This window comes from Aeromonas sp. FL131 (assembly GCF_049860615.1).
In the GTDB taxonomy this organism is placed as follows: domain Bacteria; phylum Pseudomonadota; class Gammaproteobacteria; order Enterobacterales; family Aeromonadaceae; genus Aeromonas; species Aeromonas hydrophila.
The window spans coordinates 3,157,594-3,270,322 of sequence record NZ_CP187595.1 but is presented as its reverse complement, the minus strand read 5'-3'; the positions used below and the strand labels follow the sequence as shown (position 1 = coordinate 3,270,322).

Annotated in this window: 105 protein-coding genes and 2 tRNA genes (2 of these 107 running past the window's edge); 44 read left to right on the top strand and 63 right to left on the bottom strand. The window is 63.4% G+C overall.

Annotation, left to right across the window (positions count from 1 at the left end):
• The 12 genes from tpiA to ACPW75_RS15055 form a co-directional block, all read left to right on the top strand.
• Positions 1–335, top strand: the 3' end of a protein-coding gene (tpiA, locus tag ACPW75_RS15110; RefSeq protein WP_077095617.1) for a triose-phosphate isomerase. It extends 430 nt beyond the left edge of the window; only the last 335 of its 765 coding nucleotides appear in the window; its start codon lies off the left edge, out of view; its stop codon occupies positions 333–335.
• Entirely contained in the window at positions 336–662 is a 327-nt protein-coding gene (gene secG, locus ACPW75_RS15105; protein ID WP_010633113.1) for a preprotein translocase subunit SecG, read from the top strand.
• 7 nt (positions 663–669) lie between these two features.
• A tRNA-Leu gene (locus ACPW75_RS15100) sits at positions 670–754 on the top strand.
• A 92-nt stretch (positions 755–846) separates the two neighbouring features.
• A tRNA-Met gene (locus ACPW75_RS15095) sits at positions 847–923 on the top strand.
• A 167-nt stretch (positions 924–1,090) separates the two neighbouring features.
• Positions 1,091–1,549, top strand: coding sequence for a ribosome maturation factor RimP (rimP, locus tag ACPW75_RS15090; RefSeq protein WP_016351719.1), 459 nt, complete (start codon positions 1,091–1,093; stop codon positions 1,547–1,549).
• Positions 1,550–1,563: 14 nt separating this feature from the next.
• On the top strand, positions 1,564–3,066 hold the full coding sequence (gene nusA, locus ACPW75_RS15085) for a transcription termination factor NusA (protein WP_011707075.1): 1,503 nt from the start codon (positions 1,564–1,566) through the stop codon (positions 3,064–3,066).
• Between the two features lie 20 nt (positions 3,067–3,086).
• On the top strand, positions 3,087–5,780 hold the full coding sequence (gene infB / locus ACPW75_RS15080) for a translation initiation factor IF-2 (RefSeq protein ID WP_016351718.1): 2,694 nt from the start codon (positions 3,087–3,089) through the stop codon (positions 5,778–5,780).
• 55 nt (positions 5,781–5,835) lie between these two features.
• Positions 5,836–6,270 (top strand): 30S ribosome-binding factor RbfA, encoded by a 435-nt coding sequence (gene rbfA, locus ACPW75_RS15075; protein ID WP_011707073.1) that lies wholly within the window; start codon positions 5,836–5,838, stop codon positions 6,268–6,270.
• 1 nt (position 6,271) lies between these two features.
• Entirely contained in the window at positions 6,272–7,231 is a 960-nt protein-coding gene (truB, locus tag ACPW75_RS15070) for a tRNA pseudouridine(55) synthase TruB (protein ID WP_016351717.1), read from the top strand.
• Between the two features lie 144 nt (positions 7,232–7,375).
• Complete coding sequence (rpsO, locus tag ACPW75_RS15065) at positions 7,376–7,645, top strand: 30S ribosomal protein S15 (protein WP_005298162.1); 270 nt, start codon at positions 7,376–7,378, stop codon at positions 7,643–7,645.
• 167 nt (positions 7,646–7,812) lie between these two features.
• Complete coding sequence (gene pnp / locus ACPW75_RS15060) at positions 7,813–9,951, top strand: polyribonucleotide nucleotidyltransferase (protein WP_016351716.1); 2,139 nt, start codon at positions 7,813–7,815, stop codon at positions 9,949–9,951.
• Between the two features lie 129 nt (positions 9,952–10,080).
• The gene (locus tag ACPW75_RS15055) at positions 10,081–11,295 is read left to right on the top strand and encodes an MFS transporter (protein WP_081398582.1); all 1,215 of its coding nucleotides are present in this window, start codon (positions 10,081–10,083) and stop codon (positions 11,293–11,295) included.
• Between the two features lie 3 nt (positions 11,296–11,298).
• Here the strand turns inward: ACPW75_RS15055 and ACPW75_RS15050 are convergent, their stop codons facing one another.
• Both ACPW75_RS15050 and ACPW75_RS15045 read right to left on the bottom strand, forming a co-directional pair.
• On the bottom strand, positions 11,299–12,381 hold the full coding sequence (locus ACPW75_RS15050; protein WP_077095615.1) for a protoglobin domain-containing protein: 1,083 nt from the start codon (positions 12,379–12,381) through the stop codon (positions 11,299–11,301).
• A 134-nt stretch (positions 12,382–12,515) separates the two neighbouring features.
• On the bottom strand, positions 12,516–12,869 hold the full coding sequence (locus ACPW75_RS15045) for a DsrE/DsrF/TusD sulfur relay family protein (protein WP_011707068.1): 354 nt from the start codon (positions 12,867–12,869) through the stop codon (positions 12,516–12,518).
• A gap of 178 nt (positions 12,870–13,047) precedes the next feature.
• Here ACPW75_RS15045 and ACPW75_RS15040 point away from each other — a divergent pair, with 178 nt between their 5' ends.
• A complete protein-coding gene (locus ACPW75_RS15040; RefSeq protein WP_077095614.1) occupies positions 13,048–13,422 on the top strand; it encodes a DUF1090 domain-containing protein in 375 nt (124 codons plus the stop codon).
• A gap of 69 nt (positions 13,423–13,491) precedes the next feature.
• Here ACPW75_RS15040 and fumC read toward each other — a convergent pair whose 3' ends face one another.
• The 7 genes from fumC to ACPW75_RS15005 all read right to left on the bottom strand — a co-directional run bounded on the left by fumC (position 13,492) and on the right by ACPW75_RS15005 (position 23,132).
• Positions 13,492–14,886, bottom strand: coding sequence for a class II fumarate hydratase (fumC, locus tag ACPW75_RS15035; protein ID WP_077095613.1), 1,395 nt, complete (start codon positions 14,884–14,886; stop codon positions 13,492–13,494).
• A gap of 73 nt (positions 14,887–14,959) precedes the next feature.
• Positions 14,960–15,688: a dipeptidase PepE gene (gene pepE / locus ACPW75_RS15030; RefSeq protein WP_011707065.1), complete on the bottom strand. Its 729-nt coding sequence runs from the start codon at positions 15,686–15,688 to the stop codon at positions 14,960–14,962.
• Between the two features lie 192 nt (positions 15,689–15,880).
• Positions 15,881–17,689, bottom strand: coding sequence for a carbon starvation CstA family protein (locus ACPW75_RS15025; protein WP_073351364.1), 1,809 nt, complete (start codon positions 17,687–17,689; stop codon positions 15,881–15,883).
• A gap of 215 nt (positions 17,690–17,904) precedes the next feature.
• Positions 17,905–18,642 (bottom strand): two-component system response regulator BtsR, encoded by a 738-nt coding sequence (gene btsR / locus ACPW75_RS15020; RefSeq protein WP_077095612.1) that lies wholly within the window; start codon positions 18,640–18,642, stop codon positions 17,905–17,907.
• The gene (locus tag ACPW75_RS15015; RefSeq protein ID WP_077095611.1) at positions 18,636–20,330 is read right to left on the bottom strand and encodes a sensor histidine kinase; all 1,695 of its coding nucleotides are present in this window, start codon (positions 20,328–20,330) and stop codon (positions 18,636–18,638) included. The genes btsR and ACPW75_RS15015 overlap by 7 nt, the downstream gene beginning before the upstream one ends.
• A 221-nt stretch (positions 20,331–20,551) precedes the next feature.
• The gene (locus ACPW75_RS15010) at positions 20,552–21,163 is read right to left on the bottom strand and encodes a response regulator transcription factor (protein WP_252411257.1); all 612 of its coding nucleotides are present in this window, start codon (positions 21,161–21,163) and stop codon (positions 20,552–20,554) included.
• A gap of 1 nt (position 21,164) precedes the next feature.
• Positions 21,165–23,132, bottom strand: coding sequence for a sensor histidine kinase (locus ACPW75_RS15005; protein WP_252411281.1), 1,968 nt, complete (start codon positions 23,130–23,132; stop codon positions 21,165–21,167).
• 259 nt (positions 23,133–23,391) lie between these two features.
• On the opposite strand from ACPW75_RS15005, the gene dsrO reads away from it, so the two are divergent.
• The 3 genes from dsrO to ACPW75_RS14990 are packed head-to-tail and all read left to right on the top strand — an operon-like array spanning position 23,392 to position 28,383.
• The gene (gene dsrO, locus ACPW75_RS15000) at positions 23,392–24,180 is read left to right on the top strand and encodes a sulfate reduction electron transfer complex DsrMKJOP subunit DsrO (protein ID WP_011707059.1); all 789 of its coding nucleotides are present in this window, start codon (positions 23,392–23,394) and stop codon (positions 24,178–24,180) included.
• A complete protein-coding gene (gene nrfD / locus ACPW75_RS14995; RefSeq protein WP_077098169.1) occupies positions 24,170–25,276 on the top strand; it encodes an NrfD/PsrC family molybdoenzyme membrane anchor subunit in 1,107 nt (368 codons plus the stop codon). Before dsrO ends, nrfD begins: the two co-directional genes overlap by 11 nt.
• Positions 25,276–28,383 carry a tetrathionate reductase subunit A gene (locus ACPW75_RS14990; protein ID WP_264098388.1) on the top strand — a complete coding sequence of 1,036 codons (3,108 nt, stop codon included), beginning with the start codon at positions 25,276–25,278 and terminating at the stop codon, positions 28,381–28,383. Before nrfD ends, ACPW75_RS14990 begins: the two co-directional genes overlap by 1 nt.
• A 56-nt stretch (positions 28,384–28,439) precedes the next feature.
• Here ACPW75_RS14990 and ACPW75_RS14985 read toward each other — a convergent pair whose 3' ends face one another.
• Complete coding sequence (locus ACPW75_RS14985; protein ID WP_179101537.1) at positions 28,440–29,801, bottom strand: endonuclease/exonuclease/phosphatase family protein; 1,362 nt, start codon at positions 29,799–29,801, stop codon at positions 28,440–28,442.
• A 140-nt stretch (positions 29,802–29,941) separates the two neighbouring features.
• Here ACPW75_RS14985 and ACPW75_RS14980 point away from each other — a divergent pair, with 140 nt between their 5' ends.
• The 5 genes from ACPW75_RS14980 (at position 29,942) to ACPW75_RS14960 (ending at position 35,693) form a co-directional block, all read left to right on the top strand.
• Entirely contained in the window at positions 29,942–30,778 is an 837-nt protein-coding gene (locus ACPW75_RS14980; protein WP_077098175.1) for a patatin-like phospholipase family protein, read from the top strand.
• A gap of 566 nt (positions 30,779–31,344) precedes the next feature.
• Positions 31,345–32,319 carry an L-tyrosine/L-tryptophan isonitrile synthase family protein gene (locus ACPW75_RS14975; RefSeq protein ID WP_068982126.1) on the top strand — a complete coding sequence of 325 codons (975 nt, stop codon included), beginning with the start codon at positions 31,345–31,347 and terminating at the stop codon, positions 32,317–32,319.
• A 10-nt stretch (positions 32,320–32,329) separates the two neighbouring features.
• A complete protein-coding gene (locus ACPW75_RS14970) occupies positions 32,330–33,205 on the top strand; it encodes a TauD/TfdA dioxygenase family protein (RefSeq protein ID WP_077096520.1) in 876 nt (291 codons plus the stop codon).
• The gene (locus ACPW75_RS14965) at positions 33,205–34,488 is read left to right on the top strand and encodes a nucleotide disphospho-sugar-binding domain-containing protein (RefSeq protein ID WP_077096521.1); all 1,284 of its coding nucleotides are present in this window, start codon (positions 33,205–33,207) and stop codon (positions 34,486–34,488) included. The genes ACPW75_RS14970 and ACPW75_RS14965 overlap by 1 nt, the downstream gene beginning before the upstream one ends.
• A 278-nt stretch (positions 34,489–34,766) precedes the next feature.
• Positions 34,767–35,693 carry a L,D-transpeptidase family protein gene (locus ACPW75_RS14960; protein WP_011707051.1) on the top strand — a complete coding sequence of 309 codons (927 nt, stop codon included), beginning with the start codon at positions 34,767–34,769 and terminating at the stop codon, positions 35,691–35,693.
• A 75-nt stretch (positions 35,694–35,768) separates the two neighbouring features.
• Here the strand turns inward: ACPW75_RS14960 and ACPW75_RS14955 are convergent, their stop codons facing one another.
• The 4 genes from ACPW75_RS14955 to fldB form a co-directional block, all read right to left on the bottom strand.
• Complete coding sequence (locus ACPW75_RS14955) at positions 35,769–36,161, bottom strand: VOC family protein (RefSeq protein ID WP_029304263.1); 393 nt, start codon at positions 36,159–36,161, stop codon at positions 35,769–35,771.
• A 326-nt stretch (positions 36,162–36,487) separates the two neighbouring features.
• Positions 36,488–37,828: a TldD/PmbA family protein gene (locus ACPW75_RS14950; protein WP_425904321.1), complete on the bottom strand. Its 1,341-nt coding sequence runs from the start codon at positions 37,826–37,828 to the stop codon at positions 36,488–36,490.
• Positions 37,828–39,228 (bottom strand): TldD/PmbA family protein, encoded by a 1,401-nt coding sequence (locus ACPW75_RS14945; protein WP_024944246.1) that lies wholly within the window; start codon positions 39,226–39,228, stop codon positions 37,828–37,830. The genes ACPW75_RS14950 and ACPW75_RS14945 overlap by 1 nt, the downstream gene beginning before the upstream one ends.
• A gap of 313 nt (positions 39,229–39,541) precedes the next feature.
• A complete protein-coding gene (gene fldB, locus ACPW75_RS14940) occupies positions 39,542–40,060 on the bottom strand; it encodes a flavodoxin FldB (protein ID WP_011707047.1) in 519 nt (172 codons plus the stop codon).
• Positions 40,061–40,247: 187 nt separating this feature from the next.
• Between fldB and xerD the strand changes: the two genes are divergently transcribed.
• A complete protein-coding gene (gene xerD / locus ACPW75_RS14935) occupies positions 40,248–41,147 on the top strand; it encodes a site-specific tyrosine recombinase XerD (protein ID WP_077096523.1) in 900 nt (299 codons plus the stop codon).
• Between the two features lie 59 nt (positions 41,148–41,206).
• Here the strand turns inward: xerD and mscL are convergent, their stop codons facing one another.
• Positions 41,207–41,614 carry a large-conductance mechanosensitive channel protein MscL gene (gene mscL / locus ACPW75_RS14930; RefSeq protein ID WP_017409264.1) on the bottom strand — a complete coding sequence of 136 codons (408 nt, stop codon included), beginning with the start codon at positions 41,612–41,614 and terminating at the stop codon, positions 41,207–41,209.
• Between the two features lie 258 nt (positions 41,615–41,872).
• Here mscL and ACPW75_RS14925 point away from each other — a divergent pair, with 258 nt between their 5' ends.
• The 6 genes from ACPW75_RS14925 (at position 41,873) to nqrE (ending at position 47,554) form a co-directional block, all read left to right on the top strand.
• Entirely contained in the window at positions 41,873–42,589 is a 717-nt protein-coding gene (locus ACPW75_RS14925) for a disulfide isomerase DsbC N-terminal domain-containing protein (RefSeq protein WP_017409263.1), read from the top strand.
• Positions 42,555–44,285: a single-stranded-DNA-specific exonuclease RecJ gene (gene recJ, locus ACPW75_RS14920; protein ID WP_077096524.1), complete on the top strand. Its 1,731-nt coding sequence runs from the start codon at positions 42,555–42,557 to the stop codon at positions 44,283–44,285. The genes ACPW75_RS14925 and recJ overlap by 35 nt, the downstream gene beginning before the upstream one ends.
• A 150-nt stretch (positions 44,286–44,435) precedes the next feature.
• Positions 44,436–45,617, top strand: coding sequence for a MerR family transcriptional regulator (locus ACPW75_RS14915; protein WP_077096525.1), 1,182 nt, complete (start codon positions 44,436–44,438; stop codon positions 45,615–45,617).
• A gap of 39 nt (positions 45,618–45,656) precedes the next feature.
• Positions 45,657–46,160 (top strand): GNAT family N-acetyltransferase, encoded by a 504-nt coding sequence (locus ACPW75_RS14910; RefSeq protein ID WP_045528260.1) that lies wholly within the window; start codon positions 45,657–45,659, stop codon positions 46,158–46,160.
• A gap of 229 nt (positions 46,161–46,389) precedes the next feature.
• The gene (locus tag ACPW75_RS14905) at positions 46,390–46,800 is read left to right on the top strand and encodes a hypothetical protein (protein ID WP_256822027.1); all 411 of its coding nucleotides are present in this window, start codon (positions 46,390–46,392) and stop codon (positions 46,798–46,800) included.
• A 154-nt stretch (positions 46,801–46,954) separates the two neighbouring features.
• Positions 46,955–47,554, top strand: a complete 600-nt coding sequence (nqrE, locus tag ACPW75_RS14900) for an NADH:ubiquinone reductase (Na(+)-transporting) subunit E (RefSeq protein ID WP_011707038.1) — start codon at positions 46,955–46,957, stop codon at positions 47,552–47,554.
• A gap of 44 nt (positions 47,555–47,598) precedes the next feature.
• Here the strand turns inward: nqrE and ACPW75_RS14895 are convergent, their stop codons facing one another.
• The 17 genes from ACPW75_RS14895 to leuS all read right to left on the bottom strand — a co-directional run bounded on the left by ACPW75_RS14895 (position 47,599) and on the right by leuS (position 63,914).
• Positions 47,599–48,168: an RBBP9/YdeN family alpha/beta hydrolase gene (locus ACPW75_RS14895; protein WP_077096526.1), complete on the bottom strand. Its 570-nt coding sequence runs from the start codon at positions 48,166–48,168 to the stop codon at positions 47,599–47,601.
• 138 nt (positions 48,169–48,306) lie between these two features.
• Positions 48,307–48,804 carry a GNAT family N-acetyltransferase gene (locus tag ACPW75_RS14890; RefSeq protein WP_077096527.1) on the bottom strand — a complete coding sequence of 166 codons (498 nt, stop codon included), beginning with the start codon at positions 48,802–48,804 and terminating at the stop codon, positions 48,307–48,309.
• A 164-nt stretch (positions 48,805–48,968) separates the two neighbouring features.
• Positions 48,969–49,934 (bottom strand): lipoyl synthase, encoded by a 966-nt coding sequence (gene lipA, locus ACPW75_RS14885; protein ID WP_011707035.1) that lies wholly within the window; start codon positions 49,932–49,934, stop codon positions 48,969–48,971.
• Positions 49,935–50,019: 85 nt separating this feature from the next.
• The gene (gene lipB / locus ACPW75_RS14880; protein ID WP_017409254.1) at positions 50,020–50,724 is read right to left on the bottom strand and encodes a lipoyl(octanoyl) transferase LipB; all 705 of its coding nucleotides are present in this window, start codon (positions 50,722–50,724) and stop codon (positions 50,020–50,022) included.
• A gap of 96 nt (positions 50,725–50,820) precedes the next feature.
• Complete coding sequence (gene ybeD / locus ACPW75_RS14875; RefSeq protein ID WP_005298227.1) at positions 50,821–51,084, bottom strand: DUF493 family protein YbeD; 264 nt, start codon at positions 51,082–51,084, stop codon at positions 50,821–50,823.
• A gap of 292 nt (positions 51,085–51,376) precedes the next feature.
• Positions 51,377–52,567 carry a D-alanyl-D-alanine carboxypeptidase family protein gene (locus ACPW75_RS14870; protein ID WP_077096528.1) on the bottom strand — a complete coding sequence of 397 codons (1,191 nt, stop codon included), beginning with the start codon at positions 52,565–52,567 and terminating at the stop codon, positions 51,377–51,379.
• Positions 52,568–52,761: 194 nt separating this feature from the next.
• Positions 52,762–53,715: a septal ring lytic transglycosylase RlpA family protein gene (locus tag ACPW75_RS14865; protein WP_077096529.1), complete on the bottom strand. Its 954-nt coding sequence runs from the start codon at positions 53,713–53,715 to the stop codon at positions 52,762–52,764.
• Positions 53,657–54,655, bottom strand: coding sequence for a lytic murein transglycosylase B (gene mltB / locus ACPW75_RS14860; RefSeq protein ID WP_077096530.1), 999 nt, complete (start codon positions 54,653–54,655; stop codon positions 53,657–53,659). Before mltB ends, ACPW75_RS14865 begins: the two co-directional genes overlap by 59 nt.
• Positions 54,655–55,758 (bottom strand): rod shape-determining protein RodA, encoded by a 1,104-nt coding sequence (gene rodA, locus ACPW75_RS14855; protein ID WP_016351680.1) that lies wholly within the window; start codon positions 55,756–55,758, stop codon positions 54,655–54,657. Before rodA ends, mltB begins: the two co-directional genes overlap by 1 nt.
• On the bottom strand, positions 55,751–57,667 hold the full coding sequence (mrdA, locus tag ACPW75_RS14850) for a penicillin-binding protein 2 (RefSeq protein ID WP_016351679.1): 1,917 nt from the start codon (positions 57,665–57,667) through the stop codon (positions 55,751–55,753). The genes rodA and mrdA overlap by 8 nt, the downstream gene beginning before the upstream one ends.
• A 162-nt stretch (positions 57,668–57,829) precedes the next feature.
• The gene (rlmH, locus tag ACPW75_RS14845; protein ID WP_005298242.1) at positions 57,830–58,297 is read right to left on the bottom strand and encodes a 23S rRNA (pseudouridine(1915)-N(3))-methyltransferase RlmH; all 468 of its coding nucleotides are present in this window, start codon (positions 58,295–58,297) and stop codon (positions 57,830–57,832) included.
• Between the two features lie 22 nt (positions 58,298–58,319).
• Positions 58,320–58,661, bottom strand: coding sequence for a ribosome silencing factor (gene rsfS / locus ACPW75_RS14840; RefSeq protein ID WP_011707026.1), 342 nt, complete (start codon positions 58,659–58,661; stop codon positions 58,320–58,322).
• Between the two features lie 185 nt (positions 58,662–58,846).
• Positions 58,847–59,491, bottom strand: a complete 645-nt coding sequence (gene nadD, locus ACPW75_RS14835; protein WP_077096551.1) for a nicotinate-nucleotide adenylyltransferase — start codon at positions 59,489–59,491, stop codon at positions 58,847–58,849.
• Between the two features lie 41 nt (positions 59,492–59,532).
• The gene (gene holA / locus ACPW75_RS14830) at positions 59,533–60,564 is read right to left on the bottom strand and encodes a DNA polymerase III subunit delta (protein ID WP_011707024.1); all 1,032 of its coding nucleotides are present in this window, start codon (positions 60,562–60,564) and stop codon (positions 59,533–59,535) included.
• Positions 60,564–60,707: a hypothetical protein gene (locus ACPW75_RS14825; RefSeq protein ID WP_045789187.1), complete on the bottom strand. Its 144-nt coding sequence runs from the start codon at positions 60,705–60,707 to the stop codon at positions 60,564–60,566. The genes holA and ACPW75_RS14825 overlap by 1 nt, the downstream gene beginning before the upstream one ends.
• Before the next feature lie 27 nt (positions 60,708–60,734).
• Positions 60,735–61,217 (bottom strand): LPS assembly lipoprotein LptE, encoded by a 483-nt coding sequence (gene lptE, locus ACPW75_RS14820; RefSeq protein WP_016351676.1) that lies wholly within the window; start codon positions 61,215–61,217, stop codon positions 60,735–60,737.
• Between the two features lie 117 nt (positions 61,218–61,334).
• Positions 61,335–63,914: a leucine--tRNA ligase gene (leuS, locus tag ACPW75_RS14815; protein ID WP_077096532.1), complete on the bottom strand. Its 2,580-nt coding sequence runs from the start codon at positions 63,912–63,914 to the stop codon at positions 61,335–61,337.
• A gap of 145 nt (positions 63,915–64,059) precedes the next feature.
• Here leuS and ACPW75_RS14810 point away from each other — a divergent pair, with 145 nt between their 5' ends.
• Positions 64,060–64,548 carry a zinc ribbon-containing protein gene (locus ACPW75_RS14810; protein ID WP_005298255.1) on the top strand — a complete coding sequence of 163 codons (489 nt, stop codon included), beginning with the start codon at positions 64,060–64,062 and terminating at the stop codon, positions 64,546–64,548.
• Positions 64,549–64,635: 87 nt separating this feature from the next.
• Here the strand turns inward: ACPW75_RS14810 and lnt are convergent, their stop codons facing one another.
• From lnt to miaB, 5 genes are all read right to left on the bottom strand, one after another.
• A complete protein-coding gene (gene lnt, locus ACPW75_RS14805) occupies positions 64,636–66,180 on the bottom strand; it encodes an apolipoprotein N-acyltransferase (RefSeq protein WP_077096533.1) in 1,545 nt (514 codons plus the stop codon).
• Positions 66,181–66,390: 210 nt separating this feature from the next.
• Positions 66,391–67,275, bottom strand: a complete 885-nt coding sequence (corC, locus tag ACPW75_RS14800; protein ID WP_011707019.1) for a CNNM family magnesium/cobalt transport protein CorC — start codon at positions 67,273–67,275, stop codon at positions 66,391–66,393.
• A gap of 95 nt (positions 67,276–67,370) precedes the next feature.
• On the bottom strand, positions 67,371–67,835 hold the full coding sequence (gene ybeY / locus ACPW75_RS14795) for an rRNA maturation RNase YbeY (RefSeq protein ID WP_077096534.1): 465 nt from the start codon (positions 67,833–67,835) through the stop codon (positions 67,371–67,373).
• Positions 67,832–68,875: a PhoH family protein gene (locus tag ACPW75_RS14790; RefSeq protein WP_077096535.1), complete on the bottom strand. Its 1,044-nt coding sequence runs from the start codon at positions 68,873–68,875 to the stop codon at positions 67,832–67,834. Before ACPW75_RS14790 ends, ybeY begins: the two co-directional genes overlap by 4 nt.
• Positions 68,876–68,930: 55 nt before the next feature.
• A complete protein-coding gene (miaB, locus tag ACPW75_RS14785; RefSeq protein WP_011707016.1) occupies positions 68,931–70,364 on the bottom strand; it encodes a tRNA (N6-isopentenyl adenosine(37)-C2)-methylthiotransferase MiaB in 1,434 nt (477 codons plus the stop codon).
• A 267-nt stretch (positions 70,365–70,631) separates the two neighbouring features.
• Here miaB and ACPW75_RS14780 point away from each other — a divergent pair, with 267 nt between their 5' ends.
• The 4 genes from ACPW75_RS14780 to ACPW75_RS14765 all read left to right on the top strand — a co-directional run bounded on the left by ACPW75_RS14780 (position 70,632) and on the right by ACPW75_RS14765 (position 74,273).
• On the top strand, positions 70,632–71,795 hold the full coding sequence (locus tag ACPW75_RS14780) for an FAD-dependent oxidoreductase (RefSeq protein WP_077096536.1): 1,164 nt from the start codon (positions 70,632–70,634) through the stop codon (positions 71,793–71,795).
• Positions 71,796–71,828: 33 nt separating this feature from the next.
• Positions 71,829–72,395, top strand: a complete 567-nt coding sequence (locus tag ACPW75_RS14775) for an isochorismatase family cysteine hydrolase (protein WP_077096537.1) — start codon at positions 71,829–71,831, stop codon at positions 72,393–72,395.
• Positions 72,396–72,511: 116 nt separating this feature from the next.
• Positions 72,512–73,156 carry a cold-shock protein gene (locus tag ACPW75_RS14770; protein ID WP_077096538.1) on the top strand — a complete coding sequence of 215 codons (645 nt, stop codon included), beginning with the start codon at positions 72,512–72,514 and terminating at the stop codon, positions 73,154–73,156.
• A 160-nt stretch (positions 73,157–73,316) separates the two neighbouring features.
• Positions 73,317–74,273 carry a diguanylate cyclase domain-containing protein gene (locus tag ACPW75_RS14765; protein ID WP_077096539.1) on the top strand — a complete coding sequence of 319 codons (957 nt, stop codon included), beginning with the start codon at positions 73,317–73,319 and terminating at the stop codon, positions 74,271–74,273.
• A 71-nt stretch (positions 74,274–74,344) separates the two neighbouring features.
• Here ACPW75_RS14765 and ACPW75_RS14760 read toward each other — a convergent pair whose 3' ends face one another.
• Positions 74,345–75,253 (bottom strand): LysR family transcriptional regulator, encoded by a 909-nt coding sequence (locus ACPW75_RS14760; RefSeq protein ID WP_060389957.1) that lies wholly within the window; start codon positions 75,251–75,253, stop codon positions 74,345–74,347.
• 117 nt (positions 75,254–75,370) lie between these two features.
• On the opposite strand from ACPW75_RS14760, the gene ACPW75_RS14755 reads away from it, so the two are divergent.
• Together ACPW75_RS14755 and ACPW75_RS14750 are read left to right on the top strand one after the other, a co-directional pair.
• Positions 75,371–75,616 (top strand): hypothetical protein, encoded by a 246-nt coding sequence (locus ACPW75_RS14755; protein WP_077096540.1) that lies wholly within the window; start codon positions 75,371–75,373, stop codon positions 75,614–75,616.
• The gene (locus ACPW75_RS14750; RefSeq protein WP_077096541.1) at positions 75,613–76,263 is read left to right on the top strand and encodes an HAD-IA family hydrolase; all 651 of its coding nucleotides are present in this window, start codon (positions 75,613–75,615) and stop codon (positions 76,261–76,263) included. Before ACPW75_RS14755 ends, ACPW75_RS14750 begins: the two co-directional genes overlap by 4 nt.
• A 48-nt stretch (positions 76,264–76,311) precedes the next feature.
• Here the strand turns inward: ACPW75_RS14750 and ACPW75_RS14745 are convergent, their stop codons facing one another.
• The gene (locus ACPW75_RS14745) at positions 76,312–76,914 is read right to left on the bottom strand and encodes a nitroreductase family protein (RefSeq protein WP_077096542.1); all 603 of its coding nucleotides are present in this window, start codon (positions 76,912–76,914) and stop codon (positions 76,312–76,314) included.
• Positions 76,915–77,202: 288 nt separating this feature from the next.
• Here ACPW75_RS14745 and ACPW75_RS14740 point away from each other — a divergent pair, with 288 nt between their 5' ends.
• Together ACPW75_RS14740 and ACPW75_RS14735 are read left to right on the top strand one after the other, a co-directional pair.
• A complete protein-coding gene (locus tag ACPW75_RS14740) occupies positions 77,203–78,756 on the top strand; it encodes a GGDEF domain-containing protein (protein ID WP_077096543.1) in 1,554 nt (517 codons plus the stop codon).
• Positions 78,757–78,965: 209 nt separating this feature from the next.
• Complete coding sequence (locus ACPW75_RS14735; RefSeq protein WP_077096544.1) at positions 78,966–79,436, top strand: YMGG-like glycine zipper-containing protein; 471 nt, start codon at positions 78,966–78,968, stop codon at positions 79,434–79,436.
• A gap of 63 nt (positions 79,437–79,499) precedes the next feature.
• Here ACPW75_RS14735 and ACPW75_RS14730 read toward each other — a convergent pair whose 3' ends face one another.
• From ACPW75_RS14730 to ACPW75_RS14705, 6 genes are all read right to left on the bottom strand, one after another.
• Complete coding sequence (locus tag ACPW75_RS14730; protein ID WP_077096545.1) at positions 79,500–80,456, bottom strand: D-2-hydroxyacid dehydrogenase; 957 nt, start codon at positions 80,454–80,456, stop codon at positions 79,500–79,502.
• Between the two features lie 117 nt (positions 80,457–80,573).
• Positions 80,574–81,326 carry a DUF3530 family protein gene (locus tag ACPW75_RS14725; RefSeq protein WP_011707004.1) on the bottom strand — a complete coding sequence of 251 codons (753 nt, stop codon included), beginning with the start codon at positions 81,324–81,326 and terminating at the stop codon, positions 80,574–80,576.
• Between the two features lie 67 nt (positions 81,327–81,393).
• Complete coding sequence (locus ACPW75_RS14720) at positions 81,394–82,020, bottom strand: DUF2238 domain-containing protein (protein WP_077096546.1); 627 nt, start codon at positions 82,018–82,020, stop codon at positions 81,394–81,396.
• A 139-nt stretch (positions 82,021–82,159) separates the two neighbouring features.
• Positions 82,160–82,726, bottom strand: coding sequence for an elongation factor P (gene efp / locus ACPW75_RS14715; protein WP_011707002.1), 567 nt, complete (start codon positions 82,724–82,726; stop codon positions 82,160–82,162).
• A gap of 43 nt (positions 82,727–82,769) precedes the next feature.
• Positions 82,770–83,978 carry an elongation factor P maturation arginine rhamnosyltransferase EarP gene (gene earP, locus ACPW75_RS14710; protein WP_077096547.1) on the bottom strand — a complete coding sequence of 403 codons (1,209 nt, stop codon included), beginning with the start codon at positions 83,976–83,978 and terminating at the stop codon, positions 82,770–82,772.
• Positions 83,979–84,176: 198 nt separating this feature from the next.
• A complete protein-coding gene (locus ACPW75_RS14705) occupies positions 84,177–85,220 on the bottom strand; it encodes a GMP reductase (RefSeq protein ID WP_011707000.1) in 1,044 nt (347 codons plus the stop codon).
• Positions 85,221–85,625: 405 nt separating this feature from the next.
• Here ACPW75_RS14705 and ACPW75_RS14700 point away from each other — a divergent pair, with 405 nt between their 5' ends.
• The gene (locus tag ACPW75_RS14700; RefSeq protein ID WP_043119333.1) at positions 85,626–86,132 is read left to right on the top strand and encodes an ATP-dependent zinc protease family protein; all 507 of its coding nucleotides are present in this window, start codon (positions 85,626–85,628) and stop codon (positions 86,130–86,132) included.
• Between the two features lie 50 nt (positions 86,133–86,182).
• Here ACPW75_RS14700 and ACPW75_RS14695 read toward each other — a convergent pair whose 3' ends face one another.
• From ACPW75_RS14695 to ACPW75_RS14685, 3 genes are all read right to left on the bottom strand, one after another.
• Positions 86,183–87,145 (bottom strand): IS1595 family transposase, encoded by a 963-nt coding sequence (locus tag ACPW75_RS14695; RefSeq protein ID WP_077097479.1) that lies wholly within the window; start codon positions 87,143–87,145, stop codon positions 86,183–86,185.
• Between the two features lie 84 nt (positions 87,146–87,229).
• Positions 87,230–88,669: an ATP-binding protein gene (locus ACPW75_RS14690; protein WP_252410867.1), complete on the bottom strand. Its 1,440-nt coding sequence runs from the start codon at positions 88,667–88,669 to the stop codon at positions 87,230–87,232.
• A complete protein-coding gene (locus ACPW75_RS14685) occupies positions 88,666–89,355 on the bottom strand; it encodes a response regulator (RefSeq protein WP_011706997.1) in 690 nt (229 codons plus the stop codon). Before ACPW75_RS14685 ends, ACPW75_RS14690 begins: the two co-directional genes overlap by 4 nt.
• A 117-nt stretch (positions 89,356–89,472) precedes the next feature.
• On the opposite strand from ACPW75_RS14685, the gene ACPW75_RS14680 reads away from it, so the two are divergent.
• Positions 89,473–90,675: an ISL3-like element ISAeme19 family transposase gene (locus tag ACPW75_RS14680; RefSeq protein WP_084865641.1), complete on the top strand. Its 1,203-nt coding sequence runs from the start codon at positions 89,473–89,475 to the stop codon at positions 90,673–90,675.
• 74 nt (positions 90,676–90,749) lie between these two features.
• On the opposite strand, the gene ACPW75_RS14675 is transcribed toward ACPW75_RS14680, so the two are convergent.
• Genes ACPW75_RS14675 through ACPW75_RS14655 form a run of 5 tightly spaced genes read right to left on the bottom strand, consistent with a single transcriptional unit; the run spans position 90,750 to position 94,935 of the window.
• On the bottom strand, positions 90,750–91,388 hold the full coding sequence (locus tag ACPW75_RS14675; RefSeq protein ID WP_077096011.1) for a tetratricopeptide repeat protein: 639 nt from the start codon (positions 91,386–91,388) through the stop codon (positions 90,750–90,752).
• A 1-nt stretch (position 91,389) separates the two neighbouring features.
• The gene (locus tag ACPW75_RS14670; RefSeq protein ID WP_044800567.1) at positions 91,390–92,235 is read right to left on the bottom strand and encodes an SDR family oxidoreductase; all 846 of its coding nucleotides are present in this window, start codon (positions 92,233–92,235) and stop codon (positions 91,390–91,392) included.
• A complete protein-coding gene (locus ACPW75_RS14665) occupies positions 92,232–92,891 on the bottom strand; it encodes a TenA family transcriptional regulator (protein ID WP_017409224.1) in 660 nt (219 codons plus the stop codon). Before ACPW75_RS14665 ends, ACPW75_RS14670 begins: the two co-directional genes overlap by 4 nt.
• A complete protein-coding gene (locus ACPW75_RS14660; RefSeq protein ID WP_077096010.1) occupies positions 92,888–94,354 on the bottom strand; it encodes an AMP-dependent synthetase/ligase in 1,467 nt (488 codons plus the stop codon). The genes ACPW75_RS14665 and ACPW75_RS14660 overlap by 4 nt, the downstream gene beginning before the upstream one ends.
• A complete protein-coding gene (locus ACPW75_RS14655; protein WP_256821947.1) occupies positions 94,351–94,935 on the bottom strand; it encodes a thermostable hemolysin in 585 nt (194 codons plus the stop codon). The genes ACPW75_RS14660 and ACPW75_RS14655 overlap by 4 nt, the downstream gene beginning before the upstream one ends.
• A 277-nt stretch (positions 94,936–95,212) precedes the next feature.
• On the opposite strand from ACPW75_RS14655, the gene ACPW75_RS14650 reads away from it, so the two are divergent.
• From ACPW75_RS14650 to ACPW75_RS14640, 3 genes are all read left to right on the top strand, one after another.
• Entirely contained in the window at positions 95,213–95,851 is a 639-nt protein-coding gene (locus ACPW75_RS14650) for a class I SAM-dependent methyltransferase (RefSeq protein ID WP_077096009.1), read from the top strand.
• A 277-nt stretch (positions 95,852–96,128) separates the two neighbouring features.
• Positions 96,129–97,349, top strand: a complete 1,221-nt coding sequence (locus ACPW75_RS14645) for a winged helix-turn-helix domain-containing protein (RefSeq protein WP_077096008.1) — start codon at positions 96,129–96,131, stop codon at positions 97,347–97,349.
• Positions 97,350–97,405: 56 nt separating this feature from the next.
• Positions 97,406–98,182, top strand: a complete 777-nt coding sequence (locus tag ACPW75_RS14640) for a substrate-binding periplasmic protein (protein ID WP_017409219.1) — start codon at positions 97,406–97,408, stop codon at positions 98,180–98,182.
• A gap of 135 nt (positions 98,183–98,317) precedes the next feature.
• On the opposite strand, the gene ACPW75_RS14635 is transcribed toward ACPW75_RS14640, so the two are convergent.
• Positions 98,318–98,959: a TetR/AcrR family transcriptional regulator gene (locus tag ACPW75_RS14635; RefSeq protein WP_077096007.1), complete on the bottom strand. Its 642-nt coding sequence runs from the start codon at positions 98,957–98,959 to the stop codon at positions 98,318–98,320.
• Between the two features lie 93 nt (positions 98,960–99,052).
• Between ACPW75_RS14635 and ACPW75_RS14630 the strand changes: the two genes are divergently transcribed.
• On the top strand, positions 99,053–99,751 hold the full coding sequence (locus ACPW75_RS14630) for a DAPG hydrolase family protein (protein ID WP_077096006.1): 699 nt from the start codon (positions 99,053–99,055) through the stop codon (positions 99,749–99,751).
• Positions 99,752–99,895: 144 nt separating this feature from the next.
• Here ACPW75_RS14630 and frdD read toward each other — a convergent pair whose 3' ends face one another.
• The 7 genes from frdD to mscM form a co-directional block, all read right to left on the bottom strand.
• Entirely contained in the window at positions 99,896–100,252 is a 357-nt protein-coding gene (frdD, locus tag ACPW75_RS14625) for a fumarate reductase subunit FrdD (protein ID WP_011706986.1), read from the bottom strand.
• Positions 100,253–100,364: 112 nt separating this feature from the next.
• A complete protein-coding gene (locus tag ACPW75_RS14620) occupies positions 100,365–100,763 on the bottom strand; it encodes a fumarate reductase subunit C (RefSeq protein WP_005298336.1) in 399 nt (132 codons plus the stop codon).
• Between the two features lie 16 nt (positions 100,764–100,779).
• On the bottom strand, positions 100,780–101,514 hold the full coding sequence (locus ACPW75_RS14615; RefSeq protein WP_011706985.1) for a succinate dehydrogenase/fumarate reductase iron-sulfur subunit: 735 nt from the start codon (positions 101,512–101,514) through the stop codon (positions 100,780–100,782).
• On the bottom strand, positions 101,507–103,291 hold the full coding sequence (gene frdA / locus ACPW75_RS14610) for a fumarate reductase (quinol) flavoprotein subunit (RefSeq protein WP_011706984.1): 1,785 nt from the start codon (positions 103,289–103,291) through the stop codon (positions 101,507–101,509). The genes ACPW75_RS14615 and frdA overlap by 8 nt, the downstream gene beginning before the upstream one ends.
• Before the next feature lie 517 nt (positions 103,292–103,808).
• Entirely contained in the window at positions 103,809–105,686 is a 1,878-nt protein-coding gene (locus tag ACPW75_RS14605) for a methyl-accepting chemotaxis protein (protein WP_016351646.1), read from the bottom strand.
• Between the two features lie 125 nt (positions 105,687–105,811).
• On the bottom strand, positions 105,812–106,531 hold the full coding sequence (locus ACPW75_RS14600; RefSeq protein ID WP_077096005.1) for a glycerophosphodiester phosphodiesterase: 720 nt from the start codon (positions 106,529–106,531) through the stop codon (positions 105,812–105,814).
• A 22-nt stretch (positions 106,532–106,553) separates the two neighbouring features.
• The gene (gene mscM / locus ACPW75_RS14595; protein ID WP_077096004.1) at positions 106,554–109,832 is read right to left on the bottom strand and encodes a miniconductance mechanosensitive channel MscM; all 3,279 of its coding nucleotides are present in this window, start codon (positions 109,830–109,832) and stop codon (positions 106,554–106,556) included.
• Between the two features lie 155 nt (positions 109,833–109,987).
• Here mscM and ACPW75_RS14590 point away from each other — a divergent pair, with 155 nt between their 5' ends.
• Entirely contained in the window at positions 109,988–111,319 is a 1,332-nt protein-coding gene (locus ACPW75_RS14590; RefSeq protein ID WP_179101389.1) for an MATE family efflux transporter, read from the top strand.
• Between the two features lie 85 nt (positions 111,320–111,404).
• Here ACPW75_RS14590 and ACPW75_RS14585 read toward each other — a convergent pair whose 3' ends face one another.
• Both ACPW75_RS14585 and ACPW75_RS14580 read right to left on the bottom strand, forming a co-directional pair.
• Positions 111,405–112,229, bottom strand: a complete 825-nt coding sequence (locus ACPW75_RS14585; protein ID WP_252410865.1) for a M23 family metallopeptidase — start codon at positions 112,227–112,229, stop codon at positions 111,405–111,407.
• 43 nt (positions 112,230–112,272) lie between these two features.
• A protein-coding gene (locus ACPW75_RS14580) for a hypothetical protein (protein ID WP_077096000.1) crosses the window boundary here: on the bottom strand, positions 112,273–112,729 show its 3' portion. 398 nt of this gene lie beyond the right edge of the window; only the last 457 of its 855 coding nucleotides appear in the window; its start codon lies off the right edge, out of view; the stop codon is at positions 112,273–112,275.

Below are 112,729 nucleotides of genomic sequence, written 5' to 3'. Positions count from 1 at the left end.
TCGCCGAAGAGCTGGACATCGTCATAGAGAAAAATGGCGCGATGGCTTTCGATAATGCTATCATCGCCTACGAGCCGATTTGGGCTGTAGGTACAGGTAAATGCGCCACACCCGAGCAGGCACAAGAGGTTCATTCCTTTATACGTGGTCGCTTGGCGGAGGATACTCCGGTCATAGGTGAGAAAGTCAGAATCATCTATGGTGGGAGCGTGACGCCGACCAATGCGAGAGAGTTGTTTGCCCAGCCCGACGTTGACGGCGGCCTGATTGGCGGAGCAAGTCTCGATGACCAGACGTTTTTAGGAATTGTTGAAGCGGCAAAGGGTGCAAGTTAAATGTACGAGATTCTTTTGGTCGTTTATCTGCTGGTGTCACTGGCTCTGATTGGTCTGGTGATGATTCAGCAAGGTAAAGGGGCTGACATGGGCGCCTCCTTCGGCGCAGGGGCATCGAATACCGTATTCGGCTCCGGTGGTTCAGGCAGTTTCCTGACCCGCACAACAGCGATTTTGGCTACTCTGTTCTTCTTGATTAGCTTGGTGCTTGGCTCTATGTCCAGCAACAAGGTCAAACAGGGTAGTGAATGGGAAAATCTGCAACAAACCCAACAGGTTGAGCAGAGCAAAGCGCCAGTCAAGAAAGACACTGACGTTCCCGAGTAAGAGTTTTGCCGTGGTGGTGGAATTGGTAGACACGCTATCTTGAGGGGGTAGTGCTCTAGGGTGTGCGGGTTCGAGTCCCGCCCACGGCACCAATTAAGCAGTGAGCCCGGGTAACCGGGTGTATTATAGCCAGTCAGTCTTGTGTGACGAGGGTGAAGTGGCTATAATCTCGCACGATTTCGGACGCGGGGTGGAGCAGCATGGTAGCTCGTCGGGCTCATAACCCGAAGGTCGTCGGTTCAAATCCGGCCCCCGCAACCAAATTTCACGCATTTCCTACGCTCAGGAAGGCGGTCGCTGCGAGGCGACAATCAGGGTAAAGCGCCAAGCCCCGATTTGACATCGGGGCTTTTTGTTATGTGCAATTTACTCTGAACCAATTTCTATCTGGGCTTTATGCCCTTTTTTTGTTTTTTCGGAGGGTGACTTTGGCTACGTTGGAACAACGTTTGACCGATCTGCTCGAGGCTCCTGTCGTTGCCTTGGGCTTTGAACTGTGGGGTATTGAGTTTATCCGTGCGGGTAAACACTCCACCTTGCGCGTCTATATCGACGGCGAGCATGGCGTGAGCGTCGAGAACTGTGCTGAGGTCAGCCATCAGGTTGGCGCCATCATGGATGTCGAAGATCCCATCACCGAGGAGTATTACCTCGAGGTGTCTTCCCCGGGTCTGGATCGTCCCCTGTTCAAGGTTGCCCAGTTCGAAAAATACGTTGGCCAAGAGGCGGCGGTAACGCTTCGGATGGCAACAAACAACCGCCGCAAGTTCAAAGGCGTAATCAAAGCCGTGCAGGGCGACATGATCACCCTGACGGTAGATGGTAAGGACGAAGTGTTGGCTTTCACCAATATCCAAAAAGCGAACATTGTGCCGAACTTTGGTTAACGAGGCTATCGGATATGAATAAAGAGATTTTGCTGGTCGTTGACGCAGTTTCCAACGAGAAGGCGGTACCCCGCGAGAAGATTTTCCAGGCTCTGGAAACCGCGTTGGCGACAGCGACCAAGAAAAAATACGAAGGCGAGATTGAAGTTCGGGTCGAGATCGATCGCAAGACCGGTGACTACGACACTTATCGCCGCTGGGTCGTCATTGCAGATCAAGCTGCGATGGAAAACCCCTACGCCGAGATTACCCTGGAAGCTGCCCAGATCGAGCAGCCAGAAATCCAGATCGGTGAATACGTTGAAGATCAGATCGACTCTGTCACCTTCGACCGCATCACCACCCAGACTGCCAAGCAGGTCATCGTGCAGAAAGTGCGCGAAGCCGAGCGTTCCCAGGTCGTTGACCAGTTCAAGGACAAGGAAGGCACCATCATCAGCGGCGTGGTCAAGAAGAGCAACCGCGACAACGTGATCCTGGATCTGGGCAGCAACGCCGAAGCCGTGATCTTCCGCGACGACATGCTGCCGCGCGAGACCTTCCGCCCGGGTGACCGCATCCGTGGTCTGCTCTACGCCGTGCGTCCGGAAGCCCGTGGTTCCCAGCTGTTCGTCAGCCGTTCCAGCCCGGACTTCCTGAAAGAGCTGTTCCGCATCGAAGTACCGGAAATCGGTGAAGAGATGATCGAAATCATGGGCGCAGCCCGTGATCCGGGTTCCCGCGCCAAGATCGCGGTGAAGACCAACGATCGTCGTATCGACCCGATCGGTGCCTGTATCGGCATGCGTGGTGCCCGCGTTCAGGCGGTCTCCGCCGAGCTGAGCGGCGAGCGCGCCGACATCGTGCTGTACGATGACAACCCGGCCCAGTACGTGATCAATGCTATGGCGCCTGCCGATGTGGCCTCCATCATCGTTGATGAAGACAACCACACCATGGACATCGCCGTGGAAGCCGCCAACCTGGCCCAGGCCATCGGTCGCAACGGTCAGAACGTGCGTCTGGCTTCCCAGCTGACTGGTTGGGAGCTGAACGTGATGACCGTCGAGGACATGCGTGCCAAGCACCAGGCCGAGAACGACCGCATCCTGACGCTGTTCACCAGCACGCTGGACATCGATGACGATTTCGCCAGCCTGTTGATGGAAGAGGGTTTCTCCACTCTGGAAGAGATCGCTTTCGTGCCGGTCAACGAGCTGCTGGCCATCGATGGCCTGGACGAAGACATGGTGGAAGAGCTGCGCAAACGCGCCAAGGATGCTCTGACCACCAAGGCTTTGGCCAAAGAAGAATCCTTTGAAGGTGTAGAACCTTCCGAAGAACTGCTCAATCTGAACGGCCTTGGCCGTGAAATGGCGTACGCACTGGCCGCTCGCGGCATCGGTACCCTGGAAGATTTGGCAGAGCAAGGCATCGATGACCTTGCTGATATTGAAGGGCTGACGGCAGAGAAAGCCGGTGAGCTGATTATGGCTGCTCGTAATATCTGTTGGTTCGGAGAAGAGCAGTCTGAGTAAGATCAAACGGAGGAAAATGAATGGCAGAAGTATCAGTCAAACAACTTGCCACTGACATCGACACACCGGTTGATCGTCTTCTCCAGCAGTTTGTCGATGCCGGTATCAGCAAGAGCAAGGCCGACGACATGGTCAGCGAGTCTGAGAAACAGACACTGCTGGCCCATCTGAAGAAACAGCATGGAGGTGACGAGGTCGCCGCACCTGCCCGCATGACCTTGCAGCGCAAGACCAAGAGCACCATCAGTGTTCAGGGGACTGGCGGCAAGAACAAGGAAGTGCAGGTAGAAGTGCGCAAGTCTCGCACCTATGTAAGACGTTCGGCGCTGGAAGATGAACAGCGCCAGGCGGAAGCCGAGGAAACAGCGCGTTTGGAAGCAGAAGAAAAAGCTCGTCGCGAGGCCGAAGAGAAGGCCCGTCTCGACGCTGAAGAGAAGGCTCGCCGTGAGGCTGAGCAGGCTCGTCGTGAAGCTGAGGAAAAGGCGCGGATCGAGGCACAACAAAAGGCTCGACAGGCTCAACAGCCCGCCAAAGCAGCCGGTAGCACAGCTCAGCAAGAGGCAGAAAAGATGGCCAAGCGCGAAGCAGAAGAACTGAAGCGCCAACAAGAACAAGCAGCCTTGACCAAGGCTGAGGAACTCGCCGCGAAGAAAGCCGAAGAGGCTCGTGTCATGGCGGAACAGAACGCAGCCCGCTGGGCTGAAGAAGAAGCCGCTCGCGCCAAAGAGAGCAGCGATTACCATCTGACCACCAACAAGCACGCTCAGGCGGCTGAAGATGAGTTGGATCGTAAGGAAGAGACCAGCCGCCGCACTGCCGCTGCTGCCAAGGGCCCGAAAAAGGCCGGTCGTCGTGAAGACGATCGCGATGCGCGCAACCCGCGTGCTCGCAAGGGCAAGCGTGGCAAGGTTGCCACTCCGAACGCCATGAAGCACGGCTTCAACAAGCCGGCGGCCGCGGTGAACCGCGACGTGGTGATCGGCGAGACCATCACTGTGGCCGACCTGGCCAACAAGATGGCCGTCAAGGGCGTTGAAGTCATCAAGGTGATGATGAAGATGGGTGCCATGGCCACCATCAACCAGGTGATCGACCAGGAGACCGCTCAGCTGGTCGCCGAGGAGATGGGTCACAAGGTGGTGCTGCGCCGCGAGAACGAGCTGGAAGAGGCGGTACTGTCCGATCGTGACGAGACCTCCGAAGCCAAGCCGCGCGCGCCGGTCGTGACCATCATGGGTCACGTTGACCACGGCAAGACCTCGCTGCTGGACTACATCCGTAAAGCCAAGGTTGCCGCGGGCGAAGCCGGTGGTATTACCCAGCATATCGGTGCTTACCACGTCGAAACCGACAGTGGCATGATCACCTTCCTGGATACCCCGGGTCACGCGGCGTTTACCTCCATGCGTGCTCGTGGTGCCAAGGCCACCGATATCGTGGTGCTGGTCGTTGCTGCCGATGATGGCGTGATGCCGCAAACCATCGAAGCCATCCAGCACGCCAAGGCCGCTGAAGTGCCCTTGGTGGTGGCGGTCAACAAGATCGACAAGCCGGAAGCGGATCCGGATCGCGTCAAGACCGAGCTGGCCCGTTACAACGTCATGTCCGAAGACTGGGGTGGCGATTGCCAGTTCGTCCATGTCTCCGCCAAATCCGGCCAGGGCATCGATGACCTGCTGGAAGCCATCCTGATCCAGTCCGAAGTACTGGAGCTGAAAGCGGTGGTTGACGGCATGGCCAACGGCGTCGTGATCGAGTCCTTCCTGGACAAGGGTCGTGGTCCGGTTGCTACCGTGCTGGTACAAGAAGGTACCCTGCGTCAGGGCGACATCGTGCTGTGCGGCCTGGAATATGGTCGTGTCCGTGCCATGCGTGACGAGCTGGGTCGCGAGATCAAGGAAGCGGGTCCGTCCCTGCCGGTGGAAATCCTCGGCCTGTCCGGCGTTCCCTCTGCCGGTGACGAAGCCACTGTCGTGCGTGACGAGAAGAAAGCCCGTGAAGTGGCGCTCTACCGTCAAGGCAAGTTCCGCGAAGTCAAGCTGGCTCGCCAGCAGAAGGCCAAGCTGGAAAACATGTTCGCCAACATGACCGAGGGCGAAGTGTCCGAAGTGAACGTGGTGATCAAGGCCGACGTACAGGGTTCCGTGGAAGCGATCTGCGATGCCCTGGTCAAGCTCTCCACCGACGAAGTGAAGGTGAAGATCGTGGGTTCCGGCGTGGGTGGTATCACCGAGACCGACGCTACCCTGGCTGCCGCGTCCAGCGCCATCCTGGTGGGCTTCAACGTCCGTGCCGATGCCTCTGCACGCAAGGTCATCGAGGCCGAGAGCCTGGATCTGCGTTACTACTCCGTCATCTATGACCTGATCGACGAAGTGAAGCAGGCCATGAGCGGCATGCTGGCCCCCGAGTACCGTCAGGAAATCATCGGTCTGGCCGAAGTGCGCAGCGTGTTCAAGTCACCGAAGTTTGGTGCCGTGGCCGGCTGTATGGTCACCGAAGGTGTGGTCAAGCGTTCCAACCGCATTCGCGTTCTGCGCGACAACGTGGTTATCTATGAAGGCGAGCTGGAATCCCTGCGTCGCTTCAAGGATGACGTCAACGAAGTCAAGAACGGCTACGAGTGTGGTATCGCGGTCAAGAACTACAACGACGTACGCGAAGGCGACCAGATCGAAGTTTACGAGACCGTTGAAATTCAACGGACTCTGTAAGGCTGGAGTCAGATTAAATAGGGGGCCGCGGCCCCCTTTTATCGCAGGATAGAATATGGCCAGAGAATTTAGCCGGACCCGTCGGGTCGGACAGCAGATCCAGCGTGAAATCGCGCTCATTCTGCAGCGCGAGGTCAAGGATCCGCGCATCGGCATGGTGACTGTTTCCGATGTGGAAGTGTCCCGTGACCTCAATTACGCCAAGGTGTATGTCACCTTCTTGCAGCTGGAAAATGATGCCGAGCGCATCAAGGAAGGGCTCAAGGCGCTGACGGAAGCCGCTGGCTACATCCGCAGCCTGCTGGGCAGCGCCATGCGTCTGCGGGTCGTGCCCGAGCTGCGTTTCTTCTACGACCAGACTCTGGTCGAGGGGATGCGTCTCTCCAACCTGGTGACCAACACCATCCGTGAAGACAAGCGTCGCATGGCCGAATCCGGTCGTGAAGAAGACGATGCCGCGCCGGATGAAACTACTGAGGATAACGCCTGAGATGTCTCGTAGACGTCGTTTCAAGGGCCGTGACGTGCACGGTATCCTGCTGCTGGACAAGCCGACCGGGCTGACCTCCAACGATGTGTTGCAGAAGGTCAAGCGGATCTACAACGCCGCCAAGGCCGGCCACACCGGCGCCCTGGACCCGCTGGCAACCGGCATGCTGCCGATCTGCCTCGGCGAAGCCACCAAGTTCTCCCAGTATCTGCTGGAAGCGGACAAGCGCTACGAGGTGACCGCCAAGCTGGGCGAGCGCACCAATACCAGCGACTCCGATGGCGAGGTGGTCTCCACCCGGCCGGTGAACGTGGCCGTGGGTACCCTGATCGAGTCGCTGGACCAGTTCCGCGGCCCCATCATGCAGGTGCCGTCCATGTACTCCGCCCTCAAGCACAACGGTCGCCCGCTCTACGAGTACGCCCGTGAAGGCATCGAGATCGAGCGGGAAGCCCGCCCCATCACGGTGTTCGAGCTCAAGCTCATCAGCTTCGAAGGGGATGAGGTCAAGCTGGAGGTGCACTGCAGCAAGGGCACCTACATCCGCTCCCTGGTGGACGACTTGGGGGAGGTGCTGGGCTGTGGCGCGCACGTCACCCAGTTGCGCCGTACCCAGGTGGCCAGCTATCCCTATGAGCGGATGCTGACCCTGGAACAGCTCGAGTGCATCTTCGAGCAGGCCAAGGCCGAAAGCATTCCGCCGCGCGAGCAGCTGGATCCGCTGCTGCTGCCGATGGACACCGCCGTGGCAAGCCTGCCCGAGGTGAACATGCTGGCCGCCGTGGCCGCCTATGTGAACCAGGGCCAGGCCGTGCAGGTCGCCGGAGCGCCGCAGAGCGGTCAGGTGCGGATGACGGTCGGTCCGGAGCGCGAGTTCATCGGCGTGGGCGAGATCGACGACGAGGGGCGCGTGGCGCCCAAGCGTCTGGTGCGTTATCACGACGAACACGACGAGGAGTGATCCTCAGGCGGTATCGACGCGTGTTGGCCGTTGTGGCTCTTTCCCGTTGCGAAAAGTGACGGGGACGATTATGATACCGCCCTCATTTCACGGCTGAATTAGAGATTGGCTGTGAACCTTTAAACACTCTACTGGAGTAATACCATGTCTCTAAATGCTGAGATCAAAGCTCAAATCGTTGCTGACAACGCTCGTTGCGCCAACGACACTGGCTCCCCCGAAGTGCAAGTTGCCCTGCTGACTGCCCAGATCAACCATCTGCAAGGTCACTTCAAGGAGCACTCCAAGGATCACCACGGTCGTCGCGGTCTGCTGCGCATGGTTTCCCAGCGTCGTAAGCTGCTGGACTACCTGAAGCGTAAAGACGTTCAGCGTTACGCTGCTCTGATCGCCAAGCTGGGTCTGCGTCGTTAATCGACCATCAGATTTTGCGAAAAAGGGGAACCTCCGGGTTCCCCTTTTTTATTGCGCGTCAGGCTGTTGCCGCCCTCACAGAATTTGTGTCGCTGCTTACCTTTTGCATCGAATCAAGTATACTTGCACGCGAATTTAAAGCGCCAAATTGTAAAAAGGAAATTCACGTGAATCCTATTGTAAAGTCATTCCAGTACGGTCAACACACCGTCACTCTGGAAACCGGAGTGATGGCCCGTCAAGCCACTGCGGCCGTCATGGTCAGCATGGACGATACCTGCGTATTTGTGACCGTAGTTGGCAAGAAAGAGGCCGATCACGGCCGTGATTTCTTCCCGCTGACCGTCAACTACCAGGAGCGTACCTATGCTGCTGGTCGTATCCCGGGTGGTTTCTTCCGTCGTGAAGGCCGTCCGAGCGAAGGCGAGACCCTGATCTCCCGTCTGATCGACCGTCCTATTCGTCCGCTGTTCCCGGAAGGCTTCCTCAATGAGGTTCAGGTGGTTGCCACCGTCATGTCCGTGAACCCGGCCGTTTCTCCCGACATCGTTGCCATGATCGGTGCCTCTGCGGCGCTGGCCATCTCCGGTATCCCGTTCGGCGGCCCGATCGGTGCAGCCCGCGTGGGTTACATGAACGGTCAGTACGTGCTGAACCCGACCACTACCGAACTGCCGCAGAGCGATCTGGACCTGGTGGTTGCCGGCACCGCCAACGCCGTGCTGATGGTTGAATCCGAAGCGGCCATCCTCTCCGAAGAGGTGATGCTGGGTGCCGTGGTGTTCGGTCACGAGCAGATGCAGGCCGTTATCAACGCCATCAACGAATTCGCTGCTGACGTCGGCACCAAGCCGTGGAACTGGACTGCTCCTGCCGTCAACGAAGCGCTGAAAGCCAAGGTTGCCGAGCTGGCAACAGCCGAGCTGGGTGAAGCCTACCGCATCACCGAGAAAGCCGTGCGTTACGAAACCATCGGTGCCATCAAGGCTCGTGTGGTTGAGCAAGTTATCGCTTCCGGCGTGGAAGAAGATGCCAAGAAGATCGGCGAAGAGTTCCACAGCCTGGAAAGCCGCATCGTCCGTGGTCGCGTCGTCCGTGGCGAGCCGCGCATCGATGGTCGCGATCCGGAGATGATCCGCGCCCTGTCCGTCGCCACCGGCGTACTGCCGCGTGCTCACGGCTCCGCCCTGTTCACCCGTGGTGAAACTCAGGCCATGGTCGTTGCCACCCTGGGTACCGAGCGTGACGCCCAGAACATCGACGAGCTGACCGGCAACCGCGCCGATCGCTTCATGCTGCACTACAACTTCCCGCCATACTGCGTCGGTGAGACCGGCATGATGGGTAGCCCGAAACGTCGTGAAATCGGTCACGGCCGTCTGGCCAAGCGCGGCGTTGCTGCCGTGATGCCGAGCGCCGACGAGTTCCCGTACGTGGTTCGCGTGGTGTCTGAAATCACCGAATCCAACGGCTCCTCCTCCATGGCCTCCGTCTGTGGTTCCTCCCTGGCGCTGATGGATGCCGGTGTGCCGATCAAGGCCTCCGTTGCCGGTATCGCCATGGGTCTGGTGAAGGAAGAAGAAGGTTTCGTCGTGCTGTCCGACATCCTGGGTGACGAAGATCACTTGGGCGACATGGACTTCAAGGTTGCCGGTACCACCGAAGGTGTGACCGCACTGCAGATGGACATCAAGATCGAAGGCATCACCAAAGAGATCATGGAGATTGCCCTGAAGCAAGCTCGTGGTGCTCGCCTGCACATCCTGAAAGTGATGGACGAAGCCATCCAGGCACCGCGTGCCCAGATCTCCGATTTCGCCCCGCGTATCCACACCATCAAGATCAATCCTGAGAAGATCAAGGACGTGATCGGCAAGGGTGGTTCCGTGATCCGTGCGCTGACCGAAGAGACCGGCACCAACATCGAGCTGGATGATGACGGTACTGTACGTATCTCCGCCGTGGCCAACGAAGCTGCCATGGAAGCGATCCGTCGTATCGAGGCCATCACCGCCGAGATCGAAGTGAACCGCATCTACGAAGGCAAGGTTGTGCGTCTGGCTGACTTCGGTGCCTTCGTCAACATCCTGCCGGGCAAAGATGGTCTGGTGCACATCTCCCAGATCACCGACGCGCGCGTGCAAAACGTGGCTGACCACCTGACCATCGGTGACGTGGTGAAGGTGAAGGTACTGGAAGTGGACCGTCAGGGCCGCGTGCGTCTCTCCATCAAGGAAGCGAACGCCCCGACCGAAGCCGCAGCCGAGCCGGCTGTTGCCGCCGTCGAAGAGCCGGCCGCCGAATAAGCCGCCGAGCCGTGAAAAAGCCGACCTCAGGGTCGGCTTTTTTTATATTTGCGGCTTGATGTTGTCTCTTTTGAGACCTCTTGTTATAACGAAAGGCTTCCCGCACGACGGGCAACAAGGAGCAGTGTGATGTCGTGGGCCCTCCTCAGGCAGTTTCCTCCCCTGGTCTGGACCGTGATCCTGGGCACCTTCATGGTGCGCACCAGCTATTACATGGTTTGGCCGTTTCTCTCCATCTTGCTCTATCGGGAGTATGGCCTCTCGGCGACCGCCATCGGCGCCATGCTGGGGGCGACTGCGGCCATCTCCACCCTGGTCAGCTTCTATGGCGGCTGGCTGTCCGACAAGCTGGGGCGGCGCAACATCCTGCTGGCGGGTTGTCTGGTCTCGGTGCTCTGCTACGGCCTGCTCGGCTTCTCCCATTCGGTGCTGTGGCTCGGACTCGGGGTACTCGGCAGCGGCCTCTCCTCCGGGCTCATCGATGCGCCCGGCAAGGCGCTGATGGCCGACAGCCTGGCCTCGGCCAAGGCCCGCGAGCTGGCGCTGCACCTGCGCTACTTCCTGCTCAACTTGGGGGCGGCTCTCGGCCCCCTGCTGGGGGTGACCCTCGGCATCAGTGCCCAGCAGCAGACCTTCCTGCTGCTCAGTGGCAGCTATCTGCTGCTGGGATCAGCCTTCCTCTGGGGTTTTGCACAAAGCAGGATAGTGGCGACCCACGGCAGCGAGCTGGGCTTGCGTGCGGCCATCAAGGTATTGTGGCTGGACCGGGGCTTCTTGCTGCTGGTGCTGGCCAACCTGCTGATGAACCTGGTCTATTCCCAGTTCCACTCACCGCTGGTGCAATACCTGACCCGGGCCGGGACGCCAGAGGTAGCGAGCCTCATCGCCCTTCTGGTGGCCACCAACGCCCTGACCGTGGTGCTGCTGCAATTCCCACTGCTACATCTGCTTGCCCGCTGGCCCGGCAAGGTGCGCCTGCAGGTCGGCATCACCCTGTTCTTGGGGGCTCAGGTGCTGTTTGCGCTGGGGGATCCGCAGCAGTGGTCGCACTGGGTCGGGGCGGTACTGATGCTGAGCGTGGGGGAGACCATACTGTTTCCGCTGCTCAACGTGCTGATCGATCAGATGTCGCCCCCGCACCTGAAGGGGAGCTACTTCGGCGCCGGTGCGCTGGCCGGGCTGGGTGGTGCCCTCGGTGCCTTGCTGGGGGGCTGGATCCTTGCCGTGTGGGGTGGTCAGGCACTCTATGTGCTGATGGCGGTGCTCTGCCTGTTTACCTTCCTGCTCTATGAGTGGGGCGCCCGCATTGCGCGCCCGGCACGGATTCGGGTCAGGCAGGATTGAACCTCAGTGGGTACTGTTCTGGTTGACCTGCTTCATCGCCTTCTTGGCGGCATACATGCGCTCGTCGGCCAGCCGGATCAGGCTGTTGCCCTCGTCGAACTGGAGCGGCCCGGTCTGTACTAGACCGATGCTGAGGGTGACGTCACTGATCTGCTCGGCCAGCGCATGGGTCAGCCGCTGCAGGTAGACGTCTCTGGCCTGCTCCTCGTTGCAGTTGGGCAGGATCAGGCAGAACTCGTCCCCGCCGTAACGGAAACAGCAATCCTCCGCTCGTGAGACCTTGCGAATGCAGTCGCCGACGATGCGCAGGATCTCGTCCCCGCGCTGATGGCCCTGGCTGTCGTTGATCTGCTTGAAGTCGTCGATGTCGAGATAGGCGATGACCACCGGCTCTGAGCGGCGCTGGCAGGTACGCAGGGTGCGGGTCAGATTCTCCTGCAGATGGCGCACGCTGAGCAGGCCGGTGAGGGCATCGATCCGGCTCATCTCCTCCAGCTGCTGGGTGCGCTCGCGCACCTTCTCCTCCAGCGACTTGGCGTAGATCTCCGATTTCTCCTTGGAGGACTCTATCTCCGACACCAGGCTGCGAATATAGGTCTCGAACACCAGGGTGATATCGAACAGGAACAGCTTGTCGAGGGCGGTCAGCATGGTGATGCGGTCCGGCTCATGGTCTATCTGGGTAAAGATATCCTCGATGAGCAGCCCCTTGAGGGTGTTGATGGCGGCCAGATAGAGCTTGGGTTCCACCCCGATCCGCTTGTGCACCAGCCCGATCCGCAGCCGGTTGTTGACATATTCCAGGTCGTACAGGCCGCTGAACAGATCGAGAATGTAGCGGCGCTGGGCGGCCCGCAGCCGGGTGAGGGTATCGGCGTCGCCGATCAGCAGGGCAATTTCGGTGATCCCGGTCTGCAGGGTGTAAAACTTGTCGACCAGGGCGTCGATGTGGGGCTCGATTTTGGGACGGTAGCTGGCGAGCAGGGCGAAATCCCGTTCATCCAGCAGCAACAGCTCCTTGCGATGAGCGATTTCGAACTCGGTGATCCGCATTTGTTCCAGCAGAGTCTGTTCGGTTGGATTCATGGCAGTTCCCTGAACGAAAATGAAAGCGCGCACGTTGTTATCTAACTGACAGTGTAGACATTAACAGCTGTGAACAGGTTTTCAAATGGCGCAGGATTGTTGCAGATCAATGCCTGCGCCCGGTTCTCGCACTGCTAGAAGGTCAACACCTTGTCGGCCGCCAGTGTCCACTGGGCCAGCAGCGGCAGGGTGCCGATCTCGATCCCCTCGATGAGCGGCAGCGCCGTGATGCCACGGGCATCGGTACAGGTCTTGCAAAGGCGGATGCTGATCCCCTGAGCCAGCAGGATCTCCAGCATCTGGCGCAGGTTGTAGCCCTCGGCCGGGGCCTGGCCCGCCAGTGCGGCGCTGACCGCATCTGACATCAGAAACAGTTTCAGGTTGGCACCGCCCTGTTCGCGCAGGGCGATGGCCAGGCGCAGGGCATTGAACAGGGATTCGCTGCCATAGGGGGCGCCGTTGGCGATGATGACAATCTCTTGATTCATAACAGACTCCTTCATGAAAGTAGCCATTGTAGGCCCATCGGCACCCGGTTGGCGTGATGTCGCACAAACTCTGTCGTAGCGGTTTGCCCGCGCCTTGACCCGGCCGGCCGAGTACGGTCTGATAGGCGGCCATCAAACATGACAGGGGAACGAGGTCGTTATGTGGAAGGTTATCGGAATGAGCATGCTGCTGTTGGCCGGCCAGGCCTATGGCAGTGAGGCCGTTGGCTGCAAGGCGCGCCAGCAGGCCGTCAAGGATCAGCTGGTGTTTGCCAAGGCGCACGGCAATGCGGATCAGGTCGCCGGGCTGGAGCGGGCCCTGCGCAATATCGAGACTCACTGTACTGACGCCGGCCTGTTCAAGGAGCAGCAGCAGCGGGTGGCCGAGCTCAAGGAGCAGGTCAACGAACGGTTGGTCGAGCTGCAAAACGCCAGGGTGACGGGCAAGCCCGACAAGATCGCCAAGAAGCAGGCCAAGCTGGAAGAGGCCCAGACCAAGCTGCTGGCCGCCCAGCGCGAGCTGGATGCCCTGAGCAAGTTGATCAAACCCTGACTCATTGATGAAAAAAGAAGCCGGCGCAGTCCGGCTTCTTTTTTATCTCGAGTTTCCCTTCGGGCTGGCTCAGCCGCCGCGCCGACCCACCATGTCGGCCGGCACCACCCAGGCATCGAACTGCTGCGCCGTCAGGTGGCCGGAGGCGATGGCCGCCTCCCGCAGGCTGAGCCCCTCATGGTGGGCCCGCTTGGCGATCTCTGCCGCCTTGTCATAGCCGATATGGGGGTTGAGCGCCGTCACCAGCATCAGGGAGCGGGCCAGCAGCTCGTCGATGCGGGGCCGGTTCGGGGTGATGCCGACGGCGCAGTGGTCGTGGAAACTCTGCATGCCGTCCGCCAGCAGCCGCACGCTCTGCAGGAAGTTGTGGGCGATCATCGGCCTGAATACGTTGAGCTCGAAGTTGCCGCTGGCGCCGCCGATGTTGATGGCCACGTCGTTGCCCATCACCTGGGCGCACAGCATGGTGAGCGCCTCGCACTGGGTCGGGTTGACCTTGCCGGGCATGATGGAGGAGCCTGGCTCGTTTTCCGGGATGAGCAGCTCCCCCAGCCCACTGCGGGGGCCGCTCGCCAGCCAGCGCACGTCGTTGGCGATCTTCATGAGGGAGGCGGCCAGCGTCTTGAGGGCGCCGTGGCCATGGACCAGGGCATCGCTGGCGGCCAGCGCCTCGAACTTGTTGGGGGCGCTTATCAGCGGCAGGCTGGTCTGCTCGGCCAGGGTGGCGGCCACCGCGTCGGCGAAGCCGGGCGGGGTGTTGAGGCCGGTGCCGACGGCGGTGCCCCCCAGCGCCAACTCGCACAGATGGGGCAGGGAGGCCCGGATATGGCGCTCCCCCTGCTCGAGCTGGGCGACCCAGCCGGAGAACTCCTGCCCCAGGGTGAGCGGGGTGGCATCCTGCAGATGGGTGCGGCCTATCTTGACGATGTCGTCGAAGGCCGCCGCCTTGCCGGCCAGGGTAGTGCTCAGGGTCGCCAGGGCGGGCAGCAGGTGCTGGGTGATGGCCGTGACGGCCGCCAGGTTCATGGCGCTCGGGAAGACGTCATTGCTCGACTGGCTCTTGTTCACCTCGTCGTTGGGGTGCACCAGCCGCCCCTCGCCACGAGTGCCGCCGAGCAGCTCGCTGGCCCGGTTGGCCAGCACCTCGTTGAGGTTCATGTTGGTCTGGGTGCCTGAGCCTGTCTGCCATACCCGCAGCGGGAATTCCTCATCATGCTGGCCGCACAGGATCTCGTCGGCGGCGCTCATGATGGCCTGCGCCGTGCGGGCGGGCAGCAGCCCGTTGGCGTGGTTGACCCTGGCACAGGCTGACTTGATGCGGGCCAGGGCGTGGATCAGCGCCATCGGCTGGCGTTCGCCGGAGATGTCAAAGTGTTGCAGGGAGCGCTGGGTCTGGGCCCCCCACAGCCGATCGGCCGGCACGGCGATCGCGCCGAAGCTGTCGTGTTCAGTCCTGCTCTTCATCTCATCCTCCCTTCATTGCGAAAAAAGGGGCGACATCCTGCGCCCCTGTGGGTTCTGTGCTGGTCAGCGCCATTCAGCCGCGCGGGCGAAACGGCGTCAGCTCGGCCAGCGGCGCGGCCGTGCTGAACTCCTGGGTGGTCTCGGCGTGCTTGAAGATTTTGAAGCCTTCGCCGCGGGCGCTCCAGTATTCGATGTGCTCGCCGCTTATCTGGAGCAGGCTCGCCTCGCGCAGAGCCACCACGTGTTCGCTCGGGTTGATGGCGCAGAACTCGGCCAGGCGCTCGTCGCGGGTCTCCCCCATGTGGCCGCTGATGCTGGCGTCCAGATAGTGCGGGTTGATCTGCAGCGGGAACAGCCCCAGCGCAGGCAGCACGGCGGCGCTGCAGACCGGCATGTCGTTGGTGGTGCGGATGCTGGGGGTTGCCACGTTGCAACCTGCGCTCCAGCCCACATAGGGCACGCCCCGCTCGCGCACGGCGCGCTGGATGGGCACCACCAGGCCGTTTTCGTGCAGCAGCTGGTTGAGGCGCCAGGTGTTGCCGCCGCTGATGAAGATGGCGTCGGCATGGTTGATCGCGTCCACCGGGTCATCGAACTGATGGATGCTGATAGCCTCCACCCCCAGGCTTTCGCTTAGCTCCAGGGCGCGGGCATCCCAGTCGCTGCGGATCACCGCGTAGGGAATGAGCAGGATGCGCTTGACCTGTTTGCGAGCGAGCAGGGTCTGCACCCGATCCCGGGCCCAGCCGAGCAGGCCCGGGCATTCGGTGGCTTTGCCGTTGCTGAGAAGAAGCAGTTCCATGAAGCGTGTCCTCGATAAGTGAAAGCGCGAAGAGGTCACCGGCCCCAGGCCGGGTGACGGAAGCCCCCATTCTAGCCCGATCGCTGCTCGGGTTCTGTGATCGATGGCGCCATGTACCCTGATGAGGCCGTTTTTTGACCGCCAGATGCAACAAACCCCGGCATGCCGGGGTTTGTGGTTGCAGCGGATGGGTCAGCTGGCGCTGGCCGGGGCAATCCGGAACTCGGGCTGCTGGCGCAGCTTCCACAGCTCAATCCACTTGCGGATGGCCGACACCAGGATGACGGCGCCCAGCCCCAGCATCAGCAGCGAGATGCCGCCGTTGAGCAGGTTGTAGCCCTTGGCTTCCGGGTTGAAGTAGACGTGGCTGACCATCCAGTAACCGGCGTAGTTGACGGTGACGAACAGGTAGGCCAGCGGGATCAGGCAGGTCAGCATGTAGCGGCGCTTGCTGGCCAGTCGCAGGATGATGGTGGCACCGATGATGAGACCCACCGAGGCCATCAGCTGGTTCGAGACCCCGAACAGCGCCCACACAGATCCGATATCGCCGGACATCAGCAGGTAACCCCACATCACACAGGCGAGCACGCTGGCGCCGATGGCGCCCGGCATCCAGTCGATGCGCTTGAGGGGCGGGTAGAACTCGCCGAAGAAGTCCTGGATCAGGTAGCGGGAGACCCGGGTGCCGGAGTCGACGGCGGTCAGGATGAACACCGCTTCAAACATCACCACGAACTGGAAGAAGTAGGAGGCGAGGTTACTGAACCAGGGCACCTTGGTGAAGATGTAGGACATGCCCACCGCCAGGGTGACGGCGCCGCCGGTGCGACCGTTCAGATCCATGCCGATCTCCTGGGAGAGGAAGGGCAAGTCCACCACCTGCATCCCCAGTTTGGCGAAGGCCTCCGGAGTGGCGTTGATGGCGAAGTAGTCGGCCGGGTGCAGGGCGGTGGCGGCGATCAGCGCCATCACGCCCACCACGCACTCGGCCAGCATGGCACCGAAGGCGACCGGCAGGATGTCGCTCCACTTGTCCACCAGTTTCGGGGTGGTACCTGAGCCGATAAAGGCATGGAAGCCGGAGATGGCGCCACAGGCGATGGTGATGGAGATGAAGGGCCAGACCGGGCCACCCAGTACCGGGCCGCCGCCGTGGACGAACTGGGTCATGGCGGGGAACTGGATCTCCGGGTTGATGCAGATGACGCCGATGACCAAAGCGCCGAACACGCCGATCTTCATGAAGCTGGAGATGTAGCCGCGCGGGGTGAGCAGCAGCCAGACCGGCAGCGCGGTGGCGAAGAAGGCGTAGATGGGCAGCGCCAGACTGATGGTCTCGGCGCGCAGGGTCAGCCAGGCACCGAAGGCGCTCTCCTGCACGTAGGGACCGAAGAAGACGCAGGCCAGCACGGCGATGAAGCCCACCCAGGAGGCGGCTTGCAGGTTGCCGGTCAGCTTGTGCCAAATTCCCACCACCATGGAGATGGGGATGGTCATGAACACCGCGAACACGCCCCAGGCGTTACGCTCCAGCGCGTGCACCACCACCATGGAGAGACCCGCCATGGTGATGGTGATGATGAACAGCATGGCGAGCCCGGTGCACCAGCCGGCGATGGGGCCGAGCTCGGCCTTGGCCACCTCGGAGAGGGACTTGCCCTGATGCTTCATGGAGGCGAACAGCACGACGGTGTCGTGCACCGCGCCGCCGATGACGCAGCCGATCAGCAGCCAGAGAAAGCTCGGCAAGTAGCCGTACTGGGCCGCCAGGACCGGGCCCACCAGTGGGCCGGCGGCGGCGATGGCCGCGAAGTGCTGGCCGAAGTTGACCCACTTGTTGGTTGGCACGTAGTTTTTGCCATCCTCCAGCTGGTGGGAAGGGGTGACCAGCTTGTCGTCGGCCATCAGCACCTTGCGCACAAAGAACACGCCGTAGAGGCGATAGGCGATGGCGAGGATGCAGAGGGCCGCAATGACGAAGGTGATTGCGTGTTGCATGACGGAGTTTCCTTTTCCTGCGGCCAATCTGGCCGGGCTCAGGCTGCACTCTACCGAGGCGGCAGGGAAAGGGGAGCGCAGAAAAGGTCAGTGGCAGAGGGCCGCCCGCGAGCGGCAGAAAAGCGGCCCCGAGCGGTTTGAGGGATGAGCCGGCAGGCGCGGCAAGCGGGTGAGTGGTAACGGGCAGAGCAGGAGCGGAGTGAGTGGCCCGCTCCTCAGGGGATCTCCAGCAGCTCCTTGAGGGGCTTGAGGTAGCGGCGGCTCACCGGCACCTTGTGGCCGCCCTGGGTCACCACCTCCGCCAGCCCGCCGTCCAGCAGCAGAATTTCGCGGATCTGGCCCGGGTTGAGCAGGTACTGGCGGTGACAGCGCACGAAGCCTGTCTTCTCCTCCAGGGTGCGCAGGGTCAGCTCTGTGGTGCCCTGCTGCTGGGCGCTCACCACCTTGTTGCCGACCAGATCGCTGTGGACGAACTCCACCTCGCCAAGGGGCAGCAGCAGAATGCGGTTGTGGCCGCTGCAGGGGATGCTGCGCAGGGGCTGGGCGATGCGGGTCGGATCCGGCAGCGGCTGGCCCGCCAGCTCACCTTTTGGCGAAAGCAGTCGCTGGATGCGCTCCAGCGCCTTGTTCATCCGATCGCTGGTGACCGGCTTGAGCAGGTAGTCGAGAGCATTCTCCTCGAACGCGCGCAGGGCAAACTCGTCGTAGGCGGTGATGAAGACGATGTGGGGACGCAAGTCCGGGTCCAGCATGCTCACCAGCTCCAGCCCGCTGATGCGCGGCATCTGGATGTCGAGAAACAGCAGGTCGGGTTTGAGGCGATGGATGGCGGGCAGCGCCTCCATGGCGTGGGCGCACTCCCCCAGCAGGCGGATATTGCCCGCTTGCTCCAGCAGCAGCCGCAGCTCCTCGCGGGCGAGGGGTTCATCGTCGACGATAAGGGCGGTCAGCATGGGCTCTCCTGCAGGGGAAGGGTGATCCTCACCCGGGTGGATTGATGGGGCTCGCAGTGAATGGTGACCCCGTACTCGGCGCCGTAACGGGCCTTGATGCGCCGGTCCACTATGTTCATGCCAAGGCCGCTCTCCTCCCGTTTGGCCTGATAGAGGCCGGCGTTGTCACAGACCTCCAGCACCAGCTGCTCGTCCTCCTGTCGCGCCGTCAGGGTCAGTCGGCCGGGCTCGAACATCTGGGAGATGCCGTGCTTGATGGCGTTCTCGACGATGGGCTGCAGGGAGAAGGTGGGCAGCCGGTACTCCAGCAGCGGCTCGGGAATCTGGATCTGCACGCTCAGGTGTTCGGCGAAGCGGGCCTGCTCGATGTGCAGATAGGCGTTCACGTGCTCCAGCTCGTCGGCCAGGGTCACCTCGTCCCCCTGGCGCTTGAGGTTCTTGCGAAAGAAGGTGGAGAGGTGGTGCACCAGAGTGCGGGCATCCTCGGGATCGCGCCGGATCACCGCCGCCAGGGTATTGAGGGCGTTGAACAGAAAATGCGGGTTGATCTGCGCCTGCAACAGCTTGATCTCCGACTGGGCCAGCAGCCGCTTCTGCTCGTTGTACTTGCTGGCCAGGATCTGGCCGGAGAGCAGCCGGGCTATCCCTTCCCCCAGGGTGCGGTTGATGGAGGAGAAGAACTTGCGCTTGGGCTCGTAGAGTTTGATGGTGCCCACCACCGACCCCTCTTCCCCCCGCAGCGGAATGACCAGCGAGGAGCCGAGCCGGCACTGGGGATGCAGGTTGCAGCTGTAGGGGATGAGGTTGCCGTCGGCATAGACCACCTCGTTGTGCTGGATCGCCTTGAAGGTGTGGGCCGAGTTGATGGCGGTGCCCGGCAGGTGGTGATCCTCGCCGATGCCGATGAAGGCGAGCAGTTTCTCCCGATCGGTGATGGCCACCGCGCCCACTCCGGTCTCCTCGTAGAGGATGCGTACCATCTGCTGGCACGTCTGCTGGGTGAAGCCCTTGTCCAGCACCCGCATCGCCCGCTCGGCGATCTTGAGGGCGCGGGCGGAGAAGGCGACCGAGTACTTCTCCAGCATGGCGCGGTGATCGAGGATCATCCGCATGAACATGGCGGCCCCCAGGGTATTGGCGACCAGCATGGGGGCGATGATGTTCTCGATGAGGTGGACGGCGTCGTCAAACGGTCGGGCCACCAGCAAGATGATCCCCATCTGCATCAGCTCGGCGATGAGGGCCACAGATCCCACCACCCAGGGGCTGAACAGCAGGTCGAGCCGGTGGCGGGCGACGAAGTGGCGGTGCACCAGGCCGCCGAGCAGGCCCTCGGCGATGGTGGAGAAGGTGCAGGCGAGTGCGGTGAAGCCCCCCAGCGAGTAGCGATGGATGCCGCCGGTCAGCCCCACCAGCAGCCCCACCACAGGGCCGCCGACGATGCCGCCGAGCACGGCGCCGATGGCGCGGGTGTTGGCGATGGAGTCCTCGACTCTCAGGCCAAAGTAGGTGCCCATCACGCAGAAGCCGGAGAAGATGAGGTAGCAGAGGATCTTGTGGGGCCAGCTCAGGGTCACCTGAGTCAGCGGCATGAACAGCGGCGTCTTGGAGAGCAGCCAGGCGATCACCAGATAGACGCAGAGCTGCTGGAAGAGAGATATCACGAGCGCGAATTGTTCGAAAGCCACGGCACACTATCTCGAAAGGGGATGCTCATCCAATGGACGCGGAGTATTAGCAAACCCCGATTTGCGCTGCAAGCCGCGGGCGCCGGAATAGCGCGCCTGCGCACAGATTTGCCGGCACCCTGAGCCAAAGGCATCCCCTGTGCGGCCGATGGGGATGGGCATAGGCCCGGCAAGTGGGTCACTCTCCCGGCTTGGATTAATGGCCTGGCTAGTGGCCTGGCTCAGGGGACTGAATGGACGTTTGCATAGAGCAGCATCAGCTCGGCCAGGGAATCGACCTCGAGACGTTTCATCAGGCTGGCGCGGCACACCTCGACGGTGCGCACCGAGATGCAGAGATCCTGCGCTATCTGCTGATTCTTGTGGCCCCGGGCGATGAGCTGCAGCAGCTGGTGTTCGCGCGGGGTGAGCCGCTGATAGGCGGCCAGCTGGGCGAAACGGGTGGCCGCGCTCAGGGTCGCCTGCTCGGCCCGACTGATGGCGGCGAGCAGGGGGGCCAGCTGCACCGGCTTTTGCAAGAAATCCACCGCCCCCTGCTTGAGGGACTCCACCGCCAGCGGCACCTCGCCGTGGCCGGTGAGAAACAGGATGGCGATGGGGCTCTGGGCCGCCTTCAGCCGCTGCTGCACCTCGGGGCCCGACAGCCCCGGCATGCGGCAGTCGAGGATGAGGCAGGCGGGCTGGTGCAGGTCGACCTCGGCCAGAAAGCGCTCGCCATCGGCAAAGCTGAACAGCGGCCGCTCGTCGCAGCTCTCCAGCATGAAGCGCAGAGAGTCGAGCACGGCCTCGTCGTCGTCGACCAGATAGAGCGGGGGGCGGGCAGGGGACGTCATCTCAGTTCCTCGGTGTCGGCGGGTGGGTGGGGGTGGCTGAGGCGGGATCCTCCGGTGGCGGCACGGGCAGGGTGACCCGGGCCAGGCAGCCTTGGGGGCTCAGGTTCTCCAGGCTGAACTGGCCGCGATGGCTCTCGACCACCTCCCGGCAGATGGCTAACCCCAGCCCCATGCCATCGGGCTTGTCGCTGTAAAACGCCTGCTGCAGTTCGGTCGCGGGGACCCTCAGGCCGGCGCCGTTGTCGCGGATCTCCAGCAGCAGGCTCTGCGCCTCGAAGGCGATCAACAGCTCGACCCGGGCAGGCTCCTGTGCCGCTGCTTGCATAGGGGGGTTAGCAGGAGAGTGAACAGCTGCGCACGCTCTCTTCGCTACACTCTGCGCCGCACTCTTCGCTGCACTCTCGGCGCCATTCTTGATGAGGTTGACCAGCAACTGCTCCATCCCGGTGCCGTCCAGAGGTAACGGGCGTGGCTGGCCCCGCCAGTGCAGGGTGAAGGCGACGTCGAGCGGCGCCAGCATCTGCTCCAGCAGGGGGTGCAACTCCGCCACCAGGGTGGGCAGGTCGCAAGGCGCGAAGCGGGGAGGGCGCTTTTGCAGCCTGGCTCTGAGCCGGTTGACTGTCTGGGTGATGCGCTGGACCTGGAGCCCTATCTGCTCCAGGGCCTGACGCAGGGAGGCCTGGGCGGCAACCTGGGCCGGATCCTGTGCCAATCTGTCCAGTCGCAGCAGTGCCCCCTGGCTGTAGTTGGCGATGGCGGTCAGGGGCTGATTGATCTCGTGGGCCACGTTGGCGCCCAGCTCACCCAGTTCGGCGAGTCGTCTGGCCTGTGCCAGCTGGCGTCCCTTCTGCTCAAGCTGGTGGCGGGCTTTGAGCAGCCGGCGCTGGCTGCGGTTGAACAGGTATTGCAGTAGCAGGTGGTGGCCCCCCAGCAGCAGTACCAGCGCCAGGGCGCCCCAGCCCCACTGTTGATGCTGGCGCAGCCAGTGCCAGGCCGCTTGCCACCAGGGGCCCTGCAGCGGGTGGCGATCCAGCGCCTTGAGCAGGCGGTCGATGGCAAGCTCGCTGGTGGGCACGGTCCAGCCCGCCGAATCGGCGGCGATGGCCGCCTCGCTATCAGCGGGCAGATCGTACAGCGCGCGGGTCACCGCCAGCGCCAGCGCGGGGGAGGCCCGCTCTGTCTTGGCGAAGGACCAGTTGGGGTAGAGCCGGGTCGAGCTCTGGCAACCAAAGCCGGCCGGCGCCTGATCGTCCAGCACCCGAAACGCTCCCCTGGCGACCTTGCCTTCCCGCTCCATGCGCTCCAGCTGGCACACCGGCACGATGGCGGCGGCCACCTCCCCTGCCGCCAGCCGCTCAATGAGCCGGTCCAGCGGAAAGCCGGTGAACTGCACGGTGGAGAAGAAGCGCTCCAGCCTGACCCCCTGTTCGCCCGCCTCGAAGCGATAGGCGAGGTAGCCGCCGAAGGCGTTCTCCGAGACGGCGGCGACCGCTTGCCCCTCGAGGTCACGCCAGTGTCGGTAGGGGGCCCGGGCGGGCACCACCAGGGCGGCGCCGATGGCGAGGTTGTCTCCCCCGGCCGGGCTCTTGAGGGTGGCGAGCCAGGCCAGCGGATACTGGCGCGCCAGACTCACCGACTGGCCCGGGTTGGTGATGACGAAATCGAGGTGTTCGCGGGCGACGGCCTCGGCCAGCTCATCGAGCCCCAGCGGATGCAGCACGAAGCGATGGCCGGGCAACCGCTGTGCCAGCCAGCGCAACAGCGGTTGCCACTGGGCTCTGGCCAGGGCCGGGCCGCGGGTTGCTAGCACGCCGATGCGTATCGGCTCGGCCAAGGCCTGCACCGGCGTGGCCTGGGATGACGCGGATTCCTGTCGGGCCGGCGCTGGCGCAGAGGGGGTCGGGGCGGCCTGCACCCGCAGCGGCAGGGCTGACAGCGCGAGCCAGAGCAGCAGGCTGAGCAGGGGCAAGGGAACTGGGGCGTGCAGGGGGCTTTCCTCTCGGTGCAAAGGGGGCAGTCTATCACCGGGACGTGCGCTTGCACGCGAACGGGGCCGGGAGGGGTGGCAAACGCCGCCCCGGTCACAGTTCAGCAGGGCTGGGGCATTTTTTATTGCGCTGGATCAACCCGGCTCCCGGTATGTGGAAAACCACAATAGAGGCGACTTCCTGCGTTGAGGACAATCGGCCCAACCCCTTTCAAGCCAGCTCAGCAGAAGGAAAGACGCCATGGAGCCCAGCAAGCGCCGATTGTTATCCGGGATCGCCGCCCTCACCGCAGGGGCGGCCCTGATCCCCGTCACCCAGGTTCAGGCGCAGTCCGTTCCCGCTCCCCGCAACGGGCGAGCGGCCATCAGCCGGGGGGACGGGCGCAAGCGTTACGGCATGCTGATCGACCTGCGCCGCTGCGTCGGCTGTCAGGCCTGCACCGTGGCCTGCACCATCGAAAACCAGCCCCCTCTCGGCCAGTTTCGCACCACGGTGAGCCAGTACGAGGTGAGCGACGTGGCCGCCCTCGCGGCTCCCGCCTCCCTCCTGATGCTGCCGAGGCTGTGCAACCACTGCGCCGAGCCCGCCTGTCTCGATGTCTGCCCCACCGGCGCCACCTTCCAGCGCGATGACGGCATCGTCGTGGTCAACAACGACTGGTGCGTCGGCTGCGGTTACTGCGTGCAGGCCTGCCCTTACGATGCCCGCTTCATCAACCACGAGACCAACACCGCCGACAAGTGCACCTTCTGCGCCCATCGGCTGGAGGCGGGGCTTTTGCCCGCCTGTGTGGAGAGCTGTGTCGGCGAGGCGCGCATCATAGGCGATTTGAACGATCCCAAGAGCCGGATCAGCCGCTTGCTGCGCGAACACGAGCCGGCGCTCAAGGTGCTCAAGCCCGAGGCCAATACCCAGCCGCGGGTCTTTTATCTCGGCATGGACGAGGCCTTCGTCAGCAAGGTCGACGGCAATCCGGCCCTGCGCACCCTGCTCACCGACGATGGCAAGGAGATAGCCCATGGTCATTAACGAACTGCTGGCCCCGGCTCAGCCCATCACCTGGCTGCCCTGGGCGGTGCAATATTTCTTTCTCATCGGCCTCGCCTACGGGGCTCTCTGGCTCGGCGCGTTTGAGCTGTGGCGCAAGGCGCCGGACCCGCGGCTGCAGACCCTGGCGGCGGTGCTGATGGTGGCGGCCGGGCTGGTGGCCCCCATCGCCCTGACCGCGGATCTGCACCAGCCGGCCCGGGCCTGGCACTTCTACGCCCAGACGCGCGTTGGCTCCGTCATGTGGTATGGCGCCTATCTGCTGCCGCTGTTCAGCCTACTCTCCATGCTGCTCGGCTGGCTGCTGCTAAGTCCTGCCCTGGCCCGGCGCGGCGCAGAAGGGGACAAGATAGCCCGCCTTGCCCGGCTGCTCTGCCTGGGAAGCTGGTCGGGGCACGTTTGGCTGCGGCCCCTCTCTTTGCTGGCCGCCCTGAGCGGGCTCAGCATCGCCCTCTACACCGGGCTTGAGACCATGGCGGTGGCGGCGCGCCCGCTCTGGCATACCCCCTGGTTGCCCTGGCTGCTGACCCTGAGCGCCGTGCTGGGGGCCCAGAGTGCCCTGCTGCTGCTCAACCGCTTGCTGGCGGGCTGGCGTGCCCAGACCGAGTCGACCCTGCTGCGCCAGAGTGGCTGGACGTTAGGCCTGCTGGCGCTCTCCCTGCTGGGCTGGGCCCTGTTGGGCGGCGCCTCGGCGGCAGAGGCCGCAGCCCTCTATCGGCTCGACCCGAGCTGGCACCTGGCGGCCCACTGGCTGTTGCTGACCCTGGGGCTGGCCGGTCTGCTGATGCTGGTGCGGCGAAGGATCTCTGCCCGCCTGTCACTCTGGGGGTTGGCGCTGCTGGGGCTGCACCTGATGTGGGGCCTGCGCTGGCTGGTGCTCATTCAGGGGCAGCTCGCGCCCAAGTACGGGGCCGGCGTCTATCTCTATGAAATCGCCTGGGGCCCGGCCGGTGTGCTCGGCATTCTCGGCACCTTCGGTCTGCTGCTGGCCCTGCTGGTGGCCCTCTCGGAGCTGGTGCACCCCTCTGCTTCCCCCGCCATCAAGGCATCCACAACTTTTGCACGCGAGGCACTCTGATGGATCACAGCAAACGCAAGTTTCTCAAGGGCGCCGCTATCACCGGCGGCACCGGGCTGTTCGTCGCCGGTTACAGCGACACCCTCAAGCAGGTGGCGACTGGCCTCGCCACCGGCAGCTCGGGCCAGCTGACCCGGGATCCCATCCATGGCAACTCGCTGGCCGTGGAGTACCGGGTTGACGAGCAGGGGGAGTTGCACCCCAACCCGGCCCAGCGGGTTGCCAACACCATGTGCCTCGGCTGCTGGACCCTGTGCGGAGTACGGGCCCGCATCGACAACGAACGTGACCAGATAGTGCGGATCCTCGGCAACCCCTATCACCCCCTCTCCGCCCGCCATCACATCGACTTCAAGACCCCGGTCAAGCAGGCGCTGCTCGCAACCAGTGGCTACCAGGAAGGGGGGCTGGACGGGCGCTCCACCGCCTGCGCCCGGGGCAACGCCATGCTGGAGCAGCTCGACAGCCCGCAGCGGGTCACCCGTTGTCTCAAGCGGGTGGGGCCCCGTGGCAGCGGCCGCTGGCAGAGCATCCCCTTCGAGCAGCTGGTGGCCGAGGTGGTGGAGGGGGGCGATCTGTTTGGCGAGGGCCAGGTTGATGGGCTGCGGGCCATTCGCAACCTCGCCGAGCCGCTCGACCCGGCCAACCCGGAGTACGGCCCCAGGGCCAACCAGCTGCTGGTGAGCAACGCCTCGGACGAGGGGCGGGATCACTTCATCAAGCGCTTCACCTTCAACAGCTTCGGCACCCGCAACTTCGCCAACCACGGCGCTTATTGCGGCCTGTCATTCCGGGTCGGGGCCGGCGCCCTGCTGGACGATCTGGAGAAGAACGCCCACCTCAAGCCGGACTGGGACGAGAGCGACTTCCTGCTGTTCATGGGCACCTCGCCCCAGCAATCGGGCAATCCCTTCAAGCGCCAGTCCCGTCAGCTGGCGGCAAACCGGGCGCGGCCGGGCAAGCCGTTCTCCTACGTGGTAGTGGCCCCCAGCCTGCCCAACACGGTGAACATGCCCTCCGCCCCCGCCAACCGCTGGCTGCCCATCCGCCCTGCCACGGATTCCGCCCTGGCCATGGCCATGCTGCGCTGGATCATCGACAACCAACGCTACGCCGAACCCTTCCTGACGGCACCCCATGCCGAGGCGGCCGAGCGGGCCGGCTATCGCGGTTTTTGCAACGCCAGCCACCTGGTGCTCTGCGACGAGTCCCACCCACGCTTCGGCCAGATGCTGCGGGCCAGCGATCTTGGCTTGCCCTTTGAGGGGGAGGCCTATGGGGAGGGGGACGCCATGCTGGTAGAGGAGGCGAGCAGCGGCGAGCCGAGACCCGCCGGCCAGTGCGAGCGGGCCAACCTCTGGGTGGATCGCCTCATTCAGGGCCCCAAGGGGGAGCTGATGGTGAAGAGCAGCTTCCAGCTGCTGGCCGAGGCGTGCCGGGAGCACACTCTCGCGCAATACAGCGCCGAGTGCGCCGTGCCGGTGAGCGATATCGGGGCGCTGGCACGGGAGTTCACCAGCCACGGCACCCGGGCGGCGGTGGTCTCCCACGGCGGCACCATGAGCGCCAACGGCTTCTACTCGGCCTGGGCCATCATGATGCTCAACGTCATGATTGGGAACCTCAACGCCCGGGGCGGCGCCGTGGCGAGCGGCAGCAAGTTCGATCCCTTCGGGGCGGGGCCGCGCTACGATCTGGCGAGCTTCCCCGGCATGGTCAAGCCCGCCGGGGTCTTCCTGTCGCGCTCCAAGTTCCCCTACGAGAAAACTTCCGAATATAGGCGCAAGCGCGAGGCGGGGCTGAACCCCTATCCGGCGCAAGAGCCCTGGTTCCCGATCTCCGGCCCTCTGCTCGGCGAGCACCTGACCGCTGCGGTGAACGGTTACCCCTACCGGCTCAAGGCCTGGATCAATCACATGGGCAACCCCCTCTACGGCCAGGCCGGGCTCAGCAAGGCCATAGGCGAAGAGCTCAAGGACCCTGCCGTGCTGCCGCTCATTGTCAGCATCGACAGCTTCATCAACGAGTCGTCGGCGCTGTCGGACTACCTGGTGCCGGACACCCTGACCTACGAATCCTGGGGCTGGGCCACCGCCTGGCACGGGGTGATGACCAAGGTCTCCACCGGTCGCTGGCCCATCGTGGAGCCCCGTGTCGCCAAGACTGCCGAGGGGGAGCCGGTCTGCATGGAGTCCTTCTTTATCGCGGTGGCCAAACGGCTGGGGCTGCCGGGCTTTGGCGAGGGGGCGCTCAAAGGGGCGGATGGCAAGGTGCACGGCTTGAACCGGGCGGCGGACTTTTCCCTCTACGGCGCGGCCAACGTCGCCTATCTCGGCGAGCCGGTGCCTGCCATAGATCCTGAGGATCTCGCCTGGTCCGGGGTGGAGCGGATCCTGCCGGTGCTGAATGCCACTTTGAGTGCGGAGGAGGCGGGCCGCGCCGCCTATCTCTTCGCTCGCGGCGGGCGCTTCGAGCCGGCGGCCAAGGGGCGCGATGCAGCCGGTCAGCCGAGCAAGCGCTGGCCCAAGCCGCTGATGTTGTGGAACCCCGAGGTGGGCAGCCGCCGTCACAGCCAGAGCGGGCAGTTCCTGAGTGGCACACCGCGCTTCTTCCGCCCCCAGCTGGCGGACGGCACGCCGCTCAATGAGGCGTTCAAGCCGGCCCAGTGGCCGCTGCTGCTCACCAGCTACAAGTCCCACACCATGAGCTCCATGAGCATCGGCTCGGATCGCCTGCGCCAGGTGAACCCCAGCAACCGGGTGCGGCTCAATGCGCAGACGGCGGCGCAGCTGGGCATCGAGAGCGGGGACAGGGTGCGGGTCAGCACCCCGGATGGCAGCGTGATCGGGGTGGCCGAGTGCGTGGCCGGGGTGCAGGCCGATGCCATCGCCATCGAGCACGGCTTCGGCCACAAGGAGCTGGGGGCGCGGGAACACTGGATAGACGGCCAGAAAGTGGTTGCCAATCCGCTGCGCGGAGCCGGGGTCAACCTCAACGATCTAGCGGTGCTGGATCCCAGCCGCCATGGCCGCTACCCCCTGGTGGACTGGGCCATCGGCTCGTCGGCGCGCCAGGGGCTGCCGGCCCGGGTGGAGAAGCTGGTATGACGATCCAATGAAAACGGGGCCTGTGGGCCCCGTTGCTTATCTGCTCTGCGTCACTGTCACAGTTTGAAGTCGACCCATACCAGGCGGTGATCCGAGCTGACTCCCTTGGCGATGCCCAGCTTGGCGTCATACACCAGATGGTAGCCCGGCTCGAAGCTGGCCGGCCAGAACACGCCGGAGGCGACCGCGTTCAGGTTGGCGGAGGGCAGCACGTGGTCGAGCTGCAGACCGCTGCTGCTGGTGATGCGCTCCGGGGTGGGGCGGTTGTTGTTGCGCTTGCACTGATCCGGCTGGCTGGCGAGGCACTCGGGGCCGCCCTGGCTGACCGGGATCAGGGCGCCGTTGGTGACGGCCTGGTTGACCAGTACATGGTTGTGCAAGTCCTGAATGGCGGTCAGGTCGCCATCGCCAATCTGGGGATCGGCGTTGAGATCGCCGGCGATGACGAACTTGGCGCCCGCGGGCAGGCCACCGGCCTTGCCGGCGTCATCCACCATGTAGCTGGCGGTCTCCACGTAATCCTGCCAGAAGGCGACTTCGGCCCGGTTGTGCTTGACGTTGTGGCGCGCCGCGTTGCCGAAGATGGGCGGAGTCGGGTGGGAGATGAGGAAGTGGACCACCTCCTCCTTGTTGCCGCGCTTGATGCGCACCGGCACGTCGGCGTGGTTCTTGGACGAGAGCGGGAAGGCCTGCCAGGCTGCGTCGTCATACCAGGCATCGCCGCACTGGCGGCCGGCCGGGATCGGCGCCTTGGCATTGTTGCAGTCGTCGATGACCGGGTTCACTTCGCCCGGCATGTCCTTCCACTTGAATTTCTGGAAGGTGCGGATCTGCTTGGTATCGATGGGGTACTGGGACATCACGGCGAAGGCATACTGGCCGTGGTAGTTGCCAAAGCCCCAGGCGTCGTCCGGCCCGTTGTTGATCTTGCCGTCCAGGTTGAGGTCATGGCCGCTCATCAGGCCGGTGTTGGTGGCGAAGTTCTGCAGCACCGGGTAGCTGATGGCCTTCACCTCGTCGTGCTGGGCATGGGCCAGGTAGTTGTCGTTGAAGGCCTTGAGGTCCGTGGTGTCGCTGCCCTTGCCGTCATTGTCGAATTCGTTGAGCAGGAACACGTCCGGCCGGGTGCGCTGGATGATTTCGGCGATGTTGCGGATCTGCTGCACGTCGAGGGCCTTGGTCTTCTCGGCGCCGCTCAAGGTGCCGTCGGCGAGGCGGGCCAGCAGGGCATCCTGCTCGGTGCGACTGAGGGCCAGTTCACCGGCGAGCATGCCGGCAGCGGTGCGATCGAAGGAGAGGTTGAAGGTAGCGAAGCGAACCATGGGGGTCGGGGTCTCGGAGTCATTTTGGCTGTTACAGCCTGCCATCAATCCGAGGGAAATGGCAGCGGCCAGTAGGGACTTGCTGATATTTTTCATTGTAATATTCCGTAGCATCAATAAGTTATACCTTGCTCATGGGGAGCGAAGGCGTGCCCATTATAGGGATCCCGGCCGACAGTCGGGCTCTGAATGGGCCAAAGTGTGAGACCATTCACAGAGCAAAACGGGGAGGCGAGATGAGTCGGCGACAGACGGCCCTGGTGGTCGAGGGGGGCGCCATGCGCGGCATTTTCGCCGCCGGGGTGCTGGATGCGTTTCTGGCCAAGGGCCGCACGGCGTTTGATCACTGCATCGGGGTATCGGCCGGGGCGGTCAATCTGGCGGCCTTTCTGGCCGGTCAGCAGGGGCGCAACCACAACGTCATCACCGACTACTCCTGCCGTCCCGAGTTCATCAACCTGGCCAAGTTCTTGCGCGGTGGCCACTGGCTCGATCTCGACTGGCTGTGGGCGATCACCATCCGCGAGTGCCGGCTCGATCTGGCGCGCTTTGCCGCCAATCCGGTGCCGCTGACCGTGGTGACCACCCGGGTAGCGGACGGCCAGGCCGCCTACCTCAAGGCCAATGCCGCCGAGCTGGAGCAGCAGATCAAGGCCTCCTGCTCGGTACCGCTGGTCTACCGGGACTTCGTGCGCATCGACGGGGAGGCCATGACGGACGGCGGGGTGGCCGACTCCATTCCGGTGCGCCACGCCTATGAGCAGGGGGCGCGCGACATCACTGTGGTGCTCTCCCGCCCGTTGGGTTATCGCAAGCGGGCGCCGCGCCTGCCCGCCCTGCATCGCTACCTGCTGCGCGAGACGCCGGCCCTGGCTCGCGCCAGCCTGTCGCGCCATCAAAGCTACAACGATGCCATCGACTTCATCCGCCAGCCGCCGGCCGATTGCCGCATCCGGGTCATAGTGCCGCCAGCGGGTTTTCGGGTCGGCCGCATGACCACCGACCGGGGGCGGCTGGAGCAGGGTTACCAGATGGGCTGGCAGGCGGCCCTCGACTATCTAGGGAGCGTTTAGGCTCGGCTCGGAGCTCTCTGTGAGCCATTGCGGCCCCGGTCGGGGTCGCCACCATGAAAGCGCATGGCGATGGCGCAGCAGATCTGCGACGCGTCATTTCGCCCGGTCATTCCCCCTCTTGCGCGGCGGTGGCTGCACTCTGTTTGTCTGCTTAATATGTAGCTGGATAATTATTTGCGATATTTACAGCGAAATGGTCAGGATTGCCGCCATGAAAAAATATCACTATTAAGTTGTGCTAAATAATTCACGAGTCAATTTGTGACTGAATAATAAAGCGGTTGGGGAACTTTTCTGACTGGTGATATTTGATACGCATCAATTTAAATAAAATCTGTTTTTATTCATATGCATAGTTCAGCTTAACTTATGCGAAATAGATTATTCGCTGCGGGTTGAATCTGTTTACATCAATGGCGAATTGATAGCCTGACTTCATCTCGGCTACTGTCCCCTCTCGATTCGTTTGGGTAGCAAACGGATACAAAAATAATAACGACAGAGACTGGACGCATTGATAAAGAGTCATCTTTATTGATTTTAATCCTGCCAAAGGAGCCGGAATAATGAGTGGTTTATCTTCCCATCATATTGCCCAAAATATATTTGCCGAGCTGTTGCCTTATCGCCGCCGCTTCCCCGATCCCATTCTGGATCGGCAGCAGGAGGAAGCCGAGGTGGCCGCCATCCAGATCCCCCGTCTGCAGGCCTTCATCGAGCGGGGCGAGGCCATCACCTGCGTGCTGCCCGCCTTCCCCACCAAGTCACCCAATCCGAACAAGGTGCTGGGCACCCTGCCGGACATGGCGGAGCGGCTCTCCCTCAGCTTTCTCAATCACCTCTGCCAGCGCATCCAGCTGCACTATGCGCCCGGCATGCGGATCCTCATCTGCTCGGACGGCCACGTGTTCGGTGACCTCATCCGGGTGGCGGACCCGGCCATCGACGCTTATCAGGCCCACATCGAGCAGCTGATCCTGGAGCTGGGGGCGACCCACCTCGGGGTCTTCCACTTAGGGATGGTGGCTGGCATGGCCGAGTTTTGCGCCAGCCGCGACTTCGACACCCTGCGCGAGCAACTGGTCGAACGCTATGCCGAGCCGCTGGCACAGATCACGGAAGAGGTGAGAAGCACCGAGGAGGGCATTCGCCTCTATCGCGCCATGACCCGCTTCCTCTATGAAGACAGCCAGCTGCCCGACACCCCGCTCTCCAACACGGCGCTGCAGCGGGATGCCAAGGCGCGCACCCATGCGGTGATCCAGCGCAGCCGCGCCTGGGGCAACCTGCTGGCGGAGCGCTTCCCCGAGGCGATCCGTCTCTCCATCCATCCCCAGGCGAGCCACAGCCTGAAGATGGGCATCCACATGCTGCCGACCCGGGATGACTGGCTCACCCCCTGGCACGGGGTGGCGGCCAACCTGGATGGCCAGTTCGTGCTGATGAAGCGGCGCGACGTACTGGCGATGGAGCATGAGCTGGTCCACATCCACGGCCGTCCGAGCCACTACCTGATCAATGGCAAGCAGGCCGCCGCCTGAGGAGTTTCCCATGACTGCATCCATCGTTACCCTCGGCGGCGAGCGCTGCCGCATCCTGCCACAGGCCCCGTTCGGCCTGCTGATTGAACCGGCCCGCAGCGCCCAGCCGGTGCAGAGCCTGGCTATCGAAGCGCTGCGCGAGCTGGCCCGCCGCCACGGCGTGCTGATCCTGCGCGGGTTCGAGTCCGGCTTCACCGATCCCGAGCGGCTGACCCGCTACGGCGAGGGGTGGGGCGAGATCATGATGTGGCCCTTCGGCGCCGTGCTGGACGTGAAGGAGCACGAGAACGCCACCGACCACATCTTCGACTCCAGCTATGTGCCGCTGCACTGGGACGGCATGTACAAGCCGACCCTGCCCGAGTTCCAGCTGTTTCACTGCGTGCACGCGCCGGCGGCGGACGAAGGGGGGCACACCACCTTCATCAATACCCGCCAATTGCTCAGCGAGCTCGACGGCGAGCGGCTGGCCCGCTGGGAGCGGGTGCACATCACTTATCGCATCAAGCAGGTGGTGCACTACGGCGGCCAGGTGCGCTCGCCGCTGCTGGTGCCCCACCCGGTGAGCGGCGAGACGGTGCTGCGCTACAACGAGCCGCCGCGCGAGGGAGTGCGTTTTCTCAATCAGCATGCCCTCGAGATTGAGGGGGTGGCACCGGCCGAGCAGGCCGCCTTCCTGCAGGATCTGCACCAGCGGCTCTACGACCCGCGCTACTTCTATGCCCACCAGTGGCAAAGGGGGGACGTGGTGATCGCCGACAACCTCGGCCTGCTGCACGGCCGCGAGGGGTTCACCGCCCGCTCCGCGCGCCACATCCAGCGGGTCCACATCCAGGCCAGCCCGGTCTGCCTCAACCCGGCGCTGGCGCCGCAAGGGGCGGCGTGATGGCGACCATTTTGCTGGCGGCCACCGCCACCCCGGGCCACGTCAATCCCATGCTGGCGGCGGCCCGTCTGCTGGTGGCGCAGGGGCATAGAGTGCTGATGCTGTGCGGTGCCCTGTTCGAGCAGCGCATCCGCGCAGCCGGCGCCGAATTCGTGCCCTTCGCCCCCGAGGTGGACTTTGACTACCGGGCGCTGGAGCGGCATTTCCCCGAGCGGGCCAGCCTGAGCGGTACCGCCCAGATGGCGCTGGCGCTCAAGCGCTTCTTCGCCGCCCCCATGGCGCAGCACGACAGCCATCTGCGGGCGCTGATCGCGGCAAAGGGGGTGGATCTGCTGCTGGTGGAGAACGGCTTCTACGGCGTACTGCCGCTGTTGCAGCAGCCTTATGGCCGGCCGGTGCCGATCCTGATGCTGGGGGTAAACCCGGTCTCCTTCTCGAGTCCGGACGCCATCTTCTACGGCCCGCGCATTCCGCCCGAGCTGCGCCGCTCCCTTGGCGAGCTGCCCTGGCTCGATGAGCCGACCCGGCAACTGCAAAGGGAGGTACAGCAGAGCTTCGATGCCGCGCTGGCCGAGGCGGGGGCGCCGCCGCTGACGGCCCCCTTCACCGATGTGATGGTGACGGCCCCCGATGCCTTTTTGCAGCTCTCCTGCGCCGGCTTTGAATACGAGCGACCGGAGCTGGAGGGGGTGATCCGTTATGTCGGCCCGCTGCTGCCACCCCGGATTGAGCTGACGCCGCCGCCCTGGTGGGAGCGGCTCGATGAGCGGCCGCTGGTCATCGTCAGCCAGGGCACCCTGGCCAACGTGGATCTGGGGCAGTTGTTGCTGCCGGCCATGCTGGGGCTGGCCGGCGACGAGCTGCAACTGCTGCTGACCACCGGCGGGCGGGATCCGGCGCGGCTGGGCGCCGCCGTCCCGGCCAATGCCATCGTTACAGAACACGTGCCGTTCGAGCTGGCGCTGCCCCGCGCCGCCGTGCTGGTGACCAACGGTGGTTATGGCTCGGTACAGGCCGCGCTGGCCCACGGGGTGCCGCTGGTGGTGGCGGGCACCGGGGAGGACAAGGCGGAGGTGGCCACCCGGGTGGCGTGGAGCGGTGCCGGCATCAATCTGCACAGCAACGAGCCGACGGTGGACGCGGTGGCGGCGGCGGTGCGCAAGCTGGTGCACGAGCCGCGCTATCGGGCCAGGGCCCGGCTGCTGGCCGACGAGATGGCCATGCTCGATGCCCGCGCCGCCATCGCCGGGGCGGTGACGGCCCTGCTCGGCGGGCAAGGGTGATCCCGTGATGAAACAGGGGGGCTCGATGGCCTCCCTGTTGTTCAGCTTGCGCTCAGTTTGTGGCTGCTAGGGTGGGAAGGGTGACAAGAGGCGGCGTCAGCGGCGCCGGATGCGCTTTTTCATGCAAAAAGAGCGATCCCGACGTTGAATTTTTGGTCGACTCAGGAAAGAATGCGCGCTCGGTAATCGACCTCGGACGCAAGGTGACTCGTCACGGGCCAGACCGAGGATGAAATGGCCGTCGGCCAACTTGGTACAGGAAACCACACAGGAATTTTATGAATCCCCTTCGCACTGCCGCTTCGGCTCTTTTATGTACTCTGGCGCTGGTCAGCCAGCAGGCCGCCGCCGTTGAATACCAGCTGCCTGCAGCCAACAGCCGTCTGATCGGTGAGAACCAGGAGTACGTGGTACCCGCGGACAACCGTCCGCTGGAGCAGATCGCCTCCGACTTCCAGTTGGGTCTGACCAACATCATGGAAGCCAACCCGGGTGTCGACCCCTACCTGCCCAAGGCGGGCAGCAAACTGGTCATCCCCCATCAGCTGATCCTGCCCAACGCTCCCCGCGAAGGGATCGTCATCAACGTGGCTGAGATGCGTCTCTACTATTACCCGAAAGGCAAGAACGTGGTGCAGGTGCTGCCCATCGGCATCGGCCAGCTGGGGGTCAACACCCCGGAGAACTGGATCACCAAGGTGGAGCGCAAGCGCGCCAACCCGACCTGGACCCCGACCGAGAACATCCGTCGCCGCTACGCCGCCCAGGGCAAGACCCTGCCGGCGGTCTGGCCGGCCGGTCCGGACAACCCCATGGGCCTGCACGCGCTCTACATCGGCAACCTGTATGCCATTCACGGCACCAACGCCACCTTCGGCATCGGTCTGCGGGTGAGCAGCGGCTGCGTGCGTCTGCGCGCCGACGACATCAAGTACCTGTTCGACAACGTGCCGGTCGGCACTCGCGTCCAGTTCGTCAACCAGCCGGTCAAGACCACGGTCGAGCCGGATGGCGGTCGCTACATGGAAGTGCACGAGCCGCTGTCACGCAACGAGGAGGAGTTCAACTCCACCGCCTCCGTGCCGCTGCCCATGACCCAGGCCACCACCCGCTTCATCGCCCACATGGACAGCGACTCCAATGTGGTCAAGCAGGTGCTGGAACAGCGTACCGGCATGCCGACCCGTCTCAACCCGCAGGTCTGATGACCGGGGAGACAGGCTAATGCACAACGGCGACCATGAGGTCGCCGTTGTTGTTTCTGGCTCTGCCACCGGTCATCAGCTGGCGGGAGGCGCGTAGAGGGCCAGCCAGTTGCCCTCGGTATCTTCGATGATGACCCGGGAGCCATGGCCGCTGCCGATGCTGTGCAGGGGCTCGAGCACCCGTCCGCCGATCTTGGGCACTAGCTGTTCAGCCTCCTGCAGGCGCTTGCCAAGGGCGAGGTAGATGAGGGGGCCCGTGTGTCCCGGCTGGTGGTACTTGTCCATGGGGCCGAGACAGGCCGCCGCGTTGTTGCCATCGTGGCGCAGCATGGCGAAGCGGATCTCCTCCTGTATCGGCGTGACCGGCACGTCGAGCAGGGCCGAGTAGAAGGCCATGGCGCGATCCAGATCCCGTGTCGGAATGTCGGCCCAGACCAAGGTATTGTCCATCTTGGTGATCTCCAGCATGTTCCGGCCGATGCGACCGGCGGCTCTGTTCCTTGCTGACGGCCTCTGGCGGCAGCTCGCAGGCAGCTTCCTAGAGGTTAGGAGCAGCCCATGAGGGGCGCCAGAGCTAAAAAAGCGGCGCCTGATGGCGCCGCTTTTGGGTGGGGAACTGGAGGGTTTTTCCCCACGATATACAGTTACTTGCCTGCAATGCTCAGCCCGCCGAAGCGGACGAATGGAGGAGCATGATGTTCCTGGTCATCCATCGGCGGCTACTTGCCTGCAATGCTCAGCCCGCCGAAGCGGACGGATGGAGGAGCATGATGCTCCTGGTCATCCATCGGTGGCTACTTGCCGGCGATGCTTAGACCGCCGAAACGGATGAGCGGGGCATAGAAGCTCTTGCCATCGTCGTGGTGCAGCACGTTGGCGACCGCTTCCAGCTCACCCAGCAGGCGATAGAAGTTGCCCGCCACCGTGATGCCACGCACCGGCGCCACCCGCACGCCGTCCCGGCACAGGAAGCCGGAGGCGCCGAACGAGAAGTCGCCGCTCACCGCATCGGCGCCGGAGTGCAGGCCGTCCAGCTTGACCAGCTCCAGGTACTCGCCGCCTTGCGCCTCGGCCTCGCTGTGGGGGCCGAGCCCGAACACCAGGTGGCGCGGGCTGACGTCCAGCGCACTGCGGGCGCTGCGCGCCGCCGAGCCGTTGCTGGCCAGGCCGAAGTGGTGGGCGGTGGCGCTGTTGTGCAGCAGGGTTCTGAGCTCCCCTTCGCCGATCAGCAGCAGATCCCGGGTGGGGGCACCCTCGCCATCGAAGGCCTTGATGTGCATGCCGCCTGGCATATAGGCCCGGCTCTCCAGGGTGAGCCAGCGGGAGGCCACCGACTGGCCCAGCTTGTCGCGCCAGGGGTTGATCCCCTGCTGGGCCCACTTGCCCGACAGCGCGGCCTGGAAGCAGCCGAGCAGGCTGGCCAGGGCATTGGTGTCGAAGATGGCGCTGTAGTGGCCGCTCGGCACCGCTTCTCCCGCCAGCAGGCCGTCGGCCACGGCGTGGATCTGGCGGATCAGGGTCTGGCTGTCCAGCGCATCGAAGCGGCGTTCATACTGCCCCTGAGAGAACATGGACTGACGGCCGTCGCGCTCGATGAGGGCGGAGCTGTAGCAGCCGACGCTGAACGCCTGATGCTGGCAGAGGCTGCCCTGGCTATTGGCGAGCCACAGCCGGCCTTCTCCCTCGAAGAAGCTGTTGTAGGGGGCGCCGGTCACGTCCGGCAGCGCCAGCATGTCCGACTCGAGGCGCAGGGCCAGGGCAATCTTCTCCTCCACGGGGGTGGTGTCGGGCTGATTGATCTCGGCGCAGTCGGTGGTGAGCCGGCTCTGCTGCACGGCGATGGTCTGATCCGGGTCCACCTTGGCGAAGCGGCTGGCATCCAGCGCATCCTGCAGCATGGCGGCCAGTGCCGACTCGTCGAGGGACTCCGAATAGGCGATGCCGACCCGGCCCTCTTTTATCAGCCGAATGCCGATCTGTTGGCTGCTGGTGACCTTGTATTCGCTGAGTTCGCCCTTGTCGGCCTTGAGGGAGAAGGCCTTGTCCTGGTTGGCGATGATGTCCGCTTCGGCACCGAGATCGGCGACCTGGTCCAGCAGGCGGGCAAGCAGTTGGTTCATGTCGAGTTGGCTCATCAGGCATTCCCCCCCACCAGAATGTTGTCAACCTTGAGCGGCGGCTGGCCGACGGATGCCGGGATCGAGCCGGAGACCGAGCCGCACATGCCGGCAGAGAGGGCCAGATCGCGCCCCACCATGGAGATCTCCTTCAATACCTGCGGGCCGGTGCCGATCAGGGTGGCCGACTTGAGGGGCCGGGTGATCTTGCCCCCCTCGATGAGGTAGGCCTCCTGCACGTTGAAGTTGAACTCGCCGGTGCCGGGCTGCACCGAGCCGCCCCCCATCCGCTTGGCATAGATGCCGTGCTCCACGGTCGCCAGCATCTCGTCCAGGCTGTGATGGCCCGGCTCGATGTAGGTGTTGCGCATGCGCGAGGCTGGCGCGAACTTGTAGGATTCGCGCCGCCCGGAACCGGTACGGGCGTAGCCGGTGCGCAGGGCCCCCATCCGGTCCACCAGGAAGCCGGTGAGCACGCCATCCTTGATGAGCTGGGTGTGCTGGGTCGCCATTCCCTCGTCATCGACGTTGATGGAGCCCCAGGCGTTGCCCTGCAGCCCCTCGTCCACCGCGCTGACCGCCGGATTGGCGATGAGCTGGCCCATCTTGTCGTGGAACACCGAGGCCTTCTTGGCCACCGAGGTGGTCTCCAGCAGGTGGCCGCACGCCTCGTGGAAGATGACGCCGCCAAAGCCGCTCTCCATGATGACCGGCAGCTTGCCGCTCGGGCAGGGGGCGGCGCCCAGTTTCACCAGCGCCTGGCGGGTGGCGGTGAGGGCCAGCTCGCGGGGATCCACGCCGGCGGCGTGTTCCCAGCCCATCATGGCGCCGGGGGCTTCGTAACCCACGCTCTGTTCGCTGCCAAGGGCGGCGATGGTCTGGGCCATGATGCGGTTGTAGTGGCGGCGATCGCTCACCTGCACCCCTTCGCTGTTGAAGATCTCCACCTCCTGCTCCCAGCCCAGCACGTTGCCGGCAAACTGGCTCACCTTGGTGCTCTCGGCGCGGGCCGCGGCATCCATGGCGTGCAGGTAGGCGATCTTCTGTTCCAGCAGCTTGTCGGCCGACAGCGGCAAGGCCACCGGGTTGCGATCGCTCAGGCGACTGAAATCGAAGGCGGTGGCGGTCACTACGGGGTCACGCCGGTCCTTGGCCGCCAGCAGGCTGACGATGCGCAAGAGCTCATCGCGGCTGGCCAGGTTGGTGTAGCCATAGAGCACCTTGTGGCCGTAGCACAGGCGCACGCCGATGCCGAAATCGAGGCCACCGCTGATGTTTTCTATCTGGCTGGAGAGCAGGCTGAGCTGGCTGCGGCGCTTGCGCTCCACAAACAGCTCGGCGAAGTCGGCACCCAGCGCCAGCGCGTGATCGAGCACGTCGCGGGCGATGGCGGGGGCCAACAGGGAGAATGGGGTCATAGAATTTCCTTATTCTGGTCTGTCCGTTTGCTTCCGATACCCGGCTGTGATTGTTATGGGGTACCGTTTCCATTGTTGCAGACCAGCACAAAAAAGTCGCTATAGCGTCATGCGATGATACCGATTGAGAAAATCGGTGCGATTTATGCGCCCGGCGGCCCGACACCCAGCCGCCGGTAGTCAGGGAAGCGTCGCCGCTGACGTTTGTTCAAGGGGGCCTTTCACCAGGCCGTCGTCGTCATGCCATGCGGGGAGAGGGCGATGGCTGGGGGCCATCGCCAGTTGTATCAGGCAACCCTGTGTGGTTGCTGGCTCACAGCAGCTCGTGGATCTCGCTCAGGATCTGGTCGACCCACTGCTCGATGCGGGATTCGGTCTGGTCGTACTGATTGGCGTCGTCGAGCGCCAGCCCGACGAAGTGACGGCCATCGTCGATCAGCGCCTTGGAGGCATCGAACTCGTACCCCTCGTTGGGCCAGTAGCCCACCAGCTTGACCCCCTTGGGGACCAGCTGATCGTGCAGCAGGCCGAGGGCATCCTGATACCATTCGCCGTAACCCAGCTGATCGCCCATGCCGAACAGGGCGATGATGCGGCCTTCCAGCTCGACATCCTGAATGTCTTCCCAGCGGGATTCCCAGTCTTCCTGCAGCTCGCCAAAGTCCCAGGTGGAGATGCCCAGGATCAGGATGTCGTACTCCTGCATGAGGGTGAGGGGCACATCCTTGATGTTGTGGAGATCAACCAGCTCGGGGCCAATGAGGGCGCGGATCTTCTCGGCGGCCATCTCGGTGTAGCAGGTGGTAGAGCCGTAAAACAAACCTATCTTCATCGCTCTTCTCTTGATCGCAGTCGGCAATGGGAGCGGGCAACCGCAGGGTGGCGCCCGGGGGAGGGCGTCAGTCTAGCAGATTGCCCGGCGCGCTTCACCGCCTGGCGGGCGATGGACAACGGCAACTTGCGGCGGCGGTGGGTCGGCACGTTACAATGGGCCATGTTTCCCCTGAGCGCGGCGCACCATGAGCAAGTCTGAATCCCATCCCCTGATCGAGCCGTTTCTGGACGCCCTCTGGCTGGAGCGGGGTCTCTCCGACAACACGGTCAGCTCCTATCGCACCGATCTGGAAAAATTTGCCCTCTGGCTCGACGAGCAGGGCGGCTCCCTGCTGCTGGCGGGGCTGGACGACATCCAGCACTATCTCGCCTGGCGGGTGGACCAGCAGTTTGCGGCCAGCAGCACGGCCCGCTTCCTGTCGGCCCTGCGCCGTTTCTACCAGTATCTCAACCGGGAGAAGCTGCGCAGCGACGACCCCACCGTGCTGCTGGAGGGGCCCAAGCTGCCCAAGAAGTTGCCATCGGATCTCAGCGAAGCCGAGGTGGAGGCGCTGTTGCAAGCGCCGCTGGTGGACGAGCCGCTGGAGCTGCGGGACAAGGCGATGCTCGAGCTGCTCTACGCCACCGGGCTGCGGGTCTCCGAGCTGGTGGGGCTGACCGCCGAGCATGTCAGCCTGCGCCAGGGGCTGGTGCGGGTGGTCGGCAAGGGCAACAAGGAACGACTGGTCCCCATGGGGGAGGAGGCGGTGTACTGGCTGGAGCGCTACTACCGGGAGGCGCGTACCCTGCTGCTCGGCGGCACCAGTTCGGACGTGGTGTTCCCCTCCAAGCAGGCGCGCATGATGACCCGTCAGACCTTCTGGCACCGCATCAAGCTCTATGCCCAGCGCGCCGGCATCCAGGGCGAGCTCTCCCCCCATACCCTGCGCCACGCCTTCGCCACCCATCTGCTCAACCACGGCGCCGATCTGCGAGTAGTGCAGATGCTGCTGGGCCACGCGGATCTCTCCACCACCCAGATCTACACCCACGTGGCCAACGAGCGGCTCAAGGCGCTGCACGGCCAGCACCATCCGCGCGCCTGACCGGCAACAAAAAACCGCCAGAAGGCGGTTTTTTTCAAATACACGACAGGAGCTGGCGCTTATTTTCCCTGCTGGGATTTGAGCAGATCGCGGATCTCGGTCAGCAGCTCCTGATCCTTGGTCGGGCCGGCCGGAGCCGCTTCCTCTTCCTGCTTGCGCTTGAGGGTGTTGATGGCCTTCAGCCCCATGAAGATGGCGAAGGAGATGATCAGGAAGTCGATGATGGTCTGGATGAACTTGCCGTAGGCGATGACCACGGCCGGGGTGCTCCCCTCGGCGGCCTTCAGGGTCACGGCGAGGTCGCTGAAGTCCACGCCCCCCAGGATCAGGCCGATGGGTGGCATGATCACGTCCCCGACGAAGGAGGAGACTATCTTGCCGAAGGCGGCACCAATGATGATACCGACCGCCATGTCGATCACGTTGCCTCTGGACGCAAAGGCCTTGAACTCTTGAATCAGACTCATTTTCCCCTCCAAAAATGGGCAAGGTACGGCCAGTGCCGTACCGGTATTTGAATAATAAAGCTTCAGGAAAACAGAGGATGACCGTCGTGTTTCCTGTCGTCCCGGTTAGCTTGCTGGGCCTTTGCCCGATTGGCAACCTGTCAGATCGGGATTTTTTGCGGCCCTGCTTATTAATCAATCGATAATTAAGCGGTTGAGGAGAGAATATTCACTGAGTTACCTTGTGAGTCCATTCGTTCATGCCAAGTGAGTAAAAGAGTGAAGTATTTACTGCTGGGAATGATGCTGCTGGGCTCTTTTGCCGCCAGCGCGGGGATGGATCCCCAACTGTTGAAGCAGACCATAGAGCAACGGCTCGGGGTACAGGTCTATCTGGTGGACGAGACCCCCATGCCCGGTCTCTACATGCTGGGCACCGCCCAGGGGCTGCTCTATACCGACGCCAGGGGCGACTATGTGCTGCAGGGCACCATGCTGGATCTGGCCCACGACATGAAAAACCTCACCATGCTGGGGCTGCGTCAGCAGCGGCAACTGGCCCTGGCGCAGATCGGCGAGCGGCGGGTACAGCTGCGGGCCGAGCAGGAGCGCCATCGCGTCACCCTGTTCACCGATCTCGCCTGCAGCAGCTGTCGCACCACCCTGGCAGAGTTGCCGGTCCTGCAGGCGAGGGGGGTCAGCGTGCAACTGTTGCCGGTGCTCGGCACCTTTGCCGATCTGGCCGAGGCGCAGGCGCGCTGGTGCGATCCCCGGCAGTTCGGTGCACTGGATCTCAGTGATCGTTTGCCTGAGACCGGCTGTAATGAGATCCTTGCCCATCATATCGGCCTGAGCCAGTGGCTCGGGATCAAGGCGCTGCCGAGCTGGGTCCTGCCAAATGGCGACCTGGTGCGTGGTTATCAGAGCCCTGAACAACTGCTCAAGATACTGGATCACATCAATGCCCCTGCAAATCCGTCGTCGTCCGCGAGTTGATGATTCCCATCTGCCCGCCACCCTGCACCCGCTGCTTCGTCAAATCTTCGCCAGTCGCGGGGTCGAAGATCCCGCTCTGCTCGAGCGCAGCGCCAGCCAGCTGCTGCCGCCCCAGCGCCTGTTTGGCATGGCGCAGGCGGTGCCGCTGCTGGCCGAGGCGCTGACGGCGCAAAAACGCATTCTCATCGTCGGTGACTTTGACTGCGACGGCGCCACCAGCTCGGCGCTGTGCGTGCTGGCCCTGCGCGCCATGGGTGGTCGTCACATCGATTTTCTGGTGCCCAACCGCTTCGAGTTTGGGTATGGCCTCACCCCGGAGATCGTCGAGCTGGCGGTAGCCCGTGGCGCCGAGTTCCTGATCACGGTGGACAACGGCATCTCCAGCATCGCCGGGGTGGCGGCGGCCAAGGCGGCCGGCATGCAGGTACTGGTTACCGATCACCATTTGCCGGGCCAGGAGCTGCCAGATGCCGATGCGATAGTGAACCCCAACCAGCATGGCTGCGACTTCCCCTCCAAGTCGCTGGCCGGGGTCGGGGTCGCCTTCTATCTGATGGCGGCCCTCAACACCCAGCTGCGCCAGAGCGGCTGGTATGAGCGCCAGGGGCTGCGCGCGCCCAACGTGGCGGATTACCTGGATCTGGTGGCGCTTGGCACCGTCGCCGACGTGGTAGCGCTCGATGGCAACAACCGCATCCTGGTCCATCAGGGCTTGCAGCGGATCCGGGCTGGCCGCTGCCGCCCCGGCATCCAGGCGTTGGTGGACGTGTCGGGCCGCGACGGGCGTCGCCTGTGCGCCGCCGATCTCGGCTTTGCGCTGGGGCCGCGCCTCAACGCGGTGGGCCGGCTCGACGACATGTCGCTCGGGGTCGCCTGCCTGCTGAGCGAGGACATCAACCTGGCACGCCAGCTCGCCTCCGAAATGGACAGCCTCAACCAGGAGCGCAAGGAGATCGAGCAGGGGATGCAGCAGGAGGCGCTGGCCACCCTGGAGCAGATCCGTTTTCGTGACGGCGAGGTGCCGTCGGGTATCGTGCTGCACCGGGACGAGTGGCATCAGGGGGTGGTGGGGCTGGTGGCCTCCAAGGTGAAGGAGAAGTACTACCGCCCGGTCATCGCGTTTGCCGAGAGCAGCGAGACCGAGCTCAAGGGCTCCGGGCGCTCCATCCCGGGGGTGCACCTGCGCGATGCGCTGGAACTGCTCGACACCCGCCACCCCGGCCTGATGGGCAAGTTTGGCGGTCACGCCATGGCGGCCGGACTGACCCTGCCCAAGGCCAATATCGAGGCCTTTGGCCGGGCCTTCGAGGCGGTCATCGGCGCGCTGGTGACCCCTGAGCTGTTGACCGGGGTACTGCTCACCGATGGCGAGCTGCTGCCCGATGAACTGAGTCTGGAGCTGGCGGAGCTGATCCGCGCCTCCGGCCCCTGGGGCCAGGCCTTCCCCGAGCCGCTGTTCGATGGCGAATTCGTGCTGGTGCAGCAGCGACTGGTGGGGGAGAAGCACCTCAAGATGATGTTGACCACGGATTCCGGCCATGCGGTGGATGCCATCGCCTTTGGCGTCGACTTGCAGCGCTGGCCCGATGCCTCGGTGAAGCGGGTGCGGCTGGTCTACCGGCTCGATGTCAACGAGTGGCGCGGCAACCGCAGCGTGCAGCTGCTGGTGGAGCATCTGGAGGCCGCCGGCCTCTGATCCCGCGAGTCTCTCTTGCTGCCGATGACGGCCACCTCAGGGTGGCCGTTTCTTTATGGTGTGAACCCGGATGTTGTCGTTGACCCGTCTATTGCTTCACAGTTTAAGCTTCCCTTCATCGAGTCACAGACCCCTCAGCGAGTGGTTGTCATGAAAATATCCGAACTGGCCCGGCGCTGCGGCCTGGCCCGCTCCACCCTGCTCTATTACGAAAAGCTGGGGGTGATTGCGGGCACGAGAGCCGCCAACGGCTATCGCCACTACGACGATGAAGATCTGCAGCGGCTGCGGATGGTACAGGCCCTGCAGGCCGGCGGGCTCAGCCTCAAGCAGTGCCTCGCCTGTCTAGCGGGCGAGCTGGAGCAGGCAACGCTGAAGGCCAGGGTCAGGGAGCTGGATGAAGAGCTGGCGCAGATGCAGCGCGCCCGGGATCTGCTGGCGGATCTCGCCGGTTTGCGTGCGCACTCCGGCGACGAGTTCAAGGCCTGGCAGCGGCAACTGCAACATCAAGCCCCGCAGGCCTACTTTGCTTGGGTGATGAAGCAGGGATTCAGTGAAAAAGAGCGTTACCACCTGCAGTGGCTCAGCAAAGACATGAACGAACATGAGCGTTACATCCGGGATTTCAAGCTGCTGCTGGATGGCATGAGCTATTGGGGGCCGGGCGATAGCCTCTTCACCCAGCAGCAGTTTGCCGCGCTGCCCAGCCAGCCTCGCCGGATCCTCGACATGGGCTGCGGGCGCGGCGCCGCCACCCTGGCGCTGGCACAGGTGACGGACGCCACCATGGTGGCCATCGATCTGGACGAGGAGGCGCTGGCCGCCGTGGCCCGCAGCGCCAGTGCGGCGGGGCTTGGTCAGGTCACCACCCTGTGCGCCAACATGGCGGCGCTGCCGGCGGACCTGGCCCCTGCAGATCTCATCTGGGCCGAGGGGAGCGCCTACACCATAGGGGTGGCCAACGCCTTGCAAGCATGGCGGCCGTACCTTGCCGGCCCTGCGGCCTGCCTGGTGCTGAGCGACCTGGTATGGCTGACGGACACGCCGCCAGAGGAGGCGCTGGCGTTCTGGCAGCGGGATTATCCCGCCATGCAGACGCTGGCGGGCCTGCTGAAGACGGTGCAAGAGGCGGGTTATCGCTGCCTGTGGCACACCCCGTTGCCGCAAAGGGCCTGGCACAACTATCTGGACCCCATCGAGCGCAATCTGGCGCGCCATCGCGCCGAGCTGGAGGATAGCCCCGCCTGGCAGGATCTGAGCCGGGAAGTGACCATCCACCGCCAATACCTGGGCAGCTACGGCTATGTGATCTGCTGCCTGCAGGCAGCCTGATCAGGTCATCCATTGCAAGAGAACAAACGGAGAAAACCTATGAACATCCTCATTCGGCCCGAAACGGGCGCCGATCATGACGCCATCGAGGCACTGACCGTGGCCGCGTTCCTCAATGCGCCCCATACCGATCACAACGAGCAGCGGATCGTGCGGGCCTTGCGCCTGGCCGGGGCACTCAGCCTGTCGCTGGTGGCGGAGCAGGAGGGGCGGGTGGTCGGCCACCTCTGTTTCTCGCCGGTGACCATCAGTGATGGCAGCCCGCACTGGTATGGTCTTGGCCCCATTTCGGTCTCTCCTGCGCTGCACGGCAGGGGGCTGGGTTCACGGCTGATGGACGCGGGTCTGGCACAGCTCAAGGGGATGGGGGCGGCCGGCTGCGTGGTGCTGGGGGATCCCGGCTTCTACGGCCGTTTCGGCTTCGTGTCCGAGCCGGGGTTGATGCTGCCCGGCGTGCCGGCCGAGTATTTCATGGCCCGCTCGTTCGGCTCTGCCATGCCCCGTGGCGAAGTGTGCTACCACCCGGCCTTTGTGCAGGCGTGAGGGTCACAGTGAGGGCAAAGAGGATGCTCCTTGCGCTCATTGTGGTTTTTAATTGCCGGCTTTATTGATAACGAGGGTTTTTAGTATCAATTCGTGGGTGTTTGCAGGGTTTCAAATTCAATAAAAAGATGAATTGTGATATATTCGGCCTCGCTGAATCCTCTTTTAAAGAAGGGACTCCCCGCTTGTCACCCGCTTGTCACCCGCTGGCCGACGCTCGACCTGGCCGATGGCCCTCGCCATCGCCTGCCTTCTGTGGCTTGCCGCCTTCGCCGCGGCAGAGGTCGGTGCAGCCGTACGTCAGGCCGCGGTCGGCCAGGGCGCCTCGATGCAGTTGCATGAGCCGGCCGATCCCGGGCTGGTCAACAGCGTCAGCCTGCCGCCGGGCGGCCAGTGGCGGCTCAGCTTCGAGCAGGGGCGACGGCTGGAAGGGACCGCTCAAGCCGAGCTCTATCAGGTGCTGCTGGCCTGGTTCCAGCACGATATCCTCGGCCTGCTCTGCGGCCTGCTGTTCTTCCTGCCCCTCATCTACCTCAGACAACTGAGCGACTACTTCGGTTATCTGCACCGGTGGCGCTTGAGCTGCCATCACCTGCAATTTCGTTTCTGCCACAGCGACTCGTATACGGCTGCTTGCTGAGCGCCCGTCCGCCCAAGGCTTGCTCCCTCGCTGATCGATGTCAGCCGCGAAGGCATGCCCGTGCGGTCCGGTGCCCTCCTTGCACCGTCTTCGTGCCTGCCCGTCGGCGAGCGTGAAGGCGGCTCCCGCCCCGTACACGTTGTGAGCCGACCCGATGGATTATTATGTAAACCTCTTTATTCACTCGATTTTTGTCGAAAACCTGGCGCTGGCCTTCTTCCTTGGCATGTGCACCTTCCTGGCCGTTTCCAAGAACATCAATACCGCCTTTGGCCTTGGCATGACGGTGCTGGTGGTCATGGTGATCGCCATTCCCCTCAACAACCTGATCTACCGCCATATCCTGCGTCCCGAGAGTACCTTCCTCGGCGAGTTTGATCTGAGCTTTCTCGATTTCATCGTCTATATCGGGGTGCTGGCGGCGCTGGTGCAGGTGATGGAGATGGTGCTGGACAAACATTTCCCGGCGCTCTATCACGCGCTCGGCATCTATCTGCCGCTGCTGACGGTGCATTGCGCCATCTTCGGCGGGGTGATGTTCATGGCCCAGCGGGATTACGATTTCATCGAATCCGTGGTGTACGGAGCGGGCTCAGGGCTGGGCTGGCTGCTGGCCATCGTCGCCATCGCCGGTCTGCGCCAGAAGATGAAGTATTCGGATGTGCCGGAGGGGCTGCGCGGCATCGGCATCACCTTCATCGTGGCCGGGCTGATGTCGCTAGGCTTCATGTCTTTTTCCGGCATCTCGCTCTAGCCTGCTGAGTGTTGCAACGGCCACGCAAGTGGCCGTTTTGTTATCTATTGGTCTTCGATCATCCCCAGCAGGCGGTCGTGTACCAGCGGCAGCTCCAAAAAACCGTCCCGGTCGAGGAAGTGACCGCCATGCTCCAGGCTGTAGAGCGGTGCGGCCAGCTGTTCGCTCAGATGCTGGCAGTAGCGATAGGGCACGATGGCATCGTCGCGGGAGGCGACTACGACCCGCCGGGGCGCCAGCGCCATGATGTGGGCCGGGTCGTAACCCTGGGTCATGAAGGGATCCAGCTCAGGCAGGGTGTGCAGCGGCTGATCGAAGCCGGATACCAGCAGGATCCCGCCCACCCGGCAGGAGGCGGGCAGGTGGCTCAGCTGGCGCAAGATGGTGATGCAGCCGAGGCTGTGGCCCAACAGAAAGGTCCGCTCATCGTGATCGCGCACCAGGCTGTCCATGGCGGCGTCCCAGGCGGCGGGTTGCGGATGGTGGGGGTCAGGCATGGCCAGCACCTCGACCCGGATATCGCGGGCTTCGAGCCGTGCCTTGAGCCAAGGGAACCAGTGGGAGTGGGGGGAGGCGGTATAGCCGTGCACGATGAAGACGCGGATGTGTGACATAAGCAGGATCCTGAAACGGGGCGACAGGGAACAAACAGGGCGTGCGCAGCGACGCAGGCCGGGGCGGCCTCATCATATCAGCGCCAGCCGGGTGGTGGCATGCCCCTGTCCGGGTAGTACAAGGGCGGGACAAGGCGTTCAACCCAGCCGTTTGGCCATGTTGTAGCCGGTGATGGCGAAGCCCGCCTCCTGGTAAAGCGCCAGGGCGCGCGGGTTGTCGTGGGCGACCCGCAGGGTGATCTGGCGGATGCCGCTGCGTTTGAGCTCGGCTTCCAGCAGTGCCATGGCGGCCTTGCCGATCCCCCGGCTGCGGTGGGCCGGCGCGACATAGAAGTCATAGATAAAGGTGGCGGCGCCGTCGCTGTCGATGGCGTGCCAGAGATAACCCAGTGGCTCCTCCTCGGCGGGGGCAACCGCTTCCTCTGTGGGCAGGATGCAGAGCAGGCGGTGGCCGGTGCTGGCCACCCCTTGCGGCAGATAGCGCTGCAAGGAGGCCTCGGCCTTGTGGCGGGCGGTGGCGAGGTCGTGGCCCTGGTTGCTGGCGAGATCCTGCGCGTACTCCTCGATGAAGCAGGCGCAATAGGCGGGGTAGTGCTGCTCGCTCATGGGCAGCAAGCGGATAAGCGGTGTCGGCATCCTGCAGATCACTCAAGGGGAGAAGGGAGGCTCACGTTAACCCGGCGGCGAAGTGAGTGCAAACGGCGCTGGTCGTGGTCGGCAGCTGGAACGGCGTCCGCCTGCGGCCGGCCCCATAAAAAAGAGCGCCCAGGGGCGCTCTTTTTTGACCAGGGGGAGCGAGGTTATTTCACCTCTTCGCCCTTGGCTTGCAGGTCCGCATGGTAGGAGGAGCGGACGAAGGGACCGCAGGCGGCGTGGGAAAAGCCCAGCCCCATGGCCACGTCTTTGAGCTCGTCGAACTCTGCGGGCGGCACGTAGCGCTTCACCGGCAGGTGGTGGCGGCTCGGCTGCAGATACTGGCCCAGGGTCAGCATGTTGACGCCGTGCTCGCGCAAGTCCTTGAGTACCTGCACGATCTCTTCGTTGGTTTCGCCCAGACCCATCATGACGCCGGACTTGGTCGGCACATGGGGGTGCATCTCCTTGATGCGGCGCAAGAGCTCCAGCGACCACTTGTAGTCGGCACCCGGACGGGCGACCCGGTACATGCGCGGGGCGGTTTCCAGGTTGTGGTTGAACACGTCAGGCGGGGTCTCGCGGAACACTTCCAGCGCCTGCTCCATCCGGCCGCGGAAGTCCGGGGTCAGGATCTCGATGCGGGTCTGCGGGCTGTGCTCGCGGATCTGCTTGATGCAGTCGGCGAAGTGCTGGGCACCGCCGTCACGCAGATCGTCGCGGTCCACCGAGGTGATCACCACGTATTTAAGCCCCATCTCCTTGATGGTCAGCGCCAGCTTCTTCGGCTCGTCCGGATCGAGCGCCAGCGGGCGGCCGTGGGCCACGTCGCAGAAGGGGCAGCGACGGGTGCAGATGGCGCCCATGATCATGAAGGTGGCGGTGCCGTGGTTGAAGCACTCCGCCAGGTTGGGGCAGGAGGCCTCCTCACACACTGAGTGCAGCTTGTTCTTGCGCAGGGTGCTCTTGATGTGCTCGATCTTCTGGCTCGACGGCGGCAGCTTGATCCGCATCCAGTCCGGCTTGCGCAGCACTTCCTCGTTGGGATCCGGCATGAATTTCACCGGGATCAGGGCCATCTTGTCGCCATCGCGCAGCTTGACGCCCGGCTCCATACGAACGGGTTTGCTCATGATTCACTCTCGGTGTTTGTTATTGTCTGGTTGATAGCCACCAGGGTCATCTCGGTGCCCTCATGGCCAGGGAGCATGGGCTCGCTCATGCCGCCTCTTCGGTATTCGTGATCGTCTCATAGCCGATCAGGCTGGCCAGTTCGGCCACCAGCATCGCTTGCGCCTCGGCCACGCTCTGCGGGCCGCCCAGGGCGCTGGTCTGGGTCATGGCCATGCCCGCATAGCCGCACGGATTGATGCGCAGGAAGGGGGTCATGTCCATGTTGACGTTGAGGGCCAGGCCGTGGAACGAGCAGCCCTTGCGGATGCGCAGGCCGAGCGAGGCCAGTTTGGCTTCTGTCTGCAGCGAGGCACCGAGCTGGTTCTTCACGTAGACGCCGGGGGCGTCGGGTTTGGCATAAGCCTCAATCCCGCTCTTGGCCAGGGTGTTGATGATGGCGGTCTCGAGGCAGGTCACCAGCTCGCGCACCGTCAACTTGCTGCGGCGCACATCCACCAGCACGTAGAGCACCAGCTGGCCGGGGCCGTGATAGGTCACCTGGCCACCGCGATCGCTCTGCACCACCGGGATGTCGCCGGGGGCAAGCAGATGTTCGGCCTTGCCGGCCTGACCCTGGGTGTAGACGGGATCGTGCTCCACCACCCAGAACTCGTCCGGGGTGTCGGGGGTACGGCTGTCGGTGAAGGCCTTCATGGCATCCCATACCGGCTGGTAGGGACGGCGGCCCAGCTGTCTGACCAGCAGCCGGGGGGCTGACGATGGTGATTCGGCGGGGGTTTGGAGTGACATCTTTCCTCACTGACAGGCGCTTGGGTCGGCCAGCGCGGCCATGACAGCCGGCTGGCAAATAATCAGTCGCCCCGGTGGCGGGGCGAGAGAGGCGACTTACAGGACGTAGCGAACCAGCTCTATGTTACCGAGTGCGGTATACATGGCTTCGATATGTTCCTTGCTCTGGGCGGTCACAGTGACCCGGACCGAGTGGTAGTTGCCCTTGGAGCTGGGCTGCACGGTCGGGCTGTAGGTACCGGGGGCGTGCTGCTGCAGCACTTCCACCACCATGTCCGGCAGCGCCGGATCGGCAACGCCGAGCACCTTGAACGGGAACTTGCAGGGGAACTCCAGCAGTTCATCAAACTTGGTATTCATTTACTCACCTTTTGGTGTCGTCACGGGACGACTTCATCGCTTGTGGCTAGTGGCCGATGGCCCATCAGGGCCGCCATCTACCCGTCTGTGGCGGGCACTGCTCAAGTGTATATGGGCATTGCCCAGGCCGGGATCAAGGTCCGGTCTGGCAGACGAGGCATGGAGGTGCTGCTTTTTACCACAAATCGTCAGTCGGCGGAACCTGCAGATTGCAGGGTTATTGACTGGCCCGACCGCAAAAGACAGCAGCGGCGCCTGTTGGCGCCGCTGTTTGGTCAGGTTTGTGCGCAGGTTACTTGAACCAGCTGGAGACCAGCATCACCAGGTAATCCCACAGACGGCTCATCAGGCCACCTTCCTGCACCTCTTCCAGGGCGACCAGCGGAACCTGCTTGATCTCTTTGTCGCCTTGCTTGAGGAACACGGTACCGACCCGTTGGCCCTTGGCCAGCGGTGCCTTCAGCTCACTTTCGAGCTGGAAGTCAGCCTTGAGGTTTTTGCCCTGGCCACGGGTGACCAGCACGGAGACGTCCTTGTCGACGCCCAGTTTCACTTCAGACTTGTCGCCCATCCAGATCTTCTGGGTCACCAGCTCGGTGCCGGCCTTGTACGGGGTCAGGCTCTGGAAGAAACGGAAACCGTAGGTGAGCAATTTCTTGCTCTCGGCGGCGCGGGAGGCTTCGCTGCTGGCGCCCAGCACCACGGCGATCAGGCGCATGCCTTCGTTGTTGGTGGCGGAGGAGACCAGGTTGTAGCCGACCTGGCTGACGTGGCCGGTCTTGATGCCGTCAACTTGCAGGGATTGATCCCACAGCAGACGGTTGCGGTTGTGCTGAGTGATGCCGTTGAACACGAAGGACTTCTGGGCGTAGATCTTGTACTCGTCCGGCAGGTCGCGGATCAGGGCCTGGCCCAGGCGCGCCATGTCGTGGGCGGTACTGTAGTGACCTTCCGCATCCAGTCCGTGCGGGTTCATGAAGTGGCTGTCGTTCATGCCGAGCTTGGCGGCCCAGCTGTTCATCAGGCTGGCGAAGGAGTCGGTGCTGCCGGCCAGGAATTCGGCCATGGCGACGCAGGCGTCGTTGCCGGACTGGATGATGATGCCCTTGTTGAGATCATCGACCGAGACCTGCTTGCCCACCTCGATGAACATCTTGGAGGAGTCGGAGTAGTTCTTGGACCAGGCGTTCTGGCTGATGGTCACCATGTCGGTGCGCTTGATGTTCCCCTTCAGCAGCTCCTGGCCGATGATGTAGGAGGTCATCATCTTGGTCAGACTGGCGGGCGGCAGACGCTCTTCGGCGTTCTGCTCGGCCAGCACCTGACCCGAGTAGTAGTCGATCAGAATATGGGCCTTGGCGGAGATCTCCGGCGCGGCGGGAACGACCACGGGGTTGGCGTTCGGGGTCGGTACAGGCGTGTTGGCCTGAGCGGTGGCGCTTATCAGGGAGGCCAGAATAACTGAACGGGCAAATTTGGACATCTTGAAATTCCTGGAGCCTGGTTGGGGTAACCCAAGTTAAAAATGCGGGCTTCACTATACCAGAAGCGACCGTCGGTCAAAGCCCGACGTGCCATCTGGCCTGGTTTTTTATCCATCCGTTGCCGCCATCACGCCGGGAAACGACGTGATGGCGGGCGGCTGGCGGTGGTTCATGCTGGCTGAGCCACTCCCTATCAGGGGACGATGAAGGCTTGCTCCAGCCCTCCCTGACGGATCTGTTCGAGCAGGGCGGTCTGCTGAGCGGCGGGGACCGGTCCCAGCAGGACCCGGAAGATGGCGCCGTGGGCCGCCACCTGGTAGGGCACCCCATGGCGCTGGGTCATCACCTTGCCCATCGCCTCGGCCCGTGCCTGCGAGCCGCTGGCCAGCACCTGGATCATCTTGCCCTCGCCGCTGCTGGCGGGCGCGGCCGCCTTGGCCGCTGCCGGTTTGGCGGGTTTGACGACCGGGGCCGGTTCGGCGGCAGCCGGTGTAGCCATGGCCAGTTCGGTGGGCTGGCCGACGAAGCCGTCCTGAGCGGCGGAGGCCGCGGCCGCCGGCGTGGTCGGTGTCATCTCGATGGGCTTCATGGGGGCCATGATCACCATCTGGTCCGGGGTGTCGTTGATGAGCTCGACCCGCACCCGAGCCTCGCCCCCTTCCACCATCTCCAGCTGCTTGGCGGCTGCATGGGAGAGATCGATCAGCCGGTCGCTGCCGAAGGGGCCGCGATCGTTGACCCGCACTATGGTCTCCAGCCCGTTGTCCAGGTTGGTGACCCGCACATAGCTTGGCAGCGGCAGGTTGCGGTGGGCGGCGCTGAACAGCTTGCTGTCCTGCACGTCGCCGTTGGCGGTCTTCTGGCCGTCCAGATCCTGCGCCAGCCAGCTGGCAGTGCCCTCTTCGCTGTAGTGCTTGATGTCGCGCCACACCTCGTTCTTCTGCTTGCCTATCCAATAGTCCCGGTTGCCGCTGGCGCTCAGGGGCTCGGGGCGCGGGATGGCGCCGGTGGCCTGCGGGATCTCGATGACCTGGGGTTTTTCCGGCTGGATCGGTTCGGGAGGCGGGGGAAGCTGCTCCGGCTGGCTGCTACAGGCGGCCAGCAACAAGGTCAGGCTGAGCGGGAGAAGTTTGTGGCTGTAATGCATACGCGTCCTGGATTGCTTGACTGAGTTGATGCACCGCCATCGCATAGAGCGGGCTGCGGTTATAGCGGGTGATCACATAAAAATTGTGGCGCGCGACCCAGTATTCCGGTCCATCGGCCTGTTCCAATGCCAGCAGTTTCACCGGCGTGTCGGGTGCCAGCGGGGTGGCGAGTTCAATGCCTGCGGTGGCCAGCTCGGCCCAGGTCTGGGTCAGCTCGGGGGCAGGCCCCAGCAGGGTACCCACTGGCGCCAGCCCGATCAAGGCGGGTTCGATCGGCGACTCCCCCCAGCGCCACTGGTGCTCGGCAAAATAGTGGGCAACGCTGCCGATGGCATCCACCGGATTGGCGAACAGATCGCGCTTGCCGTCACCGTCGAAGTCGACCGCGTAGTGGCGATAGCTGGAGGGCATGAACTGGCCCATGCCCATGGCGCCGGCATAGGAGCCCTTCAGGCGGGTGAGTGGCCACTTCTCTTCCCGGGCAAGCAGCACCAGCTGGGCAAACTCCTTGGCGAAGAAGTCTGCCCGCTCCGGGTAGTGGAAGCCCAGGGTATAGAGGCTGTCGAGCACCGGATGGCGGCCCATCTGGCGGCCGTAGAAGGTCTCGATGCCGATGATGGCGACGATGAGGGAGGCCGGCACCTGGTAGGTCTGCTCGGCCCGCGCCAGGGTGGCGGCGTGGCGTTGCCAGAAGTCGACACCGTCCCGGATCCGCTCCGGGGTGATGAACAGTGGCCGGTAACGGTGCCAGGGTTTGGCCTCCCAGGGGCGGCTGATGGTGTCGAGCACCTCCTGGCGCAAGCTGGCCTGGGCCGCGGCGGCCTGCAGCTCGGCCAGCGGCACCTGTTGCTGCTCGGCGAGCCGGGCGAGCCCCGGGGGCTCGACGGCCGCCGTTGCGGTGAGGGCAACGAGAGAGAGCAGCAAACCGGCCAGTCGCATCAGGCGAGCAGCCTTCTGTGGGTCTGGATGGACATCAGGATGCCGAAGCCGGCCATCAGGGTCACCATGGAGGTGCCGCCATAGCTCACCAGCGGCAGGGGCACCCCCACCACCGGAAGGATGCCGCTTACCATGCCCATGTTGACGAACACGTAGACGAAGAAGGTGAGGGTCAGGGCACCGCCCAGCAGGCGCTCGAAGCTGTTCTGGGCCTGCATGGAGATAAACAGGCAGCGGCTGATGATGTAGAGGTAGATCACCAGCAGGAGGGCCACGCCCACCAGGCCGAACTCCTCGCTGAATACCGCGAAGATGAAGTCGGTGTGGCGCTCGGGCAGGAACTCGAGCTGGGACTGGGTGCCCTGCAGCCAGCCCTTGCCGAACACGCCGCCGGAGCCGATGGCTATCTTGGACTGGATGATGTGATAGCCGCGACCGAGCGGGTCTTTCTCCGGGTCCAGCAGCATCAGCACCCGCTGGCGCTGGTAGTCGTGCATCAGGAAGAACCAGAGCACCGGCATGAAGGCACAGATCAGCAGCACCGCCAGCCCGATCAGCCACCAGCTGATCCCCGCCAGGAAGATCACGAAGAAGCCGGAGGCGGCCACCAGGATGGAGGTGCCGAGATCGGGCTGGGCCGCGATCAGCAGGGTGGGCAGCAGCACCATGATGAGACTCAGCACCAGGTGGCTGAACTTGGGTGGCAGCGAGTGGCGGCTGAGCCAGGCGGCCACCATGATGGGCATGGAGAGCTTCATCACCTCGGAGGGCTGAAACTTCATGAAGCCGAGGTCCAGCCAGCGCTGGGCCCCCTTGCCGATATGGCCGAACACGTCCACCGCGACCAGCAGCAGCACCACCACCACGAACAGCGGCACCGACCAGCGGGCATAGAGGGAGGGGGGCAGCTGGGCCATGCCGATCATCAGGGCGAACGCCAGTCCGCCGCGCACCAGCTGGCGCACGATGGAGTCGACGTCCTGGCCGGAGGCGGAGTAGAGCACCACCATGGAGAGGGACATCAGGGTCAGCAGGCCGAGCAGCAGCGGCAAGTCGATGTGCAGCTTGTACCAGATGCTCTGCTGGCGAGCGGAATTACTCATGAGGAGCGACCTCTTCAGATTGGGGCTTCTTGGCCGGCGCCGGCGGCAGTTGCGGCTCCGGTGGCAGCAGGTAGGCGTCCAGCATCTGGCGGGCCACCGGGGCGGCCATGCTGCTGCCGCCACCGGCGTTTTCCAGTACCAGGGCGACCACCGCCTTGGGTGCTTCGAACGGGGCGAACGAGACGAACAGGGCGTTGTCGCGGTGCTCCACCTTGGTGGTGGCCGCGTTGTAGACCTGGTTCTCCTTCAGCCCCACCACCTGGGCGGTACCGGACTTGCCCGCCGCCTTGTAGGGGGTGTTGGCAAAGGCGCGCCGACCGGTTCCCTCGTGACCGTTGATGACCCGCCACATGCCGTCCTTGGCCACCTGCCAGTAGCTGTCGCTCTTGGTCTGGATGGCCATGTTCGGGTTGATGGGGGCATTGACCACGCCATCGATGGAGGCGGTGCTCTTGAGGAGGTGCGGCGTCACGTCGTGGCCATTCTGGGTCAGGATGCTGATCGCCTTGGCCAGCTGGATCGGAGTGGCGCTCCAGTAGCCCTGGCCGATGCCGATGGAGATGGTGTCACCCTGATACCAGGGCTGGCGCCAGCGGGCCATCTTCCAGTCGCGTGACGGCATCACCCCCTTGGTCTCCTCGTACAGATCGACGCCGCTGTACTGACCGAAGCCGAACTTGGTCATGTAGCTGTTGATCTTGTCGATGCCGACCCGGTAGGCGAGATCGTAGAAGTAGGTATCCGCCGACACTTCGATGGCGCGGTAGACGTCGAGCCAGCCGTGACCCCAGCGGCGCCAGTCACGAAACTTCTTGGTGGTGCCGGGGATAGAGAAGCTGGGGCCGCCGAAGTAGCGGTAGTTGGGGGTGATGGCCCCCTCGTTGAGCCCCATCACCGCCATCATGGGCTTGACGGTGGAGGCGGGGGCATAGATGCCCTGGGTGGTGCGGTTCACCAGCGGCCTTGCCGGATCATTGAGCAGCGCCGAGTAGTTGGCGCTGGAGATGCCGGTCACGAACAGGTTGGGGTCATAGCTCGGGCTCGACTCCATGGCCAGAATGGCGCCGGTATTGGGATCCATCATCACGATGGCGCCACGGCGACCGGCCAGCAACTCCTGCGCTTTGAGCTGCAGGCGGATGTCGATGTTGAGGTAGATATCCTTGCCGGGCTCGGGCGGCTGGAACTTGAGGGTACGCACCACCCGGCCGCGGTTGTTGACCTCGACCTCCTGGTAGCCCGCCACGCCGTGCAGCTGATCCTCGTAGTACTTCTCCACCCCCTGCTTGCCGATGTCCTTGGTGGCGGCATAGTTGGCGAGCTTGTCCTCCTTGTCGAGGCGCTCCACGTCGCGGGTGTTGATCTTGGCCACATAGCCCAGCGCATGGGTGAGAGTGTCGCCAAACGGATAGTAGCGCTTGAGGTAGGCCTCGATGCTGACCCCGGGGTAGTTGTGCTGGTTGACCGAGAAGAGGGCGACCTGATACTCGGTCAGCTTCTCGAACAGGGCAACAGGTTTGAAGCGGCGCTGGCGCTTGACCTCGGCCAGGAACTTCTCCTTGGTGCCCTCCGGCAGCTTCAGCAGGGCGATCAGCTCGTCGGCGGTTTTCTCCAGATCCTTGGTCTCTTCCGGCACTATCTCCAGGCTGTAGACTGGGCGGTTCTCAGCCAGCAGCACGCCGTTGGCGTCATAGATGAGGCCGCGCGGTGGCGCCACCGGCACCACCCGGATGCGGTTGTCGTTGGAGCGGGTCTGGTAGGTGTCGTAAGACTCGACCTGCAGGTAATAGAGGTTGCCCAGCAACACCAGCATCAGCACTATCATGCCGATGTAGGCGACCAGGGTACGTCGGAAGAAGAGGCGACCCTCGGCGCTGTGGTCGCGCATCTCGATGCGATTCTTCAGCATGCCGCTACCTTATGACTGTCGAGCAGGTGAGAAACGGGGTGCAGATGTGCATGCTCACGCTCTGTGATTCTGGTTTGAGAGGGGGATGCTGATGCTGGAATAGTGCATGGCTCACTCTCTGTGATTCGGGTATGCGAGGGTGATGCTGGAATAACGCATGGTTCACTCTCTGTGATACGGATGATTGGTGGTAATGCTCCAGGCGCGATAGAGGCTTTCGGCCACCAGCACCCGCACCAGCGGGTGGGGCAGGGTCAGCGGCGACAGCGACCAGCTCTGTTCGGCCGCAGCCTTGCACTCGGGCGACAGCCCTTCGGGGCCGCCCACCAGCAGGGCCACGTCGCGGCCATCCAGCTTCCAGGCTTCCAGCTGCACGGCGAGCTGCTCGGTGGTCCAGGGTTTGCCGGGAATATCCAGGGTCACGATACGCGAACGACCGGCCGCCGCCAGCATGGCTTCTCCCTCTTTTTGCAGAATGCGGGGGATGTCGGCATTTTTGCCACGTTTGCCGGCGCCGATCTCGACCAGCTCGAACGGCATGTCTTTGGGGAAACGACGACGATACTCTTCGAAGCCATGCTCTACCCAGGCGGGCATCTTGGTGCCCACCGCAATCAACTGGATCTTCATCGTTTATGACACTTGTACTCGGTTATTGCGCGTTCACTTGAGCGGTGCCGCTCCAGAGTTTTTCCAGCTGGTAGAAGTCGCGATGCTCATCCTGCATCACGTGCACGATCACCGACCCCAGATCCACCAGTACCCACTCGCCGGTGAGCTGGCCTTCCACGCTCAGCAGATCGAGCCCGGCATGGCGGGCCTCGCTGGCCAGATGGTGGGCGATGGCGCTGACGTGACGGCTGGAGTTGCCGGAACAGACGATCATGGTGTCGGTGATGCTGGATTTGCCGCGTACATCGAGGGTGATGATGTCGCGGCCTTTCATGTCATCGATCTTGTCGACGATAAAGGCATGCAATTCTTGACCTTGCAATGAGTCTCTCCTGTATTCCGGCGCGCTTTCACGGCGTGAGGGCGGCGGATTATATCATGGTCACTCCCGTTTCCCAGTGCGGCGAAGGGGAGTGGAACAGGGGCCGTGCCCGCTTGGCAAACTCGCCCCCTGTTGATCACTATAGTGCGCGATCCGTGCCGGACAACCGCCGGCCGCGATCGGGTTCATGCCGGCCGGTACAGCCCCTGCTGGCGGATATATTGTGCCACCGACGGCGGCAGCAGATAGCGGGGATCCGCGCCCGTTGCCAGCAGTGCCCGCAGGCGGGTGGCCGACAGCTCGACCGGCAGATTGTCCGCCAGCCAGATGCGGCCGTGACGCAGCCGATGCAGATCTGCCACCTGCCGGCTCTGGTGGCGGGCCAGCAGCTCGGCCACTTCGGCCGGGTAGTCCGGCTGCCAGCCGGGGCGGGTACTCACCACCAGGTGGGCGTAATCGAGCAACTCCTGCCAGCGATGCCAGCTCGGCAGGCCGAGCAGGGAGTCCATCCCCATCAAAAAGCAGAGCGGAGTGTCCGGCAGTTCATGACGCAGCTCGATAAGGGTGTCGATGGTCCAGGAGGGGGTGTCCCGCTTGAGCTCCCGCTCATCCACCACGAAGCCCGGGTTTTCCGCCGCTGCCAGGGCGACCATGGCCAGGCGCTGCTCGCTTGAGCAGAAGGGGCTGGCCCGGTGGGGCGGAATATGGTTCGGCAGCAGGCGCACTTCGGCCAGGCCCAGGGCATCGCGGGCCTCGATGGCCGGGCGCAGGTGACCGATGTGGATGGGATCGAACGTCCCCCCCAGAATGCCGATGGGCGGCTGCAACATGGGTCCCCCTCCGGTGACGGCCGGGATGTCGACGGGCTGGCTCATGCGTCAGATCCCGCCAGCGGCAAGGGGGTGCCATCGCGAAAACCGAGAGCGAGGGTCTGCAGCATCAGCCAGGCCTGCTCGGTATCGAAGCGACGCTGGGCGTCGTCGAGCCGGGCCATCAGCTGCCACAACTGCTGCAGCTTGGCAAAGGGCAGCCGGGTCAGCGCCTGTTGAATGAGCTGCTGGCGGCTCTGCCAGATGCGCAGGCGGGAGAAGTGCTCCACCAGCGGCTGACCGGCCCTGGCCGCCAGCGCCAGTTCGGTGAGCTGCTCCAGCTCGCGGCACAGGGCCCAGGCCAGCATGCCGGGCTCGGTGCCCTCGGCGCGCAGAGCCAGCAGGATGCGCTGGGCCCGATTCACCTTCCCTTCCAGCAGGGTGTCGATGAGCTGGAACGGGGTGAAGTGGGCGTGGCGGATGATGGTCTCCTGCAGATAGGCGACGCTGATGGGCTGGGGCGGCGAGAGCAGGGTCAGCTTCTCTATCTCCTGGCTGGCGGCCAGCAGGTTGCCCTCGTAGGAGTGGCACATGAAGTTGACCGCATCCGGCAGCGCCTTGAGGCCGAAGCGCTGGAAGCGGGCGCTCATCCAGCGCGGAAAGAAGCGGGGCTCGGGGTGGTTGACCGGCACATAGGTGCCGCTCTGGCTCAGCTTGTCGAACCAAGCTGCCTTCATCTGGGTCTGGTTGAGGCGATTACCGCTCAGCACCAGCAGCAGGTCGGGGTGCAGCTGTTTGCCGATCTCGCTGATGCGGGCGGCCAACTCCTTGTCGACCTTGGCCGGCAGCTCCAGCTCGATGATCTGGCGGGCCGAGAACAGGCTCATGGCCTGGCAGGCATCGTAGACCTGATTCCAGTCCAGCCCTTGCTCCACCACGAAGCTGTGGCGCTCATCGAAGCCCTGTTTGCGCGCCACCTGGCGCACGGCGTCGATGGCTTCCAGCTTGAGCAGGGGCTCGTCTCCAAAAATGAGATAGCAGGGCTTGAGCCCTGCTTTGAGATGGTCCGCGAGTTGTTCAGGGTAAATCCGCATCAGAACCTGGCCTGGTTGAGGGGGAAGGATGCACGGTCGATGGCTTGCTCATTCTTGAACAGGGGATCGTCCCCAAAAATGAGATAGCAGGGCTTGAGCCCTGCTTTGAGGTGATCCGCAAACTGCTCGGGATAGACTCTCATCAACGAACTCTCATCAAGATACGTGCATCAGAACTTGACCTGGCTAAGCTGGCGGATCACCAGGTTGGCGGCCTGCTCCTGCATCTCCTTGCCAAGCTGCTCCTGTTCGCGGGAGGAGGCAAGCGCCGCGTCCGGCTTGTTCAGGAAACTGCGGTTGAAGGCGATGGGGAAGACCTGGGTCGGTTTGCCCGGCATGGAGACGGTGAACTGGGTGTTGTAGCCCAGCACGTATTCACGGGCCTGGCCGATGGAGTCGACGGAGGCGACCTGACTGGTGCTGCCGACGCCGGACAGGGTCAGCACCGGGATGCCCTCCTTGTCGGCGAGCTGCACGCCGGCCGCCTTGAGGCGGGTGGTGACCAGTCGATAGAAATCGCTCTTGTTGTCACCGACCACCTTCATGGTCATCAACTCGGGCGGGATGGCGGTGCCGCGCATCTGAAAACCGCAGGCCTGCAGCAGCAGACCGGTCAGCAGTATGGTCAGCCAGCGAGTGAGGGTGGTGCCCATAGAAAATCCTCTTTGCATGAAGTGAAGAGCGGCGGGCGCAGGGCCCGCCGTTATCATCCGTTTGCTGTTACCGCCTGGCAACCAGACGGTCAGTCTGCATGGCCAGGCGGCATGGCATCAGTTGGCCACGATGTTGAGCAGTTTGCCCGGCACGTAGATCACCTTGCGCACGGTCAGACCGTCGGTGAACTTCTGGACCGAGGCATCGGCCATGGCCAGTTTCTCGACATCGGCCTGGCTGATTTCAGCCGGCACGGTCAGCTTGCCGCGCATCTTGCCGTTGATCTGCACCACCACCAGTTTCTCGGTCTCGACCATGGCCGCTTCGTCGGCCACCGGCCAGACGGCGTGATCCACGTCGTCGCCCTTGCCCAGCATCTTCCACAGCTCGAAGCCGATGTGCGGGGTGATGGGGTAGAGCATGACCACGACCGCTTCCAGCGCTTCCTGCATCAGGGCGCGATCCTGCTCGTCGCTGCCCAGCTTGGCCAGGTTGTTCATCAGCTCCATGATGGCGGCGATGGCGGTGTTGAAGGTCTGACGGCGACCCACGTCGTCGCTCACCTTGGCGATGGTCTTGTGCAGCTCGCGGCGCACGGCCTTCTGATCGGCACTCAGTGCCGCCACATTCAGTGCGGGAGCTACGCCGGCACTGACGTGCTCGAAGGTGATGCGCCACAGACGGCGCAGGAAGCGCTGGGCACCCTCGACGCCGGAGTCGGACCACTCCAGGGTCATCTCGGCGGGCGAGGCGAACATCATGAACAGACGGACGGTATCGGCGCCGTAACGCTCCACCATCAGCTGCGGGTCGATGCCGTTGTTCTTGGACTTGGACATCTTGGTCATGCCAGAGTGAATCACTTCACGGCCTTCATTGTCGATGGCCTTGGTGATGCGACCCTTGTCGTCACGCTCCACCTTGACGTCGGTGGGGCTGACCCAGACGTTGCCGCCCTTCTCGTCTTTGTAGTAGAAAGCGTCGGCCAGCACCATGCCCTGGCAGAGCAGGCGCTTGAACGGCTCGTCGCTGTTGACCAGGCCTGCGTCACGCAGCAGCTTGTGGAAGAAGCGGGCGTAGAGCAGGTGCATACAGGCGTGCTCGATGCCGCCGATGTACTGATCCACCGGCAGCCAGTGGTTGGCCGCCGCCGGATCCAGCATGCCCTTGTCGTAGTCCGGGGAGCAGTAGCGGGCGTAGTACCAGGAGGACTCCATGAAGGTGTCGAAGGTATCGGTCTCGCGGAACGCTTCCTGACCGTTGTAGGTGGTCTTGGCCCACTCGGCGTCGGCCTTGATCGGGCTCTGGATGCCGTCCATCACCACGTCTTCCGGCAGCAGTACCGGCAGTTGGTCTTCCGGGGTCGGCACCACGGTGCCGTCAGCCAGGGTCAGCATCGGGATGGGGGCACCCCAGTAGCGCTGACGGGAGACACCCCAGTCGCGCAGACGGAAGTTGACGGTACGCTTGCCGCAGCCAAGGCTCTCCAGCTTGCTGGCGATGGCATCGAATGCCGGCTGGAACTCGAGGCCGTCGAACTCGCCTGAGTTGAACAGCACGCCCTTGTCGGTGTAGGCGGCGTCGATCACGTTCGGCAGCTCGCCATCGACCGGCTTGATGACCGGCTTGATCTCGAGGCCGTACTTGGTGGCGAACTCATGGTCGCGCAGGTCGTGACCCGGTACCGCCATCACGGCGCCGGTGCCGTAGTTCATCAGCACGAAGTTGGCGACCCAGACCGGCACCTTGCGGCCATCCAGCGGGTGAATGGCGTAGAGGCCGGTGGCCATGCCCTTCTTCTCCATGGTGGCGAGCTCGGCTTCGGCCACCTTGGTGTTCTTGCACTCTTCGATAAAGGCGGCGAGCTCGGGGTTACTCTCGGCTGCCTGCAGCGCCAGCGGGTGGCCGGCGGCGATACCGACATAGGTCACGCCCATGAAGGTGTCCGGACGGGTGGTGTAGACCTCCAGATGCTCAGTCTGACCCTCGATGGCGAAGCTGATGTTGACCCCTTCGGAACGGCCAATCCAGTTGCGCTGCATGGTCTTGACCATCTCAGGCCAGCCTTCGAGGTTGTCGATATCGTTCAGCAGTTCTTCGGCGTAGTCGGTGATCTTGATGAACCACTGGGGGATCTCTTTCTGCTCCACCGGGGTATCGCAGCGCCAGCAGCAGTTGTCCACCACCTGCTCGTTGGCCAACACGGTCATGTCGTTCGGGCACCAGTTGACGGAGGAGGTCTTCTTGTAGACCAGACCCTTCTCGTAGAGCTTGGTGAAGAACCACTGCTCCCAGCGGTAGTAGTCCGGCTTGCAGGTGGCCAGCTCGCGATCCCAGTCATAACCCAGACCCAGCATCTTCAGCTGGTTCTTCATGTATTCGATGTTTTCGTAGGTCCAGGGCGCCGGTGCCGTGTTGTTCTTGATGGCGGCGTTTTCCGCCGGCAGGCCGAAGGCGTCCCAACCGATGGGTTGCAGCACGTTCTTGCCATTGAGGCGTTGATAACGGGAGATCACATCACCTATGGTGTAGTTGCGAACGTGCCCCATGTGTAGACGACCAGACGGATAGGGGAACATGGAGAGGCAGTAGAACTTTTCCTTGTCTACTTTCTCCACCGCCTTGAAGGTTTTCTTGGCATCCCAGTGCTTTTGCACTGCTGGTTCTATGGATTGGGGAACGTATTGCTCTTGCATTGGTGACATCCGGATCTGTGAAATGGATAGATAAATCAGCTGGGAAATCGCAATAGAATACCCATATCCTGCGGCGGCAACAACCGCCAGCGTCCCTCGGGCCTTAAGCCGGGCCTGATCAGGGTTCAGTAGAGGAGTAACGGCCATGGACAAACGTCAAAAAGGGTACGAAGCCTTCATTGCTGAGCTGCAAAAGCAGTGGCAAGAGACAGAACAGTTCCAGGGGGAGCGCCTCAACCGGATGATCGCCAAGGTGCAGGCTTATCTGGAGGCGGCCGGGGATCTGACCCAGGACGAGCTGGCGCTGATCGCCGAGTATGTGAAGCGGGATCTGGGCAACTATGACGAGGGGCGCAAGGATGAGCAGGTGGAGGAGTCCGCTTTCATGCTGGCACTCAAAGACACCGCCTGGTCCTGGTTGGCGGACGTGACCGACCGCACCCAGGTGGAGTGGCAGGAGCTGGCGGACGAGCTGGAGCACAAGGGGGTCTACCGGGCTGGCGACTGGGTGGGGCTCGGGGTATTGGTGTGCGATCACTGCGAGTGGCGCCATACCGTGCTACATCCTGAGCAGCTCGGCACCTGTCCCGAGTGCGGGGCCGATGAGTATCACCGTGAGCCACTCTCTCCCTAAGCAGTCAGACAGTACCAAGCCATAAGCCAAGCCATAAAGAGAGGCGCCCAAGGGCGCCTCTCTTATTTATCGGGTTATACGACTGGGTCAGCCCTTGCGCGCCCAGGGGTGGGCGCGGGGGCGCAGCCCCACTCCCAGCGCCAGCAGCAGGGCGGCGATGCCATATATGGGCCAGCTGCCAAAGCGCAGGTAGGGGGTCTCGCCGTGGGCGGGACGCACCTCGGTGCGCAGCACGCCGGCCTCAAACTGCGGGATCTGGGCGATGATGCTGCCGTCGATCTCGGTGACGATGGTGATGCCGGTGTTGGTGTCGCGCAGCAGCGGGCGAGCCAGCTCGAGGGCGCGCATGCGGGCGATCTCCATGTGCTGCCAAGGACCGATGCTGGTGCCGAACCAGGCGTCGTTGGAGACGGTCAGCAGGAAGTCGGTATCAGGCTGCACGTTGCGGCGCACCTCGTCCGGGAAGATGATCTCGTAGCAGATGGCGGCGGCAAACTTGAGCCCCTTGGCGATCAGATTCGGCTGCACCTCGTCACCGCGGCTGAAGGAGGACATGGGCAGGTTGAAGAAGGGCGCGATGGGGCGCAGCAGATCTTCAAAGGGCACAAACTCGCCGATGGGCAGCAGGTGGTATTTGTAGTAACGGTTCTTGTGCTGGTAGTAGTAGGACTCCTTGCCTTCCGCATCCTGCACCCCCATGCCGAGCACGGTATTGAAGAAGCGCTGCTGCTCGAGATCGTAGTGGATGATCCCCGCCAGCAGGCCGGTATCGTTCACCTTCATCGCCTTGTCCAGGCTCTCCAGGTAGTTGCCCATCTCCTTTTCGATGGCCGGGATGGCCGATTCCGGCCAGACGATGATGTCGGCGTCCTGGTTCTCGCGGCTGAGATCCTGATACTTGCGCACGGTCGGCACCAGCGCCTCCGGATCCCACTTGAGGGACTGTTCGATGTTGCCCTGCACCAGCGCCACCTTGACCGGTTCACCGCGGGTCACCCAGTTCAGCTGCATCAGCCCCTGGGCGGCCCCCACCAGGGCCACCGGCACCAGCAGCCAGGCCGGCTTGCGGCTCTGCCAGAGCAGCCAGAGGGCGGAGGCGGTCAACAGCAGCGCCAGGGTAATGCCCTGCACGCCGAGGATGGGGGCAAAGCCCTTGAGCGGCCCGTCAATCTGGCTGTAGCCGAACCAGAGCCAGGGAAAGCCGGTCATCACCCAGCCGCGCAGCCAGTCGGCCATCAGCCAGAGCGCCGGGAAGGCGAGCAGCCAGCGGCTCCAGTGGCGACCGCTGAAGAAGCGGGCGAAGGCCCAGCAGGCCAGGGTCGGGTAGAGCGCCAGATAGGCCGACAGCCCGGCCAGCAGCACGAAGGCCACCGGCAGTGGAATGCCGCCGAACATGGTCATGCTGACGTGGATCCACCACAGCCCCGGCAAAAACAGCCCCATGGCGTAGCCAAAGCCGCGCCAGGCCGCCTGTTTGGGGTTGGCCTTGTCCAGCAGGGCGTAGAGACCGAGCAGGGAGGGGATCACCAGTGGCCAGTAGTTGAAGGGCGAGAAGGCGAGCACGGCAATGGCGCCAGAGGCCATGGCAAACAGGCTGGTCAGGAGTTTTGATTTCACGGGCTGTAATTTCACGGGCGATAAGGCTCGGATTGAACTGCAATGGGTTGAGTGGCCGGTATCTTAACCCGTAAAGGCGGTCAACGGCGAGCCTCCCGGCCGACGGCCCGAAGCGAGGGGATAGAAGGGCGATGGCGGGCCCTTTGAACGGTGGGAAGCAGAGGTGGTGTGCGCTCAAATGAACAGCGCCCCGACGGGCGGGGCGCTGTTGGCACGGAGCAAGGCTTATTGGGCCTCGGACTGGGCCGCGACATGGTTGTCGGGGATCTTCACCTGCAGCTGTTGCAGGCGGCGCTTGTCGGCGTGCATCACCTTGAACAGGTAGCCTTCCAGCTCGATCTCCTCGCCCTTCTTGGGCAGGTGGCTGAAGGCGTGCATCACCAGACCGCCCACCGTATCCACCTCTTCATCGCTGAACTGGGTACCGAAGAAGTCATTGAAATCTTCGATCTCGGTGAGGGCGCTGACGGCAAACACCCGCTTGCTGATGCGGCGGATCTCGTCCGGCTCATCCTCGATGTCGTCGAATTCGTCGTCGATCTCGCCGACGATGAGCTCGAGGATGTCCTCGATGGTCACCAGACCTGAGACGCCGCCGAACTCGTCTACCACGATGGCCATGTGGTAGCGCTCTTCACGAAACTCTTTGAGCAGACGGTCGACCCGCTTGCTCTCGGGGACGATCACCGTGGGACGCAGGATCTTCTCCAGCTGCAGCGGCTCGCTGGCATGGTGGCCACCAAACCCGAACGGCAGCAGATCCTTGGCGAGCAAGATGCCCTCCACGTGATCCTTGTCTTCGTTGATCACCGGAAAGCGGGAGTGACCCGACTCGATGATCACCGGCAGGATCTCGTCCACTGGCTGGGATTTCTCGATGGTCACCATCTGGGAGCGGGGGATCATGATGTCGCGCACGCGCAGCTCGGCAATTTCGAGCACGCCCTCGATCATGTCCTTGGTGTCCTGATCGATGAGATCGCGCTCTTCGGCGTCGGCTATCACTTCCACCAAATCGTTGCGGTCTTTTGGCTCGCCCTGGAAGAGTTGGCTGAGTTTGTCGAGCCAGGTTTTCTTCGGCGAGCCGGTACTAGGGTGATCGTCGGTCATTTTCTCTCTTGGTTACTCGTATGAACACACTTGAAATCGTTGTGGCTATATGAGGATGGGCGTCGGCTGTTTCAAGACGATGACCATCCGGTTCTTTACTCTTCGTCATTCAGATAAGGATCGGCGAAACCGAGCTCCTGCATGATGTCGCGTTCGAGCGCTTCCATCTCTTCGGCCTCGTCGTCCTCGATATGGTCATAACCTAGCAGATGCAGACTGCCGTGCACAACCATGTGGGCCCAGTGGGCCATCAGCGGCTTGCCCTGTTCGGCGGCTTCGCGCTCCACCACCTGGCGGCAGATCACCAGATCGCCGAGCAGCGGCAGCTCCAGGCCGGGTGGGGCCTCGAACGGGAAGGAGAGCACGTTGGTGGGCTTGTCCTTGCCGCGATAGGTGAGGTTGAGCTCGTTGCTCTCCGCCTCGTCGACGATGCGCACCGTCACTTCGGCCTCCTGCTGGAAGCCGAGAATGGTGCCATCGAGCCAGCTCTGCAGCTGGGCCTCGCTCGGCAGGCCGTCGGTGCTGGCACTGGCCAGTTGCAGATCCAGAGTCACGCTCATTGGGCACTCTCTTTACTGGTGTGGGGGGCAGCTTTGTCGGCCGCCTGTTTGGCATCGAACGCCTCGTAGGCCTGCACGATGCGGGCCACCACCGGGTGGCGCACCACGTCCTTGGATTCGAAGAAGTTGAACGACAGGCCGTCAACATCCTGCAGCACTTCCAGCGCGTGGCGCAGGCCCGACTTCTGGTTGCGGGGCAGGTCTACCTGGGTGATGTCGCCGGTCACCACCGCCTTGGAGTTGAAGCCGATGCGGGTCAGGAACATCTTCATCTGCTCGGTGGTGGTGTTCTGGGCCTCGTCCAGGATGATAAAGGCGTCATTCAAGGTTCTGCCTCGCATGTAGGCGAGCGGCGCCACCTCGATGATGTTGCGCTCCATCAGCTTCTCCACCCGCTCAAAGCCCAGCATCTCGAACAGGGCGTCGTAGAGCGGACGCAGGTAGGGATCCACCTTCTGGGAGAGATCGCCGGGCAGGAAGCCGAGCTTCTCGCCCGCTTCCACCGCCGGACGGGTCAGCAGAATGCGGCGAATTTCCTGACGCTCCAGCGCGTCCACCGCCGCCGCCACCGCCAGATAGGTCTTGCCTGTTCCTGCAGGGCCTATGCCGAAGCAGATGTCGTGGCGCACGATATTGGCGATGTACTGGGCCTGATTGGGGCTGCGCGGCTTGATGAGGCCGCGTTTGGTCTTGACCGTCACCTCCTTGCCATAGGGGATGCTCGGCGCCGGCTCGTCATCCTGCTCCAGCACCCGCGACTCCTGAATGGCCAGATGGACCATGTCGGGGGTGATGTCGGTCACCTTGCCACCCTTGAGCGGCTGGGTTTCAACATAGAGGTGCTTGAGGATGACGGCGGCCGCCTCCACCTGGGCCTGCTTGCCCAGCAGCTGGAAGTGGTTGTCGCGGTAGCTGATCTCGACGCCGAGGCGGCGCTCCAGCTGTTTGACGTTGTCATCGAACGGACCGCACAGACTGGCGAGACGCTGGTTGTCGGCGGGTTCCAGATGCAGATTCAGGGTCGAGATGTGTCGGCTCAAAGTGTCCTCGTCTTGACGCGATCCCATCCGGCCGGGGCCGGATGGGGTGAACAGATTAGTGGGGAGTGAAGGCGGCCACGCCCAGCGGGTCCGGTACGTTGTCCGGGCGGCGGGCCAGGATCTCGCTCGGGGCGGTGGCGATGCGCAGGTTCATCTCGTTCTCGCCGCGCAGGAATTTGCCGCGCAGGGAGTTGGGACGCACCTCGGTGATCTCCACGTCGGCAAAGCCGCCGATCAGGGTATGCGGTCCTTCGAAGTTGACCACCCGGTTGTTCTCGGTGCGGCCGCACAGCTGCATGGGGTCGAGCTTGGAGGGCCCTTCCACCAGGATGCGCTGGGTGGAGCCCAGCATGGCGCGGCCAATCTGCATCGACTGGTTGTTGATGACGTGCTGCAGGCGGGTCAGGCGGGCTTTCTTCACCTCCATGTCGACGTCATCGGGCAGATCGGCGGCGGGGGTACCGGGGCGCGGGCTGTAGATGAAGCTGAAGCTCATGTCGAAGTTGATCTCTTCGATGAGTTTCATGGTGGCTTCGAAATCCTCGTCCGTCTCGTTCGGGAAGCCGACGATGAAGTCGGAACTGATGGTGATGTCGGGACGGGCGGCGCGCAGGCGACGGATCTTGGACTTGTACTCCAGCACGGTGTGCGGGCGCTTCATCATGGTCAGGATGCGGTCGGAGCCACTCTGCACCGGCAGGTGCAGGAAGCTGACCACTTCCGGGGTGTCCTTGTAGACCTCGATGATGTCGTCGGTGAACTCGATGGGGTGGCTGGTGGTGTAGCGAATGCGATCGATGCCGTCGATGGCGGCCACCAGCCGCAGCAGCTCGGCGAAGGTGCAGATGCCGCCGTCGAAGGTCGGGCCCCGATAGGCGTTGACGTTCTGGCCGAGCAGGTTCACTTCGCGCACGCCCTGCTGGGCGAGCTGGGCGATTTCATAGAGCACGTCGTCGAGCGGACGGCTCACCTCCTCGCCGCGGGTGTAGGGCACCACGCAGAAGGAGCAGTATTTGGAACAGCCTTCCATGATGGACACGAAGGCGGTCGCCCCTTCGGCACGCGGCTCGGGCAGGCTGTCGAACTTCTCGATTTCCGGGAAGGCGACGTCCACCTGGGCACCGCGCCCCTCCTGCACCTGCTTGATCATGGTGGGCAGGCGATGCAGGGTCTGCGGGCCGAAGACGATGTCCACATAGGGGGCGCGAGTGCGGATGTTGTCCCCCTCCTGGGAGGCGACGCAGCCGCCCACGCCGATCACCAGACCGGGTTTGTTTGCCTTGAGCTTCTTCCAGCGTCCCAGCTGGTGAAACACCTTCTCCTGCGCTTTTTCGCGGATGGAGCAGGTGTTGAGCAGCAAAACGTCTGCCTCTTCGGGCTCTTCGGTAAGCGTGTAGCCATTGCTGGCATCCAACAGGTCGGCCATCTTGGACGAGTCGTACTCGTTCATCTGGCAACCCCAGGTTTTGATGTGAAGTTTTTTGCTCATTGCTTCTCTTGACTTGTTTTGAATGCGGCATGGTCAAAGGACCGGGCATTTTACTCCGCAATCCGGAGACTGCCTAGCGAATATCCAGCCGGCCACTGCCGGAGCGCCGCCGGCGGGCTTCCGGTCGCCATCGGCTTTCTCCTTGATTTGGCGCACTAATTCTCCACACCCTTCACTGTTTCCCGGCGCCCCTTGCGGTATCATGTGGTCATTCGGTCCGGCTGCGTTTCCCCCTTGCCCGGGCTCACCCCTTGCAGGAATCAAGTTATGGAACAGTGTGATATCGCCATCGTCGGGGCCGGCATGGTCGGCGCCGCCACCGCCTGTCTGCTGGCGGCGCAGGGTCTGTCGGTGCGGGTCATCGAGACCCGGCTGCCGGAGCAATACGCCCCCGAGCAGCCGCTGGATCTGCGGGTCTCCGCCATCAGTCAGGCTTCGGTGGCGCTGCTGGAGCAGGCTGGCGCCTGGCAGCATCTGCAGCAGATGCGGCTGTGCCCCTATCGCCGGCTGGAAACCTGGGAGCTGGATGGCTTCGCCACCTGCTTCAATGCCGCCGACCTCGGCCTGCCCCAGCTTGGCTACATCATCGAGAACCGGCTGGTGCAGCTGGCGTTGCTCAGACGCATGGAAGATTTCCCCAACATCCAGACCCACACCCCGGCGGCGGTGACGAGCCTGCACCAGAGCGCGGATGAGGCGGTGCTGACCCTGGATGATGGCAGCGAGCTGGCCGCCCGCTGGGTGCTGGCGTGCGACGGCGCCGAATCCCACACCCGCAAGCTGGCCGGCATCGGGGTGTCGCGCTTTGAATACCGCCAGCACTGTATGCTGATCAACATCGACACCGACTTCGAACAGGAAGACATCACCTGGCAGCAGTTCACCCCGAGTGGCCCGCGCGCTTTCTTGCCGCTACCCGGCCAGCATGGCTCCCTGGTCTGGTATGACAGTCCGGCCCGTATCCGGGCGCTGGCCGCCATGAGCAACGAGGGGCTGGCCGCCGAGGTGCGCCGCCACTTCCCGAGCCGGCTCGGCGGGTTTGCCGTGACGGCCAAGGGGAGCTTCCCGCTGGTGCGCCGCCACGCCAACGACTACCACGCCGGCCGGGTAGTGCTGCTGGGCGATGCCGCCCACACCATCAACCCGCTGGCGGGGCAGGGGGTCAACCTCGGTTTCAAGGATGTCGCCTGCTGGCGCGATCTGCTGCAGGGGGCTGGTGCCGACTGGCATCAGCTGGGGCTGGCCGGGCGCTACGAGCGGCGCCGCCGCCCCGACAACCTGCTGATGCAGTCGGGGATGGATCTCTTCTACGGGGTGTTCAGCAACGAGATAGGCCCGCTCAAGCTGGCGCGCAACCTGGCCCTCAATCTGGCGGACAAGGCGGGCCCGCTCAAGGAGATGGCGCTACGCTATGCGCTGGGGCTGGTTTAAGGCGCGCGGCGCCATCATGAGGGAGCAGGCAGCATGAACAAGGCATTGCTGGTGATCGATTTCATCAACGACATCGCCCACCCGGACGGGCGCATCGCCGCCTCGGCGGCCCATGTGCTGGAACAGGACGCCATCGCGCACGCCAATCAGGCGCTGGCCAATGCCCGCGCCCACGGCTGGCTGGTGGTGCTGATCAAGGTGGGTTTTGACCCGCACTATCTGCTGCAACCCAAGGGCTCGCCCATGTTTGGCCGGGCTCACCAGTTCGGGACGCTCTCGCTTGGCGATAGCGGCACCGACTTTCACGCCGACCTCGACGTGCAGCCAGGCGACTTGGTGCTGACAAAGCCCAGGGTCAGCCCCTTCTACGGCACCGCGCTGGAGCCGGCGCTGCGGGCCAACCACATCGACCACCTCTATCTGTGCGGGGTGAGTACCAGCTGGGCCATTCAGGCGGCGGCGCGAGAGGGTCATGATCGTGACTACGCCATCACCATTCTGGAGGATGCCTGCGCGGCGACGGATGCCACTGAGCACCATGCTTCGCTGCGGATGCTCGGCCGCATCGCCGAGGTCTGCAAGGTGGCTCAGCTGGCCTGATCCCGCCCGCAGGCGGAGCTTGCTCACTGTTTTGACATTTTGTCTGCGGCCCCCTGTCGGGCCGCAGCCATTTTGGGCAACATGAAGCGAGTATCGATGGCCACAAGGATGAGGGCATGCGTTATCAGGGACGGATCGTGCGCTGGAACGAGGCGCGCGGCTTTGGTTTTATCGCCCCCGAGCAGGGGGATGGCGAGCCAAAAGGAGCCGAGCTGTTCGTGCACATCTCGGCGCTGCAGTCAGATGGCTCGCTGCCCAAGATTGGCGAGCGGGTCTCCTATCTGCTTGGCACTGGCCAGGATGGCAAACCCAGGGCCGAGCAGGTGTTCTTTTTGGATCGGCCGCTGTCGCTGGCAGGCGCCCAACCAGCGCCTTCTGTGGGCAGGCAGGCTGTGACCGGGGAGCGGCCTACGCCAGCCAGGGCACGCCCGCGCCCCGTCTATCGACGCCGCAGCAACTGGCGCGGCAAGCTGATCCCGCTGCTGGTGCTGGCCGGGATCTTCTCCATTTACTCCCGCTTCTCGGCCGAGTCGGTCTCGCCTTCGCCAACCTCTTCTTTCAGTCAGCCGGCGGCGGACAGCACAGACAGCCCGCAGGCGGCGCCCACCTTCGTCCGTCAGTGCGACGGTCGGCAGTACTGCTCCCAGATGACCTCCTGCGAGGAGGCGACCTGGTTTTTGCAAAACTGCCCTAATACCAAGATGGATGGCAGAGGAAGAGGGAACGGGATTCCTTGTGAAAGCCAGTGGTGCGGCCACTAACGAGGGATGGGCGGATGCAAGTGATTGATCATCTATCTTTATCTTGCAGGCCGGGGGCGGGCCATGGCCGTCGATGCCCCTTCGTCATGGACGGAACGCCGGCATTACTGTTGTGGTTGCGGCAGGTGCGGTGCGTCGTTGTCGGGTGAGGAGCAGGGTCATGGCGGACTATTTTCAGGGATCACTGTTTCACTTCTCCGATCGGGCGCAATACTTGTCTGCATTGCTCAATTCGCTGGAGGAGCAGATCTCGGTGATCGATCGGGATGGCGTCATCCACTACACCAATCTCGCCTGGAATCGCTTCGCCGAACAGAACGGCATGCCGGAGGGGTACGACTGGCTGGGCGTCAACTATCTGAGGGTGTGCGACAACTCGGTGGAGCCGCTGGCCCAGATGGCGGCCGAGGGGATCCGGCGGGTACTGCGCCACGAGCAGCAGCACTTTCATCTGGAGTACCCCTGTCACAGCCCGGATACCCAGCGCTGGTTCATGATGCGAGTCTCCGCCATCCCCGGCATCGAGGTGGAGTTCTACACCATCAGCCACATCAACGTCACCGAACGCAAGCTGCAGGAGCTGGACATGGCCTACCTCTCCCTGCACGACCCGCTGACCGGGCTGGCCAACCGGCGGCTGTTCAACAGCTTTCTGCACAACGAGTGGCGGCGCAGCATGCGCGAACAGACCCCCATCTCCTTCATCATGCTGGATCTGGACAACTTCAAGCTGTGCAACGACCACTTCGGCCATCAGGTGGGGGACGGTTTCTTGCAGCAGGTGGGTCAGCTGCTGAGCACCTTCTGCCAGCGGGCCACCGATCTGCCGTGCCGCTTCGGCGGCGACGAATTTGCCCTGATCCTCGGTAACACCGGGGACGAGGCCGCCTCCCGCATGGGGGAGGCCATTCGCGCCGGCATCGGCGAGCTGCTGATCCCGGGGGCGGATGGGCTTCGACTCAGCGCCAGCGTCGGCATCGCCACCCTGTTGCCGCAGCAGGCCCGCGTCTCGGAAGAGGAGCTGCTGACCGCCGCCGACATGGCGCTCTATCTGGCCAAGCAGGGGGGCAAGAATCGCTGCCACTGCGTCAGCTGCAGCGCGCTGCCGGCCGCCTGATACTCGATTGCCACACCCCCCGTGGCGATACCTCGCCTGTCCCCTGATATCGACTCCCTGAACCTATCGCATCAGCGACCCGGCAGGGCTGGCTGCGGCGCCGGGTGGGCATCGATGACCAGCTGCACGAAGCGATCGCGGATGGGATCGGCAAATTCCGGGTTCCACACCAGGCTTATCTCCCACTCGGAGCAGGGGCCGGACAAGGGGTAGAGGGTGACGTCCGGGCCGGCGATGAAGCTGACGCTGCGCGGCAGGATGGCGTTGCCGATGCCGGCGGCCACCAGTGCCACCAGAGTCTGGATATCCTCCGCCTCCTGGATCATGCCGGTCAGCCGGTTGGCGCCGAGGAAGCCTGCGATCTGCTGGCTGAGGCCGGGACAGCGGTGGCCGACCATTTGCAGCAAGGGCTGGCTGGCCAGTGCCTGCTCCACATCGAAGGCGGCCGGATCCGGCCGTGTCATCAGGGTCGGCACCGCCAGCACCAGCCGATCGGTCAGCAGTCTGTGCTCCTGCAGCTGCGGCGCCTGGGGCCGGCGCATGAAGCCAAGCTGCAGCTGGCCCGACAGCAGCCGCTCCTGCTGGATGGCGGAGGTCATGTCCTGCAGATGCACCATCACCTCGGGCACCTGCTGCTTGAAGCTGGCCACCAGTGCCGGTGCCAGCGCGAAGCTCGACAGTCCGAAACCAATCTTGAGGCGCCCGGCAATGCCGCTGGCCAACGCCATGGCATGGCGCTCAAAGCCCTTGCCGTGTTCGACCAGGGCGCTCGCCTGGGTGAGCAGCTGGGCGCCGATGGCGGTCAGCTCGGCGCCGTGGCGACCCCGATTGAACAGGGTGCTGCCGAGGGTCTGCTCCAGCCCCTGGATCTGCTTGGTGAGGGCCGGCTGGGTGATGAACAGCCGGTTGGCGGCCTCCCGGTAGTTGGCGGTGTCGGCCAGGGTGACGAATGCCTGCAGTTGCTTCAGATCGAATTTCATTCCATATGGTTATCTAAAGTGGCCGTTTTGTGATTATAAATTATCTAATCGCCTTGTTCTAATGGTCTGGTAGCGGGCCCCATTGGCCCCATCCGATCCGTCACAAGGAGTCATCTCATGCCTGCCGAACGCTATCTGTTTTTGATCAAGGGAACCCTGGTACTGGCCCAGCCGCTGGCTGCGCCGGAGACGGGGGAACTGCTTACCAGCCTGCTGCAGCAGGGCTTTGCGGTCGGCCCCTTGCAAGTGTGGGCGAGCAATGCCGAACAGGCGCTGGCCTGTTATGAACAGGCGGCCCAGCGGCGGGCCTTCGGCGACATTCTGGCGGGGAGCGAACCCGGCCTGGCAGGGGTCGGTTCATGAGCCGGCTTGTGCTGCGGGCCAGCGCCCTGCTGCTGGACATGGATGGTACCCTGGTGCACTCCACCGGCGAAGTGGAGACGGTATGGCGGCTATGGTGCCGCCGTCATCAGCTGGCGCCCGAGCCGGTGCTGGCCATGTGCCACGGGGTGCGCTCGCGAGAGGTGCTCCGAGCCCTGGCCCCGCAACTGGACATGGCGCAGGAGGTGGCCCTGCTCGACGAGCTGGAGATCAACCACACCGGTCAGGCGGAGGCCATTACCGGGGCCCGGGCTCTGCTGGCGGATCTGCCAAGCGAGCGCTGGGCGCTGGTGACCTCCGCCAGCCAGCGGGTGGCCCGTCATCGATTGCGCAGCGCCGCTCTGCCGTTGCCCGCCCTGCTGGTGGGGGCCGAGGATGTGGTGCATGGCAAGCCGGATCCCGAGCCCTATCTGCTGGCGGCCGAGCGTCTGGGGTTGGCGGCGGCCGATTGCCTGGTGTTCGAGGATGCGCCGGCCGGCATCACCAGTGCCCTGCGGGCGGGTTGCCGTGTGGTACAGGTGGGAGGCAGGCAGCGGCTGGATCCGAACATCAGCGCCCTGATCCAGGACTGGCGCCAGGTAAGCGTGGCGGAGGAGGCGGCGGGTCTGCAGCTGACGCTGCTGGCCTGACAACAAAAAGCCCCCGTCGAGCGGGGGCTTGGATGGTGGACGACGCGCTTATTTGAACACGCGAAAACGCGCGGCGTCGTCCATGAAGGTCTTGTCACCGGCCGGTTGCTTGATGCTGCCAAAGGGCATCTGGGCGCGCAGCAGCCAGCTGGTAGGCAGGTTCCACTCCTTGTGTACCGCCTGGTCGATGAGCGGGTTGTAGTGCTGCAGGGACGCGCCGATCTTCTCCTGGGCTAGGGTGGTCCAGACCGCAAACTGGGCGATGCCGGTGGCATGTTCCGACCAGATGGGGAAGTTGTCGGCGTAGAGGGCGAATTTTTGCTGCAGATCCTTGATGACGTCGGTGTCCTCGAAGAAGAGCACGGTGCCGAAACCTGCGCGGAAACTGCCGTCCACCTTGGCTTCACTCTGGGGATAGGCTTCCGGCGGCACTATCTTCTTCAGCTCCGCCTTGACGATGTCCCACAGCTTGTGGTGCTGGGCGCCAAACAGGATGACGGCGCGGGAGCTCTGGGAGTTGAACGAGGAGGGGCTGTGCTTGATGGCATCCTGGATGAGAGTGGTCAGCTGCTCCGGCGTATGGGAAACCTGGTCACCCAGGGCATAGATGGTACGACGTACTTTGATCTGTTCGATAAACGGACTGCTCATAACATCTCCTTTGTTTGACAGGGAATCGTCTTCGGTGGTCCTTGGCAAGGCCATCCGGCTCCGATTGTTCAAGCTATAGACTATAACACCCCCTTCCTGGTTAGCCGTCAACGCACAGTGGTCACTGTTTTTACTTTTTGTTGATATACATATCCACGGCATGGATGAGCAGTATCACGTTTATATGTTTTTTGTCAGTTAGCCGAAGGGCGGCTGATTTTAATCAATGAATGATTCTGTCCGACCGCCATAGAATCCTCGCATTACAGAATTTTTTGCGGGGTGTTGATGATCCAATGGTTGATTAGTCGGCGTTACTACCTGTTGACCTCGCTGACCCTGCTGCTGGGCACCCTGGTGCTGGTGGTGACCCTGGCCCTGGCGACGGCTAGTTATCTGCGCAGCATCGACAAGACGGTGGCCGGCTACGGCCACATGCTCTCCTCCCTTGATGCGGCCCTGATCCACGAGCTGGTGCTGGCCAACCAGCGTCAGCTGGCGGTGCTGGAAGCGTCGCTGGACAAGGCCGCCATCGCCCGCGGCGAGCCGGCCGACAACCCGCTCTGGGCCATTGCCCACCAGATCAAGCGCGACAGCCACTACATCTACTTCTACAACCCGCAGACGGACCGCATCAGCAGCTACCCGGCCTGGCAGCAGCCGGCCGAGTATCGTGCCGCCAACCGGCCCTGGTATCGGGCGCTGTCGATGCCGGGGGATGAGCTCATCTGGTTGGGTCCCTATCAGGAGTACGGCTCGGACAAGCAGATCCTGACCCTGATCAAGCGGGTAAAGGGGCTGGATGGTCAGCTGCTTGGCCTGCTGATGGTCGACATGTCGTTCAACGCCATCCAGCAGGCACTGCAGAGGGCCATGGGCCGCAACCAGGCGGCCATCTACATCAGCTCGCGGGGGGGAGATGAACTGGTGGTGGGCTGCAACATGGCGCTCTATCAGCCGCCAGTGACCACGGCGGGCGTGGTGGGCAGCGAACTGGAGGTGATCTGGCATGGCCGCCATCTGCGCCGGGAGCTGGAGGGGATCGACTGGGATCTCAACATCTATCTGCCGCCCGAGCTGTTTCACGACGGCCTCGAGGAGGCCCTGCTGATGGTGGTGCTGCCGCTGCTCTCGCTGTTTGCCATCTGGTTTTGCAGCATCAACTTTCTGGTGCGGGTGTTCAATCAGGAGCAGGCGCTGGTGGCCGGCTCGCTGACCGGCATAGTGCGGGATCCGACCCTGACTCCCTGCCAGCTGAAGACCTGGTTCGTGCACAGCAGCCTGAGCGAGATAGATCAGGTGCGGGCCAGCTTTCTGCAGGGGCAGGATGCCCTGCTGCACGACCCCCTCACCGGCATCATGAACCGACGGGCCTTCACCCAGCGTCGCAGCGAACTGGAGGAGAGCGCCACTCCTCACTGGCTGCTGCTGTTTGACGTCGACAACTTCAAGCGCATCAATGACAACTGGGGGCACACTGTGGGGGACGGCGTGCTCTGCCGGGTCGCCGAGCTGCTGGTAGCGGAGCTGGGCAGTGGCTGCGTCTACCGGATCGGGGGCGACGAGTTCGCCGCCCTGTTGCCCTGGTCGCGCAGCGAGCTGGAGGCCGGGCTGACCCGGCTGCTGGCGCGGGTGCGCAATCAGCAGTGGCGCGAGTTTCGCGAGGCAGTGACCCTGAGCGTGGGCGGCGCTCACAGCCCGGATGACGGTGTGCTGTTGTTCGAGCGGGCCGACGAGTGTCTCTATCGGAGCAAGCGGCTGGGGCGCGATGGCTGGTCTTTGACGGAGCGGACCCGGCAGGAGCAGGGTGCTGACAGATCCTGTCATATGGATAACGGCTAAGCGACCGCTGCCGCTCGGTGGGCCCCGGCACCGTTCGCTGCCCAATTTCCATGCGATCTCATTTACGTATTTAGATTCAATATCTTATGAGCCAATTGATCGATATCACAGGCGGCGCGGGAGGCGGTGTCGCTCTCCTGCGACAGTGGCGCCCTTTGGCGGGAATCGTATAGTTCGGGGAAATTAATCAGGTTTGACAGGAGTACCCCATGGAGATGAACAAGCGTGGCATGAGCGCCCTGGCCCTGCTGGGCTCACTGCTGCTGGTCAGCAGCGCAGCGCAGGCCTCGGAGACACTCAATACCATCCTCGGTGGCGGTGCGGGTGGCGTGGCCGGCACCATGATCGGCAAGGAGCTGGGCGGTGATACCGGCGCCCTGGTGGGGGCGGCACTGGGCGGTGCGGCCGGTGGCGCCGCCACTGCCAACAAGGGCAACAAGAATGAAGCGGCCCTTGGTGGCGCCGTCGGGGCGCTCGGTGGCGCGGCCATCGGCAAGAGCGTGGGTGGCAGCACGGGTCAGCTGATCGGGGCCGGTGTGGGCGGGGCCAGTGGCTCCGCCATCGGTGCCAAGACTGGCGATGGCCACAAGAGCAACAACGACCGTTACTACGACGATGAGCACAGGCACCACAAGAAACACAAAAAGCACAAGAAACACAGATGGCACGACGATGATTGATCGCAGCCAGCAATGAGAGAGGGGCCGACAGGCCCCTCTCTTTTGTTTGGCTTGGCTTGCCGCTCACACCAGCCGGTGTTGGCGGCGCCCCTCGGCGAAGGCGTTGATGTTGTCGATCAGCTGATCGGCGAGGCGCTGCATCGACTCCTCGCTGGCCCAGGCCACGTGGGGGGTGAGGATGAAGTGGGGGTACTGCAGCGCCTGCATCAGCGGATGGTCGGGAGGCGGCGGCTCGACGCTCGCCACGTCGAAACCGGCGCCGCCGAGGCGGCCGTTGGCCAGTGCCCGCAGCAGGGCTTCCTCGTCCACCAGACCGCCGCGGCCGACGTTGATCAGCAGGGCGCCCGGCTTCATCAGCTCGAGCTCCCGCTCGCCAATCAGGTTGCGGGTATAGGGGGTGAGCGGGCAGTGCAGGCTGATGACATCGGCGCTTTGCAGCAGTTCGTCCAGCGGCAGCCGATCCTCGTCGTGGCTGGCGCCGACCTGGCTCTGGGCGTAGCGCACCTCCATGCCGATCCCCCTGGCCCGCTCGCCGAGGGCCTGACCGAGCGTCCCCTTGCCGATGATGCCGAGCCGCTTGCCGTGCAGATCCGTGATGTGGTGATCGAAGAAGCAGAATTGGCCGCTCTGCTGCCAGCGCCCCTCCAGCAGCGACTGGCGCCAGCAGAAGAGGTTGCGCGCCAGGGCCAGCATCAGCGCCATGGCGTGTTCCGGTACCGAGGGGCCCGAGTAGTTGCGGATGTTGCAGACACCGACGTTGGCGGCGCGGCACGCCTCCAGATCCACGTTGTCGCTGCCGGTGGCGGCCAGCGCGATGAGTTTCAGGTCCGGCAGCTGGGCCAGCTCGGCGGCGCCGATGCGCACCTTGTTGATGATGGCGATGCTGGCGTCTTTGAGTCGCTCCACCACCTGCTCTGGAGCCGTGCTCGGGTAGCTCTGCCAGTGATGGGGAAAATCGGGGTGGCGCAGGGTGATGCCGGTATCCAGGGTATCGCTGTCGAGAAACACAATTTGCTGCATGGAGCCTCCTGCCGTTGAGGCGTTCATGATGCCAAACATCGGCGACCGAGGGCCAGTTTGCTGCGCATCAATGGCTTGGCAATCGCGCCGGATGTGAGGCAGGCGGCATTTTTCGGGTCAGAGCCAGCCGAGGTGGGTGAGCCAGCCCTGGATCCGGGTCGGCGTTTCGTCCAGCTCCAGCAGGGCGTAGGGGCGGTAGTTGAGCTTGTGGCTGCGGCGGCTTTCGCTTCTGCGCGCCTCGGCGGCCAGCAATGGCCAGCGTCCGCCATCCTCCTGATAGAGGTCGAGGGTCGGCATGGTGGCCTGGGCGATCTCCTTGGCGAAGATCTGGTTGCTCTGCTGGTCGGGGAAGAAGCCGTCGAGCAGCACCAGCGCATCGGGGGCGGGCAGCTGTTCGCTGGCGATGAGGTTGGTGGCCCAGGCGGCGCCGGTGCCTTGCGCCAGTATCAGCTTGAAGCCCCCCTCCTGCAGCTTGGCATCCCCCAGCTTGCTGATACGGGTGGCGAACTGCTTGCGAAAGTCGTCGATGGCCTGCTGCTTTTTCTCGGCGGCGGGGTCCAATTCGGTTTGCTGGGGCGAGGGGAGCAGCAGCAGGGTGTCGAAGCCGAGCCGGCCGAGGGCCCGGGTCAGCTGCCACAGCTGGCCGCTGCGCTGCCAGTCGGGCAAAAGGATGGCCAGCCCCACATAACTGTCGCTGTCGTGCTTGGCGAACAGCACTGTCTGCTTGTCGATCTGGGTGCTGTTGGGCAGCCCCTGCCAGTCGTTGTTCTGCCAGTAGTCGAGCGGCGTCAGCGGTGTGCCCTCGCTGGCCTGCAAGGGGTTGCTTGCCAGCAGGGTCAGTAACAGCAGTGATAAAAACAATCTGGCCATAGTGCGCTCCCCCGGTTACTCGGGTTAGCGGCACCAAGCCGGTTTTCTGAAGGGGGAAGTGGCAGCGCTAGGGTGACGGCCGATCGGTGCTGGCGAGCCCGGCCAGCTGGCGGTCGTGCAGGGAGGAGAGCAGCAGCAGGGCAGTGACGGCGCCAATCAGGGCGAAGAACATGTCGGACTGGGTATCCCAGGGGTCGCCCTGGGTGCCGAGAAACTCATCCGCCCCCTGACCGAGCGCGAGGGCGGCCCCCCACTCGATGAACTCGTAGGTAGCGCTGATGGCGAGCACCACGCAGACCACCAGAAACGCCAGCATGCGCCGGCCCTGCACATAACCTCCGCGCAGCAGGATCTCCCGGCACACCAGGGCGGGCACGAAGCCCTGAAAGAAGTGGCCAATCTTGTCATAGGGGTTGCGACTGAGCTCGAGCCACTGCTGCAGCTCGAATCCCAGCGGGACGCGGGCGTAGGTATAGGCGCCGCCCAGCATCAGCACCATGGCGTGCAGGGTGATGCACAGATAGAGCAGGCTGGTGAGCGGAAAACGGCGGTGCGTCAGGGCAAGCAGCGGCATGGCGATGAGCACGGGGGCGACTTCCATCAACCAGGTCGCCCTGTCATAGGGTTGCCAGCCGGAGAGGATCAGCAGTACCAGGGTCAACAGCAGCAACAGACCTTTATGCAGAGATGTCATGGGGCGCTCCGGAGGATGGCACAAACCAGCTTGCCCATTTAGCCATGTTTGCGCTTTGAATACAGCCGGGTGGCGTCGTGCACTCATAAAAAAAGCGAGCCGAAGGCTCGCTTTTTCACCATGGATTCAAGGGGTCAACTTAGTTGACGCGACGCTTGAACTCACCGGTGCGGGTATCGATTTCGATCTTGTCGCCGATCTCTACGAAGGCGGCAACGGCCAGCTCGTAGGTGGTGCCCTTCAGACGGGCAGGCTTGGTCACTTTACCGGAGGTGTCGCCACGGGCGGCCGGCTCGGTGTACTCGACTTCGCGAACGATGGTGGTCGGCAGTTCTACGGAGATGGCTTTCTCGTTGTAGAAAGTCACTTCGCAGATGTCTTCCATGCCGTCAACCATGTAGTTCAGGGCATCACCCAGGTTGTCTTTCTCGACGTCGTACTGGTTGTACTCGGTGTCCATGAAGACATACAGGGGGTCGGAGAAGTAGGAGTAGGTGCACTCTTTACGTTCCAGCTGAACAACTTCCAGCTTGTCGTCGGCCTTGAATACGGTCTCGGTGGCGCTGCCGTTCAGCAGGCCTTTCAGCTTCATCTTGACCACGGCGGAGTTACGGCCGGATTTGTTGAATTCGGCTTTCTGGACCACCATCGGCTCGGTACCGATCATGACGACGTTACCAGCGCGGATTTCCTGTGCGGTTTTCATGTAAAAATTCCTGTTCGTATACGGGCAGATAAAAACTGCCAGATTATATACGGCTTTCTAAAAATTTCACCAGCCGAGTGACGAGATCCCCATCCCTGAGCTGCTTCTGTGACCAAGGTCGCCCATGTTGCAGCCATATCGCGGCGTGTTCCGGCCATTGCGCCCACCAATCGCGACAGTTTTCCCCCTGATTGAGGGCGTGGCTGAAGCCGCGCAGCCATTGGCCGGTGGCGGGGGGCAGCTCTGCCAGATAGTGGTCGAGAAAGCCGTCCAGCTTGACCATGTGAGCCTGCTCTTCCTGCGGATAGATGTGCCACAGGAAGGGGCGGGCGGCCCACTGGGCCCGCACGAAGGAGTCTTCCCCGCGCACCAGATTGAGATCGCAGCTCCACAGCAGCCGATCGTAACCGGCCTGATTGGTCATCGGCAGCAGCTTGATGGTGAGGTTGCCCGCCTGCAGCAGTGCCCCTGCCTTGGCCGTCGGAATGGCCGCTGCCAGCCCGGCGCCGGTGAGCACGTCGTTGAGGGAGCGCCCGAGCGGCAGCAGCAGGGTGACGGGCGTGGCGCTCTGGCACCAGCTTTCGACCAGGCTGGTCAGGGCGGCGCTCTCGTAGGTGAAGAGGCTGACCCGCAGCTCGTGCTCTTGTTTGGGCGGCAGGCCGAGGCTGGCCCAGTAGGCGGCAAGCCCGGCTTCATCCTGTTGCCAGCGCTCGCGATCACTAATGAGGCCGCGCTCGCACAAGAGACCGCCGGTTCTGGCCGTGAAGCCCGGGAAGAAGAAGTATTTGTTGAGGCTCTGGTTGCCGACCCGCTGGGGCGAGGCGAGGGCGTGGCAATCCTCGACCCAGGATTCGGCCGAGAGGTATTCGAGGTTGATCCAGCAAGGGGGCCTGGGTTGGCTCGCCATCTGCTCGGCCATTCGTTCAATGAAGGGGGCGGGCAGCTGGCAGGCAAAGGCCTCGATCACCACCCTGGCCGGGAGGGTGTCGGCCGGCAGGGTGTCGTGCCAGTGCTGGATATGGATGCCATCGACCCACTGGCTATCCTGCGCGGGGTCGAGCCCCGGGCAGATGCGGGCGAAGCTGGCCAGATCGTCCACCCAGAGCCGCACTTGGACCTCATTGCCGTGGATTGGGAGCGCGCCTTCCTGTTTCAGCTGGCGGGCCAGCCGCCAGGTGACGCCGATGTCGCCGAAGTTGTCCACTACGCAGCAGAAGATATCCCAGTCAAACGGGGGGAGGGGGCTGGTCATGTCAGGGCATCCAGATACAAAAAAACCGGTGCGCAGGGTAGCACACCGGTTGGCTGGCTTCTAACCGTCAGCGCGTGACGGTGGCTGCGGCAGGTTACTCCTTGCCGTAGACATTGTTCTCTTGCTCGCGCACCCGGATAAAGGTGGTGTGCGCTTTGTGCAGTTCTTTAAGCTGGCGGTAAAGCAGATGAACCAGGTTTACTCCTTGCCGTAGACATTGTTCTCTTGTTCGCGTACCCGGATAAAGGTGGTGCGCTTGGTGAGTTCTTTCAACTGGCTGGCACCCACATAAGTGCAGGTGGAGCGCACTCCGCCCAGGATGTCACGCACCGTGTTTTCGACCGGGCCGCGATAGGGCAGCAGCACGGTTTTGCCCTCGGAGGCGCGGTATTCGGCGACGCCGCCAGCGTGCTTGTCCATGGCGCTCGAGGAGCTCATGCCGTAGAACTTCATGAAGGGTTCGCCATCCACGTCGACGATTTCGCCGCCACACTCCTCGTGGGCCGCCAGCATGCCGCCCAGCATCACGAAGTCGGCGCCGCCGCCAAACGCCTTGGCCACATCCCCCGGGCAGGTGCAGCCGCCGTCACCGACGATCTGGCCGCCCAGACCGTGGGCCGCATCGGCACACTCGATGATGGCGGAGAGCTGCGGGTAGCCGACCCCGGTCTTGACCCGGGTGGTGCAGACCGAGCCCGGGCCTATGCCCACTTTGACGATGTCGGCGCCGGAGAGGATCAGCTCCTCCACCATCTCGCCGGTGACCACGTTGCCCGCCAGGATGACGTGGTTCGGGCAGGCTTCGCGGATCTTGCGCAGAAACTCGACGAAGTGCTGGGAGTAGCCGTTGGCCACATCGACGCAGATGAAGCGCAGGGCGCTGGACATGGCCAGGATCTGGCGGGTCTTGGTGAAGTCATCCTCGGAGGTGCCGGTGGAGACCATCACATGACCCAGCAGCGCCGGGTCGGTTTCGCTCACGAAGGTTTGCCACTGCGCAAGGCTGTAGTGCTTGTGTACTGCGGTCATCATCTCGAAGCTGGCCAGGGTACGCGCCATGGCGAAGCTGCCGACGGTATCCATATTGGCGGCGATGACGGGCACCCCTTGCCATTGGGTCTGGGTGTGCTTGAAGGTGAACTGACGGGTCAGGCTGACTTGGGAACGGCTCTTGAGAGTAGAGCGCTTGGGGCGGAACAGGACATCCTTGAAACCGAGCTTCAAGTCTTCTTCGATACGCATTACGAATTCCTTATTGAGCCTTGTTTGATAGGTCACTTTGCAGTGGCAACTTTTCGGCAGGCGCAAAAAAACCGGTGGTTTTCAGGCCCTCCGGTTTACAACAGTGTAGGCAAAAATCCCGTCGGAACAAGACTGATAATTCACTCAGCGTTGTGGTAGCCTTTGGCGTCACAACCTGAGCGCAGCCTTGGGTTTCATCCAGCCCCGTTTATCTCGCCTCGTCCGTCCATTTGGAGTATCCCGATTGAATCCCTTTTGGCAAGCTTCTGTGTGATCCTGACGCCACGCGTCATGTCTGCGCTGGCGGCGGTGAGGCGGCCACGTTCACCAGTTGACAGCCGCCTTTTCCATCCCCACTCTGGGCTGTTCGGGCCAGCGTTGGCCCTGCCCTGACAAGGAGTGAAGATGTTCGGATTGCGAATGATGCCGCTGCTGTTGCTGGTCGGTCTCGCCCTGCCGGGAGCGGCTCGGGCTGCCTCCGATCCCGCCGTTTATGGCTGGATTGAGAAGGGACTCATCATGCCGAGCGGGGTGGCGGTGAAGATGAAGCTGGATACCGGGGCGCTCACCTCCTCGCTTGATGCGCGGGATCTGCGCCACTTCAAGCGTGACGGCAAGTCCTGGGTACGCTTTACCCTGCAGGTGACCGATGCCAACACCGACCGGCAGGTGAGCCAGACCCTGGAGCGACCGGTGGAGCACATGGTGACGGTGCGTGGCGCCGGCGGCATGGAGCAGCGCCCCACGGTCACCATGTCCATCTGCCTGGGTGACAAGGTGTATGAGGAGTGGTTCACCCTGCGCGATCGCAGCAAGATGATCTATCCGGTGCTGCTGGGGCGCCGCCTGCTGGCGGATCTCGGCGCGGTGGATTCGAGCCGCACCTTCACGGTGCAGCCGAGCTGTCGCTGAGGGAAGTGAACGATATAAAAAAACGGGGGCCTGGCCCCCGTTTTTTTAGGCTATGTCCCAATTACGTGTTGCATGGGGCGCCCCAGCGCCTCATGCAAGCAACGTGAGATATTCACTTCCCGCCCATAGCGCTCCAACATCCTCCTCCAACCCAGATAATTCCTCAGATAGTGGGTCGCGACCCCATGGAACCGCTCCATCCACTCCTTCAATCGCCTGTGGTACCCGTTCACATGTTGGATGTGATATGCACCCACCACCCGCTCTCCCGCTCGATTGCGCACCACTTGGTGTGTTATCCCCAGTCCCTCGCTGAAACTCGCATACACCCCGGCACCATCGCTGCACAGGACGGCATCCGGGGCGATAAGCGGCTCAAGCACCGCCTTCACTGCCCTGGCATTCAGCTGCTCCAACTGGAAATCGGCCAGGTGGCCTGCTCGGTCTTGCACCACCATCACCGGGATGTAATCCGGTCCTGTGCCTCGGGTACGGCCTTTACCTCCACGATGGCGGGCCGGGCGGGGCAATCCGCGCTGTCCTTTGAATGACTCCAGGAAGAAGGTCTCATCGACCTCGATGATACCCTCTTCCCGTACCGCCTGGTGGCTAGCCATGGCCTTCAGGAAGCGGTGACGCCACAAAAAGGCGGTGTTTTTACCGACCCCGCAGTGGAGCGCCGCCTGCCGGACGGTCAGACCGTCGATGAGGGCCTGTGCATAGTCTTCCCAGCATTGTGGCTTGCGAAGTCGGGCGAGAGGCGTGTTAGTGAGAACGGAACTGGTGCGCAAGCACTGCTTGCAGCGATAACGGCGCAGCCCTCGAGACCAGCCCCAGGGAGCCAGCAGTGTGGCCTCAGCCTGGCAGTGAGGGCAGCATTGGCATGCGGGAAGTTGAGTGGCCAACGAGGTGATGGGGTGAGGGGTGGTGAGTTCCTGTTGCGCGAGACGACGCTGACGCAAAGTGAGTAATGGGAAGAGGGACAGTAGCTGTTGAAAGGCTTGGGTATCCATGGTGGAGGCCCTCAAGGTGATGACCTACTTCAAGGTTAGCCTTTCAACACATAACTGGGACAGAGCTTTTTTTTATGGTGATGATCAGACTGGGCGGGAGGGGGCGGGCAGCAGCACGCTCACTTCCAGCCCCCCTTCCGGCCGGTTGTGGATGTCGAGATCGGCGCCGTGCAGCTGGGCGATGCGCGAGACGATGGCCATGCCGAGGCCGACCCCGTCCCCCTGCTGGGGATTCACCCGAAAGAAGCGCTCGCACAGGCGCGACAGGGCGGCGGTGGGGATGCCGGGGCCGTTGTCGCGAATGTCGACCCTGACCCTGTGTCCCTCCGGGCGCGCCTCGACCGCGATCTCGCCCTGCGCCTGGGTGTAGCGTAGGGCGTTGTCGATGAGGTTGCTGAACATCAGCTCCAGCAGGGTGGCTTGCCCCATTACCGTTAGCTGCTCGGTGCCTTCCAGCGACAGCTGCTGATCCTTTTTCAGGGCGATGGGGGCCAGGGTGGCCAGGGTGCCCTGCAGCAGCTGGTTCAGGTTGAGCTCGGTCAGCTCCAGCCCCTGCTGGTTGTCGATGCGAGCCTGGGTCAGCAGCTGGCGCAACAACCGATCGCTGCGATCGAGCGCCAGCAGCATCTTCTGCAGGGAGTGCTGACGGCTCTCGGCATCCTCGGCGGCCAGCGCGTTCTCGCTGTGGATGCGCAGCACCGCCAGCGGGGTGCGCAGCTCGTGCGCCGCCTCGTTGGTGAACTGCTTCTCCCGCTCTATGGTGTCGGCAAGCGCGTGCATCAACCGGTTGATCTCGTTGGTGAGCGGGGTCAGCTCCTGGGCCCGGATCTTCAGGGTGAGCGGGCTCAGGTTGGCCGGGTGGCGCTCACCGATGGCCTGGGCCAGCTGCCGCAGCGGCGCCAGCCCGCGGGAGATGAGCCACCACAGCAGGCCGAGCAGGAAGGGCAGGGTGATGAGCAGCGGCAGCATGGCCAGGGTGGCCATCTTGCTGGCCAGCTCGCTGCGCTCGTCATCCCGCTCCGCCACGATGAGCCAGGTGTGCTCGTCCTGGTTGTAGAGGGTGAAGGTGCGCCACTCGTGGTTGTCCTTGGTGACGTTGTTGAAGCCGGGGGCCAGGGCGCCGAGGGGCTGGCTCGGGGCGCTGGGGGAGCGCAGCAGTATGTGGCCCTGCTCGCTCAGCAGCTGGAAGTAGAGGTTGCGCTCGAATTCGTGGCCGAAGGGGGTGAGCTCCCTGTCTTCTCCCCGCAGGTTGAAGCTGGTGTCCTTCTGCCATTGATCCGGGTTGTGCTGCTCCCAGTCCTGATAGACGGTGCCGTTGGCGGGCAGTTCGCCATTTTGCTCCAGATAGCGGCTGAGCAGCTGGTTGGTGATACGGGAGGACTGGGCGAGACGGGCATCGAACAGCTCCTCCATCTCGTGGTTGGCCTCCAGATAACCGATGAGGGCGCTGATGGCCAGGCTGGCGCTGACCAGCGCCAGGATGCCGGAGAGCAGGAAGCGGCGGATGGAGCGGGGACGCGTCATGCCCGGTGGTCCCGGCGCTGGGCCTGTTCAAGCTGGGGGACTATGTAGCCGACCCCGCGGATATTACGGATGAGGTCGCTGTAGAACTTCTTGCGCAGGTGGTGAATATGCACCTCCACCGCGTTGCTCTCGGCCCCCTCGTCCCAGCCGTAGAGGCTCTGCTGCAGCTGATCCTTGCTCAGCACCCGGCCGCTCTGGGTGATGAGCTCCTGCAGCAGCTTGTATTCGTGGGGGGTGAGTTTGACCGGCTCGCCCCTATAGGTGACCTGCTGGGACTCGGGATAGAGCTGCAGCTCGCCGTATTCCAGCACCGCCTGGGCCTGGCCCTTGCTGCGCCGCACCAGGGCGCGCAGGCGGGCGTTGAGCTCCTGCAGGGCGAACGGCTTGACCATGTAATCGTCGGAGCCGGCATCCAGCCCCAGTACCCGGTCGTCCAGGGCGTCGCGGGCGGTGAGGATCAGCACCGGCAGCGTCTGGCCTTCCCGACGCAGCTTGCGCAGCAGGCTGATGCCGTCGATGTCCGGCAGGTTGAGATCCAGAATGAGCGCGGCAAACTCCTCGCTCTTGAGCACTGACAGGGCGGGCAGCCCCTGCTGCAGCCAGTCCACCGTGTAGCCGCTGCTGCGCAGGGCATCCACCATGCCGTCGCCCAGCATCACATCATCTTCCACCAACAGGATCCGCATTATTATTCCCCTCAAAAGAGGTTCTTCGCGGGATCTTGGGGAAGTGGAAGTTGACAGACAGGGTGCTGGTAAACTGGCTGTCTCCAAACACACCACCACCATCACCCTGCTGTCGCCGTGCATCATATTGATATTGCCTCCTTCTGGCCAGGTTATACCGTCATCGCCCAAGCGCTTTCTGCCAACCATCACACCCTGTTTACCCTTGAGCCTCGCGCCGACCTGTTGCCCCGTTGTCGCCGATGCCTGCAACCCACGCCATTGATCCACGACCAACGTATCCGCCGGGTGCGTGAGCGAGACCTATTTGACCGACAAGTCTGGTTACAACTGCCTGTTCGCCGCGTCGACTGTCTGCGCTGTGGTCGCGTCAGTGAACATATCGACTGGCTCCCCTCTGGCTCCCGCCTCACCCGGCGCATGCAGTGCTGGATTGAAGCGCTCGTTCAGTACCTCCCCATCCGCCATGTCAGCCAGCTCACCGGGGTCGGTTGGCACACCATCAAGGAGATCGACAAGCGCCGTTTGCAGACCAGTGTGGGCACCATCGAACTTGGGGAGGTGCGGCGGCTGGTGATGGATGAGTTTGCCCTGCACAAGGGACACCGCTATGCCACCGTGATCATGGATGCCGAGCGAACCCGCGTCCTGTGGGTGGGGCACGGCAACAGCCGGGCCGCTATCCGTCCCTTCTTCGAGCAGCTCGGCGAGCGATGCCAGCAGATTGAGGCGGTGGCGATGGACATGAACACGGCGTTCGACCTGGAGGTGAAGCAACACTGCCCGCAGGCGGAGGTGGTCTACGACCTGTTCCACGTGGTGGCTCGCTATGGCCGAGAGGTGGTGGACCGGGTGCGAGTGGAGCAGGCGAATGCACTGAAAAGCGATAAACCGGCGCGAAAAGTGGTCAAAAGTGCGCGTTGGTTGCTGCTACGTAATCGGGCGAAGCTGAGTGAAAAACAGGATGTGAAGTTGCAGGAGCTGTTGGCGGCGAATCAACCGCTGGCGATGGTGTACGTGCTGAAAGAGGCGTTGAAGGGCATCTGGTATGCGCCGAGCGTGTGGGAAGGATGGCGACGATGGCGGAGCTGGATGCGGCAGGTGAAGGAAAGCGGGCTAGCGCCGCTGCAACGATTTGGTCGAAATTTATCGAAATATATGCGGGGGATCCTGGCGAGTGCAAACTACCCGATGCACACGAGTGTGCTGGAAGGGGTGAACAACAAGATCAAAGTGATAAAGCGTATGGCATATGGATTTAGGGACTCAGAATACTTTTTTCTGAAAATCAAGGCGGCCTTCCCCGGAAAGCCGCGATGAACCTCAAAAGACGCTGCCCACCAGTATGCAAGCTGGTGGGCAGAGTTTAAATAGCGCTCTGATCCGACTTGGGTTTACAGCTTGTCGAGGCGATCGCGGATCTCGATGCGTCGACCCTGATCCGCCAGCTCGCGACCCGGCCGGGGCGGGGCGCTCAGCGCCTTCTCCAGATAGCTCTTGGCCTCGGCCTTGCGGCCCTGATCCAGCAGGAAGTCGCCGTAGAAGAAGTTAGGGTCGATGCCGGTCGGGTTGATGGCCAGCGCCTGCTTGAGCAGCTGCTCGGCCTTCTCGTCATCACCAAAGCCCACCGGCCAGCCCGGTACCTGATAGTAGAGCGAGCCCAGGCTGGTGTAGGCGGAGCCGTCCAGTGCCTTGGGGTCCTGCTTGAGGGCGATCTCCAGCTTGGCCTTGGCCTCCTTGACCAGACCCAGCGCCCCCAGCCCGCCCTTGGCGCCGGCCCAGGTGCTCTTGACGATGGCCGACCAGATCAGCAGGTCGGTGCGAAAGGCCTCCTTGGCGCTGGCCTGATCGGCCTGGCTGCTCAATTGTTCGAGGCAGTTCTCCTTGGCCTTGCCGGTTTGCTGATACTGACAGACGGCCCACTGCTGCTGGATGACGGGCAGGGTGTCGGCAGCCTGGGCCATCCCCGAGCCCAGCATGAGCAGCAGGAGGGCGCCGTGGGTGAAACGGGGGCGGAAAGTGGCGTGCTTCATCTTAACGTTCCTTCTCTGTCATGACGGAAGTTGTGTGCCCCGCGTTGCCGGCAGCGGGCGCCGCGTGGCGGGCATAGCGCTCTATGATGGGTTTTTGCTTGGCCAGCGCCCGGTCGACCAGGCCGGGCAGCAGGCCGTTGAGCCGCACGAACAGCTTCTCCGGCCAGCCGAGCCAGCTGCGGCGGGTTTCGTTGCACAGGGCGATGACGGCCTCCTCGGCCACGTCCTGCGGGCTGTCGGTGTGGGTGCCGAGCTCGGCATTCATCTCGTAGGCCGCCTCCGAGTTGAGGCGGGTACGGGTGGCGCGGGGAGCAAAGTGCAGCACCTGGATGCCGGTACCCTCCAGCTCGCGGCCGAGCGCCTCGCTGAAGCCGCGCAGGGCGAACTTGCTGGCGCAGTAGACGCTGTAGCCGGCGTAGCCGATGGCGCCGAAGCTGGAGCCGACGTTCATGATCACCGCCGGTTTGCGCAGGCGGGGCAGCAGCATGCGGGTGAGCTGGATCGGCGCCTCGACGTTGAGCAGCAGCTGGCGCTCGACCTGCTCGCTGCTCTGATCCTCCAGCCAGGCAAACTGGTTGCAACCGGCGTTGTTGATCAGCACGTCCAGCCCCTCGTCCAGCGCCGGATGCTGCAGCAGTTTGGCCCGCTCCTGGGGCGAGCCCAGATCGGCGATCACCGTCTGGTGGCGCTCTGGGTGCGGCAGCTCCTTGCGAAGCCGCTCCAGCGCACTGGCCCTGCGTCCGTGCAGCAACAGGCGCGCCCCCTGGGCCGCCAGCTCCTGGGCCAGCGCTTCGCCGATCCCGCCGCTGGCGCCCGTGAGCAGCACGAGTTTTCCTTCAAGCTTCATGATGTCTGGTTTTCCGTCAGTTGATAGAGCATGTCGGCATAGAGGCGGTAGACCACCTTAGCCGAGTGAATGATGGCTGCCTGATCGGCCGGGGCTTCTACCCGGTTCATCAGGGACTCGAAGAACTTGAGGTGCTCCTGATCCAGCGCGCCATGGGAGCTCAGGTAGCTCATGGCCTGGGGGGGCAGGCCGAGACCGGCCTTGAGCTGATCGGCCACGGTCAGGGCGATGGCGACGCTGGTGCCTTCCAGCACCTGGACCATGCCGAAGAACCCCATGGGGTTGCCGCGCTGTACCTGGTCGTAGAGGAAGGCCACCATCAGCTCGATGGGCAGCTCGGGCTGGCCGTGGCGCACCGCCTCGGCATCGCCGCCACAGGCGCGGATGTCGCTCAGGATCCACTCCTGATGGCCGTACTCCTCGTCGATGTACTCGGCGATGGCGCCGCGCACCCACTCATACTCCTGACCCAGCTTGCCGCCGGTGGCCATCAAGAGCGGTACCGTGTGGCGCACGTGATAGAAGGCCTGGGAGAGGAAGCGCAGGTAGATGTCGCGGGAGATCTCCCCCTTGCGGCACGCCTCTATGATGGGGGCGTTGAACAGATGCTCCCGGGCCGGGGCGGTGGCTTGTTGCAGCACTTGATAGAAGCTCATGAGGTCTCTCCTGTAAGGCATTGGCTGATCTGCCGGGAAAAGTGGTGATAAATCCGCTCGCGACGGGGGCGACCGTTGGCGGTCAGCAGCTCCGGATGCTGATCCAGCGCCACCGGCAGCCAGTGATGGATGCGGGCATAGTCGGGCAGGCGGTGATTGAGCTGCTCGATCTGCTGGGCCAGCTGGGCATCGGCGCCGGGCAGTGGCTGGATCAGGGCGACGTTGGCCGGCTGGCCGTCGCCGAAGATCACGATACGGGCGATGGCCGGGCAGAGCTGGGCTTCCGCCTCGACCCACTCGGGGGAGAAGTTGCGGCCAAAGGCGGTGATCTGGACGTTCTTCTTGCGCCCGGTGATGTGCAGATAGCCCTCATCATCCAGGTGGCCAAGATCGCCGGTGGCGACCCGTGCTGGCGCCGGTTCGTCGCTGCCCAGATAGCCAAGCATGGCGGCTCCCTCCACCAGGATCTCGCCGTCGGCGGCGATCGATACCCGGCAGTGGGGCAGTGGCTGGCCGACGCTGCCCAGGCTGTGGCCGTCGGGGCCGTTGAGGGCCACGACGGAGCCGCACTCCGACAGGCCGTACCCCTCGTAGACCGGCAGCCCCAGCTTGCGGGCCCGGCTGATGAGCTCGGGCGAGACTTTGCCGCCGCCCACCGCGACGAAGCGCAGGCCGGCCAGCTGCTCGGCCAGCGCCGGGTTGGCGCTGCACAGGGCCAGCAGCAGGCGCAGCAGCTCGGGCACCAGCACCAGACTGTGGGTGGGCCAGCGCAGCAGAGCTTGGGCCAGGGTGGCCGGGTCCAGCTTGCTGGAGCCGGCAAAGCCGAGCTCAGCCAGCGAAGGGATGCGGCTGCTGGCGCCGGTGAGCAGCGGCACGTAGAGGCCGGTCAGGTTTTCCAGCAGGGTGGTGAGCGGCAGCAGGGTCAGGTGCTTCTCGACGTTGGCCGGGGCGACCCGCTCGGCCAGTGAGGCGCAGACCGCCATCATCTGGGCCAGCGACAGGCAGACGCCTTTGGGCTGACCCGTGGTGCCGGAGGTATAGGTGATCTTGGCGGTGCCGGCCGGCAGAGGCGGCAACCGGGCAGGAGTGCGGCGCCACAGCGGCAGTTCGCCGACCGCCAGTTGCAGCGGATCGCTGGCCTGCCAGCCGGGATGGTGGGGGCCGATCAGGGCGTCAGCGCCGCTGCTCTCCAGCAGCCACTCCTGCTGCTCCAGGCTGAAGAAGTGGGGGATCGGGATCACCACGATGCCGGCCATGGTGCAGGCGAGATCGATGAGCGCCCAGGGCAGGCCGTTGTCCAGCTGCAGCGCCAGCCGGCTGATCCCGGCCATCTGCAGACGGTCGGCCAGCGCTGGCAACTGCTGCCACAGTGCCTCGTAACTGAGGCTGTGCTGGCTGCTGGCAAGAGCCGGGCTGTGGGGCGTCTGGCGGGCAAAGTAGGCGATTTGGTCAAACAGCATCATAAGGCGCTCCGATGCGGGCAGTTGAACAGGGACGGCATGGGCGCCAGCAGGGAGAGCAGCAGGCTGCCCTGAACCAGTGCCTGCCGTCCGAGGCCGAGATCGCCGACCATCACCTTGGGCTGGCAGTGGTAATAGGCGCCCCAGGCGCTGGCGTCGTCACCCACCTTGTCGGCCTGGGCGGGGGCCAGCTCGACCGGGGTGAGGTGGAGGCGGTGAAAGCTGTTGCGCAGCTTGGCGGTGCCGGTGAATACAACATAATCGAGGTCGTTGTCGCACAGCAGGCGGCAGAGCGCCGCAAACATCAGGCGGGCGTTGCCGGGCTCGCTGCAGGCGAGGTTGCCCACCTCGACGATGCGATCCCGCCGGGCGGGGGCGCCGAGCCGGGTTTCGATGGCGGCCTCGATGGGCTGCTCCAGATACTGCTCCAGATAGAGGCGCTCGCTGCCGGCCAGCTTGAGACCGCAGGCGCCGACCAGCAGGCCGTCGGCCCGGTAGAGGCCGAGCAGGCAGGGCAGAAAATGGGGAATGCGGGCGTTGAACTCCTGGCTGTAGGCGGCCTGGATGTAGCCTTGCAGTGCCATGACCTATTGCGGGGTATCGGCCAGCGTCAGCCGATAGGGGGCTTGAATGTCGGTGGTCATGGATGGCTCCTTCTTGTCGATTGTCATCAGACTAAAGGGGCAAACTTAAGAAACCCTTAAGAGGTAAAAAATCTGTTTCACACAGAGGCAACTGGTTGAAAAGAGAGGTAAAGCTGCGACCCGAACACGGAGCAGCCGGACAAAAACCTTGTCAGCCGCCAGACGGGCAGGCAAGCTGCGGCCACTTTTGACCGCCCCGCTTTCGAGAGGAGATGCCATGCCCCCCTTATCCTGCCCGCTCTGCTGCGCCGCCGATGCCTATGAGCTGCCGGTGGCCGGCAAGCTGTACCATCGCTGCCGGGCCTGCGAGCTGGTCTGGCTGGATGCGGCCGAGCACCTGGATCCCGCGCGTGAGAAGGCGGTCTATGACGGCCACGACAACCAGGTGGATGATCCCCGCTATCGCCAGTTTCTGCAGCGGGCCTTCGGCGAGGTGCAGCGCCGCCTGCCCCCGCCGGCCAGCGGCCTCGATTTTGGCTGCGGCCCGGGCCCGGCGCTCATCGCCATGGGCCGCGAGGCGGGCTACCAGATGGCGGGCTACGACAAGTTCTATGCCGACGAGCCCGAGCTGCTGGCGCAGCAGTATGACTTCATCACCAGTACCGAGGTGATCGAGCACATCGCCACCCCGCGCGCTGTGCTGGAGAGGCTGTGGGGCTGCCTCAAGCCCGGCGGTCTGCTGGTGCTGCAGACCCAGCGGGTGCTGGGGGACGAGCGCTTTCGGCAGTGGCGCTACCGCCACGATCCGACCCACATCGTCTTCTTCGCCGAGGCCTCCTTTCGCGCCCTGGCAGCCCGCTGGCAGGCGCAGGTCGAGTTTCCCCACGTGGATGTGGCGGTCATCACCAAACCCTGAGAACCTGCTCATGTTCTTACTGTGAGGTCGTGATCAAGGCTCATGTGCTGCTCGGAATCCTCATGTATTTATATACACTCTGGTTCCTGCGCTGCTCTTTACCTTGCTGACGACCTCTCGTCACAGATCGTGAACAGGTTCTGAGCCGGGCATTTTCATTTGGCGGCGGCTTGGGCATGCTGATGGCCTGATTGGCGTGGCCCGCTTGCCTGTTTCCCTGCATTGAGCCCCAGGCGCCGCCAGCCGCCCGTCCCCCGATACCAAGGAGTGGTTCGTCATGTCGATTCCCCATCTTTCACTGCAGGATGCCCGTCATCTGCAACTGGCGGCCCAGGGCCTGCTGACGCCGCGCCGTGGCAAGGCGCGAGCGGCCGACCTGCTGGCCACCATCCGCCGCATGGCGCTGCTGCAGATAGACACCATCTCGGTGGTGGCCCGCAGCCCCTATCTGGTGCTGTTCAGCCGGCTGGGGCAGTACGATCCGCGCTGGCTGGAGCAGTTGCTGGCCGATGGCGAGATCTTCGAATACTGGGCGCACGAGGCCTGCTTCGTGCCGCGCGAGGATTACCGCCTGCTGCGCCACCGCATGCTGGATCCCGCCGCCATGGGCTGGAAGTTTTCGGCCAACTGGCTCGCCACCCATCAGCAGGAGATTGGCGAGATCATCGCGCGCATTCGCCAGCACGGCCCGGTGCGGGCGGCGGATTTTGAACGCAAGGAGGGGAAGGGCAACGGCTGGTGGGACTGGAAGCCGGAGAAGCGCCACCTGGAGGTGTTGTTTACCGCGGGCCAGCTGATGGTGCGCGAGCGGCGCAACTTCCAGCGGGTTTACGACCTGGCCGAGCGGGTGATGCCCGAGTGGCGCGATGAGCGGGATCTGCCGAGCCTGGAACAGGCACAAAGAGACATGGTGCGGGCCAGTTGCCGGGCGCTGGGGCTGGTCAAGACCGGCTGGGTGGCCGACTACTATCGGTTGCGGCGCGGCAAATACGACGCCCTGCTCCATCAGCTGGCGGACGAGGGAGAGCTGCTGCCGGTGCGGGTGGAGGGATGGCAGCACGGCGCCTTCGTGCACGCCTCGCTGGCAGACGAGCTGGCCCAGGCCCAGTCCGGCACTCTCAAGGCCAGCCACACCACGGCGCTGTCGCCGTTTGATCCGCTGGTCTGGGATCGCAAACGGGCCAGCGAGCTGTTCCAGTTCGACTATCGCATCGAGTGCTACACCCCGGCGCCCAAGCGCCAGTACGGCTACTTCGTGCTGCCGCTGCTGCATCGCGGCAAGCTGGTGGGCAGGATGGACGCCAAGGCCCATCGCCAGCAGGGGATCTTCGAGATAAAGAGCCTCTATCTGGAGGCGGGAGTCAGGGTGACCCGGACCCTGGCGCAGGATCTGGCCAAAGCGCTGCAGCGCCTGGCCGACTGGCACCAGACCCCGACCTTGCGCTACGGCGCCATCCCCGCGCCCCTGCTGGCCCTGTGGCAGGAGGGGGCACCCTGACGGGGAGCATCATCCCTACCTGAACTAAGCTGCAAGGGAAGCGAAGGAGGGAGACGATGACGCGATCCATGTTGTTGCTGCTGGGATGGGGCTTGGCCGGGCTGGTGGAGGCGGCCCAGCCCGAGGTGCAGATCTGTCTGGGGGAGGGCAACGAGTGGGCCCCCTTCACCTACTGGGAGCGCAAGGATGGCGTGCCCGACACCCGCCGTCTTACCGGCTCCGCCACGACCCAGGTGCTCGAGGCCCTGAAAAAGCTCGGGTTGCCCTACAAGATCCGTTACCTGCCCTGGGCGCGGGTGCAGCAGGAGCTGGCCGATTATCGCCAGAACCGCTTGTGCGAGCTGACCTGGGATGCCAGCTACAAGCCGGAGCGGGCGGAATATGCCTTCTACAGCGTGCCGCTCTACTACACCCACCTCGGATTTTTCTACCTCAAGCGGCGCTTCCCCGAGGCGCCCGATCTGCAGACGGTCAATCGCTCCCGGGTGTGCGGGGTGATCGGCTACAACTATGCCCCTTACGGACTGGCGCTGGAGCCGCGCCGGGTCAAGCAGCTGCAGCAGGCGCTGGACATGCTGGGGCGCGATCGCTGCGACTTCTTGCCCAGCGAGATTGAGCCGCTGATGAGCGGTATCGGCCTTGGCATCTACCAGAGCGAGAGCGGCCTGCTCAACCTCGCCCTGCCCAGCCGCAAGGGCTTCTATCTGCTGGTGAGCAAGGGATCGCCACGGGCCTATGAGCTGGTGACCCGCCTCAACCAGGTGTTCATCGAGTTCCAGGACAGCGGTTACAGCGACGAGGTGATGCGCCGCTTTTTGCCGCCGACAGAGTGACCACCATCAACAACCGGGCCTGGCGCCCGGTTTTTTTATGGTGGTGATGGGGCTGACTGGCGGCTCTTCGGCAGGTTCCGCGCTCGGATGTCATCTCGCCCGTTGCCGTGGCGCAGGTTCCTTGCCGAGGGGGTTTTACCCTCGCACCAGGCCGGGCAGCACCAGGGCTACGGCGGCGGCGATGCGCGCGCGGATGTCGCTGCCCGGCGCCAGCAAGCCGAGTGCCATCTGGCGCAGCGGCTCCGCCATGGTCATCGCCAGCAACAGATCGCTGGTTTGGGCGGTGTCCAGCTCGCGCAGCCAGCCCAGTTGTTGCTGGCGCTGCAACCACGCCGCCAGGGTCGCCCTGCCGCGTGCAATGCCGTTCTCCTGATAGGCCGCCAGCAGGGCATCGCGCCCCGCGAATTCATGCTGCAGCAGCCGGAACATGCCCACCGCCTGCGCGCTCAACACCTGGCTGGCAATGGCTTGCAAGCCCTGCTCCAGCATCTCCCCCAGCGCGCCTGGGTGAGCAGCATCCTGCTCGAAGGCCGGCTGAAAGGCATCGGTCCAGCTGCGCACCGCCTGCGCCACCAGCTCGTCGCGGTTGGCGGCAAAGCGGTAGAGGGTCTTCTTGGCAACTCCCGCCTGTTTGGCCACCGCATCCACAGTCGCAGCACCGTAGCCCCCCTTGAGCAACAAGGTCAGCGTCGCCTCGGCCAGGGCGGCGCGCAGGTCGGCTTCCGGGGTAAGCGGGCGGCCTCGTGAGCGTGTTTCTTCATCGGTTTGCTGTGACATGATTGACTCCTGGAAAGCATTGACAGACCCAGCATACAGGCATAGCGTAAATTAAGAAACGAAATTCGTTTCCTAATTTATTGGAGTCTCATCATGGATACTTCCCCGTTGTTTGCCCCCTGGGGCGTCAATGACATCAACGAGTTGCTCAGGCCGCAGCCGCTGCGCCTGGAAATGGGCCTGACCCGCAGCACCGACGGCCTGCTGACGGTCGCCATCCGCACCGATCTGCACGGCTGCAAGGGGCGCATGCTGGATTGGTGGTTCACCTTCTTCGAGACGACCCAGCACATCAGGTGGTGGCACCCGCACGACCACGTCGAGCACCGGGGCTGGGATCATCACTGGAAAAAAGGGGAGCGCTATGTGGGGGCCAGCATAGCGGCGGTGGAGTGGCTTGCCGAACTGCCGCCAGTGGCGGCCCGCCTCAAGTTTCATGGCGCCGAAGAGGTGTTCGCCCCGCAGCCGCTGCAGGAGGCGCGGGAGACGCAGGCTCTCTCTGCCGCCATCTGCGCCCGCATCGGTTTTGGCGACGAGGTGGCGCTGGATGAGCAGGGGGCGCCGCTGGATGGCGAGATGCTGCACTTGGCGCGCGATACTTCCTATGGCTGTGTGCTGCGCAGCCGCTTCCTGCTGGGCAAGGCCTGCGTCAATCCGTTTGACGAGGTGCCGGACGAGATCGGCTTCAACCTGATGCGCCACTGCTACAGCGAGTTCAGCTATCTGGCGCAGTTTCTGCCGTCGCTCTACTACGCGGAAAATGGCCGTGAATCGGCGCCGACGCTCTGGTGACGTGGCTGATAGTTGGCATTGAACGTTGCTGAGTGCCTTGGCACATCCAGGGAGCATGCCCGCTATCGGGCTGCGGTCTGAGCCGCCGAGGGGCCATAAAAAAACCGGGCACTTGGCCCGGTTTGTCATTGCGTCAGGATGTGCTTACTGGAATACCAGTACCATCAGCAGACCCAGAGTGATGGCGGACACCAGGAAGGCGAAGCCATAGAACACATAGTGGTGCAGCTTGGTGGTGTGGATCCCGAGATCGTGCAGGCCGTGGTAGATACGGTGCATGCCGTGCCAGATGGGCAGGGCGATGATCACCAGCAGGATGCAGGCACCCCACCAGGAGCTGGCGAACTCGAGTGCGCGTTCGTAGCTCATGGTCTCCACGTCCATGATGCCCATGGGCACCAGCAGACCGGTGATGAGGACAATGACCGGCAGCAGCATGGCAACCACCATGCCACCGGCACCAAACAGTCCCCAATATATAGGCTCGTCAGAACGTCTCATATTTTTTCCTCAAATCATGATTGAGAGATCGTGGCCAACGTTTCTGAGTGACAGCCTGGCACCAAACAGGCACCAATAACTGGGTTCGTCAGAACGTCTCATGGTTTTCTCCTCAGGCCACGATGATCAGGACAAGCAGGGATACCACCGCCAGCGCCACATACTGGGCGATGACGATCGGCTTCTCCGGTACCAGGTCTTCGCCACGGAAGATGCGCATGGCTTTCGGGGCCAGTGCGAACCAGGTCTTGGCGTGGAACAGGCAAGCTGCCAGGGCGATGACATGGAACAGGATGGCGATCGGGCTTTGCAGGGATTCCAGCCAGCCGTTGAACGCCTCCTGACCCTGTACCAGCCGCAACAGACCCCACATCAGCACGACGGCGTAGATGGAGACGAAGATGCTGGTGCCTTCGCGGATCATGTAACCGGTGTAGAAGGCATTCTTCAGCCACCAGTCTTTCTTCATTTCGCGGACGTAAGGCTTACGTTTGCTATTGGTGTTGTTCATGGTCTCATTCCTGATCTCAATCTGGCTTGAACATGGCGATCATGTAGTCCTTGGCGCTCTCGACCTTGCCAAGCTGGATGGCTGCCGCCGGATCCACGCCTTTCGGGCACACTTCGGAGCAGTAGCCCACGAAGGTACAACCCCAGACGCCCTCATCCTGGCTGATGATCTTCATCCGCTCTCTGGACGCGCTGTCGCGGTTGTCGGCGTTGTAGCGATAGGCCAGCGCCAGTGCTGCCGGACCGGTGAACTTCTTGTTGATGCCATATTGCGGGCAGGCCGCGTAGCACAGACCGCAGTTGATGCACATGGAGAACTGGTGATACTTCGCCATGTCAGCCGGTGTCTGGGTGTATTCGCCGTCGCACAGGCTGCGCGGCTCGGCCGGGATGATGTACGGCTTGATGCTCTCCAGCTTCTCGATGAAGTCGGACATGTCGACCACCAGATCGCGCTCGATCGGGAAGTTGTTGAGCGGCTCTATGGTCATCTTGCCCGGCAGGTAGTCGCGCAGGAAGGTCTTGCAACCCAGTTTGGGAATACCGTTGACCATCATGCCGCAGGAGCCGCAGATCGCCATCCGGCAGGACCAGCGGAAGCTCAGGGTAGAGTCCAGATGATCCTTGATGTATTGCAGCGCATCCAGCAGGGACATCTCTTTGAGGTAGGGCACCTGGAAGGTCTGCATCCAGGGCTCGTTATCCTGCTCGGGACGGTAGCGCAGGATTTCAATTTCGATCATCTCAGCCATTCTTCTTAGCCTCGTCTTGTTTCTCACCCTCGGAACCGTACACGCGTTTCGCCGGTTGGGATTTAGTGATCTTCACATCGGAGTAATCGATGGTCGGGGCCCCTTCACCGTTGTAGAAGGAGAGAGTGTGCTTGAGGAAGTTCACGTCATCACGCTCTTCGTAACCGTCCAGACGCTGGTGGGAACCGCGGGACTCTTTCCGGTTGAGGGCGGAGTGCGCCATGGCTTCGGCCACATCCAGCATGTAGCCCAGTTCGATGGCGTACAGCAGGTCGGTGTTGAAGACCGAGGACTTGTCGTTGATCTTGATCTTCTTGTAACGTGCTTTCAGCTCGTTGATCTTGTCGATGGTGCCCTGCATCAGCTCTTCGGTACGGTAGATACCGACCCCGGCTTCCATGGACATGCCCAACTCGTTGCGGATATCGGCCGGGTTTTCGGTGCCGTCGATATCGAGCAGGGAGAGGTGCTGCTTGATCAGAGCCTCGGCCTTGGCGGCTAGTGCCTGGGTGTTGCCGTGTTGCTGGGTCTTGGCAAACTCACCGGCGTGCTCACCGGCTACCTTGCCGAATACCACGATCTCGGACAGGGAGTTGGAACCCAGACGGTTGGCGCCGTGCAGACCGACGGAGGCACACTCGCCCAGGGCATACAGACCCGGCATGCGGGTGGCGCACTGACCGTTGGTCTCGATGCCGCCCATGGTGTAGTGGGCAGTCGGACGTACCGGGATCGGCTCTTTGACCGGATCCACACCCACGTAGGCCTTGGCCAGTTCGCAGATGAAAGGAAGACGCTCTTTGAGGTACTTCTCGCCGAGGTGGCGCAGGTCGAGGTGAACCACATCGCCCATCGGGCCCTGGATCACGCGGCCTTTTTGCTGCTCCTGCCAGAAGGCCTGGGAGAGACGGTCGCGCGGACCCAGCTCCATGTGCTTGTTCTTCGGCTGGCCGACCGGGGTTTCCGGGCCCAGACCGTAGTCTTGCAGGTAGCGGTAGCCATCCTTGTTGAGCAGGATGCCGCCTTCACCACGACAACCTTCGGTCATCAGGATGCCGGTACCCGGCAGACCGGTCGGGTGGTACTGCACGAATTCCATGTCGCGCAGCGGCACGCCGTGGCGGTAGGCCAGCGCCATGCCGTCACCGGTGACGATGCCGCCGTTGGTGTTGTAGCGATAGACACGGCCGGCGCCACCGGTGGCCAGAATGACGGATTTGGCCTGGATGAAGCGGGTGATGCCGTTCTGGATGTCGAAGGTCAACACGCCCTGGACGCGGCCATCTTCCACGATGAGATCCATGCAGAAGTGCTCGTCAAAGCGCTTGATGGTCGGGTACTTGATGGAGGTCTGGAACAGGGTGTGCAGAATGTGGAAACCGGATTTGTCTGCCGCGAACCAGGTGCGGGGGATCTTCATCCCGCCGAAACGACGCACGTTGGCCTTGCCGTCCGGCTTGCGGCTCCAGGGGCAACCCCAGTGCTCCAGCTGGATCATCTCGTTGGTGGCGTTGTTGACGAAGTAGTCGACCACGTCCTGCTCACACAACCAGTCGCCACCGGATACGGTGTCGTTGAAGTGGTTTTCGAGGGAGTCATCATCACGGACGACACCGGCGGCACCGCCCTCTGCGGCCACGGTGTGGCTGCGCATCGGGTAGACCTTGGAGATCAGGGCGATCTCCAGCTCCGGGTGGGCTTCTGCTATGGCGATTGCGGCACGCAGGCCACCGCCACCAGCACCGATGATGGCGACATCGGTCTTGATAATATCCACATCTGCCTCCTTAGGGATAGATTTGCTGGGCACGATTTTGCTCTATGAAAAAAATTCAGGCTTGATGCAAGTCAAACTGGTTTGTTTTAGTGCTTGGCAATGGTGACTTTTATCAAAATCACCCCATTCCTTGGATGAAAACGCCGTAATTATCGCCATCCTTCAGTTATCGGTATCAGCCGCTGTCATTGCTATGGTTATTTTAAGCTCAGGATTATACGTAGTTTTCTTTCAAAAAAATGAGAAACACCTCTCTTTTTAGGTATTACCCATAAAGTTTTTAAGTTTTTTATCAAAAATATTTAATAAGAATTATTCACGGATAGAAAAATACTGTGCTTGAGTTCAAAAAACTAATCCGAATGTCGACCTTGATGCGTTGCTTTATGACGAGATACCGTTTCGTATGGGGATTTCCATCCCCATAGTCCCGATGGTTGATGTGGTAATAACTATTGAAACAAAAGCATTTTTTCATAAAAAAAGGGGCCTGTGTGGCCCCTTTGATTTCGGCAGATCAGATCCGGAACATGCCGACCTGATTGCTCAGTTCACCTGAAATATTTTTAAGTTGTTCAGACAGATGGCGCGAACTGTCGGCATCGACCGCCAGCTCGTCCGAGACATCCTTGACCGCCTGGATGTTGCGGCTGACCTCGTCGGTTACCGCCCGCTGCTCTTCGGCGGCGCTAGAGATCTGGGTGGCCATGTCGGAGATCTGGTTGATGGAGGCGGTGATCTGCTCCAGTGCCTGGGTGGCATCGTTGGCATCTTCCACGCTGTTCTGGGCCAGCAACTGACCCTCGTGCATGGTGCTGACGGCGCCCTGGGTGTTGCGCTGCAGGGTTTCGATCATGCTGCGGATCTCGACGGTGGAGCTGTGGGTACGCTGGGACAGCACCCGCACCTCGTCGGCCACCACCGCAAAGCCGCGACCCTGTTCACCGGCCCGGGCCGCTTCGATGGCGGCGTTCAGCGCCAGCAGGTTGGTCTGCTCGGCGATGCCCTGAATGGTGGAGAGGATGGTGTTGATCTCCTGGGCGTTCTTTTCCAATTCTTGAATGATGCCGGAAGCCTGCTTGACCTGAGTGGCCAGATCCGTGATGGAGCGCTGGTTGCGGGCGATCACCTGCTTGCCGTGCTCGCAGCTGCTGGAAGAGCTGCGGGCCGCATCGGCGGTCTGCTCGGCGTTGCTGGCCACTTCCACCGCGGTGGCGGACATCTCGTGTACTGCGGTGGCGATCTGGGAGATCTCGTTTTGCTGGCGAGCCAGACCCTGGCTCGATTTTTCCGCCATGTTGTGGGACGACTTGGCTTGCTGGTTCAGTTGCCCGGAGGAGTTGGAGATGTCCTGCACCATCACGTGGATCCGGTCGATAAAGGTGTTGACGTGCTTGGCGACGATGCCCACTTCGTCTTCACGCTCGATCTTGACGCGGCGGGTCAGATCGCCGTTGCCGCGGGAGAGATCGGCAATCGCTTCGCCCAGGGTTTTCAGCGGGGCCAGCGAGCCGTTGATGGCGACATAGGAGAAGCCGGCGACGATGAGGATGGTGAGCAGACCTTGCAGCAGGGCGGAGGTCACCATGCGGGAGACGGACTGATAGGCGACTGCTTCATCAACCACTATGCCGAAATACCAGTTGGTGTTGGGGATCTCGGTCAGGTCGAACACGCTTGGTTTGCCGCTGATCTCCATCTCGGAGATGGTGTTGTCATGGGCCAGCTCGTTGACCTTGGCGGCGGTCAGCTCGGGAGAGATGGCGGTCGCCTGTTTGAGGGCCAGCTCCTTGTCCGGGTGGGCAATGATGGTGCCGTTGCTGTCCACCAGGATGGCGTAGGTCCCTTCCGAGTTGATGGCCAGCACATCGCGTACCAGGGCGTCGATGGAGACGTCACCGGCGATGACCCCCTGGGTATTGCCCCGGGTGAAGGGCTCGGCGATGGTGATGATCAGCTGGCCGGTGGTTATGTCGGCGTAGGGGGCCGTGATGGCGAGCTTGCCGGCGGCCATGGCATCCTTGTACCAGGGGCGCTGACGAGGGTCATAGCCGGCTGGCAGATTGGTCGGCTTGCTCTGGATCATCTTGCCATCCTTGGTGCCGACGTAGACCAGGTCAAAGTTGCCGGCATTCATGGATTGGGCCAGGTGGCTGATGGGTTCGTCCTCCTTGGCGAAGGCCTCCTTGGTGGAGGTGACCATGCTGATGCGGGCATCCAGCCAGCGGGAGATGCCTTTCACATTGGCAGCCGAGCTGTCGTCGATGAAACTCCAGATCAGGCGCTGGGTTTCGCTTCTCAGCTGGGTGGTGTTGTACCAGACCTGCAGGCCGGTGATGACCAGGATAATGACCCCGATGGCGAGGACAAGCTTGTTCTTGATGGATAAGTTCATGTTTACATCCTTGTGAGCGTCAGTCTGCGATGTGTGGTTTTATTGTTATGGGCCAACACTGTATCGGCCAAAGTAGAACTTTTTGTATCCCGGTGCGCCTTTAAATTTATAGCTTAAATCAGCGGTTATCGAACTCCCCCTGGCACAATGAGTCCGTTTTTGGCCGGCGGCAGGAAGCGGTCCGGCCGGTTGGTAAAGATGCCATCGACGCCGATGGCGGCCAGCATCGCCTGATCGGCGGGTTCATCGACCGTATAGACCAGCACCTTGAGCCCGCGGTCGTGGGCATCCTGCACCAGAACCTGATCGACAAAATCCACGTCGCAGTTGAGCGACCAGGCCCCCAGCTCGGCGGCAAACTTGGCGAGGGTGAGGGGAATGGTGGAAGTCAGCGCCCCCAACCGAATGTCGGGGCGCAGGGTGGCAAAGCGGGCGAGCTCCGGGTGGTGGAAGGAGGAGACGACCCATTGCGTGGGCGCGAAGCCAAGCTCGGCCTCGGCGCGCCGGGTCAGTCGGGCCACCTCGTCGGCTGTTTGTGATCCTTTCAGCTCGATATGCAGCTCGGCCTGGCCGGCAATCGCCTTCATCACCTGCCACAGGGTCGGGATCCCTTCTCCCTCACCGGCATCCAGGCTCGCCAGATAGGCGCGCGACTGGGCCGTCAACACGCCGCTGCCGTCGGTGCAACGCTCCAGCCGCCGGTCGTGGAACACCCACAATTCACCGTCGGCCAGTTGCACGTCGATCTCGATGGCCCCGGCGCCCAGCGCCAGTGCCAGCCGGATGGCCTTGAGGGTGTTTTCCGGCGCCAGTCCGCTGGCGCCGCGATGGGCAATGATCTGCATGATGTACTCCTGTGGTGCCTGCTCAGGCCCGGCTCAGACGAATGTCGATCTGCTGGTGCGGCAGCCCCAGCCCCTGTTGCTGCAATTTCTCCAGCACCAGCGAGTGGACCTCGTGGGTGATGGGCATGCGGTGATCCATGCTGTTCACATAGAGCCGGATCTCGTAGATCAGCGCCGAGTCGGTGAATTCGATCAGGAACACCTCGGGGGAGGGGGTCTCCAGCACCAGGGTGGAGGCCCGGATCGACTCTTCCAGAATGGTCTGTATCTTTCTGGGCTCCTGGGTCAGGCCGATGCGGATGCGCAGCCGTACCCGGGTGATGGCGTCTGACAGCGACCAGTTGATGAACTGTTCGGTGATGAAGGCCTTGTTGGGGACGATGATCTCCTTCCTGTCCCAGTCCACTATGGTGGTGGCGCGGGTCTTGATCTTGGTGACGGTGCCGGTCAGCTCGCGAATGGTGACGGTGTCGCCGAGCCGGATCGGTTTCTCGAACAGGATGATGAGGCCCGACACGAAGTTGGCGAAGATCTCCTGCAGTCCGAAACCCAGGCCCAGGGAGAGGGCCGCCACCATCCACTGCGCCTTGGACCAGTCGATGCCGAGGATGGAGAAGCCGGTCAGCGCACCCACCACCAGCACTATGTACTTGGTCACCGTGGTGATGGCAAAGCCGGTGCCAGGGGAGAGGCTCAGGTGCTGGAGCAGGGTCAGCTCCATCAGGCCCGGCAGGTTGCGGGCGGTGACCACGGTCAGGATGAAGGTAAACACCGTCAGCATCAGATCCTGCAAGGTGATGGCGGAGAGCTGTTCGATGCCGCCAATCTTGCTGCTCACCTGCCACACCTCGATGCTGCGCAGGAAGCTGAACGCCGAGTTGAGTTCGGACCACTGCACCACCACCAGCATGGTGAAGCCCAGCATCAGCAGGGTACGCACCAGCCCGAGCGACTGGGCGCTGATGGTGTCCAGATCCAGCTCGGTGTCTTCCACCACGTCCGGGATCTCGGAGCTGAGCTCGTCATGCCCCTCTTCCCGGCCGCGCTGGGCCAGGATCTCGGCCCGTTTGCTCTTGGCCCGCTCGAAGGCGAGGCGACGGCGCTGGATCAGCATCCAGCGGTGCGCCAGATAGTAGACGAGCAGGCAGCCCAGCCCCATCAGCAGGCTCAGCTCCAGCTGGCGCAGCAGGATGCGGGAGGTATAGAAGTAGCCGAGCAGAGAGCCGATCACCGCCAGCAAGGGGGCCAGCATCAGGCTGTTCCAGATGAAGTGGTGCAGCAGGTGCGGCTTGGTCATGTCGGCCTGGCCCCAGGTGAGCGGCAGCCGCTCCCGGTTGAGGCGGGCGAAAAACAGCTGCAGCCAGAGGGCGCCGACGATGAAGGCCAGTCGGCCTAGGGAGTCGTAGAAGGCGTGTTCCTGATAGCTGTTGGCCATGCCCTGCACGAAGAAGCTCGGGATGATCACCAGCAAGAGGGTGCGAAACTGGCTCCACACCTTCTGTACCCGCTCTTTCTGCCAGCGGAAATGGAGGATCAGGATCCCCTTCTCCAGCGTCAGGTGACGGGCCATCAAGAGTGCCAGCAGCAGGAACCAGATCTCGCCGAGGCCGCGGGCCACCGCCACCGCGAACGGATATTGCCAGGCACCGTCGAGCAGGCCGCGCACCATCAGCACCATGGCGGGCAGCGGCAGGGAGGCCAGCAGGGAGCGCATCAGCAGCCGGCTGGTGAGGCTGAACTTGTCCTGGGTCACCTTGCCGATGCGGGGCGCTATGTGCTGGCTGTAGTGGGTCAGGTGGCGAGCCAGTTTGAACCAGCACCAGGCCAGCACCAGGATGCCGATGCCGGCGAAGGTGAGGGTGATGGGGTTGTTCTCGGCGATGGCCTGGGGCAGTTGCAGCCAGTTGACCGGGTTGAGGGCGAGGCCGAGGGCCGCCGGTACCCCGAGCAGCACGGCCGGGGTGAGCGGGCGCACGTCCGGCATCCAGAACAGGTGGCTGGCGCTGAGCTCGCGGATCTCGTCGATCTTGCTGTTCTGGCGGCTGTAGAGCAGCTTGAGCCGGGTCTGCTCCTGAATGAGGCTGTCGGAGGCGTCGTTGAGCCGGGTCAGCAGCTGGCGACGGGCCTTGAGCAGGTTGTCGAGCACCGCCTGCTGGGCGCGATCGAGGGCGACTTCGTCGGTGGCCAGCAGCTGATCGCGCATCTGGCGCGGATCCTTGAGCGCGTCCTGCTCGGTCTCGTACTGGTACTTGGCCATGCGGGCGTTGACGATGGCCGACTCCAGCTTGTCGAGGGGGAAGTAGGCGGGCAGATCCGAGAGCTTGCTGCGCAGGTTCTCGCCGTAGGCGTTGCTGATCTGCAGCCACTCCAGTTGCTCGCGCACCGAGTTGACCAGGTCGTTCAGGCTCGACAGGTTCTTGTCGATCACCCGCTGCTCATCCTGCACCCGCTCTATCTGATCCTCCAGCGCGCCGAGCTGGATGGAGAGCGCCTGGTTCTGCTGTTGCTGCTCCAGCAGCAGCGGCATGTCGGAGGTGAGCTGCTTGCGCAGCCGCTCGCTCTCCGCCAGCGCCTGCTCGGTCTTGTCGCGGCGCAGCTGGTTCTGCTGGTTGAGCAGGCTGGTCTGCCACTCATCCTCGTCGGTGATGGCGAGGTTGAGCTCCTGCAGCCTGAGCTTGCCGAGATCGTTGCGCTGCTGGGCGGAGAGCTGCTCCAGCTCCAGCATCTGGATCCGGTCGGAGAGGCTCTGCTCCTTGAGACGGGTGACCAGCTGCTGGGCATCCTGCAGGCGATCCGATTCACTGCTGAAGCTGAGCCGGTCGAGCAGGGCGCGGGTCTGCTGCAACTGCTTGCGCAGCTCGTCGACTCGCAGGTGATACTCCTGGCCGGTGCTCTCCAGCTGGTTGAGGCTGTCCATCACCCCCTGGCGCTCCTTGCGCAGGTTGAGCTGGCGGTTGCTGCTCAGGCCGATGGCCTGGCGCAGCGCCTCCTCCTTCAGAGAGGAGAGGGCCGGGCGAGGCTGGGGCTGGTAGTTGTGCAGGCTCTCCTTGAGGCGGGCCGACTCCTTGGGATAGTCGATGAGGATCTGCTGATAGGCCTTGCCCTGCTCGCGATAACGCTGGGCCTCCCGGGCAAACTGCAGCGCCTGCTGGTAACTTTCCCGCAACTTCTGGTTTTCCGGGGTGTCCGTCTTGGGCACGCTCTGCAGCAGCTCTTCCACCTGGGTGATGGCGTCATCGGCCTGGGCAAGGGGAGTGAGGAGAGTGAGAGAGAGCAGCAGGCAGAGCAGGCGTTGCAACATGGCGCACGTTTCCGTTCAGGTGAGGTCGCCCTAGCCTAAAGCAGGGGCCGGGGCGGGTAAAGTTTTCCATATTAATGATTTGTAACATAAATAACGGGCGTTCCCGGCCCGCTTTGGCTATTATTCTGGCCGTTTTTCCCTCCGTTGAGCATTTTATGTCCGCAGTCGATCTGGGCACGGCCCCTCTTTCCCGCCTGTTCTGGCGCTACGTCACCCCGACCGTGGCCGCCATGCTGGTTACCGGTATCTATGTCACCATAGACGGCATCTTCGTCGGCCATATTCTGGGTCAGGACGGGCTGGCCGGCATGATGCTGGCGTACCCCATCTGCGCCGTGCTCTATGCGGTGGGGGCGCTGATCGGCATGGGCTCCTCGGCGCTCGCCTCGTTTTATCTGGGCAAGGGGGAGCAGGCGAGGGCCCGCCACATCGTCGGCAACGCGCTGGTGATGGTGCTCATCGCCTCTGGGCTGCTCGCCTTAATCGGCATCCGTTACGGCGAGGCCATGCTGATCTGGATGGGGGCGGAGGGAGTCATCTTTGACGCCGGTTTCGCCTATTTGCAGTGGTATGCTTGGCTCGGAGTGTTTGCGGTGCTCTCCATGGCGTTTACCGCCCTGCTGCGCAACGACGGGCGACCCGGCCTCACCACCTGGATCCTGGTGGGGGGCGGCGTGCTCAACGTGCTGCTCGATTACCTGCTGATGGCGGTGATCCCCTGGGGGCTGGCGGGTGCCGCCATTGCAACCATGCTCTCCCAGGCGGTGACCGGCGGCCTCTGTCTGTGGCACTTCTTCACCCCGCGCAGCCAGCTGCGCATTGGCTGGGACACCCTGCGACCCGACTGGCGGTTGATGGGGGAGACGCTGCGACTCGGGGTGTCGAGCTTTCTGATGTACCTCTACCTGTCGGTGGTGCTGGCGCTGCACAACAAGGCGCTGCTGGCGGTGGGCACCTCGCTGCACGTGGCGGCCTACGGCGTCATCAGTTACAGCGAGGCCTTCTTCTATCTCATCTTCGAGGGGATCGCCATGGGCATCCAGCCCATCGCCAGTTTCAACGCCGGGGCGGGCAACTGGGCGCGGGTGCTGCGGGTGCGCAACCTGGCGCTGGGGGTGACGTTGCTGGTGGCCCTGTGCGGCATGTTGCCGCTCTATCTGTGGCCGGAGGGGGTGGTCTACCTGTTTGCCGGTGACAACGCGGCCCTCTTGCCGGTGGCCAGCCTCGGCATCTGGCTCTATTTCTGGGGCTTGCCGATGGAAGGGCTGCTGCTGGTGGGGGCCACCTACTTCCAGGCCATCAACCGGGCCCGCATCGCCTCCCTGCTCACCGGCGGCAAGCTGGTGCTGATCGGCGGCTTCCTGTGGGGCTTCTCCTCCCTGTGGGGGGTATCCGGCGTCTGGCTGGCATTGCCGACTTGTAGCACTGTGCTGGTGCTGGTGATGTGGTGGGCGATGCGCAAGGAGGCACGCCAGCACGCCGCCTGACATGTCGTCATTCGGCCATCAAAAAGGCAGCCTCGGCTGCCTTTTTGATGTTGAGTACGTTACTTGCGGGAGCCAGTTCACCCGCTCAGGGCTTGAAGGCGCCGATGAAGATGGCGGGGTCGACCCGGGCGTCGTTGAGGCTGACATTCCAGTGCATGTGGGGACCGGTGGCTCGGCCGGTGGCGCCGACCCGGCCGACGATGCCGCCGCGGGGCAGGCTCTGGCCCAGCTTCACGTCGACCTTCGACATGTGGCAGAACATGCTGATGAGGCCCTGACCGTGATCGACGAACACCGTATTGCCGTTGAAGAAGTAGTTGCCGATTAGGATCACCTTGCCTGCCGCCGGCGACTTGATGGGGGTGCCGGCACCGACCGCAAAGTCGAGGCCGGAGTGGGGGTTGCGCTCCTCGCCGTTGAAGAAGCGGCGCAGCCCGAACGGGCTGGAGAGCGGGCCGTCCACCGGTTTGTCGAACAGCAGGTTGCTCGGCAGGGTCGGGCTGAAGGTCTGGTAGGCGCGGGTCTGTTCCGCCAGTTCGCGGTTGATGCGGGTCATGTCTTCGGCCAGCGGGTTGACCTGACGGCTGTTCTTGAGCTTGATGTGCTGCTCCCGGTAGTGCTTGGTGCCGACCGTGAAGCCGAGGGTGCGGCCATCGCTCACCTGCAGCTGGTGGGCGCCGGGCTGGCTCTTGAGGGGGATGCCGACGATGGCAATCCAGCGTTTGCCCTCTTCACGCACCACCAGCACCGGCTTGCCCTGATAGCGGGCGGTCGGGGCCTGTGCCTCGCTGCCGAGCGCCACCACGGCGACGCCCCCCGGCACCGGGTGGTTGAGCAGGCGACTGATGAAGCCCTCGGCGAGGGCGGACTGGCTGGCCAGCAGCAACAATAGACAACAAACGACTCTCATGATGATTCCAGGCTGGGTTGACTAAAACGAAACGGTAACGAAATCAGGACGCTGGCTGGAAGCGCTGGTAGATGGCCTCCATCTGGACCGACACCTCCTGGCGCACCAGGTCCAGCTCCAGCATGTCTTGTACCACCTTGAGCTGATCCGGATTGAGGAAGCTGCGGCTGCTCTCCAGCACCCGCTGGGTATAGGCACGCTGGTTCTCCAGATAGGTGCCGGCATCACCGCTCTCCTGCTGGGCCAGCTGCTGGTTCGCCTCGCTCAGCAGACGCGTCAGGGATTGGCGCTGGGCCGGTGCCAGCAGCTCGCCGTGCTCCGCCAGGCGACCCTGGATCTCCAGCAGGCGGTTGGTATCGCCCGAGTAGATCTCCTGTTCGAGCCGGGTGCGGGTATCCTCCCCCAGCAGGTTGCTGAGGTTGCCCCAGATGCGCTGGCTCTCCTGCTCATAGGCATCGGGATGGTCGAAACCGAGGCGATAGAGCTCGCGCAGTTGCTCC

Coding starts and splice junctions, on each gene's coding strand:
- ACPW75_RS14990 (WP_264098388.1), top strand. CDS start 25,276: ATGGATCACAGCAAACGCAAGTTTCTCAAGGGCGCCGCTATCACCGGC.
- ACPW75_RS14725 (WP_011707004.1), bottom strand. CDS start 81,326: ATGGCCAGATTGTTTTTATCACTGCTGTTACTGACCCTGCTGGCAAGC.
- ACPW75_RS14740 (WP_077096543.1), top strand. CDS start 77,203: ATGATCCAATGGTTGATTAGTCGGCGTTACTACCTGTTGACCTCGCTG.
- ACPW75_RS14895 (WP_077096526.1), bottom strand. CDS start 48,168: ATGTCACACATCCGCGTCTTCATCGTGCACGGCTATACCGCCTCCCCC.
- ACPW75_RS14945 (WP_024944246.1), bottom strand. CDS start 39,228: ATGACCCCATTCTCCCTGTTGGCCCCCGCCATCGCCCGCGACGTGCTC.
- nusA (WP_011707075.1), top strand. CDS start 1,564: ATGAATAAAGAGATTTTGCTGGTCGTTGACGCAGTTTCCAACGAGAAG.
- efp (WP_011707002.1), bottom strand. CDS start 82,726: ATGAAAACCGCACAGGAAATCCGCGCTGGTAACGTCGTCATGATCGGT.
- mscL (WP_017409264.1), bottom strand. CDS start 41,614: ATGAGTCTGATTCAAGAGTTCAAGGCCTTTGCGTCCAGAGGCAACGTG.
- ACPW75_RS14905 (WP_256822027.1), top strand. CDS start 46,390: ATGGCCCTCGCCATCGCCTGCCTTCTGTGGCTTGCCGCCTTCGCCGCG.
- secG (WP_010633113.1), top strand. CDS start 336: ATGTACGAGATTCTTTTGGTCGTTTATCTGCTGGTGTCACTGGCTCTG.
- fldB (WP_011707047.1), bottom strand. CDS start 40,060: ATGAAGATAGGTTTGTTTTACGGCTCTACCACCTGCTACACCGAGATG.
- ACPW75_RS14745 (WP_077096542.1), bottom strand. CDS start 76,914: ATGAGCAGTCCGTTTATCGAACAGATCAAAGTACGTCGTACCATCTAT.
- ACPW75_RS14645 (WP_077096008.1), top strand. CDS start 96,129: ATGTCGATTCCCCATCTTTCACTGCAGGATGCCCGTCATCTGCAACTG.
- lipA (WP_011707035.1), bottom strand. CDS start 49,934: ATGAGCAAACCCGTTCGTATGGAGCCGGGCGTCAAGCTGCGCGATGGC.
- holA (WP_011707024.1), bottom strand. CDS start 60,564: ATGCGGATTTACCCTGAACAACTCGCGGACCATCTCAAAGCAGGGCTC.
- ybeY (WP_077096534.1), bottom strand. CDS start 67,835: ATGAGCGTGACTCTGGATCTGCAACTGGCCAGTGCCAGCACCGACGGC.
- ACPW75_RS14635 (WP_077096007.1), bottom strand. CDS start 98,959: ATGTCACAGCAAACCGATGAAGAAACACGCTCACGAGGCCGCCCGCTT.
- corC (WP_011707019.1), bottom strand. CDS start 67,275: ATGACCGACGATCACCCTAGTACCGGCTCGCCGAAGAAAACCTGGCTC.
- ACPW75_RS14770 (WP_077096538.1), top strand. CDS start 72,512: ATGCGTTATCAGGGACGGATCGTGCGCTGGAACGAGGCGCGCGGCTTT.
- infB (WP_016351718.1), top strand. CDS start 3,087: ATGGCAGAAGTATCAGTCAAACAACTTGCCACTGACATCGACACACCG.
- rpsO (WP_005298162.1), top strand. CDS start 7,376: ATGTCTCTAAATGCTGAGATCAAAGCTCAAATCGTTGCTGACAACGCT.
- ACPW75_RS14870 (WP_077096528.1), bottom strand. CDS start 52,567: ATGTCCAAATTTGCCCGTTCAGTTATTCTGGCCTCCCTGATAAGCGCC.
- frdD (WP_011706986.1), bottom strand. CDS start 100,252: ATGAGACGTTCTGACGAGCCTATATATTGGGGACTGTTTGGTGCCGGT.
- ACPW75_RS14590 (WP_179101389.1), top strand. CDS start 109,988: ATGTCCGCAGTCGATCTGGGCACGGCCCCTCTTTCCCGCCTGTTCTGG.
- ACPW75_RS14865 (WP_077096529.1), bottom strand. CDS start 53,715: ATGCATTACAGCCACAAACTTCTCCCGCTCAGCCTGACCTTGTTGCTG.
- ACPW75_RS14585 (WP_252410865.1), bottom strand. CDS start 112,229: ATGAGAGTCGTTTGTTGTCTATTGTTGCTGCTGGCCAGCCAGTCCGCC.
- ACPW75_RS14955 (WP_029304263.1), bottom strand. CDS start 36,161: ATGCTGGAGATCACCAAGATGGACAATACCTTGGTCTGGGCCGACATT.
- nqrE (WP_011707038.1), top strand. CDS start 46,955: ATGGATTATTATGTAAACCTCTTTATTCACTCGATTTTTGTCGAAAAC.
- rbfA (WP_011707073.1), top strand. CDS start 5,836: ATGGCCAGAGAATTTAGCCGGACCCGTCGGGTCGGACAGCAGATCCAG.
- ACPW75_RS14655 (WP_256821947.1), bottom strand. CDS start 94,935: ATGGCACTGCAAGGCTACATCCAGGCCGCCTACAGCCAGGAGTTCAAC.
- leuS (WP_077096532.1), bottom strand. CDS start 63,914: ATGCAAGAGCAATACGTTCCCCAATCCATAGAACCAGCAGTGCAAAAG.
- ACPW75_RS14775 (WP_077096537.1), top strand. CDS start 71,829: ATGAACAAGGCATTGCTGGTGATCGATTTCATCAACGACATCGCCCAC.
- ACPW75_RS15055 (WP_081398582.1), top strand. CDS start 10,081: ATGTCGTGGGCCCTCCTCAGGCAGTTTCCTCCCCTGGTCTGGACCGTG.
- lptE (WP_016351676.1), bottom strand. CDS start 61,217: ATGGGCACCACCCTCACTCGCTGGCTGACCATACTGCTGACCGGTCTG.
- mrdA (WP_016351679.1), bottom strand. CDS start 57,667: ATGCTGAAGAATCGCATCGAGATGCGCGACCACAGCGCCGAGGGTCGC.
- nadD (WP_077096551.1), bottom strand. CDS start 59,491: ATGTTGCAGCCGCCCATCGGCATTCTGGGGGGGACGTTCGATCCCATC.
- xerD (WP_077096523.1), top strand. CDS start 40,248: ATGAGCAAGTCTGAATCCCATCCCCTGATCGAGCCGTTTCTGGACGCC.
- rlmH (WP_005298242.1), bottom strand. CDS start 58,297: ATGAAGATCCAGTTGATTGCGGTGGGCACCAAGATGCCCGCCTGGGTA.
- mscM (WP_077096004.1), bottom strand. CDS start 109,832: ATGTTGCAACGCCTGCTCTGCCTGCTGCTCTCTCTCACTCTCCTCACT.
- ACPW75_RS14695 (WP_077097479.1), bottom strand. CDS start 87,145: ATGGATACCCAAGCCTTTCAACAGCTACTGTCCCTCTTCCCATTACTC.
- ACPW75_RS14915 (WP_077096525.1), top strand. CDS start 44,436: ATGAAAATATCCGAACTGGCCCGGCGCTGCGGCCTGGCCCGCTCCACC.
- ACPW75_RS14760 (WP_060389957.1), bottom strand. CDS start 75,253: ATGAAATTCGATCTGAAGCAACTGCAGGCATTCGTCACCCTGGCCGAC.
- ACPW75_RS14910 (WP_045528260.1), top strand. CDS start 45,657: ATGAACATCCTCATTCGGCCCGAAACGGGCGCCGATCATGACGCCATC.
- ACPW75_RS15010 (WP_252411257.1), bottom strand. CDS start 21,163: ATGACGTCCCCTGCCCGCCCCCCGCTCTATCTGGTCGACGACGACGAG.
- lipB (WP_017409254.1), bottom strand. CDS start 50,724: ATGTCACTCCAAACCCCCGCCGAATCACCATCGTCAGCCCCCCGGCTG.
- ACPW75_RS14620 (WP_005298336.1), bottom strand. CDS start 100,763: ATGAACAACACCAATAGCAAACGTAAGCCTTACGTCCGCGAAATGAAG.
- dsrO (WP_011707059.1), top strand. CDS start 23,392: ATGGAGCCCAGCAAGCGCCGATTGTTATCCGGGATCGCCGCCCTCACC.
- ACPW75_RS14665 (WP_017409224.1), bottom strand. CDS start 92,891: ATGAGCTTCTATCAAGTGCTGCAACAAGCCACCGCCCCGGCCCGGGAG.
- ACPW75_RS14605 (WP_016351646.1), bottom strand. CDS start 105,686: ATGAACTTATCCATCAAGAACAAGCTTGTCCTCGCCATCGGGGTCATT.
- ACPW75_RS14650 (WP_077096009.1), top strand. CDS start 95,213: ATGCCCCCCTTATCCTGCCCGCTCTGCTGCGCCGCCGATGCCTATGAG.
- ACPW75_RS14780 (WP_077096536.1), top strand. CDS start 70,632: ATGGAACAGTGTGATATCGCCATCGTCGGGGCCGGCATGGTCGGCGCC.
- ACPW75_RS14705 (WP_011707000.1), bottom strand. CDS start 85,220: ATGCGTATCGAAGAAGACTTGAAGCTCGGTTTCAAGGATGTCCTGTTC.
- recJ (WP_077096524.1), top strand. CDS start 42,555: ATGCCCCTGCAAATCCGTCGTCGTCCGCGAGTTGATGATTCCCATCTG.
- ACPW75_RS14660 (WP_077096010.1), bottom strand. CDS start 94,354: ATGATGCTGTTTGACCAAATCGCCTACTTTGCCCGCCAGACGCCCCAC.
- ACPW75_RS14690 (WP_252410867.1), bottom strand. CDS start 88,669: ATGACGCGTCCCCGCTCCATCCGCCGCTTCCTGCTCTCCGGCATCCTG.
- miaB (WP_011707016.1), bottom strand. CDS start 70,364: ATGAGCAAAAAACTTCACATCAAAACCTGGGGTTGCCAGATGAACGAG.
- ACPW75_RS14985 (WP_179101537.1), bottom strand. CDS start 29,801: ATGAAAAATATCAGCAAGTCCCTACTGGCCGCTGCCATTTCCCTCGGA.
- ACPW75_RS14730 (WP_077096545.1), bottom strand. CDS start 80,456: ATGCAGCAAATTGTGTTTCTCGACAGCGATACCCTGGATACCGGCATC.
- ACPW75_RS14890 (WP_077096527.1), bottom strand. CDS start 48,804: ATGCCGACACCGCTTATCCGCTTGCTGCCCATGAGCGAGCAGCACTAC.
- ACPW75_RS14735 (WP_077096544.1), top strand. CDS start 78,966: ATGGAGATGAACAAGCGTGGCATGAGCGCCCTGGCCCTGCTGGGCTCA.
- fumC (WP_077095613.1), bottom strand. CDS start 14,886: ATGAAGAGCAGGACTGAACACGACAGCTTCGGCGCGATCGCCGTGCCG.
- nrfD (WP_077098169.1), top strand. CDS start 24,170: ATGGTCATTAACGAACTGCTGGCCCCGGCTCAGCCCATCACCTGGCTG.
- ACPW75_RS14980 (WP_077098175.1), top strand. CDS start 29,942: ATGAGTCGGCGACAGACGGCCCTGGTGGTCGAGGGGGGCGCCATGCGC.
- ACPW75_RS14720 (WP_077096546.1), bottom strand. CDS start 82,020: ATGACATCTCTGCATAAAGGTCTGTTGCTGCTGTTGACCCTGGTACTG.
- ACPW75_RS14960 (WP_011707051.1), top strand. CDS start 34,767: ATGAATCCCCTTCGCACTGCCGCTTCGGCTCTTTTATGTACTCTGGCG.
- ACPW75_RS15040 (WP_077095614.1), top strand. CDS start 13,048: ATGAGCATGCTGCTGTTGGCCGGCCAGGCCTATGGCAGTGAGGCCGTT.
- ACPW75_RS14765 (WP_077096539.1), top strand. CDS start 73,317: ATGGCGGACTATTTTCAGGGATCACTGTTTCACTTCTCCGATCGGGCG.
- ACPW75_RS14755 (WP_077096540.1), top strand. CDS start 75,371: ATGCCTGCCGAACGCTATCTGTTTTTGATCAAGGGAACCCTGGTACTG.
- ACPW75_RS14615 (WP_011706985.1), bottom strand. CDS start 101,514: ATGGCTGAGATGATCGAAATTGAAATCCTGCGCTACCGTCCCGAGCAG.
- ACPW75_RS14600 (WP_077096005.1), bottom strand. CDS start 106,531: ATGCAGATCATTGCCCATCGCGGCGCCAGCGGACTGGCGCCGGAAAAC.
- ACPW75_RS14685 (WP_011706997.1), bottom strand. CDS start 89,355: ATGCGGATCCTGTTGGTGGAAGATGATGTGATGCTGGGCGACGGCATG.
- ACPW75_RS14750 (WP_077096541.1), top strand. CDS start 75,613: ATGAGCCGGCTTGTGCTGCGGGCCAGCGCCCTGCTGCTGGACATGGAT.
- ACPW75_RS14670 (WP_044800567.1), bottom strand. CDS start 92,235: ATGAAGCTTGAAGGAAAACTCGTGCTGCTCACGGGCGCCAGCGGCGGG.
- ACPW75_RS14975 (WP_068982126.1), top strand. CDS start 31,345: ATGAGTGGTTTATCTTCCCATCATATTGCCCAAAATATATTTGCCGAG.
- rodA (WP_016351680.1), bottom strand. CDS start 55,758: ATGAGTAATTCCGCTCGCCAGCAGAGCATCTGGTACAAGCTGCACATC.
- ACPW75_RS14700 (WP_043119333.1), top strand. CDS start 85,626: ATGTTCGGATTGCGAATGATGCCGCTGCTGTTGCTGGTCGGTCTCGCC.
- earP (WP_077096547.1), bottom strand. CDS start 83,978: ATGACCAGCCCCCTCCCCCCGTTTGACTGGGATATCTTCTGCTGCGTA.
- ACPW75_RS14965 (WP_077096521.1), top strand. CDS start 33,205: ATGGCGACCATTTTGCTGGCGGCCACCGCCACCCCGGGCCACGTCAAT.
- truB (WP_016351717.1), top strand. CDS start 6,272: ATGTCTCGTAGACGTCGTTTCAAGGGCCGTGACGTGCACGGTATCCTG.
- btsR (WP_077095612.1), bottom strand. CDS start 18,642: ATGCTGACCGCCCTTATCGTCGACGATGAACCCCTCGCCCGCGAGGAG.
- ACPW75_RS14970 (WP_077096520.1), top strand. CDS start 32,330: ATGACTGCATCCATCGTTACCCTCGGCGGCGAGCGCTGCCGCATCCTG.
- ACPW75_RS14810 (WP_005298255.1), top strand. CDS start 64,060: ATGGACAAACGTCAAAAAGGGTACGAAGCCTTCATTGCTGAGCTGCAA.
- ACPW75_RS15050 (WP_077095615.1), bottom strand. CDS start 12,381: ATGAATCCAACCGAACAGACTCTGCTGGAACAAATGCGGATCACCGAG.
- ACPW75_RS14675 (WP_077096011.1), bottom strand. CDS start 91,388: ATGAAGCACGCCACTTTCCGCCCCCGTTTCACCCACGGCGCCCTCCTG.
- ybeD (WP_005298227.1), bottom strand. CDS start 51,084: ATGAATACCAAGTTTGATGAACTGCTGGAGTTCCCCTGCAAGTTCCCG.
- mltB (WP_077096530.1), bottom strand. CDS start 54,655: ATGCGACTGGCCGGTTTGCTGCTCTCTCTCGTTGCCCTCACCGCAACG.
- ACPW75_RS15045 (WP_011707068.1), bottom strand. CDS start 12,869: ATGAATCAAGAGATTGTCATCATCGCCAACGGCGCCCCCTATGGCAGC.
- pepE (WP_011707065.1), bottom strand. CDS start 15,688: ATGGAACTGCTTCTTCTCAGCAACGGCAAAGCCACCGAATGCCCGGGC.
- ACPW75_RS14950 (WP_425904321.1), bottom strand. CDS start 37,828: ATGAGCCAACTCGACATGAACCAACTGCTTGCCCGCCTGCTGGACCAG.
- ACPW75_RS14630 (WP_077096006.1), top strand. CDS start 99,053: ATGGATACTTCCCCGTTGTTTGCCCCCTGGGGCGTCAATGACATCAAC.
- ACPW75_RS14825 (WP_045789187.1), bottom strand. CDS start 60,707: ATGAGAGTCTATCCCGAGCAGTTTGCGGATCACCTCAAAGCAGGGCTC.
- ACPW75_RS14640 (WP_017409219.1), top strand. CDS start 97,406: ATGACGCGATCCATGTTGTTGCTGCTGGGATGGGGCTTGGCCGGGCTG.
- ACPW75_RS15025 (WP_073351364.1), bottom strand. CDS start 17,689: ATGCAACACGCAATCACCTTCGTCATTGCGGCCCTCTGCATCCTCGCC.